We start from the raw sequence: 111,250 nt of genomic DNA on the forward strand, positions 1-111,250 counted from the left end.
CCTGCGCCAGCAGCAGCACCGCCACCAGGAGCACCCCGAGCACCAGGGACAGCGTCAGCGCGTGCACGGTGCCGCTGCCGCGGTCGCGGTCGGCGGCCCGCGGCGCGCCGGCCGCCGACGCCGCAGGGCCCGCCGGCCGGGCCGCCGGGTCAGCCATCGTGGCCTCCCGCCGAGCGGGCGCCCTCGGTGTCGGCGGAGGCCTCGGCCCGCAGCTCCCAGCCGCCCCAGGTGCCCAGGATCCCCGGGGCGGGTCCGGTCACGACCACCGTGGAGGTCCCCGCGCCGTCCTCGAGGCGCACCGCGGCGTTCTCTCCCGCCACGGACCGCGCGGTCGAGCGGACGGTCGCGGCGGACTCGCCGCGGGCCGCGGCCCGGGCCGAGGCCCGCGCGGCCTCCTCGTAGCGGATCAGCGTCATCCCGGCCGCCGCGGCGGCGAGCAGCACGGCCAGGAGGAGCACGAGCGCGGGCAGCAGGACCGCCGTCTCGGCGGTGACGGCGCCGCGGTCGGGACACGCGGGGTGCGGCGACGGACGGGGGCGGTCGTCGGTCATGGTGGTCTCCTCGGGGAACGGGTGCGGACGGTGAGCGGACGACGGGTGGTCGGGCCCGCGGCAGCGAGGCCCGGACGGCGGGGAGCCCGGACGGGAACGCCCGGACCCGGAGCGCGGCCTGCCCCGCATGCGGCCCGACCCGGGCACGCACGGCCCGACCTGGGCGACGGCAACGGGCGTCCGCCGCGGCGGACCAGGACGGACCTTGGGGCCGGCGGCGCCGGGACCGACGCCGCGGGCCCCTGGTGGCACGGTGCTCAGACCCCGAGCGCCTTCTCGATGATCGCGGTCAGGAGCTCGCGCACCTGACCGGACGAGAGCACCGCGGCCATGACGCCGCCGAAGGCCGCGGCGGCGAGCACGACCATGGCGTACTCGACCGTGGTCGCCCCGAGGTCCGCTTCCTCCGCCCGCCGGAGCGGGCGGGGCGGGGTGCCGCGGAGGGCGGTCCGGTTGGTGCCGGGCGCCGGGGAGCCGCCCCGCACGAGGTCGGGTGCCACGGGCCGGCGGCGCCGGGACGCCTCGCGCGAGGGGAACCGGGGCCGGGAGAGCTGCTGCTGGGACATGACGGGTCCTTTCGGGATGGGTGGAGCGGGAGGGTGGCGGCGTGTTCCGCCTCGATCGCCTCGATCGGTGGGCGCGGTGCTGCCGGTGGGGCGGGCGCCCGCGGGCGGGGGCGCGCGGCTCCGGGCGCGGCGGGTCATCGGAGCACCTCCGGGACGAGGCCCATCACGACCGGCAGGACGCCCCAGCAGACGAAGGCCGGCAGGGAGCACAGCCCCAGCGGCAGCACGAGCTGCACGGACAGCACCTCCGCGGCGCGCTCGGCCCGCCGGTAGGCGGCCCGGCGCACCTGGGAGGCCTGGGACCGCAGGCTCCGCGCCGAGGGCGCCCCGGAGGTCGCCGTGAACGCGAGGGCCTCCCGGTAGTCCTCCAGGTGCGCCGGCAGCTCGCCGGCCGCGGCCCAGGCGGTCGCCCACGGCAGGCCCAGCCGCAGTCCGGCGCCCACCCCGGCCAGGGCGCCGCCGGCCGCCTGCCCACGGCTGCCGCCCAGCACGGCGACGGCCTCCCCGAGGGGCAGGCCGGCGTCCAGCATGGCCGCGGTCAGCTCCACGAGGACCCCGGCGGAGACGTGCCCCGCAGGAGCTCGGTGGCGGACCGGCAGCGGGCCGGAGGACGCCGTCGGACGCGCCCGGTGCGGCAGGAGCACCACGGTCAGGGCCGCGAGCAGGAGCAGGCCCGCGGCGGCGGCGGTCAGGGCCGTCATCGCGCACCCACGGCCTCGGCCCGCCCGATCAGCGCCCGCGTCCACGCCCGGCCCAGGACGGTGAGGACCGCGCCGGCGACGAGGGCGGCCACGCCCCACGGTGTGGTGAACAGGGTGCGCAGCGGGTCGACGCCCATGAGCACGCCCAGGGCGATCCCGAGCACGGGCAGCCAGGACAGGATCCGGACGGTCGAGCGGGGGCCCGCCAGGGCCGTGCTCCGGGCCGCCTCGGCGTCCAGCTCGGCCTCGAGGGCGTCCGCGAGTCCGCCGAGCAGCTCGGCCAGCGGTGCGCCGGTGCGCTCGCAGACCTCCCAGCACAGGGTCAGCTCGACCGTGGCCGAGACCGCCCACCGTTCCAGGGGACGGTGGCCGAGTGCCGGGGCGGGAACGGCGGCGAGGGCGTCCCCGGGGCTCAGGCCCAGGCGGGCGGCGGCCGCCACGGCGGCGCACAGCTGCTCCACGTGGCGGGCGGTGGGGGTGCGGGGCCGGTGGCCGGCCCCGCCGGAGGCGCCCTCGAAGGCCGCCGCCGGCGACCGCCCCGCCTGCAGCAGCGCCGCCAGCCGGCGCAGCAGCGCCACCCACTCCGCGGCCTCCGCGGCGGCGTCCCGGGAGAGACGGGAGCGCCACGCCGGCGCCCGCGTCCCGCCGGGGTCCCGCCGCGCGGCCGCCCGGACCCGGTGGAGCGGTCCGCCCAGCAGGGCCGCGGAGCAGCCCGCCAGGCACAGGGCGAGGACGAGCAGCGCGCTCACGGGGTGCTCCGTGCGGGGGCCGGGGCGAGGCCGCGGTCCAGCAGGGCGCACAGCCCGGCCCAGCCCGGTCCGCGGCGCAGCCGCCCGTCGGCCTGGACCGCGGCGGGCACCGTGGTGAGGGATCCGGCGCGCTCCTCCAGCAGGGAGACCGCGCGGACCTCGCGGCGCCCGCCCGCGCGGGCGACGTGGACGACCAGGTCCAGGGCGCTCACCGCCTGCAGCGTGACCGCCTCCCGGCTCATCCCGGCGAGCGCCCCCAGGGCCGCGAGCCGGGCGGGCAGCGCCTCCGCGGAGTTCGCGTGGACCGTGCCCGCTCCCGTGTGCCCCGTGTTGAGCGCGGTGAGCAGCTCGCGCACCTCGGCCCCGCGGCACTCCCCCACGACGAGCCGGTCCGGCCGCATGCGCAGCGCCTGGCGGACGAGCTCGGCCAGGTCGATGCCCCCGGCGCCCTCGGCGTTGGCGTGCCGGGCCTGGAGCCCGACCACGTGGGGATGCTCGGGGCGCAGCTCCGCGGCGTCCTCGATCAGCACGATCCGCTCGTGCTGCGGCGACCGGGACAGCAGGGCGTTGAGCACGGTGGTCTTCCCGGCGCCCGTGGCCCCGCTGACCAGGAAGTTCGCGCCGGACTGCACCGCCCCGGCGAGCAGCTCGGCCGTGTCCGGGTGGAGCGTGCCGACGCCCACGAGGTCCTGCAGGGACAGGCTCCGGTGCGTCCGGAAGCGCACGGAGAGCAGGGTCCCTCCGGTGGAGACGGGCGGCAGGACGGCGTGCACCCGGTACCCGGCGGCGGTCTGGACGTCGGCGCACGGGTGGGCGGCGTCGAGCCGGCGCCCGGCGGCGGTCACCAGCCGCACGGCCAGGGCCCGCACCTCGGCGTCGGAGCGGAACGGGGAGGCGACCCGCCGCACCCCGGCCTCGGTCTCCAGCCACACCTGGTCGGGGCCGTTGACGTAGACGTCGGTGAGTCCCCGGTGCGGCAGCAAGGGCTCCAGGGGGCCCAGCCCGGTGAGCTCGGCGCGCACCACCTGCACCGCGCGCAGGGTGCCGGCCGCGCCGAGCACCCGGCCGCCGGCGCGCACGGCCTCGGCGATGTCGGCGTCGGTGACCGGGCCCGGGGCGGACAGCAGCCGGTCCCGCACGTCCTCCAGCAGGGCGTCCGGCAGCTCGGGCGGGGAGGCGCTCACCGGGGCGCTCCCACGGCCGCGAGCAGTCCGGCCACGTCCCGCCCGAGCCGGCGGGAGCGGCCGGCCTCGAGGAGGCGGCCCGTCTCGGCGGCCTCGGGCACCCCGCCGCAGAAGCGCACGGACCCGGCGACCGGCAGGCCGGTCGTGGCGGCGGCCAGGGCGTCGTCCACGTCGGCCACGTTGAGCCCGGCCGGCACCAGGCGGGCCGGGACGCCGGCGAGCAGGTCCGCGGCCCACCGGGCGGCCAGCATGCCCCGCACCGTGCGGGGCGCCGGCACGAGGACCTCGTCGCACAGCACGGCCGTGTCCGCCGCCGCCGGGCCGGCCCGGCCCAGGTCCACGACGACGAGCTCGGCGGCCCGGCGCAGGGCTTCCAGCACGGGCGCGTAGGGCGCGGGCGTGCCGTCCGGACGGGAGCGGTCCCAGGAGAGCCACCGCAGCCGGCCGGTGCGGGCGAGGGCCGGCCACAGCTGCTCCGCGTGCACGGTCCCGGCGATGCGCTGCAGGTCCGGCCAGCGCAGCCCGTCCCGGTCCTCCAGTCCCAGCAGGACGTCGATGCCGCACCCCTCGCGGTCCGCGTCCACGAGCACGGCCGTGCGCTCCTCGTGGGCGGCCCGGTCCGCGATCCAGCACGCCAGCGTGGAGGCGCCCGCCCCGCCCACCGCGCCCAGGACGCCCACGACGTGCCCCGTCCCGCCCGGGCCGGGCCCGCCCGTGCTCCTCGCGGAGAGCAGGTCGGCGAGCCAGCCGGCGGCGTCCGGCAGCACCGCGACGGGGCAGCCGCCGAGCTCGGCGGCCCGGTCCCACAGCCCGGTGTCCTCGGGCCGGCCCACCAGCACGGTGCCCGGCCGGACCCGGCCCCGCACCGCGTGGTGCACGTCCACCAGGTCGGTGTCGGCGAGCGGCACCCGCGCGGGGGAGGTGGGGTCGGCGGGCTCGGCCAGCAGCTCGGCCCCGGCCGCGGCGCAGACGCACCCGACCGTGGCGCGCAGGGCGGGGTCGTCGCTGACGAGGCGGACCGTGCGGGGCCGGGCGGCGGGGGCGCCTGGGCTCCGGGCCGGGGCGGGGCGGTGGGCGGCGGTGCTCATGGGCCCACTCTCGGGCCGGGCGAGCGGGCGCCGGCCGGGCCGGGCCGGCGGTGTGGACGGAGTGCGGGGAGCGCGGCGGCGCGGGGGCGTGTGCAGTCCGGGCACCGGCCTACGGTGACGGACCCGTGCAGGACAATGGCCGGATGCACATCGTGGTGGGAGCAGCGGAGGAGGGCCGGGCCGGGCACCGTGCCGTGGTGGTGACCGGCGGGGCGGCCGGGGCCGCCGAGGACGTGCCCGCCGGGGAGCTGGCCGCGTTCGTCGCCGCGCGCGAGGAGGCCGCCCGCCGGGCCGGGGACACCGCCCCGCGCTGGACGTGGGAGCGCACCGGGGCGGTCTATCCCGAGCTGCTGGCCGCGGGGGCGCGCGTCGAACGCTGCCACGACCTGCGGCTGTGCCAGGCGGTCCTCGCCACGGCCGCGACCGCGCACGGCTCCGGGGCGCAGGGCCCCCTCCCCTACGCCCCCGTCCTGCCGGCCCTGCCGGGAGACGAGGCGCCTGGCCTGCTCCCGCCCCCTCGCCCGGCGCAGGACCAGTCGAGCCTGTTCGAGCTGCCGCGCGCCGCCGGGCCGGGGGTGGACGAGCTCGTGGGCGAGCTGCTGGCCCAGCTCGCCGCCGTGGCCGGCGCGGCGGACCCGCGCCGGCTGACCCTCCTGCTGGCGGCGGAGTCCCAGGGGGCGCTGATCGCCGCGGAGATGCAGCACGCCGGGGTGCCGTGGCGCGAGGACGTCCACCGCGCCCTGCTGGAGGAGGCGCTCGGGCCCGAGCCGGCGCCCGGGGAGCGGCCCGAGCGGATGGAGCGGACCGTCCGGCGGCTGCGGGAGGTGCTGCACGCGCCCGGGCTGAACCCGGACTCGCCGCAGGAGCTGCTCAAGGCCATGCGCGCGGCGGGCATCGACGTGACCAGCACCCGGCAGTGGGAGCTGGTCGAGTGGGCCCGGGCCGTGCCCGACCTCGCCGCGCGGCGCCAGGCGCTGATCGAGCCGGTCCTGGAGCACAAGAAGCAGGCCCGGCTGCTCAGCGCCAACGGGTGGCACTGGCTGGACACCTGGGTGCGGGAGGGCCGGTTCCGGCCCGAGTACGTGGTGGGCGGTGTGGTCACCGGACGGTGGTCGGCCCGCGGCGGCGGCGCCCTGCAGATCCCGCACGTGGTGCGCGACGCCGTGCGGGCGGATCCGGGACGGGTGCTCGTCGTCGCCGACGCCGCCCAGCTGGAGCCGCGCGTCCTGGCGGCCCTGGCCCACGACGACGCCCTGGCCGCGGCCTCCCACGGCCGGGACCTGTACCAGGCCATCGCGGACCTCGGCGAGGAGCGCGGGTCGGAGCTCACCGAGCGCCCGCAGGCGAAGGTCGCCATGCTGGGGGCCATGTACGGGGCCACCACCGGGCAGTCCGGGAGGCTCATGCCGCACCTGGCCCGGATGTTCCCGCGGGCCGTGGACTACGTGGAGCGGGCGGCCCGCGTCGGGGAGACCGGGGGGCAGGTGTGCACGCACCTGGGCCGCTGGTCGCCCCGGCCGGGCCCGGACTGGGACGCGGCCCAGCGCGACACCGCGACCGCCGAGGCCGAGCGGCGCGCCGCGGCGATGGCCCGCGGCCAGGGCCGGTTCACCCGCAACTTCGTGGTGCAGGGCACCGCCGCGGAGTGGGCGATGTGCTGGATGGGCGCCATCCGCTCCGCCCTCGTGCAGGAGGGGCTCGACGCCGAGCTCGTCTTCTTCCTGCACGACGAGATCGTCCTGCACTGCGCCCGAGAGGACGCCGAGCGCGCGGCCGAGCTGGTCCGGGGATGCGCCGAGCGGGCGGGGCGGATGGTGTTCGGGCGGATCCCGGTGGAGTTCCCCGTCAGCGTGGCCGTGGTGGAGTCCTACGCGGACGCCAAGTGAGCGGAACAGACCGGCCGCGCCGCGGCGGGCCCGGGCGCGGCGCCGGGCGCCGGGGTCAGCACAGGTCCCGGTACGGGGCTCCCGTCACGTGCCGGCGCCACTCGTCCTCGGTGATCCGGTCCCCGCGGCCCTCGCAGACCGCGGCGACCGCGTCCTCGGCCCGCACCAGCCAGCCGCGCACCACGCCGTCGTCGCCGGTGGCGACCAGCTGGTCGCCCACGAAGCGCACGTCGTTCATCCGGTCCCCGGAGGCGGACAGGGCCGCGTAGACGCTGAGGTCCGCGGCGCCGACCTTCCACATCCACACGAACTTGTCCCCGGAGGCGCCCGCCAGCAGGTCGCCGTCCGGGGAGAACTGCAGCCCCTTGACCGCGGACAGGGCGTCGGAGGTCTCGCCCAGGGGGTGGGGCTCGGAGGGGTCCGCGACGTCCCACAGGCGCACCCGCCCGCCCTCGGTCCCCACAGCCAGGACGTCGGCCACCGGGGAGAACACCGCCGAGGTCACGACCGAGTCCAGGGTGAGCTCCGCGGTCCGGCGGGGCGCGGCGGGGTCGGAGACGTCCCACAGCTGCACGCCGCCGGAGCCGTCCGCCGCCGCGAAGACCGTGCCCGAGGCGTTGAACCGCGCGGCCTCGGTCTCCGCCACCGGGAGCGTGGCCACGCGCCGGACCGCTCCGCCGGCGTCGTGGCGCAGCAGGGCGATCTCGGTGCCGATCTCGGACCACGCCGCGACCGTGGACCCGTCCGCCGTCACGTCGGCGCCGGTGACCCCCACGTCCAGGGCCGCGGCCCGCGCCGGCTCCTGCGGGCGCCCCTCCCGGAGGGGCCACAGCAGGACGTCCCCGTCCTCGGTGCCGCCGGCCACGAACGAGGCGTCGGGCGCCACGGCGCCCGCGTACCAGAGGGTCTCCCCGGGCGGGGCCTCCGGCGACGGCAGCGGCACGGGCACCTCCCCGGTGAGGTCGAACAGGGAGACGACGCCCTCGCCGGTGCCCACGGCGCTGAGCACCGTGGCCGAGCGGTCGGTGGAGAGCTGGTACACCGGCTCCCCGCGCCGGTGGATGACCGGCCCCTCCAGGTCCCACGAGCGGGTGGCGCCGTCCTGCGAGGCGGTAATCAGCCGCTCGCCCACCCGCAGCGCCCCGGTCACCCGGGCGGCAGTGGGGAACACCTCGACGCGCGCGAGGTCGGGCAGCCGGTGCACGTAGGCGTTCTGGTCGTAGCTCGCGGCCACGATCTGCTCCCCGTCCGGGGAGAAGCTGACGTCGCTGATCCAGCTGCCGAAGTCGCGGACGGTCCCGGCCGCGGCGAGCCGGCCGCCCCGGACGTCGTAGAGCCGCAGCTCGCGGGCGCTCAGCCCCACGGCCAGGCGGGCGCCGTCGGCGTCGAGGGCCAGGGAGCGGACGGTCCGGCCGGTGGGCACCGGCTCGAGGCGCTCGGCGCCCCCGTCCCCGGTGGCGTAGCGGACGATGCCCGCGGAGCCCCCGCCCACGTAGACGGTGCCGTCGGCGGCCGCCGCGACGGCGAGGACGTCGGCGTCCTCGCCCAGGGGCAGCCGCGGCAGCGCCCGCGGGGATCCGGGGTCCTCGAGCGACCAGCGCAGCACCTCGCCGCGCCCGCCGGCCAGCAGCCGGTCCCCGCTGGGGGAGAACACGACCGCGTTGAACGAGGTGCCGGTGTCCGCCCCCAGGTCGGCGATCCGCCGCACGGGCCGGTCCGTGACGTCCCACAGGCTGACGTGGCCGGTGCCGGCGACCGCCGCGAGCACCCTGCCGTCCCGCTCGACGAGGTCGACGTCGACCAGGCCCCGGTCGCCGCCGTCGAGGACCGCGACGTCCTCCCGGTCCTCGACCAGGCTCCGGAAGTCCCGCCACACGGACAGCCGGCCGTCCCGGGCCGCGCGCGCCACCACCGAGCCGTCGTCCAGCGCCGCGAGCCGGGACGCGCCGTCCGGGCCGAGCCAGCGCTCCGGGGAGCTCACCGCCGTGGCGTCGATGAGGGCGGAGACGCCCTCCCGGGTGGGCGACACCCGGTACGCGGCGAGGCTGAGCTGCGCGGCCAGGTTCGGCGACTCCCCGCGGATGCGGGAGGCCTCCAGGGCCGTCTGGCGGGACAGGGCCTGGTCACGGGCCGCCTCCGCGTCGGACTGGAAGCGCTCCGCCCGAATGCCGAGCGCGCCGGCGACCACGGCGGCGCAGACCGCCATGGCCAGCAGGACGAGCGCCACGCGGCCGCGCCGCTCGATCTCCCGGGCCGTACGCCGCTGCCGCGCGAGGGCGTCGTCGTAGTGCCGTTCGCTCTCCGCCAGGTACTCGCGCTCGGCCGGGCTGAGCAGCGCCTGCTGCTGCGGGTTCCCGGTCCAGTCCCGGAAGGAGGCCAGCTGGCCCAGCGGGATCAGCGCGAGGGGGTCGCGGTCGTTGGCCAGCCACATCTGGGTGGCGCGCTGCAGCTGCTGCCGGACGTAGAGGTCGCGCCGGGCGTCCTCGATCCAGCGGCTGAGCCGGGACCAGTGGTCGAGCAGGGACTCGTGGCCGAGCTGGACCTCGTCCCGGTCCACGGTCAGCAGCCGGGCGCGGGCGAAGTGCTCCACCACGGCGGGACCGCCCTCGGGCAGCTCCTCGCGCGGCATCGGAGTGCGCACGACGGTGGCGGCGGAGCCGGTGCCCACCACGCGCACCAGGCGCAGGAAGACGGCCCGGGCGAGGTCCCGCTCCCCGGGCTCCAGCCCCGCGTAGACCTCCTCGGCCCGCCGGTCCACCGCCTCCGTGATGCCGCCCGCGGCGTGGTAGTCGGCCACGGTGAGCTCGCGGGTGCGGGCGTGCTCCCACGTGCCGAGCAGGGCCTGGGAGAGCAGGGGCAGCAGCCCCACCCCGATCTCCGCGCCGCGGGGGGCGACGTCGCGCAGGATCACCTCGACCAGGTCCGGGGAGACGCGGGCGCCGACCGCCTCCGCGGGGCCGACGACGATCTGCTGCAGCTGCTCGCGGGTCAGCGCGCCGAGCAGCACGGGGCGCTCCAGGGCGGCGCGCAGCTCGGCGTGGCTGCCGGCCCGCCCGAAGAAGTCCGCGCGCAGCCCCACCACGACCACCCGGTCCCGGCTGGCGGCGGCGAGCCGGTCCAGGAACCGGCCGGGCTGCTCGGGGTCCTGGGAACCCGTCCACAGCTCCTCCAGCTGGTCGACGACGAGCAGGTCCGGGGCCGCTCCGACCGCGTCGTCGAGCCGCCGCTCGGGGTCCAGGCCCGGGGTGAGGGCCCGGGCGCTCCACCCGTGCAGCGGCTGGCCCTCGGCGCGCAGCCGGCCGAGCAGGCCGGCCCCCAGGAGCGAGGACTTGCCCGCGCCCGAGGCGGCCACGACGGCGAGGATGCGGGGCCCGTCGGCACCGGCCAGCCGGGTCACCCGCTCCCCCAGCTCGGCGACCTCCGCGGTCCGCCCGAAGAAGTGCGCCTCGTCCTGGGCCCGGTAGGAGCGCAGGCCCACGTACGGGGTGGTGGCGGGCTGGACGGGCGTGCGGGAGCGGTTGACGTCCTCCCACCACTGCTCCGCCGGACGCTCCTCGGTCAGCCCGAGCGCGTCCAGGAGGGCCGTGAACTCCGCGCGCAGGGCCGGACCGGGCAGGTGGGCCCCGCTGAGCCAGCCCTGGATGGTGCTGGCGGGGAGGCGGCAGGCCGCGGCGAGCGCGCGCACCGACAGGCCGCGGCGGCGGCGTGCGGCACTGAGCTGCTCGGCGAGCCGCGGCCGGTCGGCGCCGGGTCGGGGCGAGGCCACCGGGAGCCTCCTCGGGGGACGTCGGGCACGGGGGACCCTGGCATCGTAAGTCGGCTTGCCGCCGCGCCGGCAATGTTGCGCCCGGAGGCGTGCGGTGTCCCCCCGGGCCTGCTACAGCGGTGCGGGCAGGACCCGGCCGGTGTCCCAGGGCACGGCCCAGCCGAGGGCGGTGAGCACCCGGTCCAGGAGCACGCCGGTGAACCCCCAGACGGTCACCCGGGAGCCGGTGCCGGCCACGGGCACCGCGAACGCCGGCGAGCGGTAGGTCTGCCGGCCGCGCGTCACGGCCGCGTAGTGCCGGTTGGCCGGGTCGATCAGGTCCAGGACCGGGACGCGGAAGACCAGGGAGGACTCGGCGTGGTCGACGACGTCCACGGGCGAGACGTCCTGCCACCAGCCCAGCACCGGGGTGACGAGGTGGTTGGAGACCGGCAGCGGCACGGGGGCGAGGGCGCCGAGCACCTCCACGCCGCGGGGGTCGAGCCCCGTCTCCTCCTCGGCCTCGCGCAGGGCGGCGCGCACGTGGGCGCCGCTCACCCGGCCGCCGGGCACGGAGACCAGCTCGTGCGGGTCCCCGTCCTCGGGGTCGAGGCGGCCGCCGGGGAAGGCCACCTGCCCGGGGTGGGAGCGCAGGGTCGCGGCGCGCTGGACGAGCAGGACGTCGAGGTCGCGCCCCACCCCGTCCGCGGGCGCGGCGCGGCGGGAGGGGAGGTCGTCGAGCGCGCCGAAGAGGATGAGCACCGCGGAGCGGCGGTAGTTCTCGTCGATGCGCCCGATCCGCCAGGGCTCGCGGTCCTCCATCTGCAGGCCGGGGCCGCTGCGGGCCACCCGCAGCAGGTCCTGGTAGGCGTGGCTCATCGGCGCTCCCCCGCCGTCCTCGGCGGCGCTCACGGGCTCAGCGGCCAGCCGTCGGCCTGCAGCTCGGCGCGGGTGCGGCCGGCGAGGAACTGCTCCAGCAGCTCCTCGCGGCCGGGGGCGAACTCGTATTTGAGCAGGGACGCGGCCTCGGCGGTGTCCGTGGGGCCCTCGCCGTAGGACGGGCACAGGTCCGCGACGGGGCACGCCCCGCACGCCGGGCGGCGGGAGTGGCAGATCCGGCGCCCGTGGTAGACCAGCCGCTGCGACAGGTCCGTCCAGTCGCGCGGCTCGAACAGCGCCGCGACGTCGCGCTCGACCCGGACCGGGTCCTCCTCCGCCGTCCAGCCGAAGCGGCGGGCCAGCCGGCCGAAGTGGGTGTCCACGGTGATCCCGGGCAGCCCGAAGGCGTTGCCCAGGACCACGTTGGCGGTCTTGCGGCCCACCCCGGGCAGGGTGACGAGGTCCTCCAGCCGGCCGGGCACCTCGCCGTCGTGGTCGTCGACGATCTTCTGCGCCAGGGCCTGGATCGCGCGGGTCTTGGCCCGGTAGAAGCCCAGGGGACGCACGATCTCCTGGACCTCGGCCTCCTCCGCCTCGGCGAGCGCCCGCGGGGTCGGGCAGGCGGCGAACAGCCGCGGGGTGGTGGCGTTCACGCGCACGTCCGTGGTCTGGGCGGAGAGCACCGTGGCCACGAGCAGCTCGTAGGGCGAGCGGAAGTCCAGCTCGGCGACCGCGTAGGGGTAGGCCTCGGCGAGGACCGCGTTGATCCGCCGGGCCCGGCGCTTGAGCGCCAGCGGGGACTCCGGCGCCCCGGTGCGGCGGCGCCGCGCCGCGCCGGCCCGAGCCCTCGCGGGATCCACGACGCGCAGGTGGGCGGGCGGGCGGGGCACGGCGGGTGGGACCATCCCCCGATTCTAGGCCGGTCCCGGGCCCCCGGTGCCGTGACCCCGCGCCGCGGGGCGTCTGTGGAACCGGGTGGGGCGATCGTCTAGGGTGACACTGAGACGATGTGATCCGCGACACGGGCCTCCGCCGGCAGCGGGGGTCCGTGCGTGGTGCGCCACGAGAAGGGAAGACCACATGGCTTCGGACAGCACGCCCGCCCAGACCCAGACCTTTGCCCCGAGCCCGGAGTTCACCGCCCAGGCCAACGCCGGCGCCGAGCTCTACGAGCAGGCCCAGGCCGAGGGCGTCGACTTCTGGGCCCGGCAGGCCCGCGAGCTGCTGACCTGGAGCACGGACTTCACCGAGGTCCTCGACTGGTCCAACCCCCCGTTCGCCAAGTGGTTCCAGGACGGCACCCTCAACGCCTGCTACAACGCCGTGGACCGGCACGTGGAGGCCGGCCACGGCGACCGCGTGGCCATCCACTTCGAAGGCGAGCCGGGCGACAGCCGCAGCTACACCTACGCGCAGCTCAAGGACGAGGTGTCGAGGGCCGCCAACGCGATGGAGGGCCTGGGCGTGGTCAAGGGCGACCGCGTGGCGCTGTACCTGCCGATGATCGCCGAGGCCGTCATCGCGATGCTGGCCTGCGCCCGCATCGGCGCGATCCACTCCGTGGTCTTCGGCGGCTTCTCCGCGGACGCCCTGCGCTCCCGCGTCGAGGACGGGCAGGCGAAGCTGGTGGTCACCGCGGACGGCTCCTTCCGCCGCGGCAAGCCGTCCATGCTCAAGCCGGCCGTCGACGAGGCCCTCTCCGGGGGCGCGTCCTCCGTGGAGCACGTCCTCGTGGTGCGCCGCAACGAGGCCGAGGTCGGGATGACCGAGGGCCGGGACGTGTGGTGGCACGACGCCGTCGGGTCGGCCTCGACCGAGCACACCCCGGCCGAGCAGGGCGCCGAGGACCCCCTGTTCGTGCTCTACACCTCCGGCACCACCGGCAAGCCCAAGGGCATCATGCACACCACGGGCGGCTACCTCACCCAGGGTGCGTTCACGCACAAGAACGTCTTCGACCTCAAGCCGGAGACGGACGTCTACTGGTGCACCGCCGACGTCGGGTGGGTCACCGGCCACTCCTACGTCGCCTACGCGCCCCTGGTCAACGGCGCCACCCAGGTCATCTACGAGGGCACCCCGGACTCCCCGCACCGCGGCCGGTTCTGGGAGATCGTGCAGAAGTACGGGGTGACCATCATGTACACCTCCCCCACGGCGATCCGCACCATGATGAAGTGGGGCGAGGAGATCCCGGGCGAGTACGACCTCTCGTCGCTGCGCGTGCTCGGCACCGTGGGCGAGGCCATCAACCCGGAGGCGTGGACCTGGTTCCACCGGGTCATCGGCGGCGGGCGCTGCCCGATCGTGGACACCTGGTGGCAGACCGAGACCGGCGCCATCATGATCTCCCAGCTGCCGGGCGTGACCGTGGCCAAGCCGGGCTCGGCGCAGGTGCCGATGCCCGGCATCAAGGTGGACGTCGTGGACGACAACGGGCAGCCGGTGCCCAACGGGACCTCCGGGTTCCTCGTGCTGCGCGAGCCGTGGCCGTCGATGCTGCGCACCATCTGGGGCGACGACGACCGCTACGTGGACACCTACTGGTCCCGGTTCGGGGACATGTACTTCGCCGGTGACGGCGCCAAGCGCGACGAGGACGGGGACGTGTGGATCCTCGGCCGGGTGGACGACGTCATGAACGTCTCCGGGCACCGCCTCTCCACCCCCGAGATCGAGTCCGCGCTCGTCTCCCACCCCTCCGTGGCCGAGGCCGCGGTGGTGGGCGCCACGGACGAGACCACCGGGCAGGCCGTGATCGCCTTCGTGATCCTCTCCGACCAGGCCGACGCCGAGGGCCGGGACAAGGCGGAGCTCGCCGAGGAGATGCGCGCCCACGTGGGCAAGGAGATCTCCCCGATCGCCAAGCCGAAGAAGGTCCTGATCGTGCCCGAGCTGCCGAAGACCCGCTCCGGGAAGATCATGCGCCGGCTGCTCAAGGACGTCGCGGAGGACCGGGAGGTCGGCGACGTCTCGACGCTCGCGGACCAGACGGTGATGCAGCAGATCGTGGACTCGCTGGCCCGGTAGTCCCGCACAGCGGTCCCGCACCGGACCGCGGCGCCCCCTCGCCCCTGCCGCGCGAGGGGGCGCCGCCACGTCCGGGGACCGGTGGGCCGGGGGTGAGAGGATGCGGGGCATGACCACCACGCGCAGACCGATCTACGTCCTCAACGGCCCGAACCTCAACCTGCTCGGCACCCGGCGCCCGGAGGTGTACGGCACCACGACGCTCGCGGACGTCGAGGAGGCCGTGCGCGCCCGGGCCGCGGCCGGGGGGTGGGAGGTGGAGTTCCGCCAGACCAACCACGAGGGCGTCCTGGTGGACCAGATCCACGAGGCCCGGGCCGGAGGCGCGGCGATCGTCATCAACCCCGCGGCGTACACCCACACCTCGATCGCGATCCACGACGCGCTGGAGGCCGCCGAGCTGCCGGTGGTGGAGGTGCACCTGTCCAACGTGCACCGGCGCGAGCCGTTCCGGCACACCTCCTACGTGTCCCTGCAGGCGGACGCGGTGATCGCCGGCGCGGGCGCCCTCGGCTACGAACTGGCCGTGGAACACCTGCTGCGCACCCTGGACGCCTAGCCCCTCAGGCCGCGCACGTGCCCGGCACGAGGGCCTCGGTGCGGCCCGCGGCCCGGTCCAGGGCGCCGCGCAGCTCGGTGAGGGTGAGGGCGTAGCCGACCTGTCCTTCGAGGGCCTTGGCGAAGACCACCCCGACCACCGTCCCGTCCTGGGCGACCAGGGGCCCGCCCGAGTTGCCCTGCTGCACCTCACCGGCCAGCTGGATGATCTCCATGGTCGCGGAGCCCGCACCGTCGCCGGGCACCGGGGCCAGGGCGGCGCCCTGCACGGTGGCGCCCCCGACGGTGAAGGGCCCGCCCAGGGGGTAGCCCATGAACGCGACGAGCTCCCCCGGTGCGGGGTCCTGCCCGAGGGCCAGGCCCGGCACCTGCAGGCTCGGGGCGGAGAGCACGGCGAGGTCCGCGTCCGGGTCGTAGTGCACGACCGAGGCGGGGTGGACCTGCCCGTCGCGGGTCTGCACGACGGGCTCGGCGACCCCGGCGACGACGTGGGCGTTGGTCACCACCTGGCCGGGGGCCGTCGCGAACCCGGAGCCGGTCTGGTTCTGCCGGCACTCGTCCGCGGTGCCGTACACCTTCAGCACGGACCCGCCCGCCTGCTCCTGCGCCGGGGTGGCCGTCCCCGCGGCGGGGGCCTCCGCGGCGGGGAACAGCAGGGCGTCCAGCTGCCGGATCCCGGTGGCCCCGCCCACGGCGTCCCGGGCCTCGGTCACCACCTCGCGGACCGGGGCGGGGGTGCGCTCGTCGATGGTGCGCAGCACGGCGGAGGAGGCGACCTGCCGGGACACCGGGGGGATGCCGAGCTGGCCCACGAGCGAGGCGAGCAGCGAGAGCACCAGCGCGGCCACGGTGACGTCGAGGGCCGCACCGGCGATCCGGTTCAGCAGCCCCAGGCGCATCCGCTCCGTGACCGCGGACAGGGCGCGCCCGAGCATCCCGCCGAGCACCTGCCCCGCGATCAGCAGCACGAGCACCGTGGCCAGCACGGCACCCACCCGGTACTGGGCGTCGACCTGCGCGCTGACCCACGGCGCGGCGGTGAACGCCGCCACGCCGCCCAGCACGAGACCGGTCAGTGAGAACAGGGAGTTGAAGAACCCGCGGCTGAACCCGTGGAAGAGATAGCCCAGCAGCACCACGACCAGCAGGACGTCGAGCAGGTTGAAGGACGGGGACATCGGATTCCTCCGGATGGTCTGGCGGGGGCCGGGGCCCGGGAGCGAGCCACCAGCATAGGGACCCCGCCTGTGAGATTCGTAGGGTCAGGCTCGGCTCCGGCCCCGGCCCGCCACGCCCGTCCTTGGGAATCGCGCGCCGGAGACACTACAGTGAACGTCAGGTACGTTAGGTCGCTCACACGCAGGTGGGGGCGGCTCCCGCTGACATCGGCCGCCGCGGGCCACGGCCCGACGGCGGCGTTACTCTGAGGAGAACCATGGATATCGACGTCCTCCGCCGCGCTCCCCTGTTCGCGTCCCTGGACGACCAGGCGTTCGCCGCCCTGACCGAGGAGCTCACCGAGGTCGACCTCTCGCGCGGCTCCACGCTCTTCCACGAGGGCGATCCGGGCGACCAGCTGTACTTCATCGTCTCGGGCAAGATCAAGCTCGGGCGCACCGCCGCGGACGGCCGCGAGAGCCTCGTGGCCATCATGGGCCCGGGCGAGCTGTTCGGCGAGATGGCGCTGTTCGACCCGAGCCCGCGCTCCACGTCCGCCACGGCCGTGTCCGAGACGCGCCTGGCCGGGCTCAAGCACGACAACCTCAAGAAGGTCATCGAGCGCTCCCCGGACGTGTCCGCGCAGCTGCTCCAGGCCCTGGCCCGCCGGCTGCGGCGCACCAACGAGAGCCTCGCCGACCTGGTCTTCTCGGACGTGCCCGGCCGCGTGGCCAAGGCGCTCCTGGACCTGGCCGACCGCTTCGGCCGCCCCGCCACGGACGGCATCCTCGTGGCGCACGAGCTGACCCAGGAGGAGCTGGCCCAGCTGGTGGGCGCCTCCCGGGAGACCGTCAACAAGGCCCTCGCCGAGTTCGTCCAGCGCGGCTGGATCCGGCTGGAGGCCCGCGCCGTGGTGATCCTGGACCTGCAGCGGCTCAAGCAGCGCAGCCGCTGACCGACCCGCAACGGGCACGGCCCAGTCACCCGAGCGGGTGACCGGGCCGTGCCCGTTGCGGGTGGTCGCGCCGACTGCCGGGCCGGCGGCCGCTCAGGACCAGTCGAGGCGCAGCACCGGGCGGCCGTCCCGCACCTCGAGCACCGGGTTGCGGGTCACGACGGCCCGCTTGCGGGCGAGGAAGGCGATGGCCGAGGAGCACTCGGCGATCGACTCCAGGACGCACTGCACCCCGGGCGAGGACAGGTCCCCGACCGAGCGGCCCACGGTGTCCTCCTGGCCCACCAGGTCCCCGAGCCGGCTGCCCCCCGGGTCGGCGACGACCTCGGCGGCCTCCACCCACCGCCCCCAGACGCCCTTGGACTGCAGCGGGGCGGGGACCTGCCCGTCGGGGACCACCGCGGTGAAGTAGTGGATGTCGTAGCGGCGGTGGGCGAAGTCGGAGGTGACCCAGTGCGCCAGGGGCCGCAGCAGGTCCGTGCGCAGCACGAGCCGGCGGCGGCCGAGCAGCTGGGCCAGGGACACGTCCCCGACCGCCAGCGCCTCGCGGGAGCTCATCCACTCGGCGCCCTCCGCGGACTCCACCGTGCTCATCGGGTCCGCGCCGGCCAGCAGCACGCCGGCCTCCTCGAACGCGTGGCGCGCCGCGGCGACCACGGCGCGCCGGGCGCGGCCGACGTCCCCGTCCATGCCCAGCCGGCGCGCCCACTCCGTGGGCGCGGGGCCGGCCCAGTCCAGGGGCTCGTCGTCGTGGGTCTCCACGGGACCGCCGGGGAAGCCCACGGTGCCGAGCGAGGAGTTGCCCGGGCGGTGGGTGAGATACGTCTCCACCCCGTGCTCCCCGTCGCGGACGAACACGACCGCCGCGGCGGGGGTGGGGGTGCTGCCGGGAATGCCGGCGCCGCGCTCCAGCCAGGCCTCGGCGGCCCCGCGCTGGCGCTCGGGGACCTCGAAGTACCGCACCTGCGGCGCCCGGCCCTTCCGGAGGGCGCCGCCCGGCGGCTCAGCGGAACTCTGCAACGAGCTCCACCTCGACCGGCGAGTCGAGCGGCAGGACCGCGACTCCCACCGCGGAGCGGGCGTGCACCCCGGCCTCGCCGAAGATCCGGCCCAGGAGCTCGGAGGCGCCGTTGATCACCGCGGGCTGACCGGTGAAGTCCGGGGCGGAGGCGACGAAGCCCACGACCTTGACGATGCGCACCACCCGGTCCAGGTCCCCCACCGCGTCCTTGACCGCGGCGACGGCGTTGAGCGCGGCCCGGGCCGCGAGCTCGTGCGCCGCCTCCGGGGACACGGTGCCGGGGGCCCCCGACGAGGAGACCTTGCCGGTGGCGGGCAGCTCGCCGCCCACGAAGGGCAGCTGGCCCGAGGTGTGCACCCAGGAACCGGTGACCACGGCCGGCACGTAGGCGGCCACGGGGGCCGCGACCGCCGGCAGCTCGAGGCCGAGCTCGGCGAGGCGGGCGTCGACGAGGGACGTTGTGCTCATGGATTCCTCCGCGGATCTCTGGTGCCGGGCCGTCAGCCCTTGGGGCGCTTGAAGTAGGCGATGGGGTTGGTCTGCACCGGGGCGGTCATGTTGCCCGCCGGGACGTCGGCCGGCGTGGAGCCGGGCAGCACGGTGACGAGCTCCCACCCGTCGTCCCCCCAGTTGTCGAGGATCTGCTTGGTGGCGTGGATCATGAGCGGCACGGTGGCGTATTCCCAGGTAGTCATGGGCCCAGCGTAGCCACGAACGGCGGGATGTGCTCCGCGGTGACGGCCCGTCCACCGGTTCCGGCCGGGTTCGCACTTGTAGACTGTCCCAATGGCTTCCCGCAAGAACTCCGCCGCGCAGTCACCGTCGGCCCTGGGCAACGTGGTGGCGTTCATCGCCACCAGCATCGTCGCCGGCATCGTGGCCGCCGGTCTCCTGGTCCCGCCCGCGGCCGCCGCAGGCCTCGCCGCCAACGCCTCGATCGGGTGGTTCAAGGACCTCCCGGCCCAGATGCAGGCCGGGCCGATGTCCCGCGCCTCCACGGTGGTGGCCCGCGACGGGACCGAGATCGCCTCGTTCTACGCGCAGAACCGCACCCCCGTCCCGATGGAGCAGATCTCCCCGCACATGGTGGACGCGATCCTGGCCATCGAGGACCGGGACTTCTACGAGCACGGCGGCGTGGACCTCGGCGGCATCGCCCGGGCGCTGGGCAACAACATCATCCGCCCGGACGCGCGCCAGGGCGCCTCGACGATCACCCAGCAGTACGTGAACAACCTGATCATCGACTCCCAGGTCCGAGCCGGCGAGGAGGCCACGACCATCGGCGCCGACAAGGGCTACGCGGACAAGATCAAGGAGATCAAGCTCGCCCTGTCCATGGAGCAGGAGCTGTCCAAGGACGAGATCCTGGAGGGCTACCTCAACATGGTGCTCTTCGGCGGGCAGAACTACGGCGTGGAGGCCGCCGCCCAGTACTACTGGGGCATCCCGGCCTCGGACCTGAGCATCTCCCAGGCCGCGGTGCTGGCCGGGATGGTGCAGTCCCCCAACTACTACGATCCCGCCGCCAACCCCGAGGCGGCCACGGAGCGGCGCAACATCGTGCTGGACACGATGCTGGGCACCGGGGCGATCACCGAGGCGGAGCACGCGGCAGCGGCGGCCGAGCCCATCCAGCTGGACCTGCACCGCACGAACTCCGGGTGCACGGCCGCGGAGATCGCCCCCTACTTCTGCGACTACGTCCAGAACCTCATCCTGCAGGACGCGGCGTTCGGCGAGACCCCCGAGGAGCGGCTGAAGACGCTGCAGCTGGGCGGGCTCACGATCACCACGACCCTCGACGTCGAGGCCCAGCGCAGCGCCCAGGAGGCGGTCAACGAGACGCAGCCGCGCGACGACAACCCGGACAACGTCTCCACCGCCCTCGTGTCCCTCGAGCCCTCCAACGGCGACATCGTGGCCATGGCGCAGAACACGTACTACTCCGGCGAGGAGGGCAGCTCCAACACCACGTACAACTTCAACGTGGACCGGGCGATGGGCGGGGCCGGCGGCTTCCAGGTGGGCTCCACCTACAAGCCGCTCACCTACGCCACGTGGCTCGACGCCGGCAACGGGGCCGAGGACATCCTGGACGCCACGCAGACCCGGTGGCCGGCGGACCACCGCTGGAAGGCCTCCTGCCTGGAGCGCGGCTACAAGATCGAGCCGGGCAACAACGGGGCGGGCTTCGAGATCCAGAACGCGGAATCCGGCTACACCCGGCAGATGGAGGCCGACTTCGGCCTGTACAACTCCATCAACACCGCCATCTACGCGATGGCGGAGGACCTGGACCTGTGCCACATCGGGAAGATCTCCGACGCCCTGGGCATCCGCGACGGCAAGGCCGGCGAGCCCGTGGACACCACGGTCCTGTCCTCCCTGCTGGGCGGCTCCGTGGACATCTCCCCGATGACCATGGCCCGGGCCTACTCGGCCTTCGCCAACCGCGGCGAGATGTGCGAGCCGCGCGCCCTGGAGAAGGTCGTGGACTACACGGGCCGGGAGTACGAGATCCCCGGGACCTCCTGCGAGCAGGTCATCGACGAGGACGTCGCCGACGGCGTCAACTACGCCCTGAACCAGACCCTGATCCGCGGGTCGGGCTGGCAGCGGGACATCGACCTGCCGGGGGCCTCCGCCGCCAAGACGGGCACCACGGACAACTCGACCCAGACCTGGATGGTCGGCTACACCAAGGGCCTGGCCACCGCCTCGTGGGTCGGCAACTACGAGTTCGGCTCCCGCTCGCTCAACGGGCTGTCCATCGGCGGCAAGCGCACCGAGGGCGACGACTGGGTGGACGGCTCCACCTACGCCGGCGGCCAGTGGCAGCGCTTCATGCGCGAGGTGGCCCGGGACTACGACACCGGGGAGTTCGAGGAGCCCTCCGAGCGGGTGCTCGAGGGCCGCAACGGCACCTCGCGGCCGGGCTGAGCCCGGACCGCCGGATGAGCACCGCGAACACCGTGCACGCCGCCCCGGCCCTGCGCGCGGCCGCCGCCGCCGCGGGGGCCGGAGCCGCCGCGGCGGCTGGCCTCGGGGCGTGGGGCGTCGTCGTCGAGCGCCGCCGCTTCCAGCTGCGCACCGAACGGCTGCGGCTGCTGCCCCCGGGCCGCCCGCCGCTGCGCATCCTGCACCTGTCCGACCTGCACGTGTGGCCCGGGCAGCGCTCGGTGCGGGACTTCGTGCACTCGCTGGTGCGGCTGGAGCCCGACCTGGTGGTGGACACCGGGGACAACCTCTCCCACCCCGACGCGCTGCCCTGGCTGCTGGAGATCCTCGAGCCGCTGCTGCGCTTCCCCGGCGCCTACGTCCCCGGGTCCAACTGCTACTTCGCGCCGCGGCCGAAGAACCCGCTGCGCTACCTGTGGCGGGACACCTCCGGCGAGTCCCGGGAGGAGGCCCCCCGGCTGCCCACCCGGGCGATGCACGACGCCTTCGACGCCGCCGGGTGGACCCCGCTGATCAACCGCTCCGCGCGGATGGAGGTCGCCGGCCTGCGCCTGGACCTGTCCGGGGTGGACGACCCGCACCTGGGCTACGACCGGCACCCCGGCTTCGGGGCGCCGGGGACGGCGGACCTACGCCTCGGCGTGGCCCACGCCCCCTACCTGCGGACCCTGGACCGCTTCGCCGCCGACGGCGCGGACCTGGTGCTCGCCGGCCACACGCACGGCGGGCAGGTCTGCCTGCCCGGCGGGCGCGCCCTGGTGAGCAACTGCGACCTCGAGCCGGAGCGCTGCCAGGGCCTGATCACCCAGGGCGGCGTCCCGGTCAACATCTCGGCGGGCCTGGGCACCTCGCGCTTCGCCCCGATCCGGCTGTTCTGCCCGCCGGAGGCCGTGCTGCTGACGCTCACCGACTGACCCCGCGCGCCGGCCGGTCCCGGCCGGCGCGCCGCGGCCGGAGCGCGCTCAGCGCGGGACGAGGGCGTCCAGGACGGCGGGCAGCCGCGTGACCCCGTCCTGGCCGCGGAAGTGCCCCGCCCCGGGCACCACCCGCAGCTCGGCGCCCAGCCGCGCCGCGAGCGCGTCGGTCGAGGCCGGCGGCACCGTGGGATCGTCGTCGGAGCGGAGCACCAGCCGGCGTCGCACGTGGGCTCGCACCGCGGCGACGTCCACGTCCTCGGCGAGGAACGCGTCGAGGGACGGCTCGCTCTCGAGCGGGCCGGTGAAGCCGGCCACGAGCACGAGTCCGCCCAGCACCCAGGGCCGCGGCAGGTCGGCGAGGTGGCGCAGGATCGTGATGCAGCCCAGACTGTGGCCGACCAGGTGGGTGTGCTCGTCGGGCTCCCCCACCGCCCGCGCCACGGCGGCCTGCCACGCCGCCGGGTCCGGGGCGGAGGGCTCGGGCAGCTCCACGAGCACGGTGCGCACGCCGTCGGCGGCCAGCGCCGCCCGCAGCCACGGGAACCAGTGCCGGTCGGGGGCGGCGTCGTAGCCGTGCACCACCACGACGGTGCGCACCGCAGGGTCCGGGGCGGTCATCCGGAGATCTCGGGCACCGCCACGATGATCCGGTGGTTGGAGCGGTCGCAGAGGTACATCTCCTCGGTGCCGTCGGGCACCGGTCCGCCCTCGGGCCACTGGTCCTCGGGGATCTGGCGCAGCGGCCCTCCGCAGGACGGGCAGATGGGGTCCATGGTCGTCTCCTCCAGGGTCGGGTGCGGGCCCGGGTGCCCGTGGGCCGAGCTTCCCGCAAATCGGCGCCGGTCACAACCGTCCGCGCCACGGCCCGCCCCGGACGCCCCACCACCGCCCGTGTGGTCCTACCATGGGTTGTGGCACGCACCACACCGGCTGACCCGACTTCCCGGAGGATCCCCATGACCGTCGCCGACTCCCGCCCCACCGCCGCCGAGGCACTGCTGGAGGACCTGCGGACCTGGTGCGGCCGGGACGCCGTGGTGGACTCGGAGCTCGAGCACCGGGCGCTGGCCCACGACGCCTCGCACTACCTGCTGCAGCCGGCCGCGGTGGTCCGCCCCCGCTCGGCGGCGGACATGGGCAACCTCTTCCGCGCGGTGTCCCGGCACGGGCTGGGCCTGACCTTCCGCTCCGGCGGGACGTCCCTGTCCGGACAGGCGGTGACCGACCAGGTGCTCGTGGACGTGCGCCGCAACTTCCGGGCCGTCGAGGTGCTGGACGGCGGCCGGCGCGTGCGGGTGCAGCCCGGGGCCACGGTGCGCCAGGTCAACGCCCGGCTGGCGCCCCACGGGCACAAGCTGGGCCCGGACCCGGCGAGCGAGGCGGCGTGCACGATCGGCGGCGTGGTGGCGAACAACTCCTCCGGCATGGCCTGCGGGACCCGGGCCAACACCTACCGCACGCTCGAGTCCATGGTGGTCGTGCTGCCCTCCGGGACCACCGTGGACACCGCCGCCCCGGACGCGGACGCCCGGCTGCGGGCGCTGGAGCCCGCGCTGCACGAGGGGCTGCTGCAGCTGCGCGAGCGGGTGCGGGCCGACCCGGCGTCGGTGCGCACGATCGAGCAGCAGTTCTCGATGAAGAACACCATGGGCTACGGCCTCAACTCGTTCCTGGACCACGACGAGCCGGTCCGGATCCTGGAGCACCTGCTGATCGGCAGCGAGGGCACGCTGGGCTTCGTGGCGGAGGCGGTCTTCCGCACGGTGCCGATCCTGCCGTTCGCCTCCACCGGACTGCTGGTGTTCCCGGACCTGGCCTCGGCCACCCGCACGGTCCCAGCCCTCGTGGGCACGCGCTCGGCCACCGTGGAGCTGCTGGACGCCACGTCCCTGAAGGTCTCCCAGCGCACGGGCCTGGCGCCGGCGCAGATCATGGACGTGGACGTCGACGAGCACGCGGCGCTGCTCGTGGAGTACCAGGGCGCCACACCGGAGGAGGAGCGGGAGCTCTCCGCGGCGGCCGGCGAGCTGTTCCGCTCCCTGGACCTGGCCGTGCCCGCCGCCCTGACCGACGACCCCGCGGCCCGGGCCGCGCTGTGGACGGTGCGCAAGGGCCTGTACACCACGGTGGCGGGCAACCGGCCGAGCGGGTCCAACGCCCTGCTGGAGGACGTCGTGGTCCCCGTGCCCGAGCTGGGCGAGACGTGCGAGCAGCTGACCGCGCTCTTCGACGCCCACGGCTACCGGAACTCGGTGATCTTCGGCCACGCCAAGGACGGCAACGTCCACTTCATGCTCAACGAGCACTTCGACCGCCCGGACCGGCTGGCCCGCTACGAGCGCTTCACCCAGGACATGGTCGCCCTCGTCCTGGAGCACCGGGGGTCCCTCAAGGCCGAGCACGGGACCGGGCGCAACATGGCCCCGTTCGTGCGCCGCCAGTACGGCGACGAGCTCTACGACGTGATGGTCGAGCTCAAGCGGCTGGTCGACCCGGCGGGCCTGCTCAACCCCGGGGTGCTGCTCAACGAGGACCCCGCGGTGTACGTGCGCGACCTCAAGACCGCGCCCGCGGTCGAGCAGGAGGTGGACCGGTGCGTGGAGTGCGGCTACTGCGAGCCGGTGTGCCCGTCCAAGGACCTCACCCTCACCCCGCGCCAGCGGATCGTGGGGCGGCGGGAGATCGCCGCCGCCGAGGAGCGCGGGGACGCGGCGCTCGCCGCCCGGCTGCGCGCCGAGTACGACTACGAGGGCCTGCAGACCTGCGCGGTGGACGGGATGTGCGTGACCGCCTGCCCGGTGCTCATCAACACGGGCGACCTGGTGCGCCGACTGCGGGCGGAGGACCACAGCAGGGTGGCGGACGCCGGCTGGGGCCTCGCCGCGAGGGCCTGGGGCGCGACGACGACGGGGGCGGGGCTCGGCCTGACCGCCGCGAAGGCCCTGCCCACCGTGCTGCCGGCGGCCGCGACCGCCGTGGCCCGGGTAGCGCTCGGCGCCGAGCACGTCCCGCAGTACAAGGACGAGCTGCCCGGGGGCGGCCCGGCCCGGCCGCGCCGGCAGGACGCGGGCGCGGAGGCGGTGTTCTTCCCCGCCTGCATCAACACCATGTTCGGGCCCCCGGGCGGCGAGGGCCTGACGGCGTCGCAGGCCTTCCTGGCGCTGTGCGACCGCGCGGGGGTGCGCGTCACCGTGCCGGAGGGCGTGGGCAGCCTGTGCTGCGGCACGCCGTGGAAGTCGAAGGGCCTGCCCAGCGGCTGGGCCACGATCTCGGAGCGCACCCTCGCGGCGCTGTGGGAGGCCTCCGGGCAGGGCGCGCTGCCGGTGGTCTGCGACGCCGCCTCCTGCACCGAGGGCCTGGAGACCATGGCGGAGCGGGCGGCGGCCTCGAGCGAGTACCACGCGCTGCGGTTCGTGGACGCGGTGGAGTTCGTCGCCGACCGGGTGCTGGGGAAGCTGCGGGTGAGCCGCCCCGTGGGCTCCATGGCGCTGCACCCCACCTGTTCCAGCGTGCACCTGGGCGTCACCGGGGCCTTCGAGACGATCGCCCGCGCGATCAGCGACGACGTGGTCGTGCCGACGGCCTGGGGCTGCTGCGCCTACGCCGGGGACCGCGGCATGCTGCACCCGGAGTTCACCGCCTCGGCCACGGCGGCCGAGGCGCAGGAGGTCAACCAGCGCCGCTTCGACGCCTACGCCTCCCTGAACCGCACGTGCGAGCAGGGCATGACGGAGGCCACCGGGCACGCCTACCGGCACGTCCTGGAGCACCTGGAGGCGGCCACCCGCTGAGCTCCCCGCCCCGCATTAGGTTGTGCACAATTGAATTGCGTGCAACCATGTCAGGCATGGATGCAGACCTCCGGCTGGACGCCCAGCTGTGCTTCGCGCTCTACGCGGCGTCCCGGGCCACGACGGCGGCCTACCGCGAGCCGCTGGCCGAGCTCGGCCTGACCTATCCGCAGTACCTGGCGCTGCTGGCGCTGTGGGAGGAGGACGGGCAGACCGTCACCGCGCTGGGCTCCCGCCTGCGCCTGGACAGCGGCACGCTGTCCCCGCTGCTCAAGCGGATGGAGACCGGCGGCCTGCTGGAGCGGCGCCGGGGCCGTGCGGACGAGCGGCGCGTCACCGTGCACCTCACCGCGGCCGGCGACCGCCTGCGGGGGCACGCCCCGGACGTGCAGCGCCGCGTCCTGGCCGCCTCCGGGCTCACCCCGGAGGAGATGGCCACCCTGCACCGGCTGGCCCGCCGGATCGGCGCGGCCGGCCCCTCCGGCCCTGCGACCACGGGCCCGCACGCCACCGGCCCGGGACCCGCCGTGCCCGGGACCGCCCCGGCCGCCCCCACGCCCCCGCTCGCCACGCAGCACACCAGCGAGCGGGCCCCCCAGCACCCCACCGATCACCCCACCGAGGAGTAAACCCATGCAGACCGTCTACACCGCCGAGGCCCTCGCCACCGGCGCCGGCCGCAACGGCCGCACCCGCACCAGCGACGGCCGGATCGACCTCGGCCTGGCCGTCCCGCAGGAGATGGGCGGCTCCGGCGACGGCGCGAACCCCGAGCAGCTCTTCGCCGCCGGCTACGCCGCGTGCTTCCACTCCGCGCTCCAGCTCGTCGCCCGGCAGCAGAAGGTCGACCTGGGCGACTCGAGCGTCGGGGCCCGGGTGGGCATCGGCGCGGACGGCCAGGGCGGTTTCGCCCTGCAGGTGGCCCTCGAGGTCGTCCTGCCCGACCTCGACGAGCGGACGGCCCGGGCGCTGGCCGACCGGGCGCACCAGGTCTGCCCGTACTCCAACGCCACGCGCGGCAACATCGACGTCGTCGTCGACGTCGCCCAGGACTGACCCGGACCGCCCCCGGCCGCGCCCCCGGACGCGGCCCCGCACCCGACCGACCGATCGACCGATGATGGAGCACCGCATGACGCAGCCCACCCGCACCCGCCGGATCACCCTGGCCTCCCGCCCGCAGGGCGCCCCCGTGCCGGAGAACTTCCGGCTCGAGGAGACCGAGCTGGCCGAGCCCGGCCCCGGCCAGGTCCTGGTCGCCAACCGCTGGATGTCCGTGGACCCCTACATGCGCGGGCGGATGAACGACGTGAAGTCCTACGTCCCGCCGTTCCAGGTGGACCAGCCCCTCGACGGCGGCGCCGTGGGGCAGGTGATCGCCTCGGGCGCCGCGGAGCTGCCGGTGGGAGCCACGGTGCTGCACAGCGCGGGCTGGCGCGAGCACGCCCTGCTGGACGCCGGGTCCGTCACCGTGGTGGACCCGGAGCTGGCCCCGGAGTCCGCCTACCTGGGCGTGCTGGGGATGCCCGGCCTCACCGCGTACGCGGGCCTCATGGGCGCGGCGCGGTTCCGCCCCGGGGACACGGTGTTCGTCTCCGGGGCCGCCGGCGCCGTGGGCTCGCTGGTCGGGCAGATCGCCCGGCTCAGCGGCGCCGCCCGCGTCATCGGCAGCGCCGGCTCCCCGGAGAAGGTGCGGCGGCTGCTGGAGCTGGGCTTCGACGCCGCCTTCGACTACCACGACGGGCCCGTGCTCGACCGGCTGCGCGAGGCGGCGCCCGAGGGCATCGACGTCTACTTCGACAACGTGGGCGGCGAGCACCTCGAGGCGGCGATCTCCGTGCTGAACACCCGGGGCCGGGTGTGCCTGTGCGGGGCGATCTCGCAGTACAACGCCACCGAGCCGCCTGCCGCGCCGCGGAACCTGGCGCTGGCGATCGGCAAGATGCTGAGCCTGCAGGGCTTCCTGGTCGGCGGCTGGCAGGACATGGCCCCGGAGTTCCGCGAGCGGATGGCCGGCTGGCTGGCCTCGGGGGAGATCTCCTGGGACCAGACCGTGCGGGAGGGCCTCGAGGACGCCCCGCAGGCGTTCATCGACCTGCTGGCCGGCGCGAACACCGGGAAGATGGTGGTCAGGCTCTGAGCCCCACGGCGTCGCCGCACCGCCGTGCGGCGAGCGCGCGCACCCCGGACACCCTGAGGTCCGGGGTGCGCGCGCATCCCGGCCCGGGCGCGCCGAGGCGGTCGCGGTGCCCACGGATGCGGGCGGCCCGGTGTGCGGTCCGCGGACCCCGTGTCATGAACCGGTTGACAGAGTGGTGGTCATCACAACAAACTAGGGCAACATTTGTTGCCCTACAGGCATCAACCCGACAAGCCCCCGGGGACCCGGCCGCCAGGCCGGGTCCCCGGTTCCAGCACGGACGCCCGCCCCGGTCTCCCACCACGGATGCCGCCACGGTGTCCCGCCACGACGATGCGGAGCGCGGACCATGCCAGCTGCCCTGACCGAGGACGAGGTCGTGCGAGCCGCCGACGCGCTCGTCGCGGCGTTCGCCGCCACCGACACGGAGGCCTACTTCGCGGCCTTCGCGGCCGACGCCACCTTCGTCTTCCACACGGAGCCGACCCGCCTGGAGGACCGCGCCGCCTACGAGGCGCTGTGGCGCTCGTGGCTGGACGCCGGGTGGCGGGTGCTCGAGTGCCGCAGCTCCGCCGCCCGGGTCCAGGTGCTGGGCTCCGTGGGGATCTTCACCCACGACGTCCGCACCACGGTCCGCACCCCGGACGGCCCGCAGACCACGCAGGAGCGGGAGACCGTCGTCTTCGCCCGCCGGGACTCCGGGGAGCTCCTGGCCGTCCACGAGCACCTCTCCCCCGCCGCCCCGCCCACCTCGAGCGCCCAGGAGGGCCGATGAGCTCCCAGCATCCCGCACCCGCCGGCCGCGCCCCGCGGTCCCGGCCCGCCACCTCGCCCTGGGCCCGCCTCTCGGACCACCTCGACGAGAACACCGACGGCTACGGGCCCCTGCGCGGCACCCTGCCCACCGGGCGGATCACCATGATCTGGCTCGCGGCGAACCTCGTGGTCACCACCCTGCTCACCGGCACCCTGTTCGTGCCCGGTGTCCCCTGGGCCACGGCCCTGGGCCTGATCCTGCTGGGCACCCTGCTGGGCGGGGCCGTGCTGGTGCTGGTGGGCAACATGGGCACCCGCACCGGCCTGCCCACCATGGCGCTGACCAAGGGCGCGTTCGGGCTGCGCGGCTCCTTCCTGCCGGTCGTGGCCAACGTGGTGGTGCTGATGGGCTGGAGCTGGGTGCAGGCGATGCTCGCCGGCGTCACGGTCAACCACGTCGTGGCCCAGGCCACCGGGTTCTCCAGCCCCGTGCTGTTCTCCGTGCTGGCCCAGCTGGTGGTGGTGGGCCTGGCCATCTTCGGGCACACCGGCATCGCCCGGGTCGAGCCGTGGCTGGCCCTGGTGATCCTGGCGATCATGGCGTGGATCTTCGTCGTCGCGTTCACCACCCACCCGGTCGGGGACTTCCTGGCCCTGCCGGCGGACCCGTCCGCCGGCTGGACCGCGGTGTCGGTGCTGGACGTCGTGATCGCCACCGCGATCTCCTGGACCGTGCTCTCGGCGGAGTTCAACCGCCTGGCCCGGACCCAGTCCGCCGGCGTGGTCGGCTCGGCGGTCGGCTACACGCTCTCCACCACGCTCGCCATGGCCCTGGGCGCCACCGCGATCGCCTGGGTGGTCCTCGAGGGCGGCGAGGCCGTCCCGTTCGACCCCACCGTGATCGTCGAGGCGTTCGGCGCCCCGCTGGCCGTGGTGGTGTTCCTGTCCGTGATGGCGACCAACACCATGGTGGTCTACGGCATGGTCTCCTCGGTGGTGAACATGGTGCCGTCCTCGCGGCTCCGGTTCCTGCCCACCGCGCTGGTGCTCGGCGCGATCTCCGTGGTGGGGGCCACCTGGCTGGGCCTGCTGGGCCAGTTCACCGCGTTCCTCACCGTCATCGGCGCGCTCTTCGTGCCGGTCTTCGCGGTGATGCTGGCCGACTACTACGTGGTCCACAAGGGCTCCTACGACGCCGACATCCTGCGCGGGCGCGGGGGGAAGTACTGGTACCGCGGCGGGGTGAACGCCGCCGCCGTGCTGACCTGGCTCGTGGGCGCGGGCTCCTCGCTGCTGCTGACCTACGTGCTGGCCAGCCCCGTGGGGGCGACCATCCCCACCTTCGTGATCTCCTTCGTGCTCTACCTCGCGTGGGCCGCGGCGGCCCGCCGGATCCGCAGAGACCGGCCGGTCTCCCGGCACCTGGCGGAGGGCACCCCCGGCAGCGGTGCCGAGCCGGAGGCCACCGGTGCGCGTCGTTGACCTGAGCCACCCGGTGCGCACCGGGATGCAGGTCTTCCCGGGCGATCCGCACGTGCGCACGCGCACCGCCGCGACCGTGGCCCAGGACGGGTTCCGGGTCGCGGAGCTGCACCTCGGCACCCACTCCGGCACGCACGTGGACGCCCCCTCGCACACGGTCCAGGGCGGCGCCGACGTCGACGCCCTGGAGCTGTCCTCCCTCGTGGGACCGGCCCTGGTCGTCGACGTCGCGGGCTGCGCGCCCGGCCGGGTGATCCGCTGGACGGACGTGGCCGGGCAGCTCGACCGGCTCGCGCCGGGCACGATCGTGCTCTTCCGCACCGGCTGGTCGGCGCACTTCGGCACCGAGCGCTACCTCGAGCACCCGGTCCTGGACCCGGAGATCGCCCGCCGCCTGGTCGCGGCCGGGGTGCGCACCCTCGGGGTGGACACCCTCAACCCGGACCCCACGCCCACCGCGGACGCCACCGGCCCGGTGGCGCTGCCCGTGCACGAGGTGGTGCTCGGGGCGGGCGGGGCGATCGTGGAGAACCTCACCGGTCTCGCGGCCGTGGACCGCCCCGGGGCCGTGTTCGCGGCCCTGCCGCTGCACTTGACCGGCATGGACGGTTCCCCCGTGCGGGCCGTGGCGATGTGGCCGGACGCCGGCGGGGACGGGGACCCGGCGGGCGGCTGAGGTCCGGCGCCCGGCCGAGCCCGGCCGCACTCAGCCGGCGGCGAGGCGGCCCAGCGGGCTGTGCTCGAAGTCCTCGAGCAGGGCCTGCGGATCCGCGTAGACGGCCACTGCCCCCGCCTCCCGCAGCTCGGTCTCGCTGATCCCGCCGCTGGTCACGCACACGGCGTCCAGCCCGAGCTGCCGCGCCGACTCCACGTCCCAGCGGGCGTCGCCCACCACGACCGTGTGCTCCGGGCGCAGGTCCCCGGCCTCCAGCGCCGCGGCGAAGATGTCCGGGGCGGGCTTGCTGCGCTCGGCGTCGGTGGCGGTGGTCACGGCCGTGAGGACGTCGTCGGAGCCCAGGGCCTCGCGCATGGCGGCGACCTCGGTGACGTTCGACGACGACGCCAGCACCACCACGAGCCCGGCGTCGGTGCAGCGGCGCAGCAGCTCCGCGGCCCCGCGGGTGGGCTTGAGGCCGGACCAGTGCACGGAGAACAGGGCGCCGTGGGCCGCCCCGATGGCGTCGTCCTCGTCGGTGTCCCGGTCGGCGGGCAGCAGCTCGTCGATCAGCTGCTCCGAGCCCATCCCGATGAGCCGGTGGATCCGGTGCATGGGCACGTCGTGGCCGGCCTGGTTGAAGGCGTGCCACCAGGCGACGGTGTGCAGGTAGCTGGAGTCGATGAGGGTGCCGTCGACGTCGAACAGGACGCCGCGCCTGACGGAGGCGGAGGAGTCGGGGGTCCGGGGAGCAGTCATGGCCTCACCCTCCCACCCGATGGCCGGGCGGGCAACGGGCGGCGGGGACGGCGCACGAGGACCGCGAGCGCACCGGCCGAACGGGGCCGGTTGCCCGCGGACTGCGCGGCTGCCGATGCGGATCGCCGAGCGGCCGGACTCCGGCCCTCTCCGGTCACCGCATCAGCGAGGCTCGGCGGCGCTGTGCGGGCCACGGCCCCGGTCCGCGGAGGCCGGGCCGAGCGGGACCTCGCCGTTGCCTCGCCCACCGCCCTCGCCCGCGCCGTCGACGTCCTGGGTGGAGGCCGCGAAGCGCGAGATCACGGCCGCGGCCGCGTCGGTCATCTCGCCGAGCCCCCGGACGTCGACGTTGGCGAGGTCGTCGCACGCGGCGTGGTAGCAGAAGTCGTAGGCGACCCCCGCGCGGCCGCCGAACAGCGCGGCCTGCTCCGCGGTCTTGATTCCTTCGGCGCCCGTGAAGAGGCCGCCGGAGGGGATGCCCTCGGCGATGAACGGCCCGTAGTCGCTGCGGCCGCTGAACTCCGTCTCCCCGGAGGCCAGGCCCACGGAGCCGAAGTGCTCGTGGAAGGCCGCCTCGATCGCGGCGGAGCCCTCCGGCGCCGTCACGGGTCCCTCGGGTCCCGGCACGGGCGGGAACGCGGAGTGGTCGCCGTCGTAGACGAAGCGTCCGTAGTTCGGGGAGCCGATCATGTCGAAGTTCAGGTACAGCGCGATGTCCTCCAGCGTGGCGGGGGCGTTGGCCCGGAGGTCCGCGACGTAGTGCTGGGACCCCCGCAGACCGAACTCCTCCGCTCCCCACCACGCGAAGCGCACCGTGTTGGCGGTGTCCGTGTCCGCCAGCGCCTCGGCGATCGCCAGGATCCCCGCGGAGCCCGAGCCGTTGTCGTTGATCCCCGCGCCCTCGGGCACGCTGTCCAGGTGGGCGCCGACCATCACGGTGTTCCCCGGATCGCCCGTGCTCGTCTCGGCGAGGACGTTGAAGGATTGGCGGTTCTCGGAGACGGTCTGCGCCGTCACGGTCACCTCGCCTCCGCCCAGCAGCGCGGTCCCGGCCGCGTGGCTGAGCCCGACCACCGGCAGCGTCGTGCCGCCGGGCTCCCCGAGGGTGCCGGCGACCACGCCCTCCTCGCCGGGCAGGCCCGTGTTGAAGATCAGTACGGCGGCCGCCCCGGCGGCCTGGGCGTTGGCCGCCTTCGTCCCGAAGGGGCACGTGCCGCGCTGAAGCAGCGCCACGTTCCCGGCGGTGAAACCGCTGAAGTCCTCGGCCTCGCACCCGCTGGTGCTCACTCCCGGGGCGCCGGTGGTGTCCACGGCCTGCACCGGTGCCGTCACGGTTCCTGAGCCGGAGTAGACCATCACGGACGCCTCCCCGGCGGTCAGCAGCCGCGGGACGCCGCCCGGGCCGGGCACGGCGACCGTCGTCGGGACGAGCTCCTGGAAGAACGGGAACGTGAAGGCCTGGACCCGCGGGGCGTAGCCGGCGGCCCGCAGCCGGCCGACCACGTAGTCGACGCTGCCCCGGTAGCCGGGGGTGCCCGAGGCGCGGGTGCCGTTGTTCGCGTGCGCCACGGCCTGCAGCACCTCGAGGTGCGACATCACCTGTCCCGGGGGCACGGCCAGGGCGGCGGCTGCTCCGTCGTCGTCACCGGCCCCCGGAGGGGCCGCGACGGCGCCCGGCGCCGCGAACGCCAGGGTGCCGGCCAGGGTCGCGGCCACCGTCCATCGGCGGGGTGTGCGGTGCGGCATGGGTCCTCCCGGGGCCTGGGGCCGATCGGGGGCTCGACCGTGTCCATCATGGGCCCCACGAGCGGGTGGAGACCCGCGCACAGCATCTCAGCCCCAGGTCAGAGGCACAATGTTCGGACCGATTGTGGCGCGGGCGGCGGCTGCGGGGACCTGCGACGAGGACTTCGGCCCGGTGGAGCAGCCGGACGGCCCCGCCGGGACGCGCGGTGCGTCCCGGCAGGGCCGTCCGGCCGTCGAGCTCCGTGGCGGTCAGGCGGCCGCCTGGTCGTGACCGTGGCCGTGCCCGTGCTCGGAGTGCGGGCCGTGGCCGCGGTCCTTGCCCTTCGGGTGGCCGACGGCGCCCTTGCCCTTCTGCTTGTAGGGCTCGCCCTCGCCGTTGACGTCGTGGGTGGACATCGCGTAGCGCAGGACGACGGCCGCGGCGGCGTCGGACATCTCCTCCATGCCCTGGAGGTTGACGTTGGTGATGTCGTCGCACACGGAGTGGTAGCAGGAGTCGTAGGCCACGCCGGCCTGCCCGCCGAACAGCTCGGCCTGCTCCTCGGTCTTCACGCCCTCGGCGCCCGTGAAGAGCCCGCCGGACGGGACGCCGGCCTCGATGAAGGGGCCGTAGTCGCTGCGGCCGCTGAACTCGGTGTCGCCGGAGGCCAGTCCCACCGAGGCGAAGTACTCGTGGAACGCCGCCTCGATCGCGCCGGAGCCCTCGGGGACGTTGGTGTCACCGGGGTCGAACGTGGAGGCGTTGCCGTCGTAGACGAAGCGCCCGTAGTTCGGGGAGCCGATCATGTCGAAGTTGAGGTACATCGCGATGTCCTCGAAGGCCTCGGGGTCGTTCTCCCGCAGATCGGTCACGTAGTGCTCGGCGCCCAGCAGGCCGAGCTCCTCCGCGCCCCACCAGGCGAAGCGCACGTTGTTCTCGGTCCTGGTCTTGGCGATCGCCTCGGCGATGGCGAGGATGCCCGCCGAGCCGGTGCCGTTGTCGCTGATGCCCGCGCCCTCGAGCACGCTGTCCAGGTGCGCGCCGACCATGACCGTGTTCTCGGGGTCGCCCGTGCCGGTCTCGGCGAGGACGTTGTAGGTGGTGCGGGTCGCCGAGACGGTGTCCGTGCTGACCGTGACCTCCTGGGCGTCCAGCAGGTCCACGCCGGCCCGGTAGCTGAGCCCGACCGTCGGCAGCGTGGTGGCCTCCGGGGAGCCCAGGGTGCCGGCCACGGTGTCCTCGGCGTTCGGCAGGCCCGTGTTGAAGATCAGCACGGCGGAGGCGCCCGCGGCCTCCGCGTTGGCCGCCTTGACCCCGAAGGCGCACGTGCCGCGCTGCAGGAGGGCCACGCTGCCCGCCCGGAAACCGTCGAAGTCGCTTGCCTCGCACCCGCTGGTGCTGGCCGCGCGGTCACCGGTGGTGTCCACGGCCTGCACGGGGGCGGTGACGGTGCCCGTGCCGGAGTAGGTCATCACCGCGACGTCCTCCGGGGCGAGCCGGGTGCCGTCCGCGCTGACCGTGGCGGGGCTGACCTCCTGGAAGTACGGGAAGGTGAACTCCTGGACCTCCGGGGTGTATCCGGCGGCCCGTAGCCGCTCGACCACGTAGTCGACGCTGGCCCGGTAGCCGGAGGTGCCCGAGGCGCGGTTGCCGTCGTGGGCCTCCGCGATGGACTGGAAGGCGGTCAGGTGCTCCGTGAGCTTCTGCCCGGAGACCGCCTGGGTGATCTTGTGGGTGGTGTTGTTGTTGCTGTGGTCGCGGGAGGGGGCCGCGACGGCGCTGGTGGCCGTGAGCGTCAGGGCGCCGGCCAGGGCGGCCGCCGTGATCCAGGAGCTGGGCGTGCGAACGGGCATGGGACCTCCAGGTGAGCGACGGCCGGAGGTGACCCGGCCGTGACGCGGTTCACAGTCATCGGGGGATGACGCGGATTCGCATATGTTCACAGCCGGGTTACCGGTGCGTCAATGACTTTTGTCCACTGATCGGCCCACAGCTCCGGCCGGCAGGGCTCACGGGGGCGTGCGGGCGCGGCGCCGCACGGCGACGGCTCCCCCGGCGGCCACCGCGGCGAGCACGCCCAGGGCCACGAGCCCCGTGCGGACCGGCCTCAGCTCCTCGAGCGCGCTGGGCCGGGGCCACCCGTCCGGGGGACGGAGGCGCGCCCCGTCGTCGATCGTGGAGGAGGCGAAGCCCAGGACGACCGCGGCCGTGGCGTCGCTCATCTCCTCCAGGACCTGGAGGTCGACGTTGTCCAGGTCGTCGCAGGCGGAGTGGTAGCAGGGATCGTAGTCCTCGCCGGCCTCGCCGCCGTACCGGTCCGCCTGCCGCCGCGTCTTCTCGCCCGTGTCGCCGGTGAAGAGCCCGCCCACGGGGACGCCGGCCGCGGCGAACACGAGGTGGTCGCTGCCGTCGTCGATGGGCACCTCCTCGGCGGCCAGGGACACGGACTCGAAGTAGCCCGCGATGGCCGCCTCGACGGCCTCCGATCCGGCCGGGGCCTCGACGGAGTCGTGCCAGCCGCCCCCGGCGCTGTCACCGTCGTAGAAGAAGCGGCCGTAGTTCGGGGAGCCGACCATGTCGAGGTTCAGGTACAGCGCGATGTCCTCGAACGCCGCGGGGTCGTCGGCCCGGAGGTCGGAGACGTAGTGGTCGGCACCGTTGAGGTTCACCTCCTCCGCGCCCCACCAGGCGAAGCGCACCCTGTTCCGCGTCTCGGTGCCGGCCAGGGCCTCGGCGACGGCCAGGACGCCCGCGGCGCCGGAGCCGTTGTCGTTGAGGCCCGGGCTGCCCGGCACGCTGTCCAGGTGCGCGCCGACCAGCACGGTGCTGTCCGGGTCCCCCGTGGCCGTGTCCGCCAGGACGTTGTAGGTGACACGGGCCCCCGCGTCCGCGCCGTCGTCGTGATCGTCGTCGTACTCGTGGTGGTGGTCGTCGGCCGGGACCGTGAAGGCCTGCACCCGGGGGTCGTAGCCGGCGGCCCGCAGCCGCTCGACGACGTGGTCGACGCTCGCCCGGTAGCCGCCGGTGCCGACGGCGCGGTCGCCGCCGTGGGCGTCCGCGGCGTCCTGGAACGCCCGCAGGTGGCCCTGCAGCTGCTCGGCGGTGACGGCTCGGGTGATCTGCTCCGTCGAGGCGGCACCGTCCGGGCCTGCCGGAAGGGCCGCGGCAGGGACGCCGGCCGTGAGGGCGAGAAGCGCAGCCAGGAGGAGCCCTCTGCCGGACTCTCGTCGACGCACGGCCCCTCCCCACGATGCGGCGCCGTGCCCGGCCGGACGTTCCTCCGATGTCGATCGCGAACCGACGGTGCCGTGCGCTCAGGCAAGCACGAGCGGAGCCTCCGGTCAACGCTTGCCGGCGGATGACATTCTCTGTCGCAACACGGCCGTGTGGACCCGATTTCCCACGCACGGGGCGGGATGGCTATGATGGAGCAGTTGTTTCCGGCCGAGGCCGGACGCTTCACGGGATGTGGCGCAGCTTGGTAGCGCGCGTCGTTCGGGACGACGAGGTCGCAGGTTCAAATCCTGTCATCCCGACCAGATGATGTCGCAGGACATCGGCGAGGCCCGGACCCACGGACGTGGGTCCGGGTCTTTCGTCATGCCCGGGTCTTTCGTCCTGTCCGGGCGCGACGTCCGGGGACAGCACCGGAGCCCCGGGGGACTCCTCGGTCCCGGAGGCCTCCTGCGTGTCCCGCGCCCGCCGAGTCGTTCGGGCCCGGGCAGTCAGCTCAGCCGGCCGCCGGAACGCTCGAGGTAGCAGGCCGCGCACAGCGACTCGTAGGAGACGGCCGCGCCGTCGATGGCCACCTGGTCGCCCTCGAAGATGAACTCCCCGCCCACGCGCCGGGCGTTGAACATCGCCTTGGAGCCGCAGCGGCAGATCGTCCGCAGCTCCTCGACCGTGTGCGCCACCGCCAGCAGACGGGCCGCGCCGGGGAAGGCATCGGTGCGGAAGTCCGTGCGCAGGCCGTAGGCGAGCACCGGCACACCGTCGAGCACGGCGATGCGCAGCAGGTCGTCCACCTGCTCCGGCGTCAGGAACTGCGCCTCGTCCACCAGCAGGCAGTGCACGGTGCCGTGCTCTTCGACGGCGGTGCGGAACTGCTCGCGCACCCGGTCCTCCGGGGCGAGCAGGAGGTCGACGGTGCGGGACTCCCCCAGCCGCGAGACCACGGTCCCGGCGCCCTTGGAGTCGATCGCCGGCTTGGCCACGAGGACCGTCTGGTCCCGCTCCTCGTAGTTGTGGGCGGCCTGGATCAGGACCGTGGACTTGCCGGAGTTCATCGCGCCGTGGCGGAAGTAGAGCTTGGCCATCAGGCGGCGGGGCCGTGCGGGACCGAGGACATGAGGGCGTTCACGAGGGGTGTCTCCTGGGGGCGTGCTGCAGGTCCGAGGCGGGGACGCTCGAACGGTTCCAGGACACTGTACGTCCACGGAACCCGGCCCCGGGCGCAGGCGGACCGCTCCGCACCACCCAGGGGTCGGCCCCCAGGCCCCCTGCTGTCCCCGGAAGAAGCGACGCTCCCCACCGACCATGTCGCAAATGCATGGATTAGGCTCCGAGTCGACGAGCGCGCCCACCGGCCGCGCGGGGACCGGCTGATCCTCGCTCCCCCGCGGCCGACGGGGCACCGTCCTCGTCGCGGGCGCCTTGGGAGCGCCCGGCCACGTCCGCTTGCTCCGGGGGGAGTCCACATGAATCTCGAGATCGACCGCGTCCTCGACGACGCCGGCTTCGGCGTGCTCGGCGCCGTCCTGCAGCTGTTCACGGAGTGGTCCTTGTGGCTGGGCATCGGCCTGGCCGTCGGGGCCGTCGTCACGTCCGCGATGACCCGGAAGGTGCCGTGGACGCGGGAGGCCGCCGTGTGGCTGTGCTCCATGGCGGCCACGGCGTGCTTCGCCGTGCACTGGGCGTCCGGCGCCGTCTGAGCCGACGACACCACGATGAGCTCCGCCACGCTCGCAAAGGGGTTGAGGTACTACCGTGTGCCGGTCCTACAGGCCTTCACACCCATTGACTGTCATCTGCATGGCTCTGCGAGGCGGAATCCCAGCGATCTGTAGGCGCCGCGCCAACATCACGGTGCCTGCGTCCCGTCATCGCTAACCGGGGAATCGCGACCAGGAGAGCCGCCGGGACGATGGACACCAAAACAGGCGAAGCCAGGAGCATGGCAGGGGCTATCAACCATGCTTTGTCGAGGCGCGCGGCCAGGAGAACCAAAGCGATCGCAATGGAGCAACGAAATATGAAAAGCCCCAACCCGTCCCGGGTGCCGTCCCGATTCGATACTAAGAAATCGAACCAGGCATCCCAGGCTTGCGGTTGCAGCACGTAGCCGATCGCCGCAATGGACAATGCCGCTACTGCCCCTGTGAAGAAATCCCGCCACTGCCTACGCCCAGCGAACCACAACAGCCCGACGCCCATGGTCACTTTGGTGAGAATCGGAAAAGCCCAGAGGCCGGGCCAACGCACCCCCAGCACCGCAGCCACCGCCAGAAGCAGAAAAATGTTGCTCACCAGGATTTCCGGCAAGCAGTAGATGAAGAGCGGCACTGCCCACTGCCAGCGCAGGGGCCGTACCAGCCACACCGCGGTCAGGAGGAGGAGTACCGTCCATGAGACCAAGAACACTGGCCATGGCAACCAGGACAACGGCTTGAGCAACCACAAGAATGCCGGAGAGTACAAATAGGCATCCACCGTCCCAGCAGCCCTGCTGTAGGCAAGATCGCCTTGAGCTGCCAGCCAGTAAGCGTGCGAGTCCTGCCCATAAACTCGCGGTTCGATGACGACGCTTTGAACAATCTTGCCCAGGACAAGCACGGCCAGAACCCATGCCCCTACCAGCGCTGTTCGCATGAACAACGGGAACCGCTTGGAGAACTCGGCTCCTGGAGCCGTCGGCCATCCCTCAACTGTGGAAGTCACCGTAGGCACCGAGGTACCCCTGCATGGGAAATCAAGAACACATACAACTGCGGTCCACACCTTTCACATCCTGTGGTCTTATCAACCAAGCTTGAAGAGCAACGTCTCGTCCCCGTCCTCCAGCTCCCGGTCCGCCAGGTCCCACCCGGAGCGGGTCAGCTGTTCGACCAGGTCGTCGGTGAGCGACGTGTCCGCGCCGGCCCGCCGCAGCTCCTCCTCGAGGGCACGGGCGAGCATCTCCTGCTCGAGGGGCCCGTCCGGGCCGGTGAGCTCGGGCACGGAGAGGTCGTCCAGCAGGCACACGCCCTCGCAGGTGAGCTCGACCACGAGGCCGGCTTCGAGCCTGCTGGAGGTGGTCGTGGTGGTGGACGTCGTGGTCCGCTCCGTGATCTTCTCCGAGAACTCCCCTGCGCCCGCCGGTGCAGGAAGCTGCACCAACGCCTGGGTCGGAGCCTGTGCCGGGGCCTGCACCGGAGCCTGCACCGGCGCCGCCACGGGGGCGGGGGCTGCGACGGCACCGGCCCCTTGGGTTGAGCCGCCGCCTCCCCCGGCAGCGGGCGTCCCGGAGGTGCTCCCGGCGACTGCGGGCTGGCCGCCGCTGCCCGCGGCCGGAGCGGAGGACGGGGCCTCCGCGTCCGGGGCGGGCCGTGAGGTGGGCTGCGGCTCCGGCGTGGCGGACGGGGTCGCCGTGGACAGCGGCGGGAGCGGCTCGTAGGTGTGCGCGGACCGCGCCTCGGCCGCGGCGCTGCCGCAGCCGGTGAGTGCCGCGAGCGCGAGCGCGGCCAGGGCAAGGATGCGGGTCTGCTGGGTCATCGGGTTCTCCAGTAGCGAGAAGGGTGCAACGGCGGTCAGGAGGTCTGGTCGGAAGCGGCGGACCGGCGGCGGTGCAGCGCCCACGAGCCGAGGCCGGCGCCTACGGCCACCACGCCGAGGAGCACCGTAGTGGAACTCTGCGATGCGCCGGCGGACTGCACGGCTCCGGTGCCGGTGTTCGCCGTGACGGCGTCGGCGTACACGGAGCCGTAGCCCGCGCCGTAGTCGTAGCCGGCAGCGCTGTCGAAGCCGGAGCCGGCCAATCCGGAGACGGTCGTGGTGGTCTCCGTGACCGTCTCGGTGTGCGTGCTCGTCGACTCCTCGAACAGCACGAACGCGTCCACGGTCGCGTTCACGCGCTGCCCGACCTCCGGGGCGACGACCACGACCGGGACGTCCCGCTCGGGCGCGGCGCCGCTCTCGGTCACGGGCTCCGGCCGGACCGCTCCGTCGCCGGACGGCTCCGGCCGCGGGTCGTCGTCGCGGCCGACGGCGCTCGGTTCCTCGGCGGCGCCGTTGTCACCGGCGACCGGGTCGGCGCCGGGGATCGGTCCCGTGTCGCCGTCGTCGGGCTGTTCCTCGTTCCCGGCGGACTCGCCGGCGCCCGGTGCGGGGAGCTCGGCGATCGTGAACGCAGCGCTCGCGGACCAGGTCAGTGCGCGGTCCCGGCCGGCGATGAGCAGGTCGCGGTAGCGGTCGTCGGCGAGGACGGTGAGCTCGGTGGAGGGCGTCGTGGCGGTCACGGTCGCGGTGAGCTTCCCCTCGGTGGTGCCTGCGGGCACGGCGAGGTCGAGCACCTGCTCCTGCTCCCCGTCCGTGACGGTCAGCTCACGGGCTCCGTCGGCGAAGGTCACCGGTCCGGAGAGGGCCACGGTCACGGTGTCGTGGACCTCCGGAAGCCGGACGAGCAGGCGCTCCGGGCTGCCGTCGGCAGCGTGGTCCACGGAGATCGCATAGCTCTTCTGCGCCTCGAGCACGGGCACGGTGCGGCGGGCGTCCTCGACCAGGACGGCCGCGCGGTCGATGTGCGACCGCGCGAGGCCCGACAGCTCAGGATCGGGCGCCTCGACTGAGGCCAGGGAGCGCACGGCCCAGTGGACGGCCAGCGCCTCGTGCGGGTCCGCGGTGCCTCCGTAGACGGAGAGGATGTACCCGGCCAGCGCGGCGTTGTCCGGCTCCCAGTAGACGGGGATGTCGCCGACCTTCTCACCGACGACCTGCGTCGCGCCTCCGGCGGGGTCGTCGAACGGCTGAGCCACGGCGTAGTGCTCGTCGTCGAGGACGTCCTCCCCCGTCGGGGCCAGGGGCTGGGCCTCGTGGATGCCGTAGGCGGTGTCCCCGTTGCTCAGCGTGACGGGGGTGAAGTAGCGCTCCGGCCCGGTGGTGGGCGTGCCCTCGGGGACCGGCACCGCGGTGCCGGCGATCCCTACGGGGGCGGCGACGGCCGGCAGCGCGGTCAGCAGCGGACCGGCGACCACGGTGGTGCCGGCGAGCACCGCGACGGCGAGCAGCCGCGGGCGGCGGGCGGACGGGATGGAGGGCATGGCTGTCTCCTGGCGAGGGGGGATCGTGACGGATCGGCGAGGGGACCACCGTCGTTTACCAATGTAATTGCATGGGGTGTCGGTGTCCCGTGGAAGACGCCGTGCGACGGGCGGTGTACCCGCAAGAGCGGACAGTGTCACGTCGCGCACCGCGTCACGGGACGGGCGCCGTCTGCGGGTCGAGGGCGAGGTCCACCACCAGGTTGTTGGTGTAGGACCACGTGGGCGAGCCGTCGGGGCGGACGTAGTCGCCGGAGCAGGTGATCAGGGACAGCCCGGGCTCGCCGGTGAGCTCGAAGACGTCCTGCGGCAGCGCGGTCCGCGGGGACGGCTCCCGCACGGCGACCACCGTGTAGGAGTGCACGGCACCGGCCCCGTCGGAGACCCACAACTTCTGGCCCGGCCGCGCGGTGTACAGGGTGCCCAAGGCGGGAGCCTCCGCGGGGTGGTCCACGTGGCCGGCCAGCACGGCGTTGCCCTGCGCGGCGCCGATCGGGGACGATTCCTCGTACCAGCCGATCGCCGCCCGGTCCGGGTGGGTGGGCACGACCATGGCCCCGCTCCCGTCCGTGCCGACGGTTTCGAGGTCCGCGTCCACGCCGATCGACGGGGAGCACACCCGCGCCCGGGTGAACAGATCGCCGCAGGTCTCCGGCCCGTTGACGCCGGTACCGGGGCCCGGATCACCGGCCGTCCGGGCGTCGTTCGCGGTCGAGGAGGAGGTGGAGAGCGGGCCGGGGGCGCTCACCGAGGTGGGGTCCGCGTGCTGGACGTCCCCGCCGAGGACGACGGACCCGTTCAGCTGCTGCTGCACGAGCAGACCGGTGGCGACGAGGGAGACGAGGGCGAGGAGGGCAGGAAGGACGGAGAACTTCTTCGGCCTCGTAGGATCGATGGTCTTCAGCATTCCGCTCACATCTTCAGGACGTTGAGCACGGTCGGCCCCAGCACGGTGAGGAAGAGCACCGGCAGGATGAACAGCATCAACGGAATGAGGATCTTGGTCGGGATCTTCTGCGCCGCCTCCTCGGCCCGCTGGCGCCGCTTCACCCGCATCTCGTTGGCCTGCGTGCGCAGCACCGTCGAGATGGAGATGCCGTAGGCGTCGGCCTGGATCACCGCACGGGTGAACTGCCGCAGGTCGGGTACGTCGGTGCGCTGTTCGAGCGCCAGGTAGGCGTCGCGGCGCGGAATGCCCACGCGCATCTCCTGCAGGGTGCGCACGAGTTCCTCCGCGAGCGGGCCCTTGCCGTTGTGCCCGGCACGGGCCATCGCGGACTCGAAGCCAAGGCCGGCCTCCACGGCGATCATCATCTGGTCGAGGGTGTCGGCGAGCTCAAGTCCGATCGCTTTCTGCCGCTCGATCCCTCGGGAGTAGAGCAGCAGTTCAGGCAGGAAGTACCCCACGGGCACCATGACCACGGTGATGAGCAGAATCATGCCGTTGCCGTTGGTAACCGCCAGGAGCAGGAAGCCCATGAGGAGGGCCGCGCCCAGGGCGTACACCTTATAGGCCAAGAGCCGGACGATCGGCCACTCCGCCGGCCGGCCGGCCTTGGAGTGGAGGTTCTCGAGCCGCTCCTGTCCGTTGGTGGTCGTGAAGCGGCGAGCCCAGCCGAATTCCGGGGCATCACGGGGCGTTCCGGCACCGGCGCTCTCGAACCCTGCACGCAGATTGAGCCGGACCAGTCGGTCCCCGCCCCAGCGCACGCCGACGGCGAGCCAGATGGCCAAGACCGCGGCACCGGCGAGGAGGAATAGGCCGAATAGGAGGGCAGTCATGGAACGTCCTTCAGGTCAGGGCGGGGGCTCAGAAGGTGATCTTGACGATCCGCGACATCCAGAAACCGCCGATCGCGAACATCAGCAGCGCGACGACGATCAGTGCGTAGCCAAGGATGCCGCTCGTGACGAACTGGGAGATGTAGTCCGGAGCGATCAGTGACAGGATTGCGACGATCAGTACGGGCAGCAACATGAGGATGTAGGCGGACATCTTGCCCTCCGCCGAGAGCGTCTTGACCTGCCGCCGGATCTGGTTGCGCTCACGGATGGTGCCCGCCACGCGGTCGAGCACCTCGGCGAGATCACCGCCGACCTCGCGGTGGATGCCGATCGCCTGGGCAACCCACGAGAAGTCCTGAGAGTCCATGCGCTTGGCCGCCTGGTCAAGGGAGTCGTCGAGGTCCATACCGAGCCGGGTCTCGTTGACGATCCGCGTCAGCTCCTCGGACGTCGGCGCTTCGGACTCCCTGGCCACCGCGTCGACAGCCCGCAGCAGCGAGTGGCCGGCCCGCAAGGAGCCAGAGAACAGCTGGAGGGTGTTGTCGAGCTGATCGGCAAAGATCCGCTTGCGCCGGTTCGTGAGGAAGCCGACGCCGACCTTGGCCACCAGTGGAGCCGCCAAAAGGAACAGCAGCCCGAGCAGCAGGCCACCGGCGAGGGTCCCGGCGGCAGCCGCGACGACCATGCCGATGACGACCAGCACCAGGAAGTCGGCGGGCGAGGACTTGATCCCGGCGTTCTCGAGCGCCGCGGCGACCTTGCGGGTCCAGCCCTTGCGCTCCAGGAACTCCGCGACCGCTTCGGTGGTCACGCCCGAAAGCCGGGACAGCTGCGAGCTGTCCAGCTCTCTGGGCCCGCGTGGGGGCCGGCGCCGGTCCATGGGCAGCCGCGGGGTGCGGGAGCGGAAGACCACGAACAGCCCGAGCAGCCCGGCGAGCACCAGCAGGGCGACGCCGACCAGCAGCGGTGCCATCAGCGCCGTCCCGGGTCGAAGACGGAGGGGTGGAGCTTGATGCCGTAGTCCTCGAACTTGTCCACGAAGCGCGGCCGCACCCCGGTGGAGCGGGTCGTGCCGCGGAACCGGCCGGTCCGCGGGTCCACGCCGGCGTCCCAGTCGAAGAGGAAGGCGTCCTGCAGCGTCACGGTCTCCCCCTCCATGCCCTGGATCTCGGTGATGTGGGTGACCCGGCGGGTGCCGTCGCGCAGGCGGGAGAGCTGGACGACCACGTGGATGGCCGAGGCGATCTGCTCCCGGATGGCCCGCTGCGGCAGGTCCATGCCGGCCATCATCACGAGGGTCTCCAGACGCGAGATGGTGTCACGCGGGGAATTGGCGTGGATGGTCGAAATCGACCCGTCGTGGCCCGTGTTCATGGCCTGGAGCATGTCCAGCGCCTCACCGCCGCGGCACTCCCCCACCACGATCCGGTCGGGCCGCATGCGCAGGGAGTTCTTCAGCAGGTCGCGGATGGTGATCTCCCCGCGGCCCTCGATGTTGGCCGGCCGCGACTCGAGCTGGACCACGTGGTCCTGCTGCAGCTGCAGCTCCACGGCGTCCTCGATCGTCACGATGCGCTCACCGTGCGGAATGAAGGAGGACATGACGTTGAGCATCGTGGTCTTGCCGGTGCCGGTGCCCCCGGCCACGAGGATGTTGAGATGTGCCTCGACGCACGCCCGGAGCAGCTCGGCCATCTGGGGGGACACCAACCCGAAGCGGATGAGGTCCTCGACGGTGAGCGGGTCCTTGGCGAACTTGCGGATCGTCAGGGACGACCCCTTCACGGCCAGCGGCGGGATGACCGCGTTGACGCGCGAGCCGTCGGGCAGGCGCGCGTCGACCAGCGGCGAGGACTCGTCGATGCGCCGGCCCACCTGGGTGACGATCTTCTCGATGACGTGGCGCAGGTCCTGCTCGGAGGCGAACGTCGACTCGGACAGGGTGACCTTGCCCTTCTGCTCGACGAAGATCTGGTCCGGGCCGTTGACCATGATCTCGGTGACCGAGTCGTCGTCGAGCAGCTCCTGCAGCGGTCCGTAGCCGAGCACGTCGTCGCTGACGGAGCGGATCAAGCGGATCCGCTCCTCGGAGGACATCGGCACCTGCTCCTCGGCGACGATCCGCGTGAGCTCCTTGGTGGCGAAGTCCTTCAGCTGGATGTCGGAGAGGCTCGAGTCCGACTGCCGGGAACCGATGCGGTCCAGCAGCTCCTGCTTGACCCGGTGCTTCAAACCGGCCAGCGCGTCGACCTTACCGGTCTGCATCCGCGGGGCCGGCTCGGCCGGCACCGCCGGTGCCTCCGGGGCAGCGGAAGGAAGCACGAGTGAGCTCAGGGCCGGCGCGCTATCCGCAGCCGGAGGAAAGTCCTCGGCCGGCGACGTGACGATCTCCGCCTCAAGCAGATGAACGGAACCGCCCTGATCTTCTGCTGTCCGGGCAGGAGGAGCAGGAGCCACTTGGGGCGGGGGAAGGGTCTCGCCGCGAGCGGCGGCCAGGCGTTCGGCGAGCTTCACGAGCGGACCAGAGCCTTCCGTGACGGGCCCCGCCGGGATGCGGAGCGCTGGGGAGCGAAGGAGTCGACGAGGGCCTGCAGCTGCCGGGCGGCCTTGTCCTTGGGCGCGTGCAGCAGCAGGGGCTCGCCACGGTTGGTGGCGTAGGCGGCCATGCGGGAGCGCGGGACCACGTGGTCGACCGAGGCGCGGATCGTGGCCTCGACGTCCTGCACCGACAGCCCGGTGTTGCGGTCGGCGGCATTGACGACGACCTGCGCCCTCGGCGGGACGAGGTCGATCTCCCCGAGCAGGTCCATCTGCTTGCGGAGTCCACGCACCCCGGGGACGTCCATCCCGGTGAGAAAGACGACGTCGGTGGCCGCCTCCAGCGCGGCGAGCGCGTGCTCGCCCATGCCCGGAGCGGTGTCCACGACGACGTACTGGAACTGACCGGACAGCTGCTCGAGCAGGTGCGCCACCTGGGCGGCGCCCACCAGCTCGCCCTCCGCCGGATTGGCAGGAGTGCACAGGGCGTAGATGGAAGCAGGGTGCACGGTGAGGAAAGTTTTGAGCACCAGGGCGTCGTCGACGGACGGGCCGCTCACCGCCTCGGTCAGCGAGTGCTCGGGGGCCAGCCGCAGCGCGGCGGCGACGTCCCCGAACTGGACGTCCAGGTCCACGATGACCGTGCTCATGGGCGCGATCCGGCCCAGTCCCACGGCCAGGTTGGTGGCCACCGTGGTCTTGCCGACCCCGCCCTTGGGCGAGGTCACGACGATGGTGCGCGAGTCGTCGCGACGGGCCGACGGCACGGCATGCATACTCCCGGTCGCCGGACCGCTGGTAGGGAGCACGCGGCGGCGGGACTCCGCGGCGTCCAGGACACGGGACAGAGTGCCGAGGATGCCATCGGGATCGGCGTCGAGGTCGAGCACGTCGCGGAAGCCGGCGCGCATCGCGGCCACGGCCAAGGACATGTCCCCCGGCACCACCAGGACGAGGGCGACCTCGGGGCGCTGGATGTCGAAGACGCCGCCCAGGCGCAGGGCTTCGTAGAGATCCACGCCGGGACCGAGGACGACCGCCGAAGGAAGCTCGCCGATGGAGCGTCCGAGCAGCTCGTCCGGAGTGGACGGCAGGGCGGTGCCGAGCACGGTCTGCACCTCGCCGGGCAGTCGACCCTGGACAGCCTGACGAAAGCGGGCGTCGTAGGCAGGGTCGCCGGTGACCAGCAACAGGCGGCTCATGAGAAGTCCTCCCGCGTGGCGCCGTTGGCGTTCTCCTCGGCGTCCTCGGGCTCGAGGGAGAGCCAGATCCGGCCGAACTCGGAGGCGTAGACGATCTTCTCGGCGGTGTCGGCGTTGACGGCGAAAGTGACAAGCATGGAGCCCTCCGGCACGGCGGGGGCCTCATTGCCGCTGACCTCGGCATCAGCTTCTCCCTCCGCGGGAGCGGTCGCAGTCGGTGCGCCCTGTACCGAGGTGACGAGAATCTTGTCCAGGTCCTTGGCGGTCCGGGCCTGCCGGTTGTCGTCGCTTTCGAAGGAGACGAACAGTCCGACCCGGTCCCCGGCTGCGAGCTGGCCACCGACCACGCGGGGAGCGTCCAGCTGGACGGTCACTTCCTGCAGTCCGTCCGGGACCGGCATGGTTCCGGGAGCTTCGAGAGCCTCAGGGTCGACCAATCGCGAGTCGAGCAGCTGCTCTCCCGGCTGCAGGTCCACGCCGGCGACCTTGCCGTTTTGGCCGTCCAAAGAGGACAGCGCGCCTTCCGGTACCACGGCGGCGGGCACCGTATGCACGGCGATGGACTCTCCGAACTCCTCCACGGGAGTGCCCTCGGAAATCGGCGCGGTCACGAGGTAGACCTCGCGGGGTTCCTGGTCGTCCAGGGCCCGGGCGTCGGCCGCGCCGACGTAGGTGGTGACGAGGACCAAGCCGGCGATGGCCAGGACGGCCATCACAAAGCCGGCGAGAATGCGGATCTTCACGGTGTTCTTCCCGAGATCGAGGGGATGGGGAGTGATGGAAATCGGGCGCTGTGGAACATCTCTGGTTGTCCTACTCGTCGAGTCCCACGACGACCACGCCGTAGTCGGTGGGCGTGGGGTCGCCGGTCTCGGGCAACTCGAACTCCGCCTCATCGAGGCCGACGAAGCGGACGAACTCGCCGACCACGCCAGTGCAGGGATTAGTGCAGGTGGCACCCGGTGTCGTGTTGCCCTCCGAGGTGGAGGGAAAGTTCCAGCCGAGCAACTTGAAGGCAGCCCATCCGTCCGGGCGATACCATCCGTTGTTGCCGGTTGCGCCAAGATCGTTGTAGATGGGCAGGAGGATCGTTTGGCCCTTCAACGTGGGCAGTTTGGTCTTGCACTCGCCGGGGATGCTGTTACCGGGATCAGAGTAGGATTTTTGACCGATCTCGACGAGCGCCTGGCAGGAATTGCTGTCGATGACGCCGAAGCCACCGGGCAGGTTGTGACCGGAGGTGGCCTTGTACCCGCACTCCTCCATGTCGGTGCCGTCGCTCTTCTTGGTCTTGCCATTCCCGTTACCGTTACCGTTGCTGCCGCTGTGCATCTGCAGCACCTGTGGGCCGGTCCCGAGGTGGAAATCGCACCGGGAGAAGATGAAGGGAAGGGCAGCAGTCCCTCGGTACGGAGCGCGCCAGGAGGCCTTGGCCGCCGCGGACACGTACGCCTCGTCCTGTCCCGTGACGAACCCGAAATTCAGGGCGAGGGATCCGGCGCCGTCTGAGTCGAGGGAGTGCACCGCGACCTTGACTGTGCTGCCGGTCCTGACCGGCTGATCCACATCGACGGTGGTATCACGCACGTTCGCGACAGCGTACTGGCGCGCGCGCGTCAGCATGGCCGCAGCTTGACAAGGGTCGCCGGCCGCGCAGTCCTGCGCCACGGCGAGGGCCGCGGCATCGGCGGAGGACTGCAGTTGCGCGCGCTCCTCGTACATCAGTCCGACGTCGATGGCGATCGCGGCTGCCAGTAACAGCACGACGAGTGACACAGCTGTCATGACGGCCACGGCCCCTCGTTCACTGTTCGTGCGGTGGATCTTGCGGGCACGAAACAAGTGGTCGATCAGCCGCCGCATCGCATGGCTGCCTTCCCCTTGAGGGACACACCGTTCGCGATACCGGTAAGAGTCTGGAGTTCGTGTGTCACGGTCACCGATATCTGCTGCCCTGGGAGGCACACGGTTGGCGCGGCGGCAAAGTCCGTTGTCGTGAGGGCGACGGACGGTGCCGCCGTCCTTCCGCGGCTGACGGCGTCGCCCCAGACGTTCTCGATCGCCATGGTGCGCGCGGTCTCCCTGGCTGCATGGGTGAGGCTGATCTGGACGTTGTAGGCACGGCCGCATTCGATGATGCCCAGCAGAATCACGAGCAACATCGGTAGGACCAATGCGAACTCCACGGCTGCGGCCCCGCGCTGCGAGTTCCAGATGGTCATTGCACGTCCTTGGTGGAAAAGGAGCCGGGGGTTTGGAGTACCAGAAGCAGGGAGCGTCGCGGCGCCTTGCCAGGCGCCGCGACGCAGACTGGAAGATCCTCGGACGAGAGCCTTCCGAGTGCAATCGCTAGTTGGCGTCCCCGAAGTCGAGGTTGGTGAACAGGGAGTTGATCTTGGGGCCGAGGATGAGGAAAGCGGCGACGATGATGACGGCCATCAGACCGACGATCAGGCCGTACTCGACGGCGGTGGCGCCCTTCTCCTCGCGGGTCAGGCGGTCCACGATGGAGTTCTTGGCGTCGGCGACGTACTGCAGGGTGACGAGAATGGGCAGCATGATGAGTCCTCAGAGTAAGAGAGAAAAGGGGGTTGGGTCGTAGGACGAGCCCTTGGCATTCGCGTCTTGCGGGATCTGTCTGCCGCTTGCCTACCGACCTGTAGAAAAGATAGCGGTAGCGATTGCAAAGTGACAAGCATTCGAACGCATGCAGTTTGGGGGACGTCAAAGAGCGACGTAATGCCTAGTGGGACACTGCATGCGTCTGCATCGACCACCACTGAGGGGGACTTGTCCCCCGAACGGCGTCAGTACAGGCCCGGCAGCAGGTACGACCGGGCCACCTGCTCTCCCACCGCCACGGCCAGCAGGGCGCCGGCCAGCATCGACGGGCCGAACGGGACGTCGCTGCGCAGGCCCCCGCGGCGGGACGCCAGCACGGCCAGGCCCACGACCGCCCCGATGACGGACGCCAGGACGGCACCGACGAACAGCGCCCCCCACCCCTGGTAGCCGAGGAAGAGGCCGAGCACCGCGGCCAGCTTGACGTCGCCCATGCCGAGGCCGGCCGGCGAGATCAGCGCCAACACGAGGTACAGGACGAAGAGGGCGACGGCGCCGAGCACGGCCCGCACCACGCCACCCCATGCGCCCTCACCTGCGGCGGCGCAGGCGAGGAGCACGAAGCCGACGCCCAGCGCGGGCAGCACCACGGCGTTGGGCAGCAGATGGTGACGCAGGTCGATCACGGCGAGCACCACGGCGACCGCGGCGAAGAACAGGTACGCCGGCAGCTCCCACGAGGAGCCGAGAACCGCCGCCACCAGGACGAACAGGGCCGCGGTGGCCGTGGCGAGCACCGGCCGGGACGGAGCCGGCAGCGGCTCGTCCACCGCGGGGCTGTAGCGGACGACCACACGGGGCAGGAACGCTCCGAGCACCGCGCCGGTCAGCCCGGTGGCGACGAGGAGCCACAGCGGTGCGGCGTTGACGACGGTCTCCACGGACGGCCCCTCGGGTTCGTGGGCGCTTCGGCGGTCGCCCGGTGAACTGCTGTCCCCCGATGAGGGGCGCGGTACGGCACCGACCCTAACCGAGCGCGGGCCCGGTCCGGTGTCGAAGCAGGTCGCACGGCATTTCCGGGAAAAAGAGTCAGAGCGTCCGAGAATGCGCACCAGCATTCATGACGAATCGGCGGGAGCCCGAAAGTCGGCTTTACCTGCCGACGACAGCGACCGGTGTTCTGCGCACGTCCCGATTCAGCACGAGAGCACGACGTCGAGCGCCGTCTGCAGGCCGCGCTCCTGCCAGATCTCCTGCCCTACCTGCTCAGCGGTGGCTGTACAGGCGAGCGCCTCGACGACCGCCGCCGTGAGCCGCTCCGCAGTCAGCCGCTTCCGGGGAATGGGCGCCGCGGCGAGCCCGCGCCGGTGCAGCTGCCGGCCCCAGAACGGCTGGTCGGCGAGGAAGGGCACGACCACGTGCGGAACGCCGGCCCGGGCCACGGTGTGCACGGTCCCGGCCCCGCCGTGGTGGACGGCGAGCGCCGCCCCGGTCAGCGCCGCGTCCAGCGGCACGGATCGGGTGACGTGCACGTCGTCGCCGCGCAGCGCGTCGGGCAGGTCGAGGCCGCCCCAGCCCGTGAGCAGCAGGGTCCGCAGACCGTGGGCGCGGGCGGCCTCCACCACTGCTCTCCCCCGGGCCAGCGGGTCACCGGCGGCCATGGAGCCGAAGGTCGCCACCAGGTGCTCCCCGCCCCGCAGGAATCGGAGCACGTCAGGATCGAGCGGTGCAGCGCCGGCGTCGTCGTGCCACGCGCCCGTGAGGTGGGTCGTAGCGGGCCAGTCGGCGGGCCGGTGCAGCAGCTGCGGGCTGATGGGGACCAGCGACGCCGCCGGGGCGGAGGGCGCGGCCCCGGCGGAGCAGCCGGGCAGCTGTGCGCACGCCCGCTCGACGTCGCGGCGGAACATCCGCCCAGCGCTGCGGGTGACCGCGTAGGTGCACCGGTTGAACGGCCCGAGGTCGTGGGTGACCACCCCCGGCGCGGGGAACTCCCGGGTGGGGGTGAGGACGGGCACGGTCTCCACCACCACGTGGGGAACGCCGAGCGCGTCGGCGACCAAAGGGGCGGTGAGGATCTTGGGGTGGTGCACGACCATGTCGGGCCGGTAGGCCAGGGTCTCGCGGACGGCGGCGGAGAGCATCCGGCGCATGCCGGGGCCCACCTCGGTGCGGTAGGAGCGCACGGCCCGCCACGGCGAGACGCCCTGCGTGCCGATCAGCCGCTGGACGTCGACCTCCAGGCCCACCGTGTCGAGCCCGGACAGATCCGCCCCCGGGTTCTCGGGGACGGCGAGCCGGACCTCGTGCCCGTGCGCAGCAGCGCGACGGGCCAGGGCGGCGAACGGCTCCACGTCCCCGCGGGATCCCGCGGTCAGCAGCATCATCCTCATGGTCCGTCCCTCCTGGTGAGCGCCGCCCGGATCCGCGCGCTCCCGGGCACGACGACGCCGGGAGGACCCACGCGTCACGTGTCCGCTCGGCCCGTTAGCGCGTCCGGGGCTGTTCCTAGCATGGATCGTGTCGGAGGTCACACCGGCCGGTCCGGTTCTTCGGCGCATACCATCCATCGGTTCTGCGGAGGACGATCGACATGAGCACGCATACGAATCCCTGGCCCGCCGGCACGCCCTGCTGGGTGGACCTGATGGCCTCCGACCTGGAGCGCACCCAGGCCTTCTACCGCGACGTCCTCGGCTGGACGTACTCCGAGTCCCAGCCCGAGTACGGCGGCTACTGCAACGCCCTGCTCGACGGCAACGGCAACGGCGGCAGCGCCGACGGTGACGCCGTCGCCGGGCTCTCCCCCACCACGGAGGGCATGGAGGGCTCCCCGCACGTGTGGTCGGTCTACCTCGCCACCGATGACATCTCCGCCCACGCCGCGAAGGCCGCGGAGGCCGGGGCCACGCAGGTCTACGAGCCCATGCAGGTCGGCTCCTACGGGTCCATGGGGATGTGGAACGACCCCACGGGCGCCACCTTCGGGATGTGGCAGGCCGAGGAGCACACCGGCTTCCGCCGCGTGGACGAGCCCGGCACCGTGGCCTGGTGCGACCTCATGACCGGCGACCCCGACGCGGCCCGGGGATTCTACGCGAGCGTGTTCGACTACGAGTACCAGGACATCGGCGACGACTCCATGCCCTACGCCATGTTCAGCGTGCCGGGCGGTGAGCGGCCCGCCGGCGGTATCGGCGGCCCGGACCCCAGCACGGACGGCGCCCAGCAGGGATGGGGCGTGGCGTTCCAGGTGGAGGACGTCGACGCCGCCGCGGAGCGCGTGCGCCGCGCCGGGGGCTCGATCACCGCGGAGCCGTCCGACTTCGAGTACGGGCGGATGGCCGTGGCGACCGGCCCGGACGGCGAGGCCTTCGTGGTCATGACCCCGTCCGAGTCGATGTAGCCGACGGGCCTGCACCGCGCCCGGCTCAGGGACCGGGCGCGGTGCAGCTCTCCTCGGGTCCCCAGCGCAGCCAGTCGGGCAGGTCCGCGGTGAAGGCCTCGCGCACGGCGGCGGTGTTGGTGGTCGTCCAGTCCACGGGCCCGTCGATCTCCACCTCGTGCTTGTCCCACTCGAACCAGCTGATCATCTTCAGCTGCGGGAAGTCCTGCGGCATCGACGGGTCGAAGACCTGCTCCCACCACGCCTGCTTGATCGCCAGCTCCTCGGCGCCGCCCACGGCCGGGTTGTAGAGGGCGGCGGTCTCCGGGATGGCCACGGGCTTGCCGCGCCGCTCCCCGTACTCGGCGTAGAAGTCGGGGACGGCGCTGTCATCGCCGCCGGCGCCGTCGTAGGTGCCCGTGAGCTGGGCGGCGAACTTGCCGGCCTCGGGGAGCTCGTTCTCCCCCCAGGGGTGCTGGTCGCCCCAGTGGTACAGGGACATGCCCACCCAGTCCACGGCGTCGTCGCCCGGGTAGTACGGGGCGTACGGGTCGTCGGCCATGGTCAGCTCGCCGTTCCCGTCGGTGTCCAGGGCGGCGAAGTCGGCGGTGCCGGGCTCGGCCTCGTGCTGCCCGCCGGCGAACGGATAGCCGCCTCCGTAGTTGGGGGCCCACATCATCGCCGACCCGGGGGCCCGTTCGTGCACCGCCTCGGCCACCCGCCGGTAGGCCTCCACGTAGGCGGCCGGCTGCTGGCCCCAGGCGTACCAGGAGCCGTTCATCTCGTGGGCGAAGCGCACGACGACCGGCACCCCGGACTCGTTGATCGCCGCGAGATCGGCCGTCAGGGCCTGCACGGCCTCGTCGGTCACGTCCTCGAGCCCGCCCTCGGGCTCGAGGGTCAGCAGCAGCATCTGCCCGTCGGCGCGGACCTGGTCGGCCGCCATCCGCAGGTAGTCGTGCCCACGCTCGTCGTAGGGGAAGCCGGTGAAGGACACGGAGACCGCCGGCCGGTGGCCGAGCCGGTCGGCGTAGTCGGCCAGCGGCTTGTCCTCCCAGTCCAGGTTCACGCCGTAGAGGGCCCCGGACCCGGGGGCCAGCTCGGAGCGGTCCAGGACGGTGCACACCGGCGGCGGCGCCGGCTGGGCCTGCTGCTCGGCGCGGGCGGAGAGCTGCGTGGCGATGGTGCCGCCGCCCAGCGCCAGGGCGCCGATGACGACCACGGCGACGATCGAGGATTCCTTCACGCCGTCAGCTTAGGCATTTCTTCATCGCAAATCATGGAACTGCGCCGGGGACGACACACCGGGACGGACGACACCTCGGGGCGGGCGGCCCGCCGGGTCAGCCGAGCAGGATCACGTCCAGCCGCCGGGGCCCGTGCACGCCCTCGACCCGCTCGAGCTCGATGTCCGAGGTCGCGGAGGGCCCGGAGATCATCGTGATCGGGGCGGTCGGCTCGACCCGGGCCAGCGCCTCCGGGACCAGCTCGACCACCGAGTCCAGGGCCACCACGCAGATGTGGTGGTCCGGGACCAGGCTGATCGCCCGCCGGCCCTCGTCGGGACGGCCGGTGAGGAAGATCGTGCCGGTCTCGGCGCAGGAGACCGTGGAGGAGGTGACCACGGCGTCCACCGCGTTGAGCTCGCGCACCCCCAGCGCCGAGGCGGCCCGGGCGTCGTTGGGGTCCACGAGCGCCCGCCGCATGCCGGTCTCCTCCGGCAGCCAGGAGCGGTCCAGGCCCTCGGGCACCACGTAGCGGGAGGAGGCGCCCAGCAGCGCGGCGATCCGGCCCGGCAGGGACGCGGGCGACTCCCGGTGCACGGTGGCCTTGTAGTCGACGAGCCGGTCCTCGAGCATGTCGACGATGTCCGCGCGCGCCCGGCCGGAGGCCCGGCGGTAGGTGCGCCCGACCTCCGGGACCGCCGGGGCGTCGCCCAGCGCGCCGCGGATGCGGGCCAGGATCTCGGTCTTCGCGTCGGTGCTCATGCGCTCCCCTCCTCGTCGGCCGCGGCACCCGGGACCCCGTCCTGGGCCAGCCGCTGCTCGGTCTCGTCGCCGTGCCGGGCCCACCAGTTGCGGAAGGACTGCTTCGGCGGGGCGGGGATGTCCCGCTGCTCGGTCCAGCCGCCCACCACGCCGGGCAGCCAGGAGATGGCCCGGTCCCGCCCGGCCACGGCCCGCCCCAGGGGCAGGCCCTTCTCGGCCAGCGCCATCCGCGTGCCGGAGGACATCATGAAGGACGCTCCCTTCATCATCAGGTCCATCTGGGACCGGACCTGCGGCGCGCGCCGGGACCGCGACTCGGCGGCGGCGCCGTCGTCGGGCCGTTCGCCGTGGCGGGTGCGCACGTCCTCGTCGCGCAGGTGCACGAGGATCTCGGGAATGTTGATCTTCACCGGGCACACGTCGTAGCAGGCCCCGCACAGCGAGGACGCGTAGGGCAGCGAGGCGTTCTGCTCGGAGGTGATGCCGGTGAGCTGCGGGGAGAGGATCGCCCCGATCGGCCCCGGGTAGGTGGAGCCGTAGGCGTGGCCGCCGGTCTGCTCGTAGACGGGGCAGACGTTCAGGCACGCCGAGCAGCGGATGCAGTGCAGCGCGGAGCGCCCCTGGGGGTCGGAGAGCACGGCGGAGCGGCCGTTGTCCAGCAGCACCACGTGCACGTCCTGCGGCCCGTCGCCGGGGGTGACCCCGGTCCACATCGAGGTGTAGGGGTTCATCCGCTCGCCGGTGGAGGAGCGCGGGAGCAGCTGCAGGAAGACCTCGAGGTCGGTGAAGGTGGGCACGATCTTCTCGATGCCCATCACGGTGATCAGGGTCTCGGGCAGGGTCAGGCACATCCGCCCGTTGCCCTCGGACTCCACCACGGTCAGCGTCCCGGTCTCGGCCACGCCGAAGTTGGCCCCGGAGATCGCCACCGAGGTGGAGAGGAACTTCTCCCGCAGGTGGGACCGGGCCGCCTCGGCCAGGTCGCGCGGCTCGGAGGTCAGGGACTCGTCGGTTTCGGGCATCTCCTGGAGGAAGATGTCGCGGATCTCGTGCCGGTTCTTGTGGATGGCCGGGACGAGGATGTGGGAGGGCTTGTCGCGGCCCAGCTGCACGATGAGCTCGGCCAGGTCCGTCTCGGTGGCCTCGATCCCGGCCGCGGACAGGTGCTGGTCGAGGCCGATCTCCTGCGTGGCCATGGACTTGATCTTGATGACGTCGGTGGAGCCGGTGGCCTGCACGAGCCCGGTGACGATCCGGTTGGCCTCCTCCGCGTCCCGGGCCCAGTGCACGGTGCCGCCGCGGGCCGTGACGTTGCGCTCGAACTCCTCGAGCAGCTCCGGCAGGTGCGCCATGACGCGCTCCTTGATCGCGGAGCCGGCGGCGCGCAGCTCCTGCCAGTCCGGCAGCTCGCCGGCCACCCGTGCCCGCTTGCCGCGGATGGTGTGGGTGGCGTGGCGGATGTTGGCGCGCATCTGCGCGTTGCCCAGCTCCGCCTTCGCGGCGGCGGGGAAGGCGGTGGACGCGTGCAGGTTGCCCTGCCCGTGGACGGGGCGGACGGCGGGCATGCCCAGGGCGGTGCGGCTCATCGGGCGTCTCCTCGGGCGGCGGACGGGGCGGACGGGCGCGACGACGACGCCGTGCGGCGCGCCGTCGGGGACGGGATGGACAGCTCGACCGGCCCGGAGACCTCCAGCGGGTTGCTCCGGGTGGAGGCGAGAATCTCGGCGAAGTGCACCGTGGTCACCCCGGTGTCCCGGCGGGCCATGGCCCCGCCCAGGTGCATGAGGCAGGAGGCGTCGCCCCCGGTGCACAGCTGCGCGCCGGTGGCCGCGATGTTGTCGATCTTCTCCTCGGCCATCGCCGCGGAGACCTCCGGGACCTTGAAGGAGAAGGTCCCGCCGAACCCGCAGCACTCCTCGGCGTCGGGCAGCGGCACGAACCGGAGGTCGGCGACCGAGGCGATCAGGTCCCGCTGCCGGTCGCCCAGGCGCAGCAGGCGCATCCCGTGGCAGGAGGGGTGGTAGGTCACCGTGTGCGGGAACCAGGAGCCGAGCTGGGCGGCCGCGTCGGTCACGCCGAGCACGTCCGTGAGCAGCTGGGAGAGCTCGTAGGTGTTCGCGGCGACGGCCTCGGCCTGCTGGGCCAGGTCCTCGTCGCCGCCGGCCCGGGCCACCATCGGCTGCTGGTGGCCCAGGGAGGCCACGCAGGAGCCCGAGGGGGCCACGGCCACGTCGTAGTCGGCGGCGGAGAAGGCGTGCACGTGGTTGCGGACCACCGGCAGGGCGTCGTCCAGGTAGCCGCTGTTGACGTGCATCTGGGAGCAGCACCCCTGGCCGGGCGGGAACACCACCTCGTGGCCGAGCCGCTCGAGCACGCGCACGGTGGCCAGTGCGACCTTCGGGTACATCGCGTCCACGATGCACGTGGCGAACAGTGCGATTCTCATGCGGCCTCCGGACGGTGCAGGTCGGACGGTGTGGGAAAGACGGTGTGGAATCGACGGGCGGCGCACCGGCGCCACCTGTGGTCTGACCATGCTAGACCGGTGAGGGCGGTCACACAATCGCGGGCCACCCGGCCGGCGTCGGACCCGCGTCGAGCTTGGGCGTGTGACCTGCCTCATGTACTGTTCGTGCTCGAACGCCTGTGGTCCGACCATAGGCGGTCGTGCCCCGGGGCCCGTGCCCCGCCCGCCCTCGTCCCCTTCGGAGACCGCGTGACCACCTTCACCTCGATGACCGACGCCGTCGGCGGGAGCGTCGCGCTCTCGGCCCTGGTCGGCACCGTCCCGCTGCTCACCTTCTTCGTCATGCTCCTGGGCGTGAAGGCCCGCGCCCACGTCTCCGGGGCCACGGCCCTCGCGGCGGCGGTCGTCGTGGCCGTCCTGGCCTTCGGGATGCCGCCGGGACTGGCCCTGCTCTCGGCGACGCAGGGGGCGGTCTACGGCCTGTTCCCGATCGTGTGGATCGTGGTCATGGCGCTGTGGTTCTACCAGGTCACGGTGCTCAGCGGTCGCTTCGAGGACCTGCGGACGATCTTCGACACCATCGGCGGCGGGGACCTGCGGATCCAGGCGGTGCTCATCGCCTTCTGCTTCGGCGGCCTGCTGGAGGCCCTCGCCGGCTTCGGCGCGCCCGTGGCGATCACGGCCACGATGATCCTGGCCCTGGGGCTCAAGCCGCTGAAGACGGCCACCGTGGTGCTGATCGCCAACACCGCCCCCGTGGCCTTCGGGGCGATCGCCATCCCGATCACCACCGCGGGCGTGCTCACCGGGCTGGACCCCGCCCGGATCGGCGCGGTCGTCGGCCACCAGGCGCCGTTCTTCGCGGTGCTCGTGCCCTTCATCCTGCTGTTCATCATCGACGGCCTCCGCGGGCTCCAGGAGGCCTGGCTCGCCGCCCTCGTGATCGGCGTGTCCTTCGCCGTCGCCCAGTGGTGGACCGCGACCTACTTCTCCTACGAGCTCACCGACGTGGTCGCGTCCCTCGTGGGCCTGGCCGCGGCCGTGGTCCTCCTGCGCTTCTGGCGGCCGACGGGCGCCGACGGCGTCCGCGCGCGCCTGGGCGTGGACAAGCCGCCGGCACCCGAGGGTCTGACCCCGGCCCGTGTGTGGATGGCCGTGCTGCCCTACGTGCTGGTGGTGGCCGTGTTCGGCGTGGCCAAGCTGTGGACCCTCGGCGCGGACGTGCCGGCCGCCCTGGCCGGGACCGACGTCTCGATCCCCTGGCCCGGTCTGGACGGGCGCCTGGTGGACGCCGGGGGCGAGCCGCTCGGCAGCACGGTGTACAAGCTGCAGTGGCTCTCCAGCCCCGGGACGCTGCTGCTGCTCACGGGCCTGCTCGTGGCGGTGGTCTACTCGGCGTTCACCGCCGGCGGCCGCTTCCGGCTGTCGGTCGGCGAGGCGGTCGCCGAGATCGGACGCTCGTTCTGGAAGATGCGCTTCTCCGCGCTGACGATCATGAGCGTGCTCTCGCTGGCCTACGTGATGAACACCTCCGGGCAGACCATCTCCATCGGGACGTGGGTGGCCGGCATCGGCGCGGCCTTCGCCTTCTTCTCCCCCGTGCTCGGCTGGCTCGGCACCGCCGTGACGGGCTCGGACACCTCCGCCAACGCGCTGTTCTCCAACCTGCAGAAGACCGCCGCCGAGGGCACCGGGCTGGACCCGCACCTGATGACCGCGGCGAACACCTCCGGCGGCGTGGTCGGCAAGATGATCTCCCCGCAGTCCCTCGCCATCGCCGCGACCGCCGTGGGCATGGAGGGCAGGGAGTCCGCGATCTTCCGCTCCGTCGTCTGGTGGTCGCTGGGCCTGCTGGTCCTGCTGTGCACCCTGGTGTTCCTGCAGTCCAACGTGCTGGCCTGGATGGTGCCCACCTCCTGAACGCCCCGTGCGGCCCCGCCGGATTCCCGGAGCCGGCGGGGCCTCACCCGTTCCCTAGACTGGAGCGCATCTCGTCCAACGTCAGGAGCAGCCCGTGCCCACGGCCTCGCGCATGTACACCGTCGTCCTCGACTGGCTCGAGGAACGCCTGCGCTCCGGGGAGATCTCGGTGGGCGACAAGCTGCCCGGGGAGCGCCAGCTCGCCGAGGAGTTCGGCATCTCCCGCGCCTCGGTGCGGGAGGCGATCCGCATCCTCGACGCCATGGGCCTCGTCCGGTCCTCGACCGGCTCCGGCCCGGCCGCCGGCGCGGTCGTCATCTCGGAGCCCTCGGCCGCCCTGGGCTGGGCCCTGCGCCTGCACGTGGCCACCCGGTCCCTGCCGGTGCGGGACCTGGTGCAGACCCGGCTGCTGCTGGAGACGCAGTCGGCCCTGGAGGCGGCGACCGCCCCGGAGACCCCCGAGCGGGCGGCGGCGCTCGGGCGCGCGGCCGAGCTGGTGGCGGCCATGGACGACCCGCTGCTGCCCGACGAGCAGTTCCACGCCCACGACGCCGCCTACCACGTCCTGCTCTCCTCGCTGGCGGGCAACGTGGTGGTCGAGACCGTCATGTCCTCGCTGCGCCAGGCCACGATCGGCTACGTCCAGGAGACGGTGGCGGGGCTGGAGGAGGACTGGCCGCAGGTCCGCGGCACCCTGCAGCGGCAGCACCACGAGATCCTGCGGGCCTTCCAGGAGCGGCGGGGGCAGGACGCGGCCGCCGCGCTGCGGGAGCACATCACCTGGTTCTTCGGCCACCGCCGCGCCGGCGAGGACGGAGGAAACTGACCGGTCCCCGTCCGGGGACATGAGAACGGCCCCACCGGAACCGGTGGGGCCGTGGTGCTCCTCGGCGAGGTTGCACGGTAGGGGGCCTCGGCCGTGGGGGTGCAAGGTGATCCAAGCCTTGCGCGGCCGCATCCCGGTCCAGGGGGGACTATCCCGGGGCGGCCCCCTACCGTGAGCAGGTCGGTGGACCATCCGGTCGGATGCAGGGCCTCATGGGGGGACGGGCCGTGCACCGTGGGGACGTCTCTCGCTCGTCCACCGACTTCTTTTCTCTGCTCGCACTGACGATTCTGCCCGACGTCCACATGCAGATGAATACACTTTCGTCTACATTGCGGCTGGACTTCCGGCCGGACCGCGGCCCCGCGGGCCGGGCGGGGACTCAGAGGTCGCGCAGCTGGGGATCCACGAGACCGCTCTGGTACGCCTTGATGAGCGCCTGCACGCGGTCCCGCACGCCGAACTTCTCGCACACCCGGCCGAGGTAGGCCTTCACGCTGCCCTCGGAGACGTGCATCTGCTCGGCGATCTCCCGGTTGCTGAGCCCCTGGGCCAGCAGCGTCACGGTCTCCATCTCCCGGTCGGTCAGCAGCGAGCGCAGGGCGTCGTCCGCCGAGCGCGCCTGCTGCTGGTCCGGCACGGAGATCACGTTGTCCGCCAGGGCCCGGGCGATGGCCGGCGAGAGCGCGATCTCGTTGTCGAGGACCTGGTTCACCGCCGTGATGATCTCGTCCGGGCGGGCGTCCTTGACGAGGTAGCCGGCGGCGCCCGCGCGCAGGGCCGGCACCACGAACTCCAGGGTGGAGAACGTGGTGAGGGCCAGCACCTTCGACCGGGGGCTGCGGGAGGTGATCTCCCGGGTGGCCTCGATGCCGTCCATCACGGGCATCTTCATGTCCATCAGCACCACGTCCGGATCGGACACCAGACAGCGGTCGACGGCCTCACGTCCGTTGGACGCCGTCCCGATGACGTCGAACCCCGGCTCGGCGGAGAAGAAGGACTTCAGGGCCTCCAGCATCAGCGGCTGGTCGTCCACGACGAGAACTCTGGTATCAGTCACCCGCACAGTCTATTTTTCCCTGTCCCCCAAAGTGCAATACGTCATCTTCGACTTAAGTCACGAAGGGTCTGGACAAAGGTTGCTGGACCCCAACTGTTAACGTTGGCAAAGTTGTCATTACCAGAGCAGCACACCCCCCTTGTAGCCGGGACATCTCTCCCCCCGTGCCGGCCGCATCCCCCCGATCCGGTGCTGCTCTCGTGATCCAAGGAGCCCCCCGTGAAGAAGAAGATCACCAGCGCCCTCGCCGCTACGCTCGTCGCCACCACCCTGGTCGTCGCCCCTGCCGCCCCCGCCAATGCCGCACCGCGTTACGTCGTGTGCAGCTGGTGGCCTGTCTTCTGCTGATGTAAGACTTGTGGGTGTGGCGAATGTAATCGCATCCATACGACCAGCGCCCCGGACAGCCGGAAGAACTTCGTTCTTTCACGCCGAGCCCATTCCTCGGTGGTTGTCCGGGGTGCTGGTCGTTTATGCGCTGATTGTCATGCTCGATGACCTGCGCTATCTCGCCCTGCACTTCACGGGCGACGCCCAGGCCGACCTGATGATGACGCTGGATGGTGTGCTTTCCTACGCCGCCATTGGAATGATCGCGTGGCGATCATCCTGGGCTTCGGTGACCTCCGTCGCATGTCTGTTCACCTCGCTGATCATCCAAAATTATGGATCGGTCATCATCACGACCTGCCTGGTGACGATCGCCGTCATGGCCACCGCGTCGCGTCACTTCATCACGGCGCATCTGCTGGTCTACCTCGCGTGGGCGGTTGCCGCATCCATGGTCGGTGGTGCCTTCAACAGCTCCCTGTTCTGGTCCACGGCAAATGCCTTGCTGGTCGCCGCGCTGGTTGGCGGAGCCATGCGCTTCTTCCGGCAGCAGCGCCGTCGTAACGAGCAACGGGTCCGTGACCTGGAAATCCTCAACCAGCGGCTGCGGGAGGACGAGCGGCAGGCCCTGGCCCGGGACCTGCACGACGTGGTCGCCCACGAGCTCACGCTCATCACCATGCAGACCATGAGCCGGCGCCGCTCCGAGGACGTCGGGGAGCTGCACCAGGTCCTGGAGACCGTGGAGGGCGCGGCCCGCTCGGCCCTGCACGAGCTGCGGGTGCTGCTGCGGCTGCTGCGGGACGAGAACGACGGCGACCACCCCCGCGACGTGACGGGCGCGGGCCTGGCCATCGGCAGCCTGGACCAGGTGGTCACCTCCCTCGCGGCGAGCCTGCGGGACCTGCGCTTCGACCCCCAGGTGGCACTCACCGGGGACCTGGAGGCCACGCCCACGACCGTGCGCGGCACGGCGGCCCGCATCCTGCAGGAGTCCGTCACCAACATCATCAAGTACGCCCCGCGCGGGTCCCGCTGCCTGATCTCCGTGGCGGCCGACGACCACGAACTGAAGCTGCGGGTCACGAACCCGCTCCCCCGCTCGTCCCCGCACGCGGGAAGCCGGTCCTCCGAGCTGTCCTCGGGGCTGGGCCTGCGCGGGATCACCGAGCGCGTCTCGCTGCTGGGCGGCCACGCCGAGAGCGGGCCCGAGGGCGGGCAGTGGGTGCTCGACGTCTGCCTGCCCGTGGACGGCCGGGAGGCCCTGTGACGGACGGCGCGCCCCGTGCCGGCGGCCCCGTGGGGGAGGCCCTGTGACCGGGTCGCCTGCCGGCCCGCACGGGCTGGCGCAGCGGGTGGCCGACGTCGTCGCCACCATCCCCCCGGGGCGGGTGCTGTCCTACCGGGACGTGGCGGAGCTCGCCGAGTGCCGCTCCCCGCGGGTGGTCGGCACGCTCATGGCGCGCAACCCCACCGGCGCGCCGCTGCCGTGGTGGCGGGTGGTCACCGTGCAGGGCACCCTCGCCGACCACCTGCAGGCCGAGGCCCGGGAGCGGTACCGCGCGGAGGGCACGCCGCTGCTCGAGGACGAGCGGCACCTGGTGCGCGTGGACATGGCCCGCGCGCTGTGGACCCCCGGGACCCCGGGCGCCTGAGCCCCGGGACGCTCGGGTCCCGGGCGCCCGCGCCGGCTCAGTACTCCGGCGGCCCGGCCACCTCGAAGAAGCCGCCCGCCGGGTCGAAGGACCGGCCGGTGAGCCGCTCGAACGCCTCGACGTAGCGCGCCCGGGTCCTCTCCACGACGTCGTCCGGCAGCTGCGGCACCGGGCCCGTGCCCGTCCATCCGGACTCGTCCGAGCGCAGCCAGTCCCGCACGTACTGCTTGTCGAAGGACGGCTGGGCCTGTCCCGGCGCGTAGGTCTCCGCGTCCCAGAAGCGGGAGGAGTCGGGGGTGAGCACCTCGTCGCCCAGGGTGATGGCGCCGCGGTAGGAGTCCAGGCCGAACTCGACCTTGGTGTCCGCCACGATGATCCCGCGTTCGCGGGCGATCTCCTCGGCGGCGCCGTAGATCGTCAGCGTGAGCTCGCGCAGCCGGTCGGCCACCGCGCGGCCCACCACGTCGGCCATCTCCTGGAACGTGATGGGCAGGTCGTGCTCGCCCACCTCCGCCTTGCCGGTCGGGGTGAAGATCGGCTCGGCCAGACGGGAGCCGTCCACCAGACCCTCGGGCAGCCGGATCCCGCTGACCTCCCCGGACGCCCGGTAGTCCTTGAGCCCCGAGCCCGTCAGGTAGCCGCGGGCGATGCACTCGACCGGGAACATCGAGAGGTTCTTGCAGACCACGGCACGCCCTCGCACGGGCTCGGGCACGTCGGTGGTGAGGACGTGGTTGGGCACCCCGGAGAGCTGCTCGAACCACCACAGGGACAGCTGCGTGAGGATCGTGCCCTTGTCCGGGATCAGCGTGGGCACGACCTCGTCGAACGCGCTGATCCGGTCCGTGGCGACGACCAGGACGGAGCCCGCCCGGTACTCGGCGTTGTCGTGGATGGCCACCCCCGTGGCCCGCAGCCGCGACTCGTCCGGGACGTAGAGCTCCCGGACCTTGCCCGAGTAGAGGTGGGTCCAGCCGGGGATCTGCGGTGGCGTGGTGACGGTGCCGTGCTCGCTCATGCCTGCTCCTGCCGGGGTCGGGGATCGGGGGCGCCGGGGACGGTGATCGTCCCCCGGGCGGCCTTCAGGGCGATGTCGGTGCGGTGCTGGGAGCCCTCCAGCTCGACCAGCCCCACGCCGCGGTAGGCGCGCTCGCGGGCGGCCTCCAGGTCCGCGCCGAGGGCGACCACGGAGAGCACGCGCCCGCCGGCGGAGAGGATCCGCCCGGCGTGCGGGCCCTCGCCGGCCACCGCGGTGCCGGCGTGGACCACATGGACGCCCTCGAGCGCCTCGGCCTGCTCGAGCCCGCCGATGGGGTCGCCCGTGCGGGGAGCGTCGGGGTAGTCCTGCGCGGCGACGACGACGGCGACGGCGGACTCCGGGCGCCAGCGCAGCCGCTCGGCCTCGTCGAGCCGGCCGGAGGCGGCGTCGAGCAGGAGCCGCCCGAGCGGGGTGGCGAGCCGGGCCAGCACGGCCTGGGTCTCCGGGTCGCCGAAGCGGGCGTTGAACTCGATGACGCGCAGCCCGCGGCCGGTCACCGCCAGCCCGCAGTACAGCACGCCGACGAAGGGCGTCCCCCGGCGGCGCATCTCGTCGACCGTGGGGCGGGCCACCCGCTCCACGACCTCGTCCACGAAGCCCTCCGGCAGCCAGGGCAGCGGCGTGTAGGCGCCCATGCCGCCGGTGTTGGGGCCCTCGTCGTCGTCGCGGATCCGTTTGAAGTCCTGGGCCGGGCTCAGCGGGATCACCCGGGAGCCGTCGGTGAGCACGAACAGGGACACCTCGGGCCCGTCGAGGAACTCCTCGACCACCACGGACCCGCCCGCCGCGAAGCAGGCGGCGGCGTGCTCGAGGGCGGCCGCGCGGTCGGAGGTGACGACCACGCCCTTGCCGGCGGCGAGCCCGTCGTCCTTGACGACGTAGGGCGCCCCGAAGGTGTCGAGGGCGTCGGCGGCCTCGTCCTCGGTGGTGGCCACCCGGGCCATCGCGGTGGGCACGCCGGCCGCGGCCATAACCTCCTTGGCGAAGGCCTTCGACCCCTCGAGCCGCGCCGCGGCCTGCGAGGGGCCGAAGACGGGGAAGCCGGCCGCGCGCAGGGCGTCCGCCACGCCGGCGACCAGGGGCGCCTCGGGGCCGACCACGACGAGGTCGGCGGCGAGCTCGCGGGCGAGGGCCGTGACCGCCGCGGGGTCGGCGGCGTCCACGGCGTGGACCGGGACGAGCTGCGCGATGCCGGCGTTGCCCGGCGCGCAGTGCACCTGCGCCACCTCCGGATCTGCCAGCAGTGCGCGGATGATTGCGTGTTCGCGGCCTCCGGGGCCCAGTACCAGAACCTTCACGCCCTCAGGCTAGTGGTCGACGACGGCATCCGACACATCGCCGCCGGGGCCCTCCGCGCAGGGACCGGGGCGGGCCCGTCCCGGCTGACATACTGGGCGGATGCAGACCTTCACCTCGGACCGTGCCGTGGACCTCGCGGTGATCGAGCGCAGCGGCTTCGTCGAGTCCCGCCACCGGGGCTCCGCCGTGGTCCTGGACCCGGACGGGAACGTGGCCGTGGAGCTCGGCGACGTCGGCACCCCGATCTTCCCCCGCTCCACGCTCAAGCCGTTCCAGACGATCGCCTCGATGAAGGCCGGCGTGCCGCTGCGCGGGGCCCAGGTGGCCATCGCCTCCGCCTCCCACGTCGGCTCCTTCGAGCAGCTGGGCGCCGTCGGCTCCATCCTCGAGGCCTCCGGGCTGACCGAGGAGGCGCTGCAGTGCCCGCCGGACTGGCCCGAGGACGAGGAGGTCCGTGCCGAGCTCCTGCGGGCCGGACGGGGCAAGACCCGGATCTGCATGAACTGCTCCGGCAAGCACGCCGCGTTCCTGTGGGCGTGCACCGAGAACGACTGGCCCACGGACAGCTACCTGGACCCGGAGCACCCGCTGCAGCGCACCGTGCTCCAGACCGTCGAGGAGTTCTCCGGCGAGCGCATCGCCCACGTCGGCGTGGACGGCTGCGGCGCGCCCCTGGCGGCGATCTCCCTCACCGGCCTCGCCCGCGCCTACGCGACCCTCGGCCGCGCCGCGGGCAACCTCGACGCCGACGCCCGGGCCGCCACGGTGGCCCAGTGCATGCTCGACTACCCCGAGTTCGTGCACGGGCCCGGCCGGTACAACACCGTGGTCATGGAGGAGCTCGACGTCGTGGCGAAGCTCGGGGCGGAGGGCGTGCTCGCGATCGGCACCCGGGCCGGCTGGTCGGTGGCGCTCAAGGTGCTCGACGGCGGCTCCCGCGCCACCGCGCTCATCGGCCTGAGCCTGCTGGCCCACGCCGGGGCCGTGCCCGTCCCGGCCGCCGCCGCGGTGATCGGCCGGGTGGTGCGCCCGATCATGGGCGCCGCCCGCCCGGTGGGCCGGATCCGCGCGGCGGACCCGCTCCTGGAGCTCCTGGGCCCGGAGCTGGCCCGGGCGCTCGGGCAGGAGTAGCGCCGTGGCCCGCCGGCGCATCGACCCCGCGGACGGGGTCCTCGCCCTGGACGCCTGGCGCGCGGACCCGGCCGCCGCGGCCCGGCCCACCGTGGCCACCGCCGTGCGCTACAGCCTCGAGGAGCTGGCGGAGCGGCGCCCCGGCAACAGCGTGGAGGTGCGCGTCCCGCCCTTCGGCGTGACCCAGTGCGTGGCCGGGCCCCGGCACACCCGCGGCACCCCGCCCAACGTCGTCGAGACCGACGCCGGCACCTGGCTGGGCCTGGTCACGGGGGCCCTCACCTGGTCCGAGGCCGTGGCCGCGGGAACGGTTGTGGCCTCGGGCACACGGACCGATCTGGCGGACGCCCTCCCCCTCTTTCCCCGGTAGCCTTGAGGGCATGACCTCCGCACCGTCCCCCTCGTCGCGCCCGCCCGCGCGGAAATGGCCGCGTCGGCGCCGCCGGCGGACGGCCGTGCCGCTCGCCGCGTCCGGCAGCCAGCAGATGACGCTGCGCCGCGCGCCCAACATCTGGGCGTTCGTGGTGCTCGGCGGCGTCGTCGGCATCGTCGCGGGCGTGCTGGTCGGCCTGGCCGGCGGGGAGAGCGCCCAGTTCACCCGGGGCGCCGTGGTCATGTTCATGGTCTCCGTCCTCGCCGTCGTCGGCCTGGCCGCCGGGGCGGTGGTGGCCCTCGTGCTGGACCGCCTCTCGGTGGCCCGCGCACGGGCCGTGACGACCGAGGTCGTGGGCGAGGACGCCCCCGCGGAGCCGCGGCCCGCGGACCGGCCTGCTACGGACCCGGAAGCTGCGGACACGGAGACCGTGGATCCGCGGCCCACCGACCCCCGAGCCTGAGAGAAGCTGATCGACGTGGTTCACCCTGACGGACAACTCAGCCACGACCTGCTCCCCGGAGAGAAGGGCCCCCAGGACGCGTGCGGCGTGTTCGGCGTGTGGGCTCCCGAGGAGGAGGTCGCGAAGCTGGCCTACTACGGCCTCTACGCGCTGCAGCACCGCGGCCAGGAGTCGGCCGGCATCGCCGCCAGCGACGGGGAGCGCATCGCCGTCTACAAGGACATGGGCCTGGTCTCCCAGGTCTTCGACGAGACGACGCTCAACACCCTGACCGGGCACGTGGCCGTGGGCCACTGCCGGTACTCCACCACGGGCGGCTCCCACTGGGCCAACGCGCAGCCCACCCTGGGCGCCACCCCGCACGGGACCGTGGCGCTGGCGCACAACGGCAACCTCACCAATTCGGCCGAGCTCTACGACAAGCTCATCGACAAGTCTGGCTTCCCCTCGCGCGGCGAGATGGCGCAGGGCAACACCACGGACACCGCCCTGGTGACCGCGCTGCTGGCCGAGCACCCGCACGGCTCCCTCGAGGACGCCGCGATGCAGCTGCTCCCCCAGCTCGTGGGCTCCTTCTGCCTGGCGTTCATGGACGAGCACACCCTCTACGCCGCCCGCGACCCGCAGGGCATCCGCCCGCTGGTCCTCGGCCGGCTGGACCGGGGCTGGGTGGTGGCCTCGGAGACCGCCGCCCTGGACATCGTGGGCGCGTCCCTGGTCCGGGAGATCGAGCCGGGCGAGTTCGTGGCCATCGACGAGCACGGCCTGCGCTCGCAGCGCTTCGCCGAGACCCGCCGCGCGGCGTGCGTCTTCGAGTACGTGTACCTGGCCCGCCCGGACACCACCATCAACGGGCGCTCCGTGTACGAGTCCCGCGTGGAGATGGGCCGGCGGCTGGCCCGGGAGCACCGGGTCGAGGCGGACCTGGTCATGCCGACCCCCGAGTCGGGGACCCCGGCCGCCATCGGCTACGCCGAGGAGTCCGGGATCCCCTTCGGCAACGGCCTGGTCAAGAACGCCTACGTGGGCCGGACCTTCATCCAGCCCTCGGACACCATCCGGCAGCTGGGGATCCGGCTCAAGCTCAACCCGCTGAAGTCGGTGGTGGCGGGGAAGCGGCTGGTCGTCATCGACGACTCGATCGTGCGCGGCAACACCCAGCGCGCGCTCATCCGGATGCTGCGCGAGGCCGGGGCCGCGGAGATCCACGTGCGGATCTCCTCCCCGCCCATCAAGTGGCCGTGCTTCTACGGCATCGACTTCGCCTCCCGGGCGGAGTTGATCGCCAACGGCCTGGGGGTCGAGGAGATCCGGGCGTCCCTGGGCGCGGACTCCCTCGGCTACATCTCCGAGGACGGCATGGTCTCCGCCACCCGGCAGGAGCGTTCCGAGCTGTGCACGGCCTGCTTCTCCGGGACGTACCCCACCCGCCTGCCGGACGCCGACAAGCTGGGCAAGAACGTCTTCGAGGCCCGCACACCGGTGGACTCCTCGCCCCGGCGGGACACGGGCGCGCCGTCCGTGGCGCGGCGGCCCGAGCACGCCTCCGCCGTCTCCATCGACACCCGGCCCTCCTCCGACGACGGCCTGTCCCGCCGGGCGGCCGGACGCGCCCGCATCTCCGACCAGGACCCGGGGGTGCAAGAGGGCTCCACCGGCTGCGACCCCGGCCCGGACTCCGACCTCGAGGACCTGCTGCTACCCGAGGACCGGGTCCCGGCCGGACCCGTGACCCCCTCTGCCGCCCAGCCCGCCACCCAGCCCGAGACCGCGAAGGACGCCTGACCATGGCCCAGCACCCCGCCTCCCCGCACCGCACCGTCACCTACGCCAGCGCGGGCGTGGACGTCGAGGCCGGCGACCGCGCCGTCGAGCTCATGAAGAGCGCGGTCCGGGCGACGCACACCCCCAACGTGATCGGCGGGGTCGGAGGATTCGCGGGCCTGTTCGACGTCTCCGAGCTCACGGGCTACCGCAGGCCCTACCTCGCGACCTCCACCGACGGCGTCGGCACGAAGGTCGCGATCGCCCAGACCCTCGACGTGCACGACACGATCGGCTTCGACCTGGTGGGCATGGTGGTCGACGACATCGTGGTGGTGGGCGCCAGGCCGCTGTTCATGACCGACTACATCGCCACGGGCCGGGTGGTGCCCGAGCGGATCGCCGACATCGTGCGCGGCATCGCCGCCGCCTGCGAGCAGGCGGGCACCGCGCTGGTGGGCGGGGAGACCGCCGAGCACCCGGGGCTGCTGCGCCCGGACGAGTACGACGTGGCGGGGGCCGCCACCGGAATCGTGGAGGCCGACGAGCTGCTGGGCCCGGACCGGGTGCGCGCCGGGGACGTGGTCATCGGCATGGCCTCCTCCGGACTGCACTCCAACGGCTACTCCCTGGTGCGCAAGGTCATCAACGTGGCCGGCTGGTCCCTGGACCGGCAGGTCAGTGAGCTCGGCCGGACCCTGGGTGAGGAGCTGCTCGAGCCCACCCGCGTGTACGCCGCCGACGTCCTGGACCTCGCGGCCGCGTTCCCCGTCAACGGCCCGGACCGCACCACCGGCCACGGCGTGCGGGGCTTCAGCCACGTCACCGGCGGCGGCCTCGCCGCGAACCTCGCCCGGGTGCTGCCCGCCGGCCTGGAGGCGACCGTGGACCGCTCCACCTGGGAGCTGCCCGCGGTCTTCCAGCTGATCGGCCAGCTCGGCAACGTCCCGCTGCCGGACCTCGAGCGGACCCTCAACCTCGGCGTGGGGATGGTCGCGATCGTCGACCCGGCCGTGGCCGAGGACGCCGTCGCCCACCTCGCCGCCCGCGGGCTGGGCGCGTGGGTCATGGGCACCGTGGCCGAGATCGACCCCGCCGCCGAGCACAGCGGCCCCGACTGGGTGCAGGGCGCCAAGGGCGTGGACGGCGGCGCAGTGCGGATGGTCGGCGCCTACGCCGGCTGAGCGGGCCCCGCGGCACACGACAGGACCGCCCGGGCGGGGAAGCCCGGGCGGTCCTGTCGTGTGCAGAGCGGCTCCGGGGACGTCTTCCGGGCCGGTGCGGGAACGCAAAGAAGGTGCTCGTCCTGGACGGGCACCTGTTGCGTGATGCAGTTGAGACGAGCGGAGTTCCCGGCGGTTACCGGCGGTAGTCCTCGTCGTAGTCGTCGGCGTACTTGTCGACGTAGGCCGAGTAGTCGTCCTCGTCCTCTTCGACGGTCTCCTCGACCGGTTCCCGCAGCGGCGGCAGTTGCTCGCTGCCGCGCAGCTCCCGCTGGAGTGCCGTGAGGTCGGTCTGCGGGCTGAAGTACTTCATCTCCCGCGCCTGCCGTGTCGCCTTCGCCTTTTGACGGCCGCGCCCCATGGCGTGACCCCCTCTGTCTCTTGGTCCGGACGGCGGCACTCAGGCACAGAGTACGGCCCCGGAAATGTCGTATGAATGGTTCGTGAGACCAGGGTACATGGTTTGCCGGTCCGTTGCGCCCGTGCCACCGCGTGCACGGTGGACTGTCGGGAACCTCACGGGAGACGGCCGGACCCCGGTCCGGGACCGCGCGGGGCGGGCGCGGGACCGGGTGCGCCCCGGTCCCGCACCCGGCCCCGTGCCCGGCCCCGGCGCGGGGCCCGCGCCGGCCGTCCCGGGCTCAGCCCGCGGCGTGGGCCTGCTCGCGGACCGCGCTGACGGTCAGCCCGTCGGCCACGACGTCCGCGTCGACGTCCACCCGCACGGTGTCGCCGTCCACGACCGCCCCGGACAGGATCGCCCGGGCGAGCTTGTCCCCGATCTCCCGCTGCACCAGCCGGCGCAGCGGCCGGGCGCCGTAGGCGGGGTCGTAGCCGGTGATCCCCAGCCACTCGGTCGCCGCCGGGGTGACCTCCAGGCTCAGGCGCCGCTGGCCCAGCCGGTCGGCCAGCTGGGCGACCTGGATGTCCACGATCTTCGACAGCTCGGCCGTGGACAGCGGGTCGAACAGGATGACGTCGTCGAGCCGGTTGAGGAACTCGGGCTTGAACGAGGCGTTGACCACGGTCATCACCGCCTCCCGCTTGGCGTCCTGGTCGATCGTCTGGTCCACCAGGAACTGGCTGCCCAGGTTGGAGGTAAGGATCAGGATGACGTTGCGGAAGTCCACGGTCCGGCCCTGGCCGTCGGTGAGCCGCCCGTCGTCGAGCACCTGCAGGAGGATGTCGAAGACGTCCGGGTGGGCCTTCTCGATCTCGTCGAGCAGGACCACCGAGTACGGCCGGCGCCGCACCGACTCGGTCAGCTGGCCGCCCTCCTCGTAGCCGACGTAGCCCGGAGGGGCGCCGACCAGCCGGGAGACGGTGTGCTTCTCGCCGTACTCGGACATGTCGATCCGCACCAGGGCGCGCTCGTCGTCGAACTGGAACTCCGCCAGCGACTTCGCCAGCTCCGTCTTGCCCACGCCGGTGGGGCCCAGGAACAGGAAGGAGCCGATCGGCCGGTTCGGGTCGGAGATGCCCGCGCGCGAGCGGCGCACGGCGTCCGCGACCGCCTGCACGGCCCGGTGCTGGCCGATGAGCCGCCTGCCGAGCAGCTCCTCCATGCGCAGCAGCTTCTCGGTCTCGCCCTGCAGCATGCGCCCGGCGGGGATGCCGGTCCAGGCGGAGATCACCTCGGCCACGTCGTCGGCCGTGACCTCCTCGGAGACCATGGTGTCGTGCGGGGCGGAGGTGTCCTCCTGCTCCTGGGCGAGGTCGAGCTCCTTCTGCAGGGCCGGGATCTCCCCGTAGAGCAGCCGGGACGCCTCGGCCAGGTCGCCCTGGCGCTGGGCCATCTCCGCCTGCGAGCGCAGGTTGTCGATCCGCTCCTTGAGGTCGCCCACCCGGTTCAGGCCGGCCTTCTCGGCCTCCCAGCGGGCGTTGAGGGCGTCCAGCTCGGCGCGCCTGTCGGCCAGCTCCTGGCGCAGCACGGCCAGCCGCTCGACCGACGCCGGGTCGGTCTCCCGCTCCAGGGCGAGCTCCTCCATGGTCATCCGGTCGACGGCGCGGCGCAGCTGGTCGATCTCCTCCGGGGCGGAGTCGATCTCCATGCGCAGCCGGGACGCGGCCTCGTCGACGAGGTCGATCGCCTTGTCCGGCAGCTGGCGGCCCGGGATGTAGCGGTTGGACAGCGTCGCGGCCGCGACCAGGGCCGAGTCCGCGATCTGGACCTTGTGGTGGGCCTCGTAGCGCTCCTTGAGCCCGCGCAGGATCGCCACGGTGTCCTCCACGGAGGGCTCCCCGACGTAGACCTGCTGGAACCGGCGCTCCAGGGCGGCGTCCTTCTCGATGTTCTCCCGGTACTCGTCCAGGGTGGTCGCCCCGATCAGGCGCAACTCGCCGCGGGCGAGCATGGGCTTGAGCATGTTGCCCGCGTCCATCGAGCCCTCTGCGGCGCCCGCGCCGACCACGGTGTGCAGCTCGTCGATGAAGGTGACGACCCGCCCCTCGGACTGCTTGATCTCCTCGAGGACGGCCTTGAGGCGCTCCTCGAACTCGCCGCGGTACTTGGCGCCGGCGACCATGGACCCGAGGTCCAGCGAGATCAGCGTCTTGTCCCGCAGGGACTCGGGGACGTCCCCGGCGACCATGCGCTGGGCGAGGCCCTCGACCACGGCGGTCTTGCCGACGCCGGGCTCGCCGATGAGCACGGGGTTGTTCTTGGTGCGGCGGGACAGGACCTGGACCACGCGGCGGATCTCGGAGTCGCGCCCGATCACGGGGTCGAGCTTGCCCTCGCGGGCCATCGCGGTCAGGTCGGTGCCGAACTTCTCGAGCGCCTGGAAGGTGCCCTCGGGGTCGGGGGTGGTCACCCGGCGGTCTCCTCGCACGGACGGGACGGTGCTCCTGAGCCGGTCGGGGCCGGCGCCGGCGGCGCGCAGGATCTCGCCGACCCTGCCCTCCTGCTGGGCGAGCCCGTACAGGAGGTGCTCGGTGGAGATGTACTCGTCCCCCAGGGACGCGGCGAACTGCTCCGCGGCCTGGATGACCTGCAGGGCCGCGCGGTTGAACTGGGCCTGGGCGGTCGAGGCCCCGGAGGCCGAGGGCAGGGCCTTGATGGCGGCGCTGGCCTGGGCGGACACCGCGTCGGCGTCGGCACCGGTGGCCTTGAGGACGGCGACGGCCACGCCCTCGCGCTGGTCCATCAGCGCCTTGAGGATGTGGGCGGGCTCGACCTGCGGATTGCCCGCGGTCGAGGCGTTGGTGGAGGCGGCGGCGAGGGCCTCCTGCGACTTGGTGGTGAACTTGGTCTCCACAGCGGCTCCTTGTGAACGAACGGGGCGAACCGACCCGGGCGCCTCCCGCCACGGAGTGCGGTCGGGCAGTTCAGCTAACCTGAGTCTACGTCACTCAACCTTGCGGAGCCAGCGCCTATTCCCGGACACGGATGCCGCACCGCCCCGTCAATGAGCGCGACGCTTATCACACGCTCGGCGGTTTGTCCAAGATCACACGCCGAACCCCTTGGGTGCCGCCGGCTTTCTCCGTAGTCTCGATGCTTCATCCCGTTCGGCTCGACGACGCGCCTTCCTCCTCGTTCCTGTTCCACACGGAAGGACCCGCCATGTCCGCACCCCGCACCGCGGTGCTCCAGGTGATCAACGCCCCCGGCCCCACCGGCACCCGCTTCGCCATCCTCGCCCTCGCCCTCGGCGGCTTCGGCGTGGGCACCACCGAGTTCGCCTCGATGGGCCTGCTCCCCTTCATCGCCGAGGACTTCGGCGCCTCGATCCCCGCCCTCGCCCACTCCATCTCCCTCTACGCCCTGGGCGTGGTGGTCGGCGCCCCGCTGATCACCACCCTGACCTCCCGGGTGGAGCGCAAGACCCTGCTCGTCGGGCTGATGGCGGCCTTCACCGCCGGCAACGCCCTCTCGGCGGCGGCCCCCACCCTCGACTGGCTCTACGCGGCCCGCTTCCTCTCCGGGCTGCCCCACGGGGCCTACTTCGGGGTGGCCGCGGTGGTGGCCTCCTCCCTCGTCCCGCGCGAACGGCGCGGCACCGCGGTGGCCCGGGTCGCCCTGGGCCTGACGGTGGCCAACATCGCGGGCGTCCCCCTGGCCGCCGCCCTCGGCGGGGCGCTGGGCTGGCGCTCCGGCTACGGCCTCGTGGTCCTGATCGGCCTGCTGACCGTCGCGGCCCTGGCCGTGTTCGTGCCCAGGACCCGGCAGGGCGGCGGCGTCTCCGTCGCCCAGGAGATCCGGGCCCTGGGCCGCCCCCAGGTCACCCTGACCCTCGTCGCGGGGACCGTGGGCTTCGGCGGCATGTTCGCGGTCTACACCTTCATCTCCCCCACCCTCACCGAGCTCACCGGCCTCGGCATCTCGGCGGTGCCGTGGGTGCTGGCGGTGTTCGGCGTGGGCATGACCCTGGGCTCGCTCCTGGTGGGCCCGCTGGTGGACCGCTCGATCGAGAAGACCGTCCTGGGCGCGGGTGCCGTCTCCGCCGTGGCGCTCGTGTTCTTCGGCCTCTTCGCCCACTGGGCCGTCGCGGCGGTGCTCGGCGTGCTGTGGATCGGCATCATGGGGTCCGTGTTCACCACCTCCCTGCAGATGCGCCTGCTGCGCGAGGCCAAGGACGCCCCCTCCCTCACCGCGGCCATGAACCACGCCGCCTTCAACCTCGCCAACGCCATGGGCGCCTTCCTGGGCGGGGCCGTGATTTCCGCCGGCTGGGGCTACCGCGCCCCGGCCTGGGTGGGCGTGGGCCTGGCGCTGGCCGGCCTGCTCATCCTGGCCCACGCCGTGCGGATGCAGCGCGCCGGTGCCGCCCCGGCGCGGATCCCGGCACGGGTCGTCTCCGCCTGGCCGGCCCGGACCTTCGGGACGCTCGTGGTGCTCCTGCCCGAGACCGCACCGCCGGGCCCGACCCCGGCGAGCAGCTCCCGCACCGCCTCCTGGAGCCAGCTCGTCCCGCAGTGACCCCCGCGCGCCCCGGGGCGGCTCGTCCGCCCAGGGGCGCGCCGGTTCCCCGGGACGGTGGCACACTCGGTGCCATGCGTGAGCTCGTCGTCCTCGGCACCGCCTCCCAGGTGCCCACCCGCACCCGCAACCACAACGGCTACCTGCTGCGCTGGGACGGGGCGGGGCTGCTCTTCGACCCCGGGGAGGGGACGCAGCGGCAGATGATCCACGCGGGCGTCTCCGCCGCCCAGGTGACGAGGATCTGCCTCACCCACGTCCACGGCGACCACTGCTACGGGCTGCCCGGCGTGCTCTCGCGCATGGTCCTGGACGGCGTGGAGCACCCCGTGCACCTGCACTACCCGGTCTCCGGCGAGGACGTGGTCCGGGCGCTCGTCTCCCTCGCGACCCCCGGCCTCGACCTGCGGCTGCACCCGCACGGGGGACCGGGCGCCGTGGCCGCCGGCCTGGAGGTCCGCCCCCTGCACCACCGCGTGGAGACCTACGGGTACCGGCTCGTCGAACCGGACGGGCGCACGATGCTCCCGGAGCGGCTCGCGGCCGCCGGGATCGCCGGCCCCGACGTCGGCCGCCTGCAGCGGGAGGGCGGGCTGCGCGGCGTGCGCCTGGCGGACGTGAGCGTCCCGCGCCCCGGGCGGCGGGTCGCCGTGGTGATGGACACGGCGCCGTGCCCGGGTGCGGAGGAGCTCGCGGAGCGGGCCGACCTGCTCCTGGCCGAGTCCACGTTCGCCGACGACGACGCCGCTCTCGCCGCGCAGCACCTCCACCTCACCGCCGGCCAGGCCGGCGCGCTCGCGGCCGCCGGGGGCGTGGGGACGCTGGTCCTCACCCACTTCTCGTCGCGCTATCCCGACGTCGCCCCGCTCGCGGAGCAGGCACGCCGGCGCGCCGGGGGCGCCACCGTGCAGGCGGCCCAGGACCTCGAGCGGTTCCCCCTGCCGCCGCGGCGTCCCGGGCGGCCCCAGGGGGCGCGGCCCTGACGGATTGTTAGACTCGGGGGTCCCGCACTTCCTGGAGGTCACCCCATGCCGCACCGTGTCCGCGGAGGCACCATGCAGATCGGCGAGCTCGCCGAGCGCACCGGTCTGTCCCTGCGCACGATCCGTCACTACGACGACGTGGGCCTGCTGCCGGCCTCGCGCACGGAGGGCGGCTTCCGCGTGTACACCGAGCAGGACGTGGAGCGGCTGCTGGTCGTCCGGCAGATGAAGCCGCTGGGGTTCACCCTGGAGGAGATGGCCGAGCTCCTGGAGCTGCTCGGGGCCGAGCCGGCCTCCCCGGAGCGGCTCGCGGACTTCCTGGAGCGCGCGCGGCCGGAGCGGGACGCGCTGGCCCGCAAGCTGACCCAGGCGGACGAGTTCATCGCCATGCTGGAGCACCGCCTCGGCCGGTGACAGCCTCCGTCGTCGCCCCGCCGCCGCACCGGAGGTGCGGATGGGCACGGCGAGCGGAGCGCGACACACTCTACCCTTACGGTAGGTTAGGGTTGCGGAGGCGCGGTCACCGGACGGCCGCGTGCCCGCCGCGGCGCAGCGCCGTCCCCGTGACCGCACGTCCCGGGGACCCGCATCCCCTGGCGCACTCCTCCCCCGCACCCTTCCGCCCCGTGAACGGAGCTCCCCCATGGCCACGACGACCGCCGGCCCCGCCCCGGCGCCGACCCCCGAGCAGCGCCGGTCCGTCCGCCGCACCCTCCACTCCCCCCGCCGCCTCAAGACCGAGGTCCTGGCCGGGCTCGTGGTCGCCCTGGCCCTGATCCCGGAGGCGATCGCGTTCTCGGTCATCGCCGGGGTCGATCCGCGGGTGGGCCTGTTCGCCTCCTTCACCATGGCCGTCACCACCGCGGTCCTCGGCGGCCGCCCGGCGATGATCTCCGCCGCCACGGGCGCGGTGGCCCTGGTCATCGCCCCGCTGATGGCCTCCCACGGCCTCGACCACCTCATCGCCGCCGTGATCCTGGCCGGCCTCCTCCAGGTGGCGCTGGCCCTGGTCGGCGCGGCGCGGCTGATGCGCTTCGTCCCCCGCTCGGTCATGGTGGGCTTCGTCAACGCCCTGGCCGTCCTGATCTTCAGCTCGCAGGTCCCGGAGCTGATCGGCGTGCCCTGGGCGGTCTACCCCCTCACGCTGCTGGGCCTGGCCATCGTGTTCCTCCTCCCCCGGCTCACCCGGGCGGTGCCGGCGCCGCTGGTGGCCATCGTGGTGATCACCACCCTCGTGGTCTCCTTCGGCACCGAGGTCCCCACGGTGGGCGACAAGGGCGCGCTGCCCGAGTCGCTGCCCTCGCTGTTCCTCCCCGACGTCCCGCTGGACCTCGAGACGCTGCGGACCATCGCCCCCTACGCGCTGACCATGGCCGTGGTGGGGCTGCTGGAGTCGCTGATGACCGCCAGGCTCGTCGACGACATCACGGACACCCCCTCGCCCAAGACCCGCGAGGCCTGGGCCCAGGGGGTCGCGAACGTGGTCTCGGGCCTGTTCGGCGGGATGGGCGGCTGCGCGATGATCGGCCAGACCATGATCAACGTCAAGGCCTCCGGCGCCCGCACCCGGATCTCCACCTTCCTGGCCGGGGTGTTCCTGCTGGTCCTCGTCGTCGCCCTGGGCCAGGTCGTCGCGGTGATCCCGATGGCCGCGCTCGTGGCGGTCATGATCTTCGTGTCGTGGGCCACCTTCGACTGGCACTCCGTCCACCCGACGACCCTGTCCCGGATGCCGCTGCCGGAGACCCTCGTGATGGTCTCGACCGTGGTCGTGACCGTGTGGACCCACAACCTCGCCCTGGGCGTGGTCGTCGGAGTGCTCGTCGCCCTGGTCGCCTTCGCCCGCCGGGTCGCCCACCTCGTGCGCGTGGACCGGGCGCTCGAGCAGCGCGGCGACCGGGAGACGGCCGTCTACACCGTGCACGGGGAGCTGTTCTTCGCCTCCTCCAACGACCTCCCCACGATGTTCGACTACGCCGCGGACCCCGAGCACGTGGTCGTCGACCTCTCGGACGCCCACGTGTGGGACGCGTCCACCGTCGCAGCCCTGGACTCGGTGACCGGCAGGTACGCCCGGCACGGCAAGCAGGTCCGGGTCGTGGGCCTGGACCAGGCCGGCCGCCGGATGCGCGTGCGCCTGGGCGGGATGCTCGACGGCGGGCACTGACCACCGCCCGGCACCCGCAGGATTTGCAATGACAACCCTTTGTGTCTGCATGTGAACCAGATCACACCGGGGGTCTTGCCGAACGCCCGGGAAGCGAGCATTCTTGCTTCTCACGAGGGGATTCTGTGGTCGGTACAGGACCATCCCCCGGCTCCCACGGCGTCGACCGGCGGAGCGCCCCGGAACCGGAAGGTCCGCGGCGCCGCCGAGAACCGGTCCGCGGAGGGGAGCAGCAGGGAGCGGGGCAGGCTGGGGGGCCGCCCCGCTCCCCTGTTGTGCGTCGACTCGGGGCACGCGCCGACCGGCACCGCCGCCCGGACCCGGGGCTGACGCCACCGCGGGCGGTCCGGGGAGAGCACCCCCGGTCCGGAAAACGCACCACCGCCCGGCGGGCGGTGGCGACCCCGTGGGGCGCCGGTGACGATGGACCCCGGCGGTGCCACCGCACCGCCGCCGGGACGGTCCGGACCGCTGCGCGGCGTCGCGCCCGACCCGGGACCGTCGCCACCGCGACCGCACCCCAGGGGGTTCCATGCACGACGACACCGCCGCAGCCGTGCAGGCGCGCCTGGCCCGCCGGGCGGCCGAGCAGGCCGGCCTGGCGACGGACCAGCTGTGGTGGCAGTACTTCGAGCTCGGCGGTGAGGTCGGCGCCCTGGAGGTCGAGGCGTACCTGCACGAGTGCCTGGAGCTGCCCCCGGGACACCGGGACCTGATCACCTGCGCGGTCAACGAGCTGGCCGGCGGCACGACCGCCCCCCGGGCACCCTTCTCCTGGGAGCTCCGGGGCTCCCGGGGCGACGCCGGCTCACCCGGCACCGGCCGGAGGCCGGGCACCGGACCGCTCGGCTGAGGGCCGCAGGGACCGGGACCCCGGGCCCCGGCGGCCCGGGAACGCCACGGGCCACCCGGGGCCCGCCCGGGCGTCGTGCGGCGGCGGTGGCAGAATGGGCCGGGTGCCGCCACGCCGGCGGCCCCCGCTGGATCGCGTCGAACCGGTCGGCACGGTCCGTCGCCGCCCTGTGCCCCCCCCTCGACCCCAGGAGGTCGGATGGTCCGCCCCTCGCCCCGTTCCGCCCCCGCCTCGACCGGCTGGTCGACGCTGCACCGGCACCACATCGGCGTGGACGTCAGCGGCACCCGGATCACGTACTCCACCGTGGACATGGCCGACGGTGCGCTGACCACCCCGGTGCTCCAGCGCCCCACACCGGAGCCCGCCACCCCGGAGGCCGTCGCCGCGCAGCTCGAGCTCGCCGTGGCGGAGCTGTCCGGGACGCCGAGCGCACCGGACCCTGAGGCCAGCGTGGGGGTGGCGCTGCCCACGATCCTCCGGCGGGGCGTGGCGTGCTCCGCGGCGAACATCGACGACGCCTGGATCGGGCTGGACGTCCGCCGCTTCCTCACGGGGCGGCTGGGCCGCACCGTGCAGGTCATCAACGACGCCGACGCCGCGGGGCTCGCCGAGGTCCGCTACGGCGCCGGCCGAGGGAGCACCGGCACCGTCCTGCTCATCACCCTGGGCACCGGCATCGGCTCCGCGCTGATCGTGGACGGGAAGCTGGTGCCCAACCTCGAGCTGGGCCACCTGGAGCTGCGGGGCGTGGACGCCGAGGTGCGCGCCTCCGCCCTGGCCCGCGAGCGCGACGGACTGGACTGGCCCGGCTACGCCGAGCGTGTCCAGGAGTACCTGGCCCACCTGGAGTTCCTCTTCTCGCCGGACCTGATCATCGTCGGCGGCGCCGTCTCCGCCCAGCACGACCTGTTCCTCCCGCGGCTGCGCCTGGACACGCGCGTGGTGCCGGCGGAGCTGCGGGACGCGGCCGGCGTCATCGGCGCCGCCCGCCACGCCTATCTGACGCTGCCGCCGCCCGAGGGCTAGCGCCACGGGGTCGGGACCGCAGGGCCGGTGCCGGAGGGCTAGCGCCGGAGGGCCTGGCGGAAGTACTGGATCCCCGCCAGGGCGTGCAGGACCGCGGCGACCTGGACCAGGACCCGTCCCACGTCGGTGACCCCGGGGCTGGACCACGCCGGGCCCGCCAGCACGAGCACGGTCCCGACCATGAGCAGGGCCGTCTTGGCCTTCCCGGCCGTGGTGACCCGCAGCGCGCCGAGGGACCCGTGCACCAGCGTGGCGACGCCCACCACCACGTCCACCACCGCGACGACCACCAGGACCCACCAGGGGAAGAGCCCGACGACGCTCGCGGCCACCGCGATCGCCACGGTCCCCAGCCGGTCCGCGATGGGGTCCATCACCTCCCCGACCCGGCTGCGCTGCCGCAGCGCCCGGGCCAGGGTGCCGTCGACCCAGTCGGTCAGGGAGAAGAGCGCCACCAGGACCAGCGCCCGGACCGGCCGCTCGTCGATGTCCAGCACGGCGAGCACCGCGGGAACGATGAGGGCGAAGCGCACCGCCGAGACCGCGTTGGGCACCGTGACCACGCGGTGGTAGTACGGCGACTCCGCGGGCTCCACCTCATCCTGGTGCTGTGCCATCCGGCCTCCCGTCCGTCCGTCGCCGCGCACGGGCGGGCCGGGCCCGCCCCCGCTGCTTCCGAGGGTAGCCCGTCGCGGTGCCGGCACGGCAGCACCGCCCCGCCTCCGGCCGGGCCTGCGGAGCGATCGGCGACGTCGTCGTCCACCGGGTCCTAGACCCGGTGCCCTCCGTCCTGCGGGGCCGCGGGGACCTGCCGCCGGGGGCGGCCGCGGGCTACGCTGGGCGCGTGAGGCGGGGCCCGCCCCGGGCCGTGCCCCGGACCCCGAGGAGATCGCCGTGGACCCGCGCGTGCACTTCGTCACCCTGGCCACCCCGGACCTCGACGCCGCGCGGCGGTTCTACGTGCACGGTCTGGGCTGGGAGCCGCTGCTGGACGTCCCCGGGGAGATCCTCTTCTTCCAGACCGCCCCCGGCACGGTCCTGGGCCTGTTCGACGCCGCGTCCTTCGCCCGGGACCTCGGCCGCACGGGGACGCCGTCCGCGCAGGGCGTGACGCTCGCGCACAACGTGGACGGCGAGGACGAGGTGCGCGCGGCCGTCGCGGCGATGACGGAGGCCGGCGGGACCGTGCTCACGAGCCCGCGCCGCGGGTCCTTCGGGGGTGTCTTCCACGCCCACGTGGCGGACCCGAACGGCGTCGTGTGGGAGATCGCGCACAACCCCGGATGGCGGATCGACGACGACGGCACCGTCCACCTGGGCTGAGCCCGGCCGGGACACTCAGCCGCGGACGTCGGCGCGCAGGTGGTGCTCGACGTCGTGCCGGAAGTACACCGCCAGGGACCCCACGGTGAACTCCGCGCCGTCCCCACGGCGGCCCGTCCGGGCCCACTGCTCCCCCGACACCGCGTCGAAGGCGTCCGCCGTGGCCCGCAGCTCCTGGGCGATCTCCCCGGAGACCTCGTACGGGTCCTGCTCGTTATAGCGCTCCTGGACCGCGACGGCGTCCTGGTCCCAGTCGGGGAGCACTGGGTCCTCCTCGTCGAGCATGAGGCGCACGCGCTCGCGGAAGACCCGGCTGAGGTCCCGGACGTGGCACGCGTACTCGAGCGGGGACCATGTGCCCGGGCGCGGCCGCTCGGCGGGCCGGGTCCGCCCGAGGACGGCGACCCACCGGTCGACCGTGTCCCGCACCCGCTCCCCGGTCGCGGCAACGTCCAGGTGCGGGTCGAAGCCGCACTCGGCGCAGCCCCGGTCGACGACCACGCTCCAGTCCCTGGTCTCGGGCGGAACCGGGGAGATGTCGGGGGCCTCGGGGCGCTCGGCGGTCATGCGGCCAATCTACCCGGGGCCCCGGCGCCGGGCGAGGACCCGCCGCGGACGGGGCAGCCCCGAGACCGCGGCCAGCGCGGAGGCGACGGCCATCAGGGCCGCGCTGAGCAGGAAGGACTGCCGCCCGTCCAGGTAGCCGGAGCCTGCCGCCCCCACCGCCGCACCAATCTGCCCGGCGGTGGCCATCCACGAGTACACCTCGGTCCGCCGGCTCTCCGGCGCCCGGGCCGCGGCGAGGCCGTACTGCGCGGTGATGACGACCGCCAGGCCCAGCCCCGCCACGCCCAGCGCCACCGCGGACCACACGAGCCCGCCGCGCCACGCCCCGAGCAGGCAGCCCAGCACCCACACGGCCGCCGCCGCGTGGATGTGGGCGATCCGCGAGCCGGGCGGGTCGGTGCGCCCGTAGACGAGCCCGCCGAGGATCGAGCCCGCCGAGAGCAGGGCCACGAGCAGCCCCGCCTGGGCCTCCCGCCCGGCCTCCGCGGCGACCCCCACCGCGGCCATCTCCGCGGTGGTGATGGCTCCCACGCTGCCGCCCGCGAGGGCGACGACGGGCACCAGGCGCAGCGGCAGGGGGTGCGGCTCCGCCGGGGCCACCGGGACCCGCCAGTGGGCACCCGCCGCGCGGGCCAGCAGCACGGACGTGACCGCCCCGAGCACCGCGACCACCAGCAGCGCGTGCCGGGGCGCCGTCCACCCCGCCACGGCGGCCACGGCGGCGGGGCCGAGGACGAAGACCACGTCCAGGGTCACGGACTCCCAGGCCTGGGCCGCGTGCCCGAACGACGCCGACGGGGCGCGCATGCTCCACAGGCTGCGCAGCACCGAGGTGCCCGGGGCGGTGAGGGCGCCGGTCAGGGCGGCGCAGAGCAGGACCACCGCCGTGGGGGCCCCGGCCAGGGAGGCCCAGAGCCCCAGCAGGGCGGCGGCCTGCGCCGGGCCGAGGACGCTCATCGCGGTGCGCGGCCCCGAGCGGTCCACCCACCGGCCACGGGCGGGACCGGTCACGGCGAGGGCCAGGGCGAGCACCGCCGCGGACCAGCCGGCCAGCTCGCGCCCGTGCACGGCGCCGACGCTGAGGACGAGGGCCAGCGAGACCATCGCCGTGGGCAGCTTGGCCGCCAGGCCGAGCAGCATCAGGGACCGGGACCAGGGCCGGCGCAGCATCTGCGCGTAGGACCCGGCCAGGCGCTCGGCCCGCCTCACGGGCCCCGCCGGCCGGCGGCCCCGCCCAGGCCCCCGCCCGCGGCCGGGCCCGGAGACCCCGGGCGGGGTCGGCGCTCCGCCGCGCGGGAGAGCACCCGGGCGGGGCGGAGCGGTCCGAGGGCGTGCGGCACGCGCGCCAGTCTATGCGGGCCGCCGGCTCCGGCCGGCCCGCCCCCGGGAGCGCCGGGGCCTGCCGGTAGGCTGGGGCGCATGTCCTCCCCCGGTTTCCCGCACGCCGTCCTCTTCGACCACGACGGGACGCTCGTCGACACCGAGCCCCTGTGGGACCGCGCCAAGCAGGACCTCGCCGCCGAGCACGGCCGGATCTGGACCCCGCAGGACACCGACGACACCCTGGGCCGCCCGGTGGCCGCCACGATCGACCGCATGCGCCAGATCGGGGTGCCGCTCGACGACGACGCCATGTTCCGGGCGATCTTCGAGCACAGCGTGCGGGTGCTCGAGGGGACGGAGCTGAGCTTCATCGACGGGATCGGGGAGCTGCTCACGGAGCTGGCGGACGCGGGGATCCCCGCGGCGATCGTCACCAACGCGAGCTCCGCGCTGGCCCGGCACACCGCCGCCGCGGCCCCGCCGGGCCTCGTCCGGACCACCGTGGGCACCGACGACTACGCCCGCGGCGTGCGCCCCAAGCCGGACCCGGACGCCTACCTCACCGCGGCGCGGCGGCTCGGGGTGGACCCGGCGCGGTGCGTGGTGGTGGAGGACTCCCCCGCGGGCGCGGCCGCCGGGGTCGCCGCGGGCATGCCCACGGTGGTCGTGCCCGGGGAGAAGGACGTGGCGCCCGGTCCCGGGCTGGTGCACCTGCGCTCCCACCGGGAGCTGACCCTGGAGCTGCTGCGCTCGCTGGACCCCCACTCCCCGTCGTCCCCCTTCCACCCCGCCCAGGAGGCCCGCCCGTGAGCTCCCCCGCCTTTCCCGCCGCCGTGCTCTTCGACCACGACGGCACCCTCGTGAACTCGGAGCCCCAGTGGGCCGTGGCCAAGCGGGCGGTGGCCGCCCGCTACGGCGTGGGCTGGAGCACCGAGGACGACCACGCCACGCTGGGCCGGACCGTGCCGGCCTCGGCGCGGCTGATGGTCGAGCGCGGGGCCGCGGGCACCGTGGAGGGCATCACCGCGGAGCTCGGCCGGGAGGTGGCCGACTCCCTGGCGGGCGAGGTCCCGTTCCTGCCCGGCATGCGGGCGCTGCTCGACGAGCTGGGGCGGGCCGGCATTCCCGGCGCCGTCGTGACCAACGCGCTGACCGTGGTCGCGCAGGGCACCGCGTCCGGGGCCCCGGAGGTGCTGCGGGTGGTCGTGTCCCAGGAGGACGTGGAGCACGCCAAGCCGCACCCGGAGCCCTATCTGCTCGCGGCCCGGCGGCTGGGCGTGGACCCCGCGCAGTGCGTGGCGGTGGAGGACTCGCAGACCGGGGCCGCGAGCGCGGCGGCCGCCGGGATGCCGGTGGTCGTGGTGCCCGGGGAGCTGCCCGTGGAGCCCGCGCCCGGCTTCGTGCCCGTGGACGCCCACACCGACGTCACCCTGGCGTTCCTGCGCGGACTGGCCCCGGCCGTCTGACGGGCCGCCCGACGACGACGAGGGCCCGTCCCCTGCCGCTCCGCGGACTGCGGGACGGCGGGGACGGGCCCTCGTGGTCGGTGCCGGCGCTCACCGGGCGGCGGCTCAGCGGGTCGCGGACCCCTGCGGGGAGGACGCCCGGCGGGGGCTGCGGGTGCGGCGGCGGGCGGCGGCCTGCGTCGCGCGGTCCGGCGCGGACTCGGTGGAGTACGCGGGCGCGGCCGAGCGGGTGGGCGCGGCCGAGCGCGCCGGTGCCGCCGAGCGGGAGGCCGAGCCGTTGCCCGGCCGGGACCCGGCGCGCCCGCCGTTCTCGGGGCGCTGGTCGCGGGAGGCGCCGCGCGGCTGCTCGGAGCGGTTCTGCCCGCCGCGGCCGCGGTTGCCGCCGGAGCGGCCGCCGGACCGGCCGGCGCCGGAGCGCTGACCGCCCGCCGGGCGCCCCTGGGGCTGGACGGGCTGCGGCACGTAGGCGACCTTCTCGGCGCGCTCGCCCACGAGCTCGGCCACGGCCGCGGAGCCGACGGTCACGGTGTCGAAGTTGGCGGTGACGCCCGCGGCCTTCATCAGCTGGGTGACCTCGCGGCGCTCCTCCTTGGTGGCCACCGTCACCACGGAGCCGGAGGCGCCGGCGCGGGCGGTGCGCCCGGAGCGGTGCAGGTAGGACTTGTGCTCGGTGGGCGGGTCGATGTGCACGACCAGCTCGACCTCGTCCACGTGCACGCCGCGGGCGGCGACGTCGGTGGCCACGAGCACCCGCACGTCACCGGCGGAGAACTGCGCCAGGTTCCGGTCACGGGCGTTCTGGGAGAGGTTGCCGTGCAGGTCCACGGCCGGGATGCCCATCTGGGTGAGCTTGCGGGCCATCTTCTTGGCGCGGTGCTTGGTGCGCGTGAACATCACGCGGCGCCCGGTGCCGGAGGCCAAGGTCTCGATGAGCTCCTGCTTCTCGTCGGCGTCGACCACGAGCACGTGGTGCTCCATGGTGGACACGGCCGCCTGCGGGGCGTCCACGGAGTGCTTGACCGGGTTGGACAGGAACTGCCGGACGAGCTTGTCCACGCCGCCGTCGAGGGTGGCGGAGAACAGCAGCCGCTGCCCGCCCTGCGGGGTGCGCTTGAGGATGCGGGTGACCACGGGCAGGAAGCCCATGTCGGCCATGTGGTCGGCCTCGTCGATGACCGTCACGCGGACGTCGTCCAGCGTGAGGACGTTCTGCTGCAGCAGGTCCTCGAGCCGGCCGGGGCAGGCGATGACGATGTCGGCGCCCTTGGCCAGCGCCTTCTCCTGGTTCTTCTGCGAGACGCCGCCGAAGATCACGGTGGTGCTCAGCCCGGCCGCCTCGGCGATCGGTGCCACGGTGCGGTCGATCTGCGTGGCGAGCTCGCGGGTCGGGGCCAGGACCAGGCCGGTGGGCCGGTTGGGGCGGCGGGCCGCCCGGGCACCGTCGCCGCTCAGCCCGGCGAGCCGGGACACGAGGGGCAGCGCGAACGCCACGGTCTTGCCGGAGCCGGTGCGGCCGCGGCCGAGCACGTCGCGGCCGGCCAGCGAGTCGGGGAGGGTCTTCTCCTGGATGGGGAACGCCTGCTCGATGCCCTGCTGGGCGAGGACGGCGGACAGGGCCTTGGGCACGCCAAGGTCGGTGAAAGTAGCCAAAACGGGGTTACGTCTTTCGATCGGATGTCCCGGCAAGGGGGTAGCGCGCCGGGTTGCGCCGAATGACTCCTGGAGCCCCTGCGAGCGGGCTGAGACCGTCTGGAACGGTGCCGCGCTGGAAGAAGAACGGGGTGCTCGACGCCTGCCTGCTCACCCGGGGACGGGGAGCAGTGCCATATGCAATACCACCCACCCTACAGCACGGGCGCCGCGCCGCCGCCCGGATGTGGTGGAGGGCACGCCCGGCGCCCCCGTCGCGGCAGGCGCGGCGGAGGCGCCGGGCGCGCCCGACTACAGCGCTGTGTGTCCGCCGGGCCGGACCGGGAGGGCCGGGCCTGTCCCCCGCGCGCCGCCCGCCGGTCCCGGGCGGGGGTCAGCCCTCGCCGTCGGCCTCGGCCTTCTCGGCGTCGCGCGCCTGGCGCAGCGCGGCGGAGTCCGCCTCCAGGGCGGCCTTCTGCTCGCGCACCACCTCGGTCAGGAGCTTGGTCATCTCCTTGGCCACGCCGGCCGCGGACTGGGGGTTCTGACCCGTGACGAGGCGGTCGTCCACGACGACGTGCTCGGTCCAGTTCGGCGCCGTGCGCACGTCCGCGCCCTGCTCGACGAGCTTGTCCTGGAGCAGGAACGGGACGACGTCGGACTTGCCGACCTCGTCCTCCTCGGCGTTGGTGAACGCGGCCACCCGGCGCCCCTCGACGATGCGCAGCCCGGTGGAGAGCTCCACGTCGACGAGTCCGGCGGGCCCGTGGCAGACGGCGCCGACGATCCCCCCGGCGTCGTGCACCGCGGCCACCAGCGCCTGCAGGTCGGCGTTGCCGGCGAAGTCCCACATGGTGCCGTGCCCGCCCACGAGGTAGACGGCGTCGTACTGGGCCGGGTCGACCACGCCGATCCGCGGCGTGTTGTACAGGGAGGCGCGCACGGTCTCGTCCTCGAGGTACTGCCGCTGGACCTCGTCGTCCTCGTCCCTGCCGTCCTGCGGGGGCTGCCCGCCGGCGATCGAGGCGAAGTCGACGACGTATCCGGCGTCGCGGAAGACCTTCCACGGGTGGGCCGCCTCGCCGACGTAGTAGCCGGTGGGCTCCCCGGTGTCGCCGAGGGTGTCGTGGCTGGTGAGAACGAGCAGAACCTTCTTCATGGTCTCGATGTCCATGTCTGTCCTTCCGTCGGGTGGCGGGGCGCGGAGGGCGTCCCGCGGGCGGACCGCCAGCCTAGGCGCCGCCGGGCCCCCCGGGGCGGGTTGTCCGCTGCGGGCCGATCCTCCCCGGTGGGACCAGGGCCTCCCCTGATAGGGTCATTGACGACTCAATGACCCTGTTCCACTCCCCGAAAGGACCGACCATGAGCCTCTCCAACGCGATCCTGCGCGGCGTCTCCGGCGCCTACCTGCTGCAGTCCGGCTACGGCAAGAAGGACCTCCCCACGGAGGCCGCCGCGGGGCTCCAGCAGTTCGCCGCCACCGGTGTCCCCCAGTTCCAGGAGTGGGACGCCGACACCTTTGGCAAGTTCGTGGCCTACTCCGAGATGGGCATCGGCGCCGCCCTGCTGACGCCGTTCGTCAACAAGCGCCTCGCGGGCCTGGCCCTCGGCGCGTTCTCCGCCGGGCTGCTCGCGATGTACTTCCGCAACCCGGCCATGACCCAGGAGGACGGCATCCGTCCCTCCGAGGCCGGCACCGGCCTCTCGAAGGACGCCTTCCTGGCCGCGATCGCCGCGGCCCTGGTGGTCTCCAAGTAGACACGGCTCCCGCGGAGCTCCACGGGTGCCGCCCGTCCGTCCGGACGGGCGGCACCCGTGTCGCATGTCCGCCCGGGGACGCCGGGTGCGCGGCGTCCGCCGCCTGAGGGAGGAGGAGCCCCGCGGTCCCGCCGACGGCGCCGGCCGGCGGACCGGCGCTCATCCGACGGACGACGCGCCCGGGTCCTGCTCCGTGGCCTCGACCGCCACCCGGTAGCCCATGGTGTGGGTATCGTCCGGATCCAGGTGCACGGCCCCGCCCTGGACGTTGGCCCCCTCGACGCACACGAAGTCGGTCCAGCCGTCCGCGCCGACGTCCGGCATCGCGGCCGCCTGCTCCGCCCACGGGTTCCACACCACGGTGTGGCGCGAGTTCACCTTGCGGATGCGCAGGACCCGCCCCAGGACGGGATCGACCACGGAGACCTCCGCGTCCGAGCGGTAGACGCGGTCCGTCTCGCCCTCGAGGCGCAGCGCGCCCTCCTGGACGCAGTCGTCGCGGTCCAGCACCTTGTCCCGGTAGCCGGCGCCGTCGAGGCCCTCCACGCGGATCTTCCGCACGTCCCCGACCACCAGGTAGGCGTGCAGGGCCTCCTCGACGTCGAAGGGACGGTCGTCGGTGTTCGTGATGCTCAGCTCCAGGGACAGCTCGGTGCCGAAGCGCACCACGTAGTACGCCTCGAACCGGTACGGGAACTCCTCGCGGTGGGCCGGGTCGGTGACGTCCTCGTCGGTGAGCCGGTAGACGACCACGGCCTCGTGGTCCGAGGACTCCCGCGACTCCACGTGCCACGGGAGCGTGCGCGCGAAGCCGTGCTTCGGCGCACGCCCGCCCGCGGCCCCGTCGGCGAACCACGGGAAGCAGATCGGGACGCCGCCGCGCACCGGGGTGCCCGTCTCCAGCGCCGTGCTCGGGGACAGCCACAGCACCGGGGCGTGCCCCCGGGGGATCCAGTCGGTCACGTGGGCGCCCTGGTCGTAGACCGCGCCGGTGGCGTCCGCGCAGGAGAACGGGCGGGGGTCGGGAAGTCGGCTCATGTCCTCAGGCTAGACGGAGGGCCCGGCCACCGTCAGGAGGCCGGGCCCTCGGGCACCGGTGGGTCGGGCGCCGGTGCGTCAGACGCCGGTGCGCTCGTAGGAGTCGATCGCCCCGGGGCGGCCCTCCATGAACGCGTCGATCTGCTGCCGGTTGGCCCGCAGCCGGGGGTCGTGCTTCAGGTAGTGCTTGGTCTCCCGGGCGATCAGGCCGGAGAGGATGAGCAGGCCCAGCAGGTTGGGGATCGCCATCAGCCCGTTCATGACGTCGGCGAAGTTCCAGACCACGGCCAGCGGCACCGTGCAGCCCACGAAGACCACCGCGGAGAACACCACGCGGTAGGGCATCACCGCGGCCACGCCGAAGAGCCGCTCCATGCACCGCTCGCCGTAGTACGCCCAGCCGAGGATCGTGGAGTACGCGAACAGGACCAGGCCGACGGTGACCACGATGTGCCCCCACTGGCCGGGCAGGCCCTGGCTGAACGCGTCGCCGGTCATGGTGGCCGCGAAGTCGGCGCCCTGCTCCCACACCCCCGTGGTGATGAGCACCAGGCCGGTGCAGGAGACCACGATGATGGTGTCGATGAAGGTCTGCGTCATGGACACCAGGCCCTGCCGGACCGGGTGGGTGGTCTGGGCGGCGGCCGCGGCGATCGCGGCCGAGCCCATGCCGGACTCGTTCGAGAAGATCCCGCGGGCCACGCCCATCTGCACGGCCAGCATGATGGCGGACCCGGCGAAGCCGCCGACGGCCGCCGTGCCGGTGAAGGCGTCGGTGAAGATCAGGACGACGGCCTGCGGGATGGCCGCGACGTTCACGATCAGGATGAACAGCGAGCCCAGCACGTAGAACAGGATCATGAACGGCACGAACCCCGCCGTGACCTTGCCGATGGACTTGATGCCGCCCACGAGCACGGCCAGGGTGAGGGCCGCGAGCACCACGCCGGTGATCCAGGTCGGCACGCCGAAGGAGCTCTCGACGTTGGAGGCGATCGAGTTGCCCTGCGTCATGTTGCCGATCCCGAACGCGGCCAGGGCGGCGGCGATCGCGAAGAAGATCGCCAGGAACTTGCCGAAGCCGGAGCGGATGCCCCGCTCCAGGTAGTACTGCGGGCCGCCGGAGATCTCGCCCTTGGCGTCCGTGGTGCGGAACCGCACCGCCAGGAAAGCCTCGGAGTACTTGGACGCCATGCCGAGCAGGCCGGTGACCCACATCCAGAACAGCGCGCCGGGGCCGCCGATCGAGATCGCGGTGGCCACGCCCACGATATTGCCGGTGCCCACGGTCGCCGCGAGCGCCGTGGTCAGCGCCTGGAACTGGGAGACGTCGCCGCCGCGGGCGTCCTCGTCCCTGCGCTCGAACAGCGCCAGGCGCAGCGCGGATCCGAGCCGTTGGAACTGCAGCCCGCCCAGCCGGACCGTGAGGTACAGGCCGGTGAGGAGCAGCAGGGGAATGAGGACGTACGGTCCCCAGATGATGCCGCCCAGCGTGCCGAGGGCAGTCTCGATGGATTGGAGCATGTGTTCTCCCGTGGGTGTCGGGTGGGTGGTCCGGAGAAAACCGGTCGAGGATGTGATCTCCGTCTCTGCAGGAGGCATCTAATCACAGGTCCGGCGGTCCGCAGGTCATGGGTCGGGACGCTCTGCGCGGGGTGGCCCCTGGCCGCCGCCGCCCGGGACCGGGCCGGCGGGCGGGCTCGGCGCTCCCGGCGGACGGCGGGAGAGCCGGCCCGCGAGCAGCACGGCGCCCACGGCCAGCAGGGAGCACACGGCCATGGACACGGCCATGGGCACCGCGCTGTGCTGCCCGGCCAGACCGGTGAGCGGACTCACGAGGCCTCCGATGAGGAACTGGACCAGCCCGAGCACCGCCGAGCCGGCGCCCGCCCGGCCGGGCACCCGCGACTGGGCCAGCGCCACGGCGTTGCCGAGGACGAACCCGATGCAGGTCTGGCTCACGAACAGGTGCGCCAGCGTGGTCCACCCGGTGATGCCGCCGAGGACCAGGGCCAGGCCCACCACGTTGGTCGTTCCCATCACCAGCAGCGCGGTGCGCAGGACCGTCCCGGGCTCCGTCCTGCCCACGAGCCGGGTGTTGACGAGGGCCCCCAGGATCGAGCCGCAGGCGTTGACCGCGAAGATCACGGAGTAGCCGAGCGCCGAGTGGCCGAGCACGTTCTGCACCACGAAGGAGGAGGCGGAGATGTAGGAGAACAGCGCCCCGAACGCCGACCCGAAGGCCAGGGCGTAGCCCATGAAGGACGGGGTGCGCAGCACGCGCCAGGAGCCGCCGACGACGGCCCCGACCCCGCCCCGGTGTCGCCGGTGCGGGGGCAGGGTCTCCGGGACCACGAGGACCGAGCACGCGAGCATCAGCAGCCCGAACACGGCGAGCGCCCAGAACACGGTCTGCCACGGAGCCACGGTGGCGATCACCCCGCCCAGCAGAGGCGCCACCACCGGGGCCAGGGAGGTGATGGTGGCGAGCAGCGAGAAGAGCTGGGCGGCCCGGCGCCCGGAGGCGATGTCCGAGACCACGGCCCGGGCGATCACCACGCCCGCCGCGCCGGCGGCGCCCTGCACCGCGCGCAGCACGATCACCGTGCCGACGCCGGGTGCGAGGACCACGGCCACGGAGCTGAGCAGGAACAGCATGTTGCCGGCGACCATGAGCCGGTGCCTCCCGAGCACGTCGGAGACCGGGCCCAGCAGGAACTGCCCCAGGGCCATGCCGACCATGTAGCTGGTGAGGGTCAGCTGCACCGCGGAGGTCGAGGCCCCGAAGTGCACGGCCATGGCCGGCATGGACGCGAGGTACATGTCCGTGGCCATCGGGCTGACCGCGCTGAGGATGCCCAGCGCCGCCACGAGCACGACCCGGTCCGCCCTGCCGCTGAGACGCAGGCGGGAGCGGACCGGGCGGCCGGGGGGCGGTGGGCTCATGGTGGGTCCTCGGGAGGGTGCACGGGCGGAGGGTGCCGGGCGGCGTGCGCCGCCGCGGGGACGGGCGGGCACGGGCCCGGCCCGATTCATGCTATCGGCGCCGGTGCGGTGAGAATGTCCCCATGAGACTTGCCGTGTACACCGGAGCCTCCCTGGGCTCGGACCCCCTGTTCGCCGAGGCCGCCGCGGCCTTCGCCGCCGAGCTCGCCCGCCGCGGGGTGGGCGTCGTCTACGGCGGCGGCCACGTCGGGCTGATGGGCGTCGTCGCCGACGCCGCCCTGGCCGCCGGCGGCGAGGTGGTCGGCGTGATGCCGCGCTCCCTCGTCGAGGACGAGACGGCCCACACCGGCCTGACCGAGCTGCGCGTGGTCGGGACCATGCACGAGCGCAAGGCGGAGATGGCCCGCCTCGCGGACGGGTTCGTGGCCCTGCCGGGAGGACTGGGCACCCTGGAGGAGATCTTCGAGGCGTGGACCTGGCTGCAGGTGGGGGTGCACGCCAAGCCGGTCGGCTTCCTCGACGTCGCCGGCTTCTGGGAGCCCCTGCTGGACGCGGTCGCCGCGATGTCCGCCGCGGGGCTGGTGCGCCCGGAGTACCGTGACGCCGCCGTGGTCGCCCGGGACGCGGAGGAGCTGCTGACCTGCTTCGCGGCGTGGGAGGCGCCCCGCCGGCGCTGGGCCGCACCGCTCCCCCCGGACGGCGCCACGGCGCCGGTGCGGCCTGCACCTAGGATGTAGGGCGATGACCGAGCACACTTCCTCCCCTGCCGACCAGCCCGCCGACACGCCCGCCGGGGGCGCCACCCCGGGCCCCGTCCCGGAGGCCCACCACCGCCGGCCCTACTCCTTCGTGCGCCGCGGCGACCGGCTGACCGCCCGTCGCCAGAAGGCGTGGGACGACTGGGCGCCCACGCGCGTGCTGGACGTCCCGCGCGTGCGCACGGACACCTCCGTGCACCCCGACCACGACTTCGACGCGGCCGCCGCCTTCGGGCGCGAGGCGCCCCTGGTCGTGGAGATCGGCTCCGGGCTGGGCGAGGCCGTCGTGCACGCCGCCGCGCAGGACCCCGCCCGCGACCACCTCGCCGTCGAGGTGTACAAGCCGGGGATCGCGGACCTGCTGCTCAAGGCGGGCCAGGCCGGCGTGGACAACGTCCGGGTGGTCCAGGCCAACGCCCCCGAGGTCCTGGAGCACATGCTCGCCCCCGGCTCGGTCGACGAGCTGTGGGTGTTCTTCCCGGACCCCTGGCACAAGACCCGCCACCACAAGCGGCGCCTCGTCTCCCCCGCCTTCGCCGAGCTGGCCGCGCGGGTGCTCGCCCCGGGCGGGCTGTGGCGCCTGGCCACGGACTGGCAGGAGTACGCGCTCGTGATGCGCGAGGTCCTGGACGCCGCCCCGCAGTTCGAGAACCTGCACCCGGGCCCGCTCGCCGACGACGAGCACCCGGACGTGGGCTGGGCCCCCCGCTGGGAGGGCCGGGTCCTGACGAGCTTCGAGCGCAAGGCCCGGGAGGCGGGGCGCGTGCCGCGCGACCTGACCTACCGCCGGCTCCCGTGAGCACGGCGGCCGCCCCGGACGGTCTCGTGGTCGTGCCTCCGGGCGATCCCCGCACGCGGCCGCTGCTGGAGGGACTGCACCGGGAGTACGTGGCGCGCTACGGCCCGTCGATCGGTGCGGAGGAGATGGAGCACCACCCGGTCGACGAGTTCCGGGCGCCCGCCGGGGCCCTCGTACTGCTGCTCGAGGGCGGGCTGACGGTGGCCGGCGGCGCCTTCCGGCGGCACGACGACGTCACGGCCGAGCTCAAGCGCATCTGGACGGACCCGGGGCACCGCCGGCGGGGGTTCTCCCGGCGGGTCCTGGCCGAGCTCGAGCGGCTCGCCGCCGGTGCCGGCTACCGGCGCATCTACCTCACCACCGGCAACCGCCAGCCCGAGGCCGCCGCCCTGTACCGGGGCAGCGGGTACGTCCCGTTGCCCGGTGTCGCCCACCGCTACGCGGACGGCGTGTACGACGTGGGCTTCGAGAAGCACCTGGGCTGAGCCGGGGAGCACCGGCGCCGAGCGGCGCCGGTGCTCCGGCGCCCGCCCGCCGGCGCGGACGGCGGGCCGCTCAGCGCTCCTGCGGCCGCGGCGGCCGGTAGAGCACCACGGCCTGGGAGATCTTGCGGGCCCGCGGGCGCGAGCCGCGCGCCATCCGCACCACGTCCCCGCCGATGCCAGCGGCGAAGATCCGCGAGGACTCCTCGGCCCGCTCCCGGGCCTCGTCGAGCTCCTGGGACAGCTCCGCCACCTTCGCCTGCAGGGCCGCGACCTGGTTCTCCAGCTGCAGGATGCGCCGGATCCCCTCCAGGGAGACGCCCTGCTGGGAGAGCACCTGGATCTGCTGCAGCTTCTCGATGTCCCGCTGGGAGTACCGCCGCGCCCGGCCCGGGGCGCGGGAGGGCTTGACCAGGCCCAGCCGGTCGTACTGGCGCAGCGTCTGCGGGTGCATCTCGGCGATCTCGGCGGCCACGGAGATCACGAACAGCGGCTGGTCCGCGTCGAGCGCCATCTCAGAGCCGTGCCTTCGTGGCCAGGCCCGCCCGGGGGTCGTCGTCGGCGGTCGCCTCCGCGAACGCGCGGACCGCGGCCTCGGCCGCCTCGTCCAGGTGCGCGGGCACGTGCACCTCGACGGTCACGATCAGGCTCCCCGTGCCCTTGGCCGTGCTGAACCCGCGGCCCTTGACGCGCAGGCGCCGGCCGGACGACGTCCCGGCGGGCACCTTCAGCCGCACCGTGCCGCCGTCCAGGGTGGGCACCTCCACGGTGGCGCCCAGGGCGGCCTCGGGGAAGGTGATGGGCACGGTGACCTCGACGTCGTCCGTGCCGTCCGCACGGGTGAAGAACGGGTGCGGGCCCACGTGCACAGTGACGTACAGGTCGCCGGGTCCGCCGGGTCCGGAGTGGCCCTTGCCGGCGAGCTTGAGCTTCTGTCCGTCGCGCACCCCGGCGGGGACGCGCACCGTGGTCTCCTGCCCGTTGCCGCGGCGCAGCTTCACGGTGGTGCCGTGCACCGAGGAGCGGAACGGGATGGTGGTCTCCGTGCGGATGTCCTCCCCGCGGGTGGGCGGGGCCTGGTAGCCGGCCCCGGGTGTGCCGTAGCCGCCCGGGCCGCCGAACTGCGAGAACAGGTCCTCGAAGCCGCCTGCCCCGCCGAAGCCGGCGCCGCCGGTGGAGTAGCCGGTCCGCCGGTGGCGGCCGCCGCCGCCGGCGCCGAAGATGTCGCCGAAGAGGTCCTCGAAGTTGGCCGAGCCGCCCGCGCCGGCCGGCCCGCCGGCCGTGAAGCGGGCACCGGAGCCCATGGCGCGGATCGCGTCGTACTGCTTGCGCTCCTCCGGGTCGGAGAGCACGGAGTGCGCCTCGGTGATGTCCTTGAAGCGCTGCTCGGCCTCCGTGTCCCCGGGGTTCTGGTCGGGGTGGTACCGGCGGGCGAGCTTGCGGTAGGCCTTCTTGATGTCCGCCTCGGACGCGTCCTTGGAGACGCCGAGAATGCTGTAGAAGTCCTTGTCGATCCAGTCCTGGCTGGCCATGACGCCTCCTTTCTGATGGGGCCGGTGGGGGTCCTGACGAGCAGCACCCGGTGGAAGTCCTGGGGGTCGCCCCGGCTGTGCGCCCGGGGCGGGGGGACGGGAGGGGAGGCCCGTGGACGGGCCTCCCCTCCGCGCCGGTCAGACCGGTCCCGGCCTCACTCGGCGACGGCGACGGCCACCTGGGCCGGCCGCACGACGCGCTCGCCGATCCGGAAGCCGGAGCGCAGCACCATCGAGACCTGGTCGGGCTCGACCTCGCTGGTGGGCTGCTGCAGCACCGCCTCGTGGACGGTCGGGTCGAACGTCTCGCCGACCGCCCCGATGCGGGTCAGCCCCTGCCGGACGAGGATCTCCTCCAGCTTGTTCGCGATGGACGCGAACGGGCCGTCGGCGAGGTCCCCGGCCTGGCGGGCCGCGTCGATGTCGTCGAACACCGGCAGCAGGGTCTGCAGCAGGTCGCCCGTCACGAACGTGCGCAGCTGCTCCTTCTCCCGGGCCGTGCGGTGCTTGAAGTTCACGAACTCGGCCTGCAGCCGGCGCAGCTCCTCGAGCCGCTCGGCGGCCAGCGCCGCGGACGGGTCCGCCTCCGTGGCCGCCGCGCCGGCGTCGGCGGAGCCGGCGTCGGTGGACTGCGGGGTCGAGAGGATGTCGTCCACGGTCAGGCCCTCCGGCCCGGCCTCCTCCGGGGAGACAGGGCCGGAGTCCTGCGCGGCCTGCTCGTCGGGGGTCCCGCCGGAGTGCTCGGGAGCGTTCTCCGCCGGGTGCTCGTCGGGTCCTGGCGTGGGCTCGGGCATGCTCACTTCTTCTCGTTCTCGTCGTCGACGACCTCGGCGTCGACGATGTCCTCGTCACCGGCCGTGCCGGTGGCGCCGGCACCGGGGGCGCCGTCGGCGCCGTCGGCCTGCGCCTGCGCGTAGAGGGCCTCGCCGAGCTTGGTCTGGGACTGCTGGAGCTTCTCGTAGGCCGACTTCACGGCGGCCTCGTCCTCGCCCTCGAGCGCCTGCTTCAGGGCGTCGACGTCGGCCTGGACCTCGGACTTCACGTCCGCGGGCAGCTTCTCGTCGTTGTCCTTCAGCAGCTTGTCCACCGAGTACGCCTGCTGCTCCGCGTTGTTGCGCAGGTCGGCGGCCTCGCGGCGCACCCGGTCCGCCTCGGCGTTGGCCTCGGCGTCCTTGACCATGCGGTCGATGTCCTCCTTGGAGAGGGAGGACCCGCCCGTGATGGTCATCGACTGCTCGGTGCCGGTGCCCTTGTCCTTGGCGGAGACGTGGACGATGCCGTTGGCGTCGATGTCGAAGGTGACCTCGATCTGCGGCATCCCGCGCGGGGCGGGGGCGATGCCGGTCAGCTCGAAGGTGCCCAGGTTCTTGTTGTCCCGGGTGAACTGGCGCTCGCCCTGGAAGACCTGGATGGACACGGAGGGCTGGTTGTCCTCGGCGGTGGTGAAGGTCTCCGACCGCTTCGTGGGGATGGCCGTGTTGCGCTCGATGAGCTTGGTCATCACGCCGCCCTTGGTCTCGATGCCCAGCGACAGCGGGGTCACGTCGATCAGCAGCACGTCCTTGCGGTCGCCCTTGAGCACACCGGCCTGGATCGCGGCGCCGACGGCGACGACCTCGTCCGGGTTCACGCCCTTGTTGGGCTCCTGGCCGGCCAGGCGCTGCACGGTCTCGGCGACCGCCGGCATGCGGGTCGAGCCGCCCACCAGGACCACGTGGTCGATGTCGGACACGGAGATGCCGGCCTCGGCGATGACGTCCTGGAACGGCTTCTCGGTGCGCTCCAGGAGGTCCCGGGTCAGCTCCTCGAACTTGGCGCGGGTGAGGCGCTCGTCCAAGTGCACCGGGCCCTCGGGGGTCACGGAGAGGTACTGCAGGGAGATGTTGGTGCTGGTCGCGGAGGACAGCTCCTTCTTGGCCTGCTCGGCGGTCTCCTTGAGCCGCTGCAGGGCGATCTTGTCCTTGGACAGGTCGGCGCCGGTCTTGGAGCGGACCTGCGACAGCAGCCAGTCGACGACGCGCTGGTCCCAGTCGTCGCCGCCCAGCCGGTTGTCACCGGCGGTGGCGCGGACCTGGATGGTGGAGAAGTCGTCCTCGTCCTTGCCGACCTCCAGCAGGGAGACGTCGAAGGTGCCGCCGCCGAGGTCGAAGACGAGGATGAGCTCGTCCTCCTTGCCCTTCTCCAGGCCGTAGGCCAGGGCCGCGGCGGTGGGCTCGTTGACGATGCGCAGCACGTTCATGCCGGCGATCTCGCCGGCCTCCTTCGTGGCCTGGCGCTCGGCGTCGTTGAAGTACGCCGGGACGGTGATCACGGCGTCGGTGACCTTGTCGCCCAGGTAGGACTCGGCGTCGGTCTTCAGCTTCATGAGGATGCGCGCGGAGATCTCCTGCGCGGTGTACTGCTTGCCGTCGATGTCCTTCGACCAGCCGGTGCCCATGTGGCGCTTGACGGAGGCGATGGTGCGGTCGACGTTGGTGACGGCCTGGCGCTTGGCGATGTCGCCGACCAGGGTCTCGCCGTCCTTGGAGAAGGCGACGACGGACGGGGTGGTCCGGTTGCCCTCGGCGTTGGCGATGACGGTGGGCTCGCCGCCCTCCAGCACGGAGACCACGGAGTTGGTGGTGCCGAGGTCGATTCCTACTGCACGGGACATGGAGTGTTCTCCTTCGGGTCGAGCTGAACCGGGCGGGCCGTGGCGGCCCCGTTGGGTCCCGGAGGTCTCAGGTCTTGAGTTTTCCTGGCTCAAGTCTGCCATGTGAGCCTGCGGTGTCAAGTTAACTTGAGCCTGCCCGGCTCAACTTTGGGGCCGGCTGTGAGCTGTCCCCCATCCCTTGTCCCGGCGGAACCGCTCCTTGGTACGATCTTTTGCTTGTGCCCGCACTCCCGGGCCGCACTCGACACCTCCGGGCCCGACCCGCACGAAACCGCACGCATCGACACGACACCGCCCGCACCCCGACACCTCTGGAGCGCCCATGAGCAGCACGCCACCCCATTCACCGCAGTCCGCCCCGTCCCCCCGCAGGGAACGCTCCCGCGAGGTGCTGCGCGAGCTCACCTATCCCCACGGGATCCACCCCGCCCTCGTCCCGGGCCTGGCCGTCGAGGACCAGAGGCTGCGCTACGGCACGGACCGGGTCGTCCTCTCCCTCACCGCCGCGCTGGTCGTGGCGTTCGTCGCGTGGGGCGTGCTCTCCACCGAGTCCCTGACCGCGGCCTCCTCCGCGGCCCTGGCCTGGGTGACCGGCAACACCGGCTGGTTCTTCACTGGCCTCTCCACGGCCGCCGTCCTGTTCATGCTCGTCGTCGGCTTCAGCCGCACCGGCCGGATCCCGCTGGGCATGGACGACGAGAAGCCCGAGTACTCCTTCTTCTCCTGGCTCGCGATGCTGTTCGCGGCCGGCATGGGCATCGGCCTGATGTTCTACGGCGCCTCCGAGCCCATGAGCCACTTCGGCTCGGGCGTCCCGGGCTTCGACGCGGAGCCCGGCTCCGAGGAGATGTCCGTCTACGCCCTCGTCCAGACCGCCTTCCACTGGGGCCTGAACCCGTGGGCCATGTACGCCGTGGTCGGCGCGGCCGTGGCCTACGGCGCCTACCGCCGCGGCCGCCCCCCGCTCATCAGCCGGATCTTCGTGCCCCTGATCGGCCAGGAGCGCGCCGAGGGCGGCCTGGGCCGGCTCATCGACGTCTTCGCGATCTTCGCGACCCTCTTCGGCACGGCGGCCTCCCTGGGAATCGGCGCGCTGCAGATCGCCCGGGGCCTGGAGCTCGTCGCGGGCTGGGGCCCGGTGGGCAACGGCGGCCTGATCCTGCTCATCGCCGTGCTCACCGCGGCCTTCGTCACCTCCGCCGTCTCGGGCGTGGCCCGCGGCATCCGCCTGCTCTCCAACACGAACCTGCTCCTGGCCTTCCTGCTGGCGCTGTTCGTCTTCGTCGCCGGGCCCACCGTCCTGATCCTGGACCTCGTCCCCGCCGTCTTCAGCAGCTACCTGCACGAGTACGTCTGGATGACCGGCCAGACCGCCGGCTGGGGCCAGGACACCGCCGCGTTCGCGGGCACCTGGACCGTCTTCTACTGGGCCTGGTGGCTCTCGTGGTCCCCGTTCGTCGGGATGTTCATCGCCAAGATCTCCCGCGGCCGCACCCTGCGCCAGTTCGTCACGGTGGTCCTCGTGGTCCCCTCCTCGATGTGCGTCCTGTGGTTCGTGGTGGTCGGCGGGACCGCCATGCACCTGCAGCGCACCGGCACCGACCTCGCGGCGTCCGGCGGCCAGGAGGCGATGCTGTTCGGGATGCTCGACGCCCTCCCCCTCAGCGCGATCACCTCGGTGCTCGCGATGGTCATCATCGCCATCTTCTTCGTGACGAGCGCGGACTCCGCCGCCATCGTCATGGGCACGCTGTCCCAGCGCGGCCGGCCCGAGCCGAACCGCTCGATCGTGGTCTTCTGGGGCGTGTCCCTGGGCGCCATCGCGGCCGTCATGATGCTCGTGGGCGGTGACGACGCCCTCACCGGCATGCAGAACCTCGTGACCGTGTCCGCCCTGCCCTTCGCCGTGATCGTGGCGTTCCTCATGGTGTCCTTCTACAAGGACCTCCGCAGCGACCCCGCCACGATCCGGCACGAGTTCGCCCTCACGGCCGTGCGCAAGGCCGTGATCCACGGCATCGAGGAGCACGGCGACGACTTCGCCCTGCAGGTCGAGCACGCCCCCGGCGCCCGGGCCGCCGGCGAGACCTTCGACTCCCACGACCCGGCCGTCACCGACTGGTACCGGCGGGTCGACGAGAACGGCGACGAGATCGACCTCGACGCCGAGCCCGCGCCGGAGCCGGACCCGCAGCACCCGGAGGACCGGGGGGCGGGCCCGGAGCGCGAGCTCGACCCGGCGCTCCGCCGGCCCTGAGCCCGTGCCCGCGCGTGCGGCCGTCGCCCCCCGGGCGGCGGCCGCACTTCTCGTCCCGGGCCCGTCCGGCTTAGAATGCCCGCTATGTATTCGATCGTGGCCGTGTGCACCGGCAACATCTGCCGCTCGCCCATGGCGGAGTTCGCCCTGCGCCGCGCCTTCGAGGCCGCCGGCCTGGGCGAGCGCGTGCGCATCGACTCGGCCGGCGTCAGCGACGAGGAGCTCGGCAACCCGGTCGACCCGCGGGCCGCGGACCTGCTGCGCCGCGAGGGGCTGGACGCCTCCGCGCACGCCGCGCAGGTCTTCGACCCGGCCCGGTTCGGCGACCGCGACCTGGTGCTCGCCCTGGACGTCGTCCACCACCGGCGGCTGCGCGCCCTCGCCCCGGACGCCGACACCGCCGCGAAGGTCCGCCTGCTGCGCGAGTTCGATCCCGCCGTCGCCGGCTCCGAGCCCGGCGAGCTGGGCATCTACGACCCCTGGTACGGGGAGGCCGAGGACTTCGAGACCACCTACGGCATGATCGCCGCCGCCGTGCCGGGAGTGGTCCGCGCCGTCGCCGAGGACCTGGGCATCGAGGACCTGGGCGCCGCCGACCCGGGCGCCGCGGTCCCCGGCGCCGGCCGCGCCCGGGACGCCGGAGACGCGTGATCGACATCGAGCTGGAGCTGGACCCCGCGGTCGCCGCGGCCCACCCCGCCGGCACCAATCTGGCCCGGCTGCTCCCGGCCCCCACCCGACGCCCCTGGCTCGTCGGCATCGACGGGCGCTCGGGCGCGGGCAAGACGAGCCTGGCGGAGCAGCTCGCCGAGGTGCTGCGCCCCGTGCGGGACGTGACGCTCTTCCACATGGAAGACCTCTACCCGGGCTGGGACGGTCTCCGGCCGGGCACCCGGACCTACGTGGAGGAGGTCCTCACCCCCCTGCGCGCCGGCCGGGACGCGGAGTGGAGCGCCTGGGACTGGGTCACCGGCTCCCCGGGCACCCCCCCGCCTGACCCGCGTCGCGGAGGTCGTCGTCCTGGAGGGCGTCGGGGCCTGCTCCGCCGCCGCCCGGGCCCTGCTGGACGTCTCGGTCTGGGTCGAGCTGCCCACCGCGCTGCGCTACGACCGGGCCCTGAGCCGGGACGGCGCCTACTACGCCGAGCACTGGGAGCAGTGGGCCGCCCAGGAGGACGCCTATCTCGCGGAGGACCACGTCTGGGAGCAGGTGGACATCCTGCACCCCGGCCCCGTCCACTGACCGGGCGCCCGCACCGACAGGAGGCCATCGTGACCAGCACCGTCGTCGTCCTCGACGCCGCCCATCCCGGGGGCGTCCTCGCCGACCCGGCGGTCCCGCTCGTGCGCATCGACGACCAGGGGCTCACCCGCGGGGACGGGGTCTTCGAGAGCCTGCGCGCCGTCGACGGGCGGGTGCAGAAGTTCGCGGTCCACCACCGGCGCCTGTCCTCCTCGGCGCGCCTGGCGCAGCTGCCGGTGCCCTCGGCGCAGGAGCTGCTCCGGGCCGTCGAGCTGGGGCTCGCCCACGCCGCCCCCGGCGGGGACGGCGGGCTGGGCGCCGAGCACAGCGTCAAGGTGGTCGTCAGCCGCGGCACCCCCGAGGCCGGCCCGTGGTCGTGGGTGGTGGTGAGCCCCGTCCCGGAGTCCACGTTCCGGCAGCGCCGGGAGGGGGTGGCCGCCGTGCTGCTGCCCCGCGGCCACGACCCGGCGCAGGACGCCGGGCACCCGTGGCTGCTGCCCGGGGCCAAGACCCTGTCCTACGCGGTCAACATGGCCGCCCTGCGCCATGCCCGCTCCCTCGGCGCGGACGAGGCGATCTTCACCGCCCCGGACGGGCGGGTGCTCGAGGGGGCCACGTCCTCCGTGGTCTGCGCCCGCGTGCACGCGGACGTGCGCACCCTCGTGACCCCGGAGCCCTCGCGCGGGATCCTGCCGGGCACCACCCAGGCCGCGATCTTCGACGCCGCCCGCAGCGACGGCTGGGAGCTGGGCCACGGGCCGCTGCGGCCCGGCGACCTCCTGGCGGCGGACGCCCTCTGGCTCGTGTCCAGCGTGCGGCTCGCGGTGCCCGTGCACCGGCTCGACGACCACCTCCTGCCGGTGGACCCGGAGCTCACGCGGCTCGTGACGGGCTGGGTCGCACGGGCGTGAGGAACGGGGCCCGCGGCCCCGCGCCCGGGCGCCCGCCCGGCGCACCGGACAGCGGCGCCGGGCCGGGCGGGGACCGGCGGCCCGGACGGACGGGGGGCGCCGGCTCAGGCCCAGATGAACCGGTGCGTCCCGAGCAGGACGGAGACCACCGGGCCCGCCGCGGCCACGCCGAGGCACCCGGCCAGCACCACGGCGTCCCGCCAGGAGTGCTCCGGGACCCGGGCCCACGTGCGCGGGCCCGCGCCGAAGCCGCGCGCCTCCATGGTCACCGACAGGCGGGTGGCGCGGCGCAGCGACTGGACCAGCAGGGTGAACGCCTGTCCGCCGAAGTCCCGCAGCGCGCCCACCGGGCCGTGCCCGGAGCCGGCGCCGCGGGCCCGGCGGGCCATCGCCAGCGTGGTCCACTCGGTGAGCATCACGCCCACCAGGCGCAGGGCCGCCAGGGAGGCCAGCACGAACCGCGCGGGCAGCCGCACCGTCTGGGCCAGCCCGTCGGCGAGGTCCGTGGGGTCAGTGCTGAGCACGACGAGCAGCCCCGACAGCGCCAGCGCGAGCCCGCGCAGGGCGATCGCCGCACCCGCGGCGACCGCACCGGAGGAGAGCTCGGTGACCCCCAGGTCCAGCAGCACGGGCCCGGAGTCCTCGGCGAGCAGGGCCGTGCCCCATCCGCTCACGAGCGCCGCCAGCAGCAGGGGCCAGGCCCGCAGCAGCTGCGCCGGCGGGCGCCGCCCGGCCAGGATCAGCAGCAGCACCTCGCCCAGGAGCACGATCCCCGACGTCACGGGGTCCGCGCTGAGCAGCAGGGTCACGGTCAGGGCCAGGGCGCCGGCGAGCTTGACCACGGGGTGCGCGCGGCCCAGCAGGGAGGCCCGGGCCGCCGGGGCGATCGCGGGCGCGCTCACCGGGCGTGCTCCGCGGCGGGCCGGGGCGCCGGCACGGCCCCCGGCGCCGGGGGGACCGGCGGGGCGCTCCCCAGCTCCAGCACCTCGGCCCCGAGGGCCCGCACGAAGTCCTCGTCGTGGGTCACCGCGAGCACGGCCGTGCCGGCGTCCACGACCTCCAGCAGCAGGTCCACGAGCTCGGCCCAGGTCAGGGCGTCCTGGCCGAAGGTGGGTTCGTCGAGCACCAGGACGTCCGGTTCGGTGGCCAGCACCGTGGCCACCGACAGCCGCCGCTTCTCGCCGCCGGAGAGGGTGAACGGGTTCGCGTCCGCCAGGTGGCTCAGCCGCAGCCGGTCGAGCAGCTCCTCCGTGCGGCGGTCCCGTTCGGCCGGCGGGGTGCCCGCCAGACGGGGCCCGAGCTCGAGCTCGGCGCGCACGGTGGCGCGCAGGAACTGGTGCTCGGGCTCCTGGAAGACCGTTCCGACGCGGGCCACCAGGTCCGGTCCGGCCCACTCCAGCGGGTCCGGCCCGGCGCCGCGGTCCAGGGGCGGGTGCGCGGTCACGGTCCCGCGCACGGGCGCCAGCAGGCCCGCCAGCGTGAGCGCCAGGGTCGACTTCCCGGCGCCGTTGGCTCCCGTCACCGCGACCGCCCGGCCACGGAGCAGGTCCAGTCGGACGCCGCTCGCCGCGACCGGCAGGTCCCGGCCCGCCGCGGCGTCGCCCAGCGGCCGGCCCCGGCGCCGCGCCCGGCGCCGGGCGCGCAGCTGCCGTGCGGAGGGCTGGGTGCGCGAGACGGCCAGCCCCGCCGCACCCAGCAGCGCCTCCGCGTCCGCCCGGGGCGGCGCGGGCTCGCGCGTGGGCGGGAGCCGGCCGGGCACCCAGACCCCGGCGCGGCTCAGCTCGTCGGCGGCCTCTCCCAGGACCTGCGCCGGGGACCCGTCGTGCGCGATCCCGCCGTCGCGGCCGAGGACGACGACGCGGTCGACGACGTCGGCCCACACCGCCACCCGGTGCTCCACGACCACGAGGGTGGCCCCGCTGCGGTCCAGGCACCGGGCCACCGCGTCCCGGACCTGCCGCACCCCGGCGGGGTCCAGGTTCGCGGTGGGCTCGTCGAGGAGGAGCAGCCCCGGGCTCATCGCCACGGCCCCGGCGAGCGCCAGGCGCTGCTTCTGCCCGCCGGAGAGGGCGGCGGTGGGGTGCTCGAGCGGCAGGGGCAGCCCCACGTCGTCGAGGGCGGCGCGGACCCGCGGCCAGATCTGCTCCCGGGGCACGGCGAGGTTCTCGAGGCCGAAGGCGGTGTCGTCCCCGATCCGGGAGAGCACCACCTGGGACTCGGGGTCCTGCTGCACGAGGCCCGCGCGGCCCCGGACCCGGTCCGGGTCCGCGCCGTCGAGCAGCAGCTCCCCCTGCCGGGAGAGCCCGTCGTCGTCGTGCAAGACCCCCGCGAGGGCGTGCAGCAGCGTCGACTTCCCCGCCCCGCTCGGCCCCAGCAGAAGCACCCGCTCCCCCGGCCCGACCGCGAGGTCGATGCCCTGCAGGGCGGGGGTCTCCCGGCCGGGGTGGTGCCAGCCGAAGCCGCGGGCCTCGATGCGGGCCCCCGCGGCGGTGGGCGCACCGGGAGGGCGCACCGCCGCGGCGGTCATCGCCGCGCGACCCGGCCCGAGGCCAGGCCCTGCAGCACGCCCGTGGCGGCGAGGGCCTTCACCACCGCCCACAGCAGCAGCCCGGCGAGCACCGCGCCCGAGAGGGCCGCGAGGACCACGTAGACGACCTGGTGGCCGAGGGCCCACTCGTAGTTGTAGATGATGCTCTCGTTGACGCCGAGGAAGACGCCGCTGACCGCACCGGCGGCGGCGGCCACGGCGGCGTTGTAGCGGCGGTAGCGCACCGCGGCGAAGACCAGCTCGGCGCCGAGGCCCTGGACGAGGCCGGACAGGACCACGGTCCAGCCAAAGTGGGTGCCGAGGAAGCCCTCGATGACCGCGGCGAGCAGCTCGCAGAACAGCGCGGCGCCCGGCTTGCGGATGATCAGGCCGCCGAGCACGCCGGCCACGAGCCAGCCGCCGGCGATCAGGCCCACGGCGGGCGGATAGGTCACCGCGGCGGCGCCGACCACGGGGTAGAGCAGGTTCGACCACGCCCAGAAGACGACCGCGCACACGGCGGCGAGGACGGCGGCCACGACGATGTCGACGACGCGCCAGGACGAGGACCCGGACGTGCGGCTGCGTCCGGCGGGACGGTGGGTGGTGGTGTTCACGGTGTGTTCCTCCTGGGCTCAGCGAGCCATCGGTGCCAGGAGGGGAAGGGTTCGCGCGGACACGGCCGGAGCGCACGTCCGCGAGCCACCCCTGAGGTGCTCGACTCCCTTCGCCGGTGCTAACCGGAGCAGGTTCGAGGGTCTGCGGTGATCCGCACTCTCAGCGCTCTGCCGCCGTCGCCGGCGGGGTGCGCTCCCCTGTCGTTTCAGTGGCACCGAGTCTACCCCGCTCCCGCCCGCTCCGTGCACGGCCGCGGGCACGCGTGCCCGTCCGGGGTCGCGGGGCGCCCCCGGACGACGCAGGGGCCCGTCCGGGCGGACACCGCTGCGGTGTCCGCCCGGAGGGGCCCCTGCGCGAGGTGGCGGCCGGCGCTCAGACCTCGGCCTGGCTCGAGGCCCTGGGGTTGCTCCGGGACGACGAGTCCATCTTCGCGATCTGGCGGGAGATCCCGACCTTGATGACCGTGCCGACGAGGCCGGTCACGAGGGACCAGATGATGATGCCGGTCCAGGCCTCCTCCGGGTCCGGGTTCTTGGCGGGGGGCGGGTTCCCCGTGATGCGCGTCCACGCGGCGCCGAGCACCTTGTGCGAGAGCGCCACGCCGCCCAGCGAGAGGCCGGTGCCGGCGAGTTCGAGGATCTTCGTGTTCATGGACTGCTGCTCCTTGTCGTCGGGGCGGCGCGGATGCGCCCGTCGATCGTGCCCAGCCTAACGTGTCTCCCGGGATCCGTCAGTCTGCTGTCCGTCGGCGTGCTGGCCGTCCGCGGCGGGCGGGTCGAGGAGGGTCTCGCCGGGACGGGCCCCGTCGGTGCGGGCGGGGGCGGGCCCGGTCGGGGCCGCCCCGCTGCCGCCCGGCTCGCCGGCACGGTTGAGGACCTCCTGCAGGTCGTCCCGCGTCAGGGTGGCCCGGTTGAGGTGCTTGGTGCGGTAGGTGGAGCGGCCCACCATGTGCGCCGAGACGGGCACGGTGAGCAGCTGGAAGATCCAGCCCAGCGCGATCAGCGGGATCATGACCGGGTCCCGGTTCTCCAGGGCGACGGCGCTGAGCATGAGCAGCAGCCCGAAGACCTGCGGCTTGGTCCCCGCGTGCATGCGGGTCAGCAGGTCCGGGAAGCGGACGAGCCCGATCGCGGCGGCCAGGGACATCAGCGCCCCGAGGACCAGGCACACGGCCGCGGCGGCGTCCAGGACGGTGTCCAGCACGGGGCTCACTTCCCGTGCTCGGCGGTCTGGGTGGCGAAGCGCGCCACGGTCACGGCGCCGATGAACCCCACCAGGGAGACGATCACCATGAGGATGAGGTTGTTGAGGTGCTGGTGGTAGGCCATCTCCACGGCCAGCGAGGCCGCCACGATGGCCAGCAGGACGTCGGTGGCCACCACCCGGTCCAGCAGCGACGGCCCCTTGGCCAGGCGGTAGAGGGTGCCCGTGGCGGCCGCGCTGAGCAGCACGGCGGCGACGGCCACGGCGATTCCCATCACGGGCGGTCCTCCTCGGTGGTCCGGGTGGTGCGGGTGCTGCGGGTGGTCTCGCCGGGCTCGGCGGTCCCGGTGGGGACGTCGGCCCGCCGTCCGCCGACGATCTGCTGCCCGGACGTCACCGGGGAGCTGATCGCCGCGCTGTCCCCCTGCGCGTGCCCTTCCCCGTCCCCTCCGCGCCGTTCGGCCCGCAGGGCGGTGAGCTCCTCCCGGGTGCCCATGATGCGGATCCACGCGGCCTCGACCTGCCGCGCCGACCGCCGGAAGGCCTCGGCATCCTCGGGGGTGCGGACGTTGAGCGCGTGGAAGTAGAGCGTGGACCGGGCGCGGTCCACCTCCACCAGGATGGAGCCGGGGATCAGGGCCATGGTGTGGCCGGTGGCGGTGAGCAGCAGGTCCGAGCGGGTGCGCAGGTCCACGCCCACGACCGCGCTGCGGGTCCGGGGGCCCACGAGGACCGCGACGAGCATGACGTCCACGCTGGCCTTGGCGACCTGCCCCACGAAGCTCACGGCGAAGACGGCGAACTGCAGCGGGTTGAACCGGCCCGAGAGCTGGACCGGGGGCAGGTAGAGCACCCAGGTCACGAGCAGCGCCAGCACCGCGCCGAACAGCAGGTTGCCGACGCCGAAGTCGCCCCACAGGGCGCCCCACACGAGCACCAGCCACACCAGCAGCGGCAGCTCGACGAGCAGGGAGTTCTTGGGTCGCGGGCTCACGGGGCCTCCTCCAGCACGGGCCGGGGAACCGACGCGGGGTCCAGGACGGCCGTGACGTAGCGCTCGGGGTGGACCAGGTTCTCCGCGGCGTTGTCCGCGAGCTGGAAGAGCGGGCCGGCGAAGACGGTCAGGGCGACCCCCACGGCGACGAGCGCGGAGGCGCCGCCGAGCATCGAGGGCGACATGAGGCGCACGTCGCCCTTGCCGGCGAACCGGCCCTCCTGGTCGTCGACCGACCCGGAGGTCAGCAGGAAGCGCGAGCCCGCCGGGACCGGGGCCAGCAGGATCGGGTCCGGGTACTCCGCGTCCTCCGGGCTGCGCAGGAACACGCGGTTCCACACGCGGATCAGGGCCAGGAGGGTCAGCAGGGACACCGCCACGGAGCCCGCCACCAGCACGTAGGCGAGCGGATCGCCCTGGTTCACGCCGGCCTGCAGCAGCCCGGTCTTGCCGAGGAAGCCCGAGAACGGCGGGATGCCGCCCAGGTTCAGCGCGGGGACCAGGTAGAGCAGCGCCAGCAGCGGGGAGATCTTGGCCATGCCGGCGAGCCGGTCCACGTTGGTCGACCCGCCGCGGCGCTCGATCAGCCCGGCCACCAGGAACAGGCTGGTCTGGATCACGATGTGGTGGGCCACGTAGTACACCGTGGCGGACAGCGCCTCCTGGCTGCCCACGGCCACCCCGAAGATCATGTAGCCGATGTGGCTGATGAGGGTGAAGGACAGCATGCGCTTGATGTCGATCTGGGCGAGCGCGCCCAGGATGCCCACCACCATGGTGAGCAGCGCGACCCACATCAGCAGGGCGTCGAGCCGGTCCCCGGGGAACAGCACGGTCTCCGTGCGGATGATCGAGTAGACGCCCACCTTGGTCAGCAGCCCGGCGAACACCGCGGTGACGGGGGCGGAGGCCGTGGGGTAGGAGTCGGGCAGCCAGAAGGACAGCGGGAAGACCGCCGCCTTGATGCCGAAGGCGATGAGCAGCATGACGTGCAGCTGCAGCTGGGTGCCCACCGGCAGGTCGGCGAGCTTCACCGAGAGGTCGGCCATGTTGATGGTGCCCGTGGCCGCGTAGATCATCGCGATGGTGATCAGGAACAGCACCGAGGAGATCACGGAGACCACCACGTAGGTGACGCCCGTGCGGATCCGCTGGACCGTTCCGCCCATCGTCATCAGGACGTAGGACGCGGTGAGCAGGATCTCGAAGCCCACGTAGAGGTTGAACAGGTCGCCCGCCAGGAAGGCGTTGGAGACCCCGGCCACGAGGATGAGGAACGAGGGGTGGAAGATCGAGATCGGGCCCTCGCGGTCGCCGTCGGCCACGCCCTGCCCGCTGGCGTAGACGAGCACCGCGAGCGAGACGACCGTGGAGACCACGAGCATCAGCGAGGAGAGCTGGTCCACGACCATGACGATGCCCCAGGGCGCCGCCCAGCCTCCCAGGTGGACGGCCTGGGGGCCGAGGTCCCAGGTGTTCACCAGCACCGCGACCTCGACCACGAGGGTGAGCACGAGGGACCCGATGGCCACGGCGCGCTGCAGCGCGTTGCGCCGCAGCAGCACGAGGCTGAGGGCCGCGCCCAGGAACGGGATGATGACGGCCAGCGGGGCCAGCTGCGCGAGGTGGACGGTCATCGGGTCCCCTCCCGCCGGCGCGCGGGCGGACCGGGCGCCTCGAGGTCCTCGTCGGGGTCGTCGCGGCGGGGCGCCTCCTCGAACTCGGTCGTGTCCGCGGGCACCTCGGCGTCGTCCTCCACGTCGTAGGAGGACTGCCGGGCCACGCGCCGGTCCTCCACGTCGTCCTGGATCTCGTCCCGGCGGCCGAGCACCCAGGAGCGGTAGACCATCCCGAGCAGGAACGCGGTGACGGCCAGCGAGATGACGATGGCGGTGAGGATCAGCGCCTGGGGCAGCGGGTCGCTGTAGTCCTCCGCGGCGGTGGAGCTGTCGTAGAGCGGTGCGGAGCCGGGGACCCCGCCCGCGTGCAGGATCAGCAGGTTCGTGCCGTTGGTGAGCAACATCAGCCCCAGCAGCACCCGGGTGAGCGAGCGCTCGAGCAGGAGGTACACCCCCACGGCGTAGAGCACGCCCATCACGACCAGCAGGGTCAGGTTCACGCTCATCGGTGCTCGTTCCCTTCGTCGGGCCCCGCCCCGGCGGTCGTGACCGGGGCGGGTGAGGTCGCCGAGGTCGCCACGGACGACCCCGCGGTGACCCGGCGCTGCCGGGTGACCCGGATACGGGTGCCGCGCCCGGGCGTCCTCCGGCGCCGGCGCACGGCGTCCTCCTCGATCCGCTCGTCGATCCGCCCGCCCAGCGAGCGCAGGATGTCGAGGACGAGCCCGACGACGATCAGGTAGACCGCGACGTCGAAGACCAGCGCGGACACGAACTTCTGGTGGCCGAGGACCGGCAGCTCCAGCTCCAGGGTGTAGCTCTGCATCACGGAGCCCCCGAGGAGCACCGGGGTGACGGCGTAGAGGGCGGCGAGCGCCAGCCCCGTCCCCAGCATCGTGCCGGCGTTGATGGGGGTGGCGCGCTCCAGCTCGTACCGCCCGCCCGCGAGGTAGCGCACGGTCAGGGCCAGCCCCGCCATGAGGCCGCCGGAGAACCCCCCGCCGGGATCGTTGTGCCCGGCGATCAGCAGGTAGAGCGAGACCATCATGAACGTGTGGAAGAGCAGGCGGGTGACCACCTCGAAGACGAT

Annotated in this window: 107 protein-coding genes, 1 tRNA gene and 1 riboswitch (2 of these 109 only partly in view); of the genes, 42 read left to right on the forward strand and 66 right to left on the reverse strand. The window is 73.8% G+C overall.

The genetic code is table 11. The features are described from left to right. The 7 genes from ACWCOM_RS01090 to ssd form a co-directional block, all read right to left on the reverse strand. Positions 1–157: the 5' end (the start) of an Rv3654c family TadE-like protein gene (locus tag ACWCOM_RS01090; protein ID WP_454546883.1), read on the reverse strand. It extends 269 nt beyond the left edge of the window; the window shows 157 of its 426 coding nt (coding positions 1–157); the start codon lies at positions 155–157; its stop codon lies off the left edge, out of view. Next, positions 150–551 (reverse strand): TadE family type IV pilus minor pilin, encoded by a 402-nt coding sequence (locus ACWCOM_RS01095; RefSeq protein WP_454546884.1) that lies wholly within the window; start codon positions 549–551, stop codon positions 150–152. Before ACWCOM_RS01095 ends, ACWCOM_RS01090 begins: the two co-directional genes overlap by 8 nt. 257 nt (positions 552–808) lie before the next feature. Further along, positions 809–1,117 (reverse strand): DUF4244 domain-containing protein, encoded by a 309-nt coding sequence (locus ACWCOM_RS01100; protein WP_454546885.1) that lies wholly within the window; start codon positions 1,115–1,117, stop codon positions 809–811. A gap of 134 nt (positions 1,118–1,251) precedes the next feature. Further along, the gene (locus ACWCOM_RS01105; protein ID WP_454546886.1) at positions 1,252–1,818 is read right to left on the reverse strand and encodes a type II secretion system F family protein; all 567 of its coding nucleotides are present in this window, start codon (positions 1,816–1,818) and stop codon (positions 1,252–1,254) included. Then, a complete protein-coding gene (locus ACWCOM_RS01110; protein ID WP_454546887.1) occupies positions 1,815–2,567 on the reverse strand; it encodes a type II secretion system F family protein in 753 nt (250 codons plus the stop codon). Before ACWCOM_RS01110 ends, ACWCOM_RS01105 begins: the two co-directional genes overlap by 4 nt. Further along, positions 2,564–3,751 (reverse strand): TadA family conjugal transfer-associated ATPase, encoded by a 1,188-nt coding sequence (locus ACWCOM_RS01115; protein ID WP_454546888.1) that lies wholly within the window; start codon positions 3,749–3,751, stop codon positions 2,564–2,566. Before ACWCOM_RS01115 ends, ACWCOM_RS01110 begins: the two co-directional genes overlap by 4 nt. After that, the gene (ssd, locus tag ACWCOM_RS01120) at positions 3,748–4,839 is read right to left on the reverse strand and encodes a septum site-determining protein Ssd (protein ID WP_454546889.1); all 1,092 of its coding nucleotides are present in this window, start codon (positions 4,837–4,839) and stop codon (positions 3,748–3,750) included. The genes ACWCOM_RS01115 and ssd overlap by 4 nt, the downstream gene beginning before the upstream one ends. A gap of 143 nt (positions 4,840–4,982) precedes the next feature. On the opposite strand from ssd, the gene ACWCOM_RS01125 reads away from it, so the two are divergent. Then, the gene (locus tag ACWCOM_RS01125) at positions 4,983–6,725 is read left to right on the forward strand and encodes a bifunctional 3'-5' exonuclease/DNA polymerase (RefSeq protein WP_454546890.1); all 1,743 of its coding nucleotides are present in this window, start codon (positions 4,983–4,985) and stop codon (positions 6,723–6,725) included. Between the two features lie 55 nt (positions 6,726–6,780). On the opposite strand, the gene ACWCOM_RS01130 is transcribed toward ACWCOM_RS01125, so the two are convergent. From ACWCOM_RS01130 to nth, 3 genes are all read right to left on the reverse strand, one after another. Further along, entirely contained in the window at positions 6,781–10,491 is a 3,711-nt protein-coding gene (locus ACWCOM_RS01130) for an nSTAND1 domain-containing NTPase (RefSeq protein ID WP_454546891.1), read from the reverse strand. 111 nt (positions 10,492–10,602) lie between these two features. Continuing rightward, the gene (locus tag ACWCOM_RS01135) at positions 10,603–11,349 is read right to left on the reverse strand and encodes an NUDIX hydrolase (RefSeq protein ID WP_454547083.1); all 747 of its coding nucleotides are present in this window, start codon (positions 11,347–11,349) and stop codon (positions 10,603–10,605) included. A gap of 29 nt (positions 11,350–11,378) precedes the next feature. Then, complete coding sequence (gene nth, locus ACWCOM_RS01140) at positions 11,379–12,254, reverse strand: endonuclease III (protein ID WP_454546892.1); 876 nt, start codon at positions 12,252–12,254, stop codon at positions 11,379–11,381. A 175-nt stretch (positions 12,255–12,429) separates the two neighbouring features. Here nth and acs point away from each other — a divergent pair, with 175 nt between their 5' ends. Further along, positions 12,430–14,379, forward strand: a complete 1,950-nt coding sequence (gene acs, locus ACWCOM_RS01145) for an acetate--CoA ligase (protein WP_454546893.1) — start codon at positions 12,430–12,432, stop codon at positions 14,377–14,379. Positions 14,380–14,488: 109 nt separating this feature from the next. Further along, on the forward strand, positions 14,489–14,938 hold the full coding sequence (gene aroQ / locus ACWCOM_RS01150) for a type II 3-dehydroquinate dehydratase (RefSeq protein WP_454546894.1): 450 nt from the start codon (positions 14,489–14,491) through the stop codon (positions 14,936–14,938). 4 nt (positions 14,939–14,942) lie between these two features. Here the strand turns inward: aroQ and ACWCOM_RS01155 are convergent, their stop codons facing one another. After that, positions 14,943–16,115, reverse strand: a complete 1,173-nt coding sequence (locus tag ACWCOM_RS01155; protein ID WP_454546895.1) for a MarP family serine protease — start codon at positions 16,113–16,115, stop codon at positions 14,943–14,945. Between the two features lie 257 nt (positions 16,116–16,372). Between ACWCOM_RS01155 and ACWCOM_RS01160 the strand changes: the two genes are divergently transcribed. After that, a complete protein-coding gene (locus ACWCOM_RS01160) occupies positions 16,373–17,050 on the forward strand; it encodes a Crp/Fnr family transcriptional regulator (protein WP_454546896.1) in 678 nt (225 codons plus the stop codon). A gap of 93 nt (positions 17,051–17,143) precedes the next feature. Here the strand turns inward: ACWCOM_RS01160 and ACWCOM_RS01165 are convergent, their stop codons facing one another. Genes ACWCOM_RS01165 through ACWCOM_RS01175 form a run of 3 tightly spaced genes read right to left on the reverse strand, consistent with a single transcriptional unit; the run spans position 17,144 to position 18,766 of the window. Then, entirely contained in the window at positions 17,144–18,070 is a 927-nt protein-coding gene (locus ACWCOM_RS01165; protein WP_454546897.1) for an NUDIX hydrolase, read from the reverse strand. Continuing rightward, on the reverse strand, positions 18,054–18,539 hold the full coding sequence (locus ACWCOM_RS01170; protein ID WP_454546898.1) for a RidA family protein: 486 nt from the start codon (positions 18,537–18,539) through the stop codon (positions 18,054–18,056). Before ACWCOM_RS01170 ends, ACWCOM_RS01165 begins: the two co-directional genes overlap by 17 nt. A gap of 32 nt (positions 18,540–18,571) precedes the next feature. Beyond that, positions 18,572–18,766 carry a hypothetical protein gene (locus ACWCOM_RS01175; RefSeq protein WP_047801917.1) on the reverse strand — a complete coding sequence of 65 codons (195 nt, stop codon included), beginning with the start codon at positions 18,764–18,766 and terminating at the stop codon, positions 18,572–18,574. Between the two features lie 91 nt (positions 18,767–18,857). Between ACWCOM_RS01175 and ACWCOM_RS01180 the strand changes: the two genes are divergently transcribed. Next, complete coding sequence (locus ACWCOM_RS01180) at positions 18,858–21,014, forward strand: transglycosylase domain-containing protein (protein WP_454546900.1); 2,157 nt, start codon at positions 18,858–18,860, stop codon at positions 21,012–21,014. A gap of 14 nt (positions 21,015–21,028) precedes the next feature. Next, positions 21,029–21,946, forward strand: coding sequence for a metallophosphoesterase (locus ACWCOM_RS01185; protein ID WP_454546901.1), 918 nt, complete (start codon positions 21,029–21,031; stop codon positions 21,944–21,946). Positions 21,947–21,994: 48 nt separating this feature from the next. Here ACWCOM_RS01185 and ACWCOM_RS01190 read toward each other — a convergent pair whose 3' ends face one another. Next, positions 21,995–22,567, reverse strand: coding sequence for an RBBP9/YdeN family alpha/beta hydrolase (locus ACWCOM_RS01190; protein WP_454546902.1), 573 nt, complete (start codon positions 22,565–22,567; stop codon positions 21,995–21,997). Next, on the reverse strand, positions 22,564–22,722 hold the full coding sequence (locus tag ACWCOM_RS01195) for a hypothetical protein (protein ID WP_170301020.1): 159 nt from the start codon (positions 22,720–22,722) through the stop codon (positions 22,564–22,566). The genes ACWCOM_RS01190 and ACWCOM_RS01195 overlap by 4 nt, the downstream gene beginning before the upstream one ends. 183 nt (positions 22,723–22,905) lie before the next feature. On the opposite strand from ACWCOM_RS01195, the gene ACWCOM_RS01200 reads away from it, so the two are divergent. The 7 genes from ACWCOM_RS01200 to ACWCOM_RS01230 all read left to right on the forward strand — a co-directional run bounded on the left by ACWCOM_RS01200 (position 22,906) and on the right by ACWCOM_RS01230 (position 30,794). After that, positions 22,906–25,740 carry an FAD-binding and (Fe-S)-binding domain-containing protein gene (locus tag ACWCOM_RS01200; protein ID WP_454546903.1) on the forward strand — a complete coding sequence of 945 codons (2,835 nt, stop codon included), beginning with the start codon at positions 22,906–22,908 and terminating at the stop codon, positions 25,738–25,740. A gap of 56 nt (positions 25,741–25,796) precedes the next feature. After that, positions 25,797–26,369 carry a MarR family winged helix-turn-helix transcriptional regulator gene (locus tag ACWCOM_RS01205; protein ID WP_454546905.1) on the forward strand — a complete coding sequence of 191 codons (573 nt, stop codon included), beginning with the start codon at positions 25,797–25,799 and terminating at the stop codon, positions 26,367–26,369. A 4-nt stretch (positions 26,370–26,373) separates the two neighbouring features. Further along, complete coding sequence (locus tag ACWCOM_RS01210; protein ID WP_454546906.1) at positions 26,374–26,796, forward strand: organic hydroperoxide resistance protein; 423 nt, start codon at positions 26,374–26,376, stop codon at positions 26,794–26,796. A gap of 76 nt (positions 26,797–26,872) precedes the next feature. Continuing rightward, the gene (locus ACWCOM_RS01215) at positions 26,873–27,880 is read left to right on the forward strand and encodes an NADP-dependent oxidoreductase (protein ID WP_454546907.1); all 1,008 of its coding nucleotides are present in this window, start codon (positions 26,873–26,875) and stop codon (positions 27,878–27,880) included. Positions 27,881–28,229: 349 nt separating this feature from the next. Beyond that, complete coding sequence (locus ACWCOM_RS01220; RefSeq protein ID WP_454546908.1) at positions 28,230–28,655, forward strand: YybH family protein; 426 nt, start codon at positions 28,230–28,232, stop codon at positions 28,653–28,655. Beyond that, entirely contained in the window at positions 28,652–30,118 is a 1,467-nt protein-coding gene (locus ACWCOM_RS01225) for a purine-cytosine permease family protein (RefSeq protein WP_454546909.1), read from the forward strand. Before ACWCOM_RS01220 ends, ACWCOM_RS01225 begins: the two co-directional genes overlap by 4 nt. Next, a complete protein-coding gene (locus ACWCOM_RS01230) occupies positions 30,105–30,794 on the forward strand; it encodes a cyclase family protein (RefSeq protein ID WP_454546910.1) in 690 nt (229 codons plus the stop codon). The genes ACWCOM_RS01225 and ACWCOM_RS01230 overlap by 14 nt, the downstream gene beginning before the upstream one ends. 30 nt (positions 30,795–30,824) lie before the next feature. On the opposite strand, the gene ACWCOM_RS01235 is transcribed toward ACWCOM_RS01230, so the two are convergent. The 4 genes from ACWCOM_RS01235 to ACWCOM_RS01250 form a co-directional block, all read right to left on the reverse strand. Continuing rightward, entirely contained in the window at positions 30,825–31,532 is a 708-nt protein-coding gene (locus ACWCOM_RS01235; protein ID WP_454546911.1) for an HAD family hydrolase, read from the reverse strand. Between the two features lie 162 nt (positions 31,533–31,694). Further along, the gene (locus tag ACWCOM_RS01240; protein ID WP_454546913.1) at positions 31,695–33,278 is read right to left on the reverse strand and encodes a M20/M25/M40 family metallo-hydrolase; all 1,584 of its coding nucleotides are present in this window, start codon (positions 33,276–33,278) and stop codon (positions 31,695–31,697) included. Positions 33,279–33,527: 249 nt separating this feature from the next. Continuing rightward, on the reverse strand, positions 33,528–35,111 hold the full coding sequence (locus ACWCOM_RS01245; RefSeq protein WP_454546914.1) for a M28 family peptidase: 1,584 nt from the start codon (positions 35,109–35,111) through the stop codon (positions 33,528–33,530). A 156-nt stretch (positions 35,112–35,267) separates the two neighbouring features. Further along, positions 35,268–36,494, reverse strand: coding sequence for a M28 family peptidase (locus ACWCOM_RS01250; RefSeq protein WP_454546915.1), 1,227 nt, complete (start codon positions 36,492–36,494; stop codon positions 35,268–35,270). A gap of 226 nt (positions 36,495–36,720) precedes the next feature. Between ACWCOM_RS01250 and ACWCOM_RS01255 the strand changes: the two genes are divergently transcribed. Next, positions 36,721–36,797: transfer RNA gene (locus tag ACWCOM_RS01255), tRNA-Pro, on the forward strand. Between the two features lie 186 nt (positions 36,798–36,983). Here the strand turns inward: ACWCOM_RS01255 and ACWCOM_RS01260 are convergent. Then, the gene (locus tag ACWCOM_RS01260) at positions 36,984–37,574 is read right to left on the reverse strand and encodes a thymidine kinase (RefSeq protein WP_454546916.1); all 591 of its coding nucleotides are present in this window, start codon (positions 37,572–37,574) and stop codon (positions 36,984–36,986) included. A 381-nt stretch (positions 37,575–37,955) separates the two neighbouring features. Here ACWCOM_RS01260 and ACWCOM_RS01265 point away from each other — a divergent pair, with 381 nt between their 5' ends. Beyond that, positions 37,956–38,189 carry a hypothetical protein gene (locus tag ACWCOM_RS01265; protein ID WP_454546917.1) on the forward strand — a complete coding sequence of 78 codons (234 nt, stop codon included), beginning with the start codon at positions 37,956–37,958 and terminating at the stop codon, positions 38,187–38,189. Between the two features lie 76 nt (positions 38,190–38,265). Here the strand turns inward: ACWCOM_RS01265 and ACWCOM_RS01270 are convergent, their stop codons facing one another. The 14 genes from ACWCOM_RS01270 to ACWCOM_RS01335 form a co-directional block, all read right to left on the reverse strand. Next, entirely contained in the window at positions 38,266–39,126 is an 861-nt protein-coding gene (locus ACWCOM_RS01270) for a glycosyltransferase family 87 protein (RefSeq protein WP_454546918.1), read from the reverse strand. Between the two features lie 150 nt (positions 39,127–39,276). Further along, positions 39,277–40,008, reverse strand: coding sequence for a hypothetical protein (locus ACWCOM_RS01275; protein ID WP_454546919.1), 732 nt, complete (start codon positions 40,006–40,008; stop codon positions 39,277–39,279). Positions 40,009–40,043: 35 nt separating this feature from the next. Then, positions 40,044–41,552 (reverse strand): hypothetical protein, encoded by a 1,509-nt coding sequence (locus tag ACWCOM_RS01280; RefSeq protein ID WP_454546920.1) that lies wholly within the window; start codon positions 41,550–41,552, stop codon positions 40,044–40,046. A gap of 154 nt (positions 41,553–41,706) precedes the next feature. Beyond that, complete coding sequence (locus tag ACWCOM_RS01285; protein ID WP_454546921.1) at positions 41,707–42,459, reverse strand: class F sortase; 753 nt, start codon at positions 42,457–42,459, stop codon at positions 41,707–41,709. A gap of 5 nt (positions 42,460–42,464) precedes the next feature. Next, positions 42,465–43,334 carry a type II secretion system F family protein gene (locus tag ACWCOM_RS01290; RefSeq protein ID WP_454546922.1) on the reverse strand — a complete coding sequence of 290 codons (870 nt, stop codon included), beginning with the start codon at positions 43,332–43,334 and terminating at the stop codon, positions 42,465–42,467. A 28-nt stretch (positions 43,335–43,362) separates the two neighbouring features. Continuing rightward, positions 43,363–44,310, reverse strand: coding sequence for a type II secretion system F family protein (locus ACWCOM_RS01295; protein WP_454546923.1), 948 nt, complete (start codon positions 44,308–44,310; stop codon positions 43,363–43,365). Further along, positions 44,310–45,851 (reverse strand): CpaF family protein, encoded by a 1,542-nt coding sequence (locus ACWCOM_RS01300; protein ID WP_454546924.1) that lies wholly within the window; start codon positions 45,849–45,851, stop codon positions 44,310–44,312. Before ACWCOM_RS01300 ends, ACWCOM_RS01295 begins: the two co-directional genes overlap by 1 nt. Then, positions 45,848–47,077, reverse strand: a complete 1,230-nt coding sequence (locus ACWCOM_RS01305) for an AAA family ATPase (RefSeq protein WP_454546925.1) — start codon at positions 47,075–47,077, stop codon at positions 45,848–45,850. Before ACWCOM_RS01305 ends, ACWCOM_RS01300 begins: the two co-directional genes overlap by 4 nt. Further along, positions 47,074–47,820, reverse strand: coding sequence for a Flp pilus assembly protein CpaB (gene cpaB, locus ACWCOM_RS01310; RefSeq protein ID WP_454546926.1), 747 nt, complete (start codon positions 47,818–47,820; stop codon positions 47,074–47,076). Before cpaB ends, ACWCOM_RS01305 begins: the two co-directional genes overlap by 4 nt. Before the next feature lie 70 nt (positions 47,821–47,890). Continuing rightward, positions 47,891–48,940, reverse strand: a complete 1,050-nt coding sequence (locus ACWCOM_RS01315; protein ID WP_454546927.1) for a pilus assembly protein TadG-related protein — start codon at positions 48,938–48,940, stop codon at positions 47,891–47,893. Continuing rightward, positions 48,928–49,299 carry a TadE family protein gene (locus tag ACWCOM_RS01320; RefSeq protein WP_454546928.1) on the reverse strand — a complete coding sequence of 124 codons (372 nt, stop codon included), beginning with the start codon at positions 49,297–49,299 and terminating at the stop codon, positions 48,928–48,930. The genes ACWCOM_RS01315 and ACWCOM_RS01320 overlap by 13 nt, the downstream gene beginning before the upstream one ends. Positions 49,300–49,426: 127 nt before the next feature. Next, positions 49,427–49,636: a Flp family type IVb pilin gene (locus ACWCOM_RS01325; RefSeq protein ID WP_454546929.1), complete on the reverse strand. Its 210-nt coding sequence runs from the start codon at positions 49,634–49,636 to the stop codon at positions 49,427–49,429. Between the two features lie 248 nt (positions 49,637–49,884). Beyond that, the gene (locus ACWCOM_RS01330; RefSeq protein ID WP_454546930.1) at positions 49,885–50,580 is read right to left on the reverse strand and encodes a prepilin peptidase; all 696 of its coding nucleotides are present in this window, start codon (positions 50,578–50,580) and stop codon (positions 49,885–49,887) included. 255 nt (positions 50,581–50,835) lie between these two features. Next, positions 50,836–52,029, reverse strand: coding sequence for a glycosyltransferase (locus ACWCOM_RS01335; protein ID WP_454546931.1), 1,194 nt, complete (start codon positions 52,027–52,029; stop codon positions 50,836–50,838). A 200-nt stretch (positions 52,030–52,229) separates the two neighbouring features. Here ACWCOM_RS01335 and ACWCOM_RS01340 point away from each other — a divergent pair, with 200 nt between their 5' ends. Continuing rightward, positions 52,230–53,042 carry a VOC family protein gene (locus ACWCOM_RS01340; RefSeq protein ID WP_454546932.1) on the forward strand — a complete coding sequence of 271 codons (813 nt, stop codon included), beginning with the start codon at positions 52,230–52,232 and terminating at the stop codon, positions 53,040–53,042. Positions 53,043–53,067: 25 nt separating this feature from the next. Here ACWCOM_RS01340 and ACWCOM_RS01345 read toward each other — a convergent pair whose 3' ends face one another. From ACWCOM_RS01345 to ACWCOM_RS01360, 4 genes are all read right to left on the reverse strand, one after another. Next, positions 53,068–54,267, reverse strand: coding sequence for a glycoside hydrolase family 26 protein (locus tag ACWCOM_RS01345; protein WP_454546933.1), 1,200 nt, complete (start codon positions 54,265–54,267; stop codon positions 53,068–53,070). A 97-nt stretch (positions 54,268–54,364) separates the two neighbouring features. Then, entirely contained in the window at positions 54,365–55,009 is a 645-nt protein-coding gene (locus ACWCOM_RS01350; RefSeq protein ID WP_454546935.1) for a LutC/YkgG family protein, read from the reverse strand. Further along, positions 55,006–56,595, reverse strand: coding sequence for a LutB/LldF family L-lactate oxidation iron-sulfur protein (locus ACWCOM_RS01355; RefSeq protein WP_454546936.1), 1,590 nt, complete (start codon positions 56,593–56,595; stop codon positions 55,006–55,008). The genes ACWCOM_RS01350 and ACWCOM_RS01355 overlap by 4 nt, the downstream gene beginning before the upstream one ends. Then, on the reverse strand, positions 56,592–57,455 hold the full coding sequence (locus tag ACWCOM_RS01360) for a (Fe-S)-binding protein (RefSeq protein ID WP_454546937.1): 864 nt from the start codon (positions 57,453–57,455) through the stop codon (positions 56,592–56,594). Before ACWCOM_RS01360 ends, ACWCOM_RS01355 begins: the two co-directional genes overlap by 4 nt. A gap of 270 nt (positions 57,456–57,725) precedes the next feature. On the opposite strand from ACWCOM_RS01360, the gene ACWCOM_RS01365 reads away from it, so the two are divergent. Both ACWCOM_RS01365 and ACWCOM_RS01370 read left to right on the forward strand, forming a co-directional pair. Continuing rightward, positions 57,726–59,396: an L-lactate permease gene (locus ACWCOM_RS01365; protein WP_454546938.1), complete on the forward strand. Its 1,671-nt coding sequence runs from the start codon at positions 57,726–57,728 to the stop codon at positions 59,394–59,396. A 112-nt stretch (positions 59,397–59,508) separates the two neighbouring features. Further along, a complete protein-coding gene (locus ACWCOM_RS01370; protein WP_454547084.1) occupies positions 59,509–60,222 on the forward strand; it encodes a FadR/GntR family transcriptional regulator in 714 nt (237 codons plus the stop codon). Between the two features lie 382 nt (positions 60,223–60,604). Here ACWCOM_RS01370 and ACWCOM_RS01375 read toward each other — a convergent pair whose 3' ends face one another. After that, positions 60,605–61,285, reverse strand: a complete 681-nt coding sequence (locus ACWCOM_RS01375) for a response regulator (protein WP_162459412.1) — start codon at positions 61,283–61,285, stop codon at positions 60,605–60,607. Positions 61,286–61,504: 219 nt separating this feature from the next. Between ACWCOM_RS01375 and ACWCOM_RS01380 the strand changes: the two genes are divergently transcribed. The 3 genes from ACWCOM_RS01380 to ACWCOM_RS01390 all read left to right on the forward strand — a co-directional run bounded on the left by ACWCOM_RS01380 (position 61,505) and on the right by ACWCOM_RS01390 (position 63,270). Then, a complete protein-coding gene (locus ACWCOM_RS01380) occupies positions 61,505–61,633 on the forward strand; it encodes a hypothetical protein (protein WP_454546939.1) in 129 nt (42 codons plus the stop codon). A gap of 139 nt (positions 61,634–61,772) precedes the next feature. Continuing rightward, positions 61,773–62,885, forward strand: a complete 1,113-nt coding sequence (locus tag ACWCOM_RS01385; RefSeq protein WP_454546940.1) for a sensor histidine kinase — start codon at positions 61,773–61,775, stop codon at positions 62,883–62,885. A gap of 43 nt (positions 62,886–62,928) precedes the next feature. Continuing rightward, complete coding sequence (locus tag ACWCOM_RS01390) at positions 62,929–63,270, forward strand: MGMT family protein (protein ID WP_454546941.1); 342 nt, start codon at positions 62,929–62,931, stop codon at positions 63,268–63,270. Positions 63,271–63,307: 37 nt separating this feature from the next. Here the strand turns inward: ACWCOM_RS01390 and ACWCOM_RS01395 are convergent, their stop codons facing one another. Continuing rightward, positions 63,308–64,288, reverse strand: a complete 981-nt coding sequence (locus ACWCOM_RS01395) for a phosphoribosylaminoimidazolesuccinocarboxamide synthase (RefSeq protein ID WP_454546942.1) — start codon at positions 64,286–64,288, stop codon at positions 63,308–63,310. Beyond that, positions 64,285–65,607, reverse strand: a complete 1,323-nt coding sequence (gene purD / locus ACWCOM_RS01400) for a phosphoribosylamine--glycine ligase (protein ID WP_454546943.1) — start codon at positions 65,605–65,607, stop codon at positions 64,285–64,287. Before purD ends, ACWCOM_RS01395 begins: the two co-directional genes overlap by 4 nt. Positions 65,608–65,707: 100 nt before the next feature. On the opposite strand from purD, the gene ACWCOM_RS01405 reads away from it, so the two are divergent. Genes ACWCOM_RS01405 through purM form a run of 5 tightly spaced genes read left to right on the forward strand, consistent with a single transcriptional unit; the run spans position 65,708 to position 70,523 of the window. Continuing rightward, positions 65,708–66,739 carry an asparaginase gene (locus ACWCOM_RS01405; RefSeq protein WP_454546944.1) on the forward strand — a complete coding sequence of 344 codons (1,032 nt, stop codon included), beginning with the start codon at positions 65,708–65,710 and terminating at the stop codon, positions 66,737–66,739. A gap of 4 nt (positions 66,740–66,743) precedes the next feature. Beyond that, positions 66,744–67,109, forward strand: a complete 366-nt coding sequence (locus ACWCOM_RS01410; RefSeq protein ID WP_454546945.1) for a sterol carrier family protein — start codon at positions 66,744–66,746, stop codon at positions 67,107–67,109. A gap of 10 nt (positions 67,110–67,119) precedes the next feature. Further along, entirely contained in the window at positions 67,120–67,575 is a 456-nt protein-coding gene (locus ACWCOM_RS01415; RefSeq protein ID WP_454546946.1) for a hypothetical protein, read from the forward strand. 15 nt (positions 67,576–67,590) lie between these two features. Further along, entirely contained in the window at positions 67,591–69,360 is a 1,770-nt protein-coding gene (purF, locus tag ACWCOM_RS01420; protein WP_454546947.1) for an amidophosphoribosyltransferase, read from the forward strand. A gap of 2 nt (positions 69,361–69,362) precedes the next feature. Beyond that, positions 69,363–70,523 (forward strand): phosphoribosylformylglycinamidine cyclo-ligase, encoded by a 1,161-nt coding sequence (gene purM, locus ACWCOM_RS01425; RefSeq protein ID WP_454546948.1) that lies wholly within the window; start codon positions 69,363–69,365, stop codon positions 70,521–70,523. Positions 70,524–70,698: 175 nt separating this feature from the next. Here the strand turns inward: purM and ACWCOM_RS01430 are convergent, their stop codons facing one another. Further along, positions 70,699–70,923 carry a DUF3073 domain-containing protein gene (locus tag ACWCOM_RS01430; RefSeq protein WP_454546949.1) on the reverse strand — a complete coding sequence of 75 codons (225 nt, stop codon included), beginning with the start codon at positions 70,921–70,923 and terminating at the stop codon, positions 70,699–70,701. 280 nt (positions 70,924–71,203) lie between these two features. Then, positions 71,204–73,819 carry an ATP-dependent chaperone ClpB gene (gene clpB / locus ACWCOM_RS01435; RefSeq protein WP_454546950.1) on the reverse strand — a complete coding sequence of 872 codons (2,616 nt, stop codon included), beginning with the start codon at positions 73,817–73,819 and terminating at the stop codon, positions 71,204–71,206. Positions 73,820–74,127: 308 nt separating this feature from the next. Here clpB and ACWCOM_RS01440 point away from each other — a divergent pair, with 308 nt between their 5' ends. The 6 genes from ACWCOM_RS01440 (at position 74,128) to ppgK (ending at position 80,515) form a co-directional block, all read left to right on the forward strand. Then, positions 74,128–75,483 (forward strand): MFS transporter, encoded by a 1,356-nt coding sequence (locus ACWCOM_RS01440; protein ID WP_454546951.1) that lies wholly within the window; start codon positions 74,128–74,130, stop codon positions 75,481–75,483. Between the two features lie 74 nt (positions 75,484–75,557). Further along, positions 75,558–76,466, forward strand: coding sequence for a ribonuclease Z (locus tag ACWCOM_RS01445; RefSeq protein WP_454546952.1), 909 nt, complete (start codon positions 75,558–75,560; stop codon positions 76,464–76,466). Positions 76,467–76,511: 45 nt separating this feature from the next. Then, the gene (locus tag ACWCOM_RS01450) at positions 76,512–76,880 is read left to right on the forward strand and encodes a MerR family transcriptional regulator (protein WP_454546953.1); all 369 of its coding nucleotides are present in this window, start codon (positions 76,512–76,514) and stop codon (positions 76,878–76,880) included. Positions 76,881–77,109: 229 nt separating this feature from the next. After that, complete coding sequence (locus tag ACWCOM_RS01455) at positions 77,110–78,633, forward strand: SulP family inorganic anion transporter (protein ID WP_454546954.1); 1,524 nt, start codon at positions 77,110–77,112, stop codon at positions 78,631–78,633. A 532-nt stretch (positions 78,634–79,165) separates the two neighbouring features. After that, positions 79,166–79,486 carry a hypothetical protein gene (locus tag ACWCOM_RS01460; protein ID WP_454546955.1) on the forward strand — a complete coding sequence of 107 codons (321 nt, stop codon included), beginning with the start codon at positions 79,166–79,168 and terminating at the stop codon, positions 79,484–79,486. 198 nt (positions 79,487–79,684) lie between these two features. Continuing rightward, positions 79,685–80,515 carry a polyphosphate--glucose phosphotransferase gene (gene ppgK / locus ACWCOM_RS01465; protein ID WP_454546956.1) on the forward strand — a complete coding sequence of 277 codons (831 nt, stop codon included), beginning with the start codon at positions 79,685–79,687 and terminating at the stop codon, positions 80,513–80,515. A 38-nt stretch (positions 80,516–80,553) separates the two neighbouring features. Here ppgK and ACWCOM_RS01470 read toward each other — a convergent pair whose 3' ends face one another. Continuing rightward, entirely contained in the window at positions 80,554–81,132 is a 579-nt protein-coding gene (locus tag ACWCOM_RS01470) for a CDP-alcohol phosphatidyltransferase family protein (RefSeq protein WP_454546957.1), read from the reverse strand. Between the two features lie 277 nt (positions 81,133–81,409). On the opposite strand from ACWCOM_RS01470, the gene ACWCOM_RS01475 reads away from it, so the two are divergent. Beyond that, entirely contained in the window at positions 81,410–81,838 is a 429-nt protein-coding gene (locus tag ACWCOM_RS01475) for a VOC family protein (protein WP_454546958.1), read from the forward strand. A gap of 15 nt (positions 81,839–81,853) precedes the next feature. Here the strand turns inward: ACWCOM_RS01475 and ACWCOM_RS01480 are convergent, their stop codons facing one another. Both ACWCOM_RS01480 and ACWCOM_RS01485 read right to left on the reverse strand, forming a co-directional pair. After that, positions 81,854–82,405 (reverse strand): DinB family protein, encoded by a 552-nt coding sequence (locus ACWCOM_RS01480; protein ID WP_454546959.1) that lies wholly within the window; start codon positions 82,403–82,405, stop codon positions 81,854–81,856. A gap of 9 nt (positions 82,406–82,414) precedes the next feature. Next, positions 82,415–83,614: an MFS transporter gene (locus ACWCOM_RS01485; protein ID WP_454546960.1), complete on the reverse strand. Its 1,200-nt coding sequence runs from the start codon at positions 83,612–83,614 to the stop codon at positions 82,415–82,417. 210 nt (positions 83,615–83,824) lie between these two features. Between ACWCOM_RS01485 and ACWCOM_RS01490 the strand changes: the two genes are divergently transcribed. Further along, positions 83,825–84,538 (forward strand): HAD-IA family hydrolase, encoded by a 714-nt coding sequence (locus tag ACWCOM_RS01490; protein WP_454546961.1) that lies wholly within the window; start codon positions 83,825–83,827, stop codon positions 84,536–84,538. Further along, positions 84,535–85,194: an HAD family hydrolase gene (locus tag ACWCOM_RS01495; protein WP_454546962.1), complete on the forward strand. Its 660-nt coding sequence runs from the start codon at positions 84,535–84,537 to the stop codon at positions 85,192–85,194. Before ACWCOM_RS01490 ends, ACWCOM_RS01495 begins: the two co-directional genes overlap by 4 nt. A gap of 105 nt (positions 85,195–85,299) precedes the next feature. Here the strand turns inward: ACWCOM_RS01495 and ACWCOM_RS01500 are convergent, their stop codons facing one another. Together ACWCOM_RS01500 and ACWCOM_RS01505 are read right to left on the reverse strand one after the other, a co-directional pair. Continuing rightward, complete coding sequence (locus ACWCOM_RS01500) at positions 85,300–86,844, reverse strand: DEAD/DEAH box helicase (RefSeq protein ID WP_454546963.1); 1,545 nt, start codon at positions 86,842–86,844, stop codon at positions 85,300–85,302. Positions 86,845–87,217: 373 nt separating this feature from the next. Further along, the gene (locus ACWCOM_RS01505) at positions 87,218–87,997 is read right to left on the reverse strand and encodes a type 1 glutamine amidotransferase domain-containing protein (protein WP_454546964.1); all 780 of its coding nucleotides are present in this window, start codon (positions 87,995–87,997) and stop codon (positions 87,218–87,220) included. A gap of 188 nt (positions 87,998–88,185) precedes the next feature. Between ACWCOM_RS01505 and ACWCOM_RS01510 the strand changes: the two genes are divergently transcribed. Beyond that, entirely contained in the window at positions 88,186–88,581 is a 396-nt protein-coding gene (locus tag ACWCOM_RS01510; RefSeq protein ID WP_454546965.1) for a hypothetical protein, read from the forward strand. Positions 88,582–88,740: 159 nt separating this feature from the next. On the opposite strand, the gene ACWCOM_RS01515 is transcribed toward ACWCOM_RS01510, so the two are convergent. The 3 genes from ACWCOM_RS01515 to ACWCOM_RS01525 all read right to left on the reverse strand — a co-directional run bounded on the left by ACWCOM_RS01515 (position 88,741) and on the right by ACWCOM_RS01525 (position 92,565). Continuing rightward, a complete protein-coding gene (locus tag ACWCOM_RS01515; RefSeq protein ID WP_454546966.1) occupies positions 88,741–89,619 on the reverse strand; it encodes a D-hexose-6-phosphate mutarotase in 879 nt (292 codons plus the stop codon). 78 nt (positions 89,620–89,697) lie between these two features. After that, positions 89,698–91,143: an alanine/glycine:cation symporter family protein gene (locus ACWCOM_RS01520; protein ID WP_454546967.1), complete on the reverse strand. Its 1,446-nt coding sequence runs from the start codon at positions 91,141–91,143 to the stop codon at positions 89,698–89,700. Positions 91,144–91,248: 105 nt separating this feature from the next. Further along, positions 91,249–92,565, reverse strand: a complete 1,317-nt coding sequence (locus ACWCOM_RS01525) for a multidrug effflux MFS transporter (RefSeq protein ID WP_454546968.1) — start codon at positions 92,563–92,565, stop codon at positions 91,249–91,251. A 122-nt stretch (positions 92,566–92,687) separates the two neighbouring features. Here ACWCOM_RS01525 and ACWCOM_RS01530 point away from each other — a divergent pair, with 122 nt between their 5' ends. The 3 genes from ACWCOM_RS01530 to ACWCOM_RS01540 are packed head-to-tail and all read left to right on the forward strand — an operon-like array spanning position 92,688 to position 94,607. Next, on the forward strand, positions 92,688–93,302 hold the full coding sequence (locus tag ACWCOM_RS01530) for an LOG family protein (RefSeq protein ID WP_454546969.1): 615 nt from the start codon (positions 92,688–92,690) through the stop codon (positions 93,300–93,302). 4 nt (positions 93,303–93,306) lie between these two features. Further along, complete coding sequence (trmB, locus tag ACWCOM_RS01535) at positions 93,307–94,122, forward strand: tRNA (guanosine(46)-N7)-methyltransferase TrmB (RefSeq protein WP_454546970.1); 816 nt, start codon at positions 93,307–93,309, stop codon at positions 94,120–94,122. Beyond that, positions 94,119–94,607 carry a GNAT family N-acetyltransferase gene (locus ACWCOM_RS01540; protein WP_454546971.1) on the forward strand — a complete coding sequence of 163 codons (489 nt, stop codon included), beginning with the start codon at positions 94,119–94,121 and terminating at the stop codon, positions 94,605–94,607. The genes trmB and ACWCOM_RS01540 overlap by 4 nt, the downstream gene beginning before the upstream one ends. 70 nt (positions 94,608–94,677) lie before the next feature. Here ACWCOM_RS01540 and ACWCOM_RS01545 read toward each other — a convergent pair whose 3' ends face one another. The 4 genes from ACWCOM_RS01545 to dnaK all read right to left on the reverse strand — a co-directional run bounded on the left by ACWCOM_RS01545 (position 94,678) and on the right by dnaK (position 98,789). Next, the gene (locus ACWCOM_RS01545; protein WP_454546972.1) at positions 94,678–95,118 is read right to left on the reverse strand and encodes a heat shock protein transcriptional repressor HspR; all 441 of its coding nucleotides are present in this window, start codon (positions 95,116–95,118) and stop codon (positions 94,678–94,680) included. A 1-nt stretch (position 95,119) separates the two neighbouring features. Beyond that, positions 95,120–96,136 carry a DnaJ C-terminal domain-containing protein gene (locus tag ACWCOM_RS01550; protein WP_454546973.1) on the reverse strand — a complete coding sequence of 339 codons (1,017 nt, stop codon included), beginning with the start codon at positions 96,134–96,136 and terminating at the stop codon, positions 95,120–95,122. Positions 96,137–96,291: 155 nt separating this feature from the next. Beyond that, the gene (locus ACWCOM_RS01555; RefSeq protein ID WP_454546974.1) at positions 96,292–96,930 is read right to left on the reverse strand and encodes a nucleotide exchange factor GrpE; all 639 of its coding nucleotides are present in this window, start codon (positions 96,928–96,930) and stop codon (positions 96,292–96,294) included. A 2-nt stretch (positions 96,931–96,932) separates the two neighbouring features. Next, positions 96,933–98,789: a molecular chaperone DnaK gene (gene dnaK, locus ACWCOM_RS01560; protein WP_454546975.1), complete on the reverse strand. Its 1,857-nt coding sequence runs from the start codon at positions 98,787–98,789 to the stop codon at positions 96,933–96,935. 322 nt (positions 98,790–99,111) lie between these two features. Between dnaK and ACWCOM_RS01565 the strand changes: the two genes are divergently transcribed. From ACWCOM_RS01565 to ACWCOM_RS01575, 3 genes are all read left to right on the forward strand, one after another. Continuing rightward, positions 99,112–101,046, forward strand: coding sequence for a BCCT family transporter (locus ACWCOM_RS01565; protein ID WP_454546976.1), 1,935 nt, complete (start codon positions 99,112–99,114; stop codon positions 101,044–101,046). 84 nt (positions 101,047–101,130) lie between these two features. Then, the gene (locus tag ACWCOM_RS01570) at positions 101,131–101,697 is read left to right on the forward strand and encodes a low molecular weight protein-tyrosine-phosphatase (protein ID WP_454546977.1); all 567 of its coding nucleotides are present in this window, start codon (positions 101,131–101,133) and stop codon (positions 101,695–101,697) included. Positions 101,698–102,317: 620 nt separating this feature from the next. Then, a complete protein-coding gene (locus ACWCOM_RS01575) occupies positions 102,318–103,199 on the forward strand; it encodes an aminotransferase class IV (protein ID WP_454546978.1) in 882 nt (293 codons plus the stop codon). Between the two features lie 104 nt (positions 103,200–103,303). Here the strand turns inward: ACWCOM_RS01575 and ACWCOM_RS01580 are convergent, their stop codons facing one another. From ACWCOM_RS01580 to ACWCOM_RS01625, 10 genes are all read right to left on the reverse strand, one after another. Then, a complete protein-coding gene (locus ACWCOM_RS01580; RefSeq protein WP_454546979.1) occupies positions 103,304–104,101 on the reverse strand; it encodes an energy-coupling factor transporter transmembrane component T family protein in 798 nt (265 codons plus the stop codon). Continuing rightward, the gene (locus ACWCOM_RS01585) at positions 104,098–105,726 is read right to left on the reverse strand and encodes an ABC transporter ATP-binding protein (RefSeq protein WP_454546980.1); all 1,629 of its coding nucleotides are present in this window, start codon (positions 105,724–105,726) and stop codon (positions 104,098–104,100) included. Before ACWCOM_RS01585 ends, ACWCOM_RS01580 begins: the two co-directional genes overlap by 4 nt. Continuing rightward, positions 105,723–106,343: an ECF transporter S component gene (locus ACWCOM_RS01590; protein WP_454546981.1), complete on the reverse strand. Its 621-nt coding sequence runs from the start codon at positions 106,341–106,343 to the stop codon at positions 105,723–105,725. Before ACWCOM_RS01590 ends, ACWCOM_RS01585 begins: the two co-directional genes overlap by 4 nt. Positions 106,344–106,431: 88 nt before the next feature. Next, positions 106,432–106,553, reverse strand: a riboswitch (TPP riboswitch). A gap of 163 nt (positions 106,554–106,716) precedes the next feature. Next, the gene (locus tag ACWCOM_RS01595) at positions 106,717–106,995 is read right to left on the reverse strand and encodes a DUF4235 domain-containing protein (RefSeq protein WP_454546982.1); all 279 of its coding nucleotides are present in this window, start codon (positions 106,993–106,995) and stop codon (positions 106,717–106,719) included. Positions 106,996–107,052: 57 nt separating this feature from the next. Then, positions 107,053–107,547, reverse strand: coding sequence for a monovalent cation/H(+) antiporter subunit G (gene mnhG, locus ACWCOM_RS01600; protein ID WP_454546983.1), 495 nt, complete (start codon positions 107,545–107,547; stop codon positions 107,053–107,055). A gap of 5 nt (positions 107,548–107,552) precedes the next feature. Continuing rightward, positions 107,553–107,825, reverse strand: coding sequence for a monovalent cation/H+ antiporter complex subunit F (locus ACWCOM_RS01605; protein WP_454546984.1), 273 nt, complete (start codon positions 107,823–107,825; stop codon positions 107,553–107,555). Next, positions 107,822–108,541, reverse strand: a complete 720-nt coding sequence (locus ACWCOM_RS01610; RefSeq protein ID WP_454546985.1) for a Na+/H+ antiporter subunit E — start codon at positions 108,539–108,541, stop codon at positions 107,822–107,824. Before ACWCOM_RS01610 ends, ACWCOM_RS01605 begins: the two co-directional genes overlap by 4 nt. After that, a complete protein-coding gene (locus ACWCOM_RS01615; protein WP_454546986.1) occupies positions 108,538–110,178 on the reverse strand; it encodes a Na+/H+ antiporter subunit D in 1,641 nt (546 codons plus the stop codon). The genes ACWCOM_RS01610 and ACWCOM_RS01615 overlap by 4 nt, the downstream gene beginning before the upstream one ends. Next, the gene (locus tag ACWCOM_RS01620; protein WP_454546987.1) at positions 110,175–110,666 is read right to left on the reverse strand and encodes a Na(+)/H(+) antiporter subunit C; all 492 of its coding nucleotides are present in this window, start codon (positions 110,664–110,666) and stop codon (positions 110,175–110,177) included. Before ACWCOM_RS01620 ends, ACWCOM_RS01615 begins: the two co-directional genes overlap by 4 nt. Next, on the reverse strand, positions 110,663–111,250 hold the end of the coding sequence (locus tag ACWCOM_RS01625) for a Na+/H+ antiporter subunit A (RefSeq protein WP_454546988.1). The gene runs 2,523 nt beyond the window's last position; the window shows 588 of its 3,111 coding nt (coding positions 2,524–3,111); its start codon lies off the right edge, out of view; its stop codon occupies positions 110,663–110,665. Before ACWCOM_RS01625 ends, ACWCOM_RS01620 begins: the two co-directional genes overlap by 4 nt.

This window comes from Kocuria sp. KH4 (assembly GCF_053711175.1).

Excerpts from the sequence above, each read along its gene's own strand:
- ACWCOM_RS01505 (WP_454546964.1), bottom strand. The coding sequence starts at position 87,997 with ATGGACATCGAGACCATGAAGAAGGTTCTGCTCGTTCTCACCAGCCAC.
- dnaK (WP_454546975.1), bottom strand. The coding sequence starts at position 98,789 with ATGTCCCGTGCAGTAGGAATCGACCTCGGCACCACCAACTCCGTGGTC.
- ACWCOM_RS01340 (WP_454546932.1), top strand. The coding sequence starts at position 52,230 with ATGAGCACGCATACGAATCCCTGGCCCGCCGGCACGCCCTGCTGGGTG.
- ACWCOM_RS01530 (WP_454546969.1), top strand. The coding sequence starts at position 92,688 with ATGAGACTTGCCGTGTACACCGGAGCCTCCCTGGGCTCGGACCCCCTG.
- ssd (WP_454546889.1), bottom strand. The coding sequence starts at position 4,839 with ATGAGCACCGCCGCCCACCGCCCCGCCCCGGCCCGGAGCCCAGGCGCC.
- ACWCOM_RS01370 (WP_454547084.1), top strand. The coding sequence starts at position 59,509 with ATGTACACCGTCGTCCTCGACTGGCTCGAGGAACGCCTGCGCTCCGGG.
- acs (WP_454546893.1), top strand. The coding sequence starts at position 12,430 with ATGGCTTCGGACAGCACGCCCGCCCAGACCCAGACCTTTGCCCCGAGC.
- ACWCOM_RS01480 (WP_454546959.1), bottom strand. The coding sequence starts at position 82,405 with ATGACCGCCGAGCGCCCCGAGGCCCCCGACATCTCCCCGGTTCCGCCC.
- ACWCOM_RS01360 (WP_454546937.1), bottom strand. The coding sequence starts at position 57,455 with ATGAGAATCGCACTGTTCGCCACGTGCATCGTGGACGCGATGTACCCG.
- ACWCOM_RS01215 (WP_454546907.1), top strand. The coding sequence starts at position 26,873 with ATGACGCAGCCCACCCGCACCCGCCGGATCACCCTGGCCTCCCGCCCG.
- ACWCOM_RS01185 (WP_454546901.1), top strand. The coding sequence starts at position 21,029 with ATGAGCACCGCGAACACCGTGCACGCCGCCCCGGCCCTGCGCGCGGCC.
- ACWCOM_RS01260 (WP_454546916.1), bottom strand. The coding sequence starts at position 37,574 with ATGGCCAAGCTCTACTTCCGCCACGGCGCGATGAACTCCGGCAAGTCC.
- ACWCOM_RS01470 (WP_454546957.1), bottom strand. The coding sequence starts at position 81,132 with ATGGCACAGCACCAGGATGAGGTGGAGCCCGCGGAGTCGCCGTACTAC.
- ACWCOM_RS01585 (WP_454546980.1), bottom strand. The coding sequence starts at position 105,726 with ATGACCGCCGCGGCGGTGCGCCCTCCCGGTGCGCCCACCGCCGCGGGG.
- ACWCOM_RS01285 (WP_454546921.1), bottom strand. The coding sequence starts at position 42,459 with ATGCTGAAGACCATCGATCCTACGAGGCCGAAGAAGTTCTCCGTCCTT.
- ACWCOM_RS01180 (WP_454546900.1), top strand. The coding sequence starts at position 18,858 with ATGGCTTCCCGCAAGAACTCCGCCGCGCAGTCACCGTCGGCCCTGGGC.
- ACWCOM_RS01275 (WP_454546919.1), bottom strand. The coding sequence starts at position 40,008 with ATGACCCAGCAGACCCGCATCCTTGCCCTGGCCGCGCTCGCGCTCGCG.
- ACWCOM_RS01220 (WP_454546908.1), top strand. The coding sequence starts at position 28,230 with ATGCCAGCTGCCCTGACCGAGGACGAGGTCGTGCGAGCCGCCGACGCG.
- aroQ (WP_454546894.1), top strand. The coding sequence starts at position 14,489 with ATGACCACCACGCGCAGACCGATCTACGTCCTCAACGGCCCGAACCTC.
- ACWCOM_RS01515 (WP_454546966.1), bottom strand. The coding sequence starts at position 89,619 with ATGAGCCGACTTCCCGACCCCCGCCCGTTCTCCTGCGCGGACGCCACC.
- trmB (WP_454546970.1), top strand. The coding sequence starts at position 93,307 with ATGACCGAGCACACTTCCTCCCCTGCCGACCAGCCCGCCGACACGCCC.
- purM (WP_454546948.1), top strand. The coding sequence starts at position 69,363 with ATGGCCCAGCACCCCGCCTCCCCGCACCGCACCGTCACCTACGCCAGC.
- ACWCOM_RS01155 (WP_454546895.1), bottom strand. The coding sequence starts at position 16,115 with ATGTCCCCGTCCTTCAACCTGCTCGACGTCCTGCTGGTCGTGGTGCTG.
- ACWCOM_RS01320 (WP_454546928.1), bottom strand. The coding sequence starts at position 49,299 with ATGACCATCTGGAACTCGCAGCGCGGGGCCGCAGCCGTGGAGTTCGCA.
- ACWCOM_RS01225 (WP_454546909.1), top strand. The coding sequence starts at position 28,652 with ATGAGCTCCCAGCATCCCGCACCCGCCGGCCGCGCCCCGCGGTCCCGG.
- ACWCOM_RS01430 (WP_454546949.1), bottom strand. The coding sequence starts at position 70,923 with ATGGGGCGCGGCCGTCAAAAGGCGAAGGCGACACGGCAGGCGCGGGAG.
- ACWCOM_RS01265 (WP_454546917.1), top strand. The coding sequence starts at position 37,956 with ATGAATCTCGAGATCGACCGCGTCCTCGACGACGCCGGCTTCGGCGTG.
- ACWCOM_RS01455 (WP_454546954.1), top strand. The coding sequence starts at position 77,110 with ATGGCCACGACGACCGCCGGCCCCGCCCCGGCGCCGACCCCCGAGCAG.
- ACWCOM_RS01205 (WP_454546905.1), top strand. The coding sequence starts at position 25,797 with ATGGATGCAGACCTCCGGCTGGACGCCCAGCTGTGCTTCGCGCTCTAC.
- ACWCOM_RS01200 (WP_454546903.1), top strand. The coding sequence starts at position 22,906 with ATGACCGTCGCCGACTCCCGCCCCACCGCCGCCGAGGCACTGCTGGAG.
- ACWCOM_RS01565 (WP_454546976.1), top strand. The coding sequence starts at position 99,112 with ATGAGCAGCACGCCACCCCATTCACCGCAGTCCGCCCCGTCCCCCCGC.
- ACWCOM_RS01415 (WP_454546946.1), top strand. The coding sequence starts at position 67,120 with ATGACCTCCGCACCGTCCCCCTCGTCGCGCCCGCCCGCGCGGAAATGG.
- ACWCOM_RS01195 (WP_170301020.1), bottom strand. The coding sequence starts at position 22,722 with ATGGACCCCATCTGCCCGTCCTGCGGAGGGCCGCTGCGCCAGATCCCC.
- ACWCOM_RS01100 (WP_454546885.1), bottom strand. The coding sequence starts at position 1,117 with ATGTCCCAGCAGCAGCTCTCCCGGCCCCGGTTCCCCTCGCGCGAGGCG.
- ACWCOM_RS01235 (WP_454546911.1), bottom strand. The coding sequence starts at position 31,532 with ATGACTGCTCCCCGGACCCCCGACTCCTCCGCCTCCGTCAGGCGCGGC.
- ACWCOM_RS01280 (WP_454546920.1), bottom strand. The coding sequence starts at position 41,552 with ATGCCCTCCATCCCGTCCGCCCGCCGCCCGCGGCTGCTCGCCGTCGCG.
- ACWCOM_RS01305 (WP_454546925.1), bottom strand. The coding sequence starts at position 47,077 with ATGAGCCGCCTGTTGCTGGTCACCGGCGACCCTGCCTACGACGCCCGC.
- ACWCOM_RS01350 (WP_454546935.1), bottom strand. The coding sequence starts at position 55,009 with ATGAGCACCGACGCGAAGACCGAGATCCTGGCCCGCATCCGCGGCGCG.
- ACWCOM_RS01440 (WP_454546951.1), top strand. The coding sequence starts at position 74,128 with ATGTCCGCACCCCGCACCGCGGTGCTCCAGGTGATCAACGCCCCCGGC.
- ACWCOM_RS01315 (WP_454546927.1), bottom strand. The coding sequence starts at position 48,940 with ATGCGGCGGCTGATCGACCACTTGTTTCGTGCCCGCAAGATCCACCGC.
- ACWCOM_RS01355 (WP_454546936.1), bottom strand. The coding sequence starts at position 56,595 with ATGAGCCGCACCGCCCTGGGCATGCCCGCCGTCCGCCCCGTCCACGGG.
- ACWCOM_RS01295 (WP_454546923.1), bottom strand. The coding sequence starts at position 44,310 with ATGGCACCGCTGCTGGTCGGCGTCGCCCTGCTGGTGCTCGCCGGGCTG.
- ACWCOM_RS01135 (WP_454547083.1), bottom strand. The coding sequence starts at position 11,349 with ATGAGCCACGCCTACCAGGACCTGCTGCGGGTGGCCCGCAGCGGCCCC.
- ACWCOM_RS01595 (WP_454546982.1), bottom strand. The coding sequence starts at position 106,995 with ATGAACACGAAGATCCTCGAACTCGCCGGCACCGGCCTCTCGCTGGGC.
- ACWCOM_RS01445 (WP_454546952.1), top strand. The coding sequence starts at position 75,558 with ATGCGTGAGCTCGTCGTCCTCGGCACCGCCTCCCAGGTGCCCACCCGC.
- ACWCOM_RS01210 (WP_454546906.1), top strand. The coding sequence starts at position 26,374 with ATGCAGACCGTCTACACCGCCGAGGCCCTCGCCACCGGCGCCGGCCGC.
- ACWCOM_RS01570 (WP_454546977.1), top strand. The coding sequence starts at position 101,131 with ATGTATTCGATCGTGGCCGTGTGCACCGGCAACATCTGCCGCTCGCCC.
- nth (WP_454546892.1), bottom strand. The coding sequence starts at position 12,254 with ATGGTCCCACCCGCCGTGCCCCGCCCGCCCGCCCACCTGCGCGTCGTG.
- ACWCOM_RS01325 (WP_454546929.1), bottom strand. The coding sequence starts at position 49,636 with ATGCTGCCCATTCTCGTCACCCTGCAGTACGTCGCCGACGCCAAGAAC.
- ACWCOM_RS01555 (WP_454546974.1), bottom strand. The coding sequence starts at position 96,930 with ATGCCCGAGCCCACGCCAGGACCCGACGAGCACCCGGCGGAGAACGCT.
- ACWCOM_RS01105 (WP_454546886.1), bottom strand. The coding sequence starts at position 1,818 with ATGACGGCCCTGACCGCCGCCGCCGCGGGCCTGCTCCTGCTCGCGGCC.
- ppgK (WP_454546956.1), top strand. The coding sequence starts at position 79,685 with ATGGTCCGCCCCTCGCCCCGTTCCGCCCCCGCCTCGACCGGCTGGTCG.
- ACWCOM_RS01405 (WP_454546944.1), top strand. The coding sequence starts at position 65,708 with ATGCAGACCTTCACCTCGGACCGTGCCGTGGACCTCGCGGTGATCGAG.
- ACWCOM_RS01240 (WP_454546913.1), bottom strand. The coding sequence starts at position 33,278 with ATGCCGCACCGCACACCCCGCCGATGGACGGTGGCCGCGACCCTGGCC.
- ACWCOM_RS01395 (WP_454546942.1), bottom strand. The coding sequence starts at position 64,288 with ATGAGCGAGCACGGCACCGTCACCACGCCACCGCAGATCCCCGGCTGG.
- ACWCOM_RS01450 (WP_454546953.1), top strand. The coding sequence starts at position 76,512 with ATGCCGCACCGTGTCCGCGGAGGCACCATGCAGATCGGCGAGCTCGCC.
- ACWCOM_RS01175 (WP_047801917.1), bottom strand. The coding sequence starts at position 18,766 with ATGACTACCTGGGAATACGCCACCGTGCCGCTCATGATCCACGCCACC.
- ACWCOM_RS01385 (WP_454546940.1), top strand. The coding sequence starts at position 61,773 with ATGCTCGATGACCTGCGCTATCTCGCCCTGCACTTCACGGGCGACGCC.
- ACWCOM_RS01190 (WP_454546902.1), bottom strand. The coding sequence starts at position 22,567 with ATGACCGCCCCGGACCCTGCGGTGCGCACCGTCGTGGTGGTGCACGGC.
- ACWCOM_RS01525 (WP_454546968.1), bottom strand. The coding sequence starts at position 92,565 with ATGAGCCCACCGCCCCCCGGCCGCCCGGTCCGCTCCCGCCTGCGTCTC.
- ACWCOM_RS01460 (WP_454546955.1), top strand. The coding sequence starts at position 79,166 with ATGCACGACGACACCGCCGCAGCCGTGCAGGCGCGCCTGGCCCGCCGG.
- ACWCOM_RS01615 (WP_454546986.1), bottom strand. The coding sequence starts at position 110,178 with ATGACCGTCCACCTCGCGCAGCTGGCCCCGCTGGCCGTCATCATCCCG.
- ACWCOM_RS01510 (WP_454546965.1), top strand. The coding sequence starts at position 88,186 with ATGAGCCTCTCCAACGCGATCCTGCGCGGCGTCTCCGGCGCCTACCTG.
- ACWCOM_RS01245 (WP_454546914.1), bottom strand. The coding sequence starts at position 35,111 with ATGCCCGTTCGCACGCCCAGCTCCTGGATCACGGCGGCCGCCCTGGCC.
- ACWCOM_RS01290 (WP_454546922.1), bottom strand. The coding sequence starts at position 43,334 with ATGACTGCCCTCCTATTCGGCCTATTCCTCCTCGCCGGTGCCGCGGTC.
- ACWCOM_RS01270 (WP_454546918.1), bottom strand. The coding sequence starts at position 39,126 with ATGCGAACAGCGCTGGTAGGGGCATGGGTTCTGGCCGTGCTTGTCCTG.
- ACWCOM_RS01620 (WP_454546987.1), bottom strand. The coding sequence starts at position 110,666 with ATGAGCGTGAACCTGACCCTGCTGGTCGTGATGGGCGTGCTCTACGCC.
- ACWCOM_RS01520 (WP_454546967.1), bottom strand. The coding sequence starts at position 91,143 with ATGCTCCAATCCATCGAGACTGCCCTCGGCACGCTGGGCGGCATCATC.
- ACWCOM_RS01160 (WP_454546896.1), top strand. The coding sequence starts at position 16,373 with ATGGATATCGACGTCCTCCGCCGCGCTCCCCTGTTCGCGTCCCTGGAC.
- ACWCOM_RS01125 (WP_454546890.1), top strand. The coding sequence starts at position 4,983 with ATGCACATCGTGGTGGGAGCAGCGGAGGAGGGCCGGGCCGGGCACCGT.
- ACWCOM_RS01095 (WP_454546884.1), bottom strand. The coding sequence starts at position 551 with ATGACCGACGACCGCCCCCGTCCGTCGCCGCACCCCGCGTGTCCCGAC.
- ACWCOM_RS01550 (WP_454546973.1), bottom strand. The coding sequence starts at position 96,136 with ATGGCCAGCCAGGACTGGATCGACAAGGACTTCTACAGCATTCTCGGC.
- ACWCOM_RS01335 (WP_454546931.1), bottom strand. The coding sequence starts at position 52,029 with ATGAGGATGATGCTGCTGACCGCGGGATCCCGCGGGGACGTGGAGCCG.
- ACWCOM_RS01490 (WP_454546961.1), top strand. The coding sequence starts at position 83,825 with ATGTCCTCCCCCGGTTTCCCGCACGCCGTCCTCTTCGACCACGACGGG.
- ACWCOM_RS01545 (WP_454546972.1), bottom strand. The coding sequence starts at position 95,118 with ATGGCGCTCGACGCGGACCAGCCGCTGTTCGTGATCTCCGTGGCCGCC.
- ACWCOM_RS01170 (WP_454546898.1), bottom strand. The coding sequence starts at position 18,539 with ATGAGCACAACGTCCCTCGTCGACGCCCGCCTCGCCGAGCTCGGCCTC.